Genomic DNA, 115343 nt, shown 5'->3' with positions numbered 1-115343 from the left:
CAGACAACGGTGTCAGACTCACCTGATCCAAAGCCAATGTTGTTAGCGGAGTATTTTGCAACACAAACATCACCTGGCAAATGGGGGAATAGGCCAAACTGCGTTGGGGTTGCAACGCCTTCACCACCTGTTCAAAGGGCACATCCTGGTGGGCATAGGCCTCTAATGCCATTGCTTTCACCGTTTGCAACAGCTCGGCACCTGTGGCGGTCTCATCAATGGGTGTGCGCAGCACCAGGGTATTCACGAAGAACCCTAGTAACGACTCCAACTCAGGACGCTGGCGATTGGCAATGGGGGTGCCCACCAGGATATCGGACTGACCGCTGTAGCGATGGAGCAGAATTTGAAAGACTGTTAATAACAACATAAACAGGGTTACCCCCTGCTGCTGGGCCAGGTCTCTCACCTGGGCACTTAAAGCAGGAGACAGATGAACCGTGTGGGTGCACCCGTTAAATGCTTGCACTGGGGGACGGGGATAATCGGTGGGCAACTCCAACAAGGCTGGAGCCTGGGCCAGTTGTTGTTGCCAATAGTCCAAATGCTGGTTAAGCCTGTCTGTTTGTAGCCAATGGCGTTGCCAGCAGGCATAATCCACATACTGCAGGGAGAGCGGTGGCAGCTGGGGGGATTGTTCCTGGCTATGGGCGCGATACAGGTGGGCTAATTCCTGGCTAAAGCAGCCCATGGACCACCAGTCCCAAATAATATGGTGCAGATTTAACACCAACAATGCGTCGGTGGGCGATCGCTGCATCAGGCTGGCCTGCACCAGTGGCCCCGTGGCTAAATCGAAGCACCTGGCAGCTTCTTGCTGAATCCAGGTTTGCAGACCTGGGGCAAGGTCGGCAACAGAGTTTAGGGGGGCAGGCTTGTCATTCTGAAAATCTGAAGTTGTTTCCCCATGGGGCCAATGTTCCAGAGAAAGGGGCCAGAAACCGCTGTCATGGATCACCTGTCTGGGTTCACCATCAATGGATTTAAAGGTGGTGCGCAAAATCTCATGGCGCTGCACTAGCGTATTGAGTGTCTGCTGCAGTGCATCAATCTTTAATGGCCCCTTCACCTGCATCACCACCAAAAAGTTGTAGGTGGGGCTGGGACCTGCTAACTGATCCACTAACCAGAGCTGTTCCTGGGTCCAGGAGAGGGGGAAATGGTTGGTGGTGCGATCGCAGGACCAGATCGGCAAATTAGCCGGGTCAATCCCTTGCTTTTGTAGCAGCGCAAGCACAGCATCTCGCTTTTGCAGCGGCAAATTTGCGAGCCGTTTGATCAGGCTTTTGATTTTGGTTTGTTGCTGCAGCTGGCTTTGCTCTGGCATGGGTCTTTTCCTTGCGCGGCTGGTGTTCTTGGGTGTTAGGTCACCGGCTGTTAGGGTGAATGGGTGGATGGGTGATGGGGTGATGGGGTATTAGGGTTGGCTTAAGGCATTGAGTTCCTCCTCACTTAGGGTGTCTACCTGGTTCAAAATGTCTTCTAGCTGATCCAGGTCGGCGGTGGAGGAGCTAGCCATAGCAGACGGCTGCTTAGCCTTAACTACAGTGGCCAGCTGGGCAATGGTGGTGGCTTCAAACACGGTGGCAATGGATAGATCGATGGCAAAGGTTTGCCGCAGGTGGGCTAAAAACTGCATACCGATGAGAGAATCTCCCCCCATTTCAAAGAAGTTGTCGTGGATGCCAATGGTGTCGCAACCCAGCAGGGCTTGAAGAATTCCGATAATTTTATTTTCCACCGGATCATCAGACACGTTAACCATCGGAAATTTGATCGAGGGGTTAGCGCTTGGCTGATGGTGTTCTGGGCTGTCACCCATCCGCCGTTGGGTCGTCAGGCGGGCATTTAACTCTCGGGTGGAAACGATTACCTGGGGTTCCGATTGCCCCAACAACTGCTCTAGCACTTGACCACAGTCAGTGGGGAAAAGACCAAGGGCTAGCTCTGAGCGCATCTGGTTCAGCAGCCAGTGGTTGGATGGATCGCCTGCGAGACGTTCAGACAAGGTTTCCATTGCCTTTGCTGCCATGCCCACCTGTTGTAAACTCTCCCAGTTAATGGCCAGGTAACGGGTGGGGGAGTTTACATTACGAGCCTGGGCATAGGCATCGAGAAAGGCGTTGGCGGCACAGTAGTCGATTTGTCCTACGGCCCCCGTAATGGCGGTCACAGAAGAACAGAGCACCATAAAATCTAGTGGGCGATCGTTTAAGTCCTGCAATGTTTGGTCTAGAGTTAGGGTGCCTTGTAGCTTGGGTTGGAAGACGGCTATTGTCTCTGCCTGGGTGCGCAGATCGATTACCCCACCACCGGGAATACCTGCTGCGTGAATAACGCCGTGGATAGGACCAAATTGTTGAATGGCTTTGGTTATCGCTTGCTGGAGAGCTGTGCGATCGCAAACATTCGCTGTAACCACTAAAATCTCCGCTCCTGCTTCTTTTAAAGCCTGTAGGGCAATAATTTTAAGGCTAATGGGATGATCTGAGGGGTGGTTTTCTAGCCAATCTTGCCAGTCTGACTCCTGAGGAAAGAAGGACCGACGCATCAACACCAGCCTGGCTTGCCAATGTTGAGCCAGATGTTGAGCTATAGTCAGTCCTAACCCGCCTAAACCACCTGTGATCAGATAGATACCCTCTGGTCGCAACAGCGTCTCTCCCTGGTTTTCTAATTCCATCGGAAAAGACTGAAATTGTTGGACCCAGCGATAGGGACCCCGATAGGCAATTGCCTGGTTTTCGGGTTCTCCTGCTGGTGCTTCCATCTCTGTAACGAGTTGATGGATAAAGTTTGATGATGGCTCTAAATCAAGGTCAGGCTGGGATGCTGAATCAGGCAACAGGATATCCACACAGCGACAGGTTAACCCAGCGATTTCTTGAGGGATAGTCCGGATGGCTCCCCACAGGGTGGCCTGCTTGGGAAGCAGATGTTCTTCTCCAGTGACCCTCTGGAGATGCTGAGTAATCACAACGAGATCACAGGAATGGTCAAACTCCTGCTTGTTCCAAGCTTGAGCTAAGAAGAGAAGACCATAGAAGCCCAGGGCCAGAGACTGATCCGTAGATTGAACTGGTTCAGATACCTGTGGAACTAACGTCCAAAGATGGAGAATCTTATTGGGTCGTTGTTCCAATCGATTCAACGCCTGGAGTAGATGTTCATAGTCCTCTCGCTGCTGGGGATTAAGGCTGTAATGATTCTCTCCTAGAGATTGAAACGTTTCGCCAATTTGGACTTGGATAATCGTGCGATCATTTCGCCCTAGCTGCTTAATCAGGGGAGTCGCCACATTGAGATCATCAACAAAGACAAGAATCGTATCTGTAACAGTCTGGGTTTCTCGCTTAACTGGGGGAATGGGACAACGGCTCCAAGAGGGGACATAAAACCAATCTTTAAACTCTCTTCGATGTAAGCCTTGGGACTGATTTGATTGGGTAGGCAGAGAACCAGAGGTCCCCATGGGCGCATCAGACGCCTCGATCCAGTGGCGTTGATGTTCAAAGGGATAGGTGGGTAGGGCCAGACGGTGGCGACGTTCATGACCATAGACGGCAGGCCAATCAATCTCCATCCCTTGGAGCCAAAGCTTTCCCAGGGCAGATAACAACGTAGCCACATCGGATTTATCTTCCCGAGGGTGGCGCAGGGTGGCAATCACTGCCTGACCCTGACCGGCTGGATGCCTCTGGGCCAGGGAACTGAGGGCACGACTAGGGCCTACTTCCAATAGGGTATGTGGTGGGTCTGCATCCTGACAAAGCTGGGTGAGGGCTTGGGAAAATTGGACGGGTTGGCGCAGATGTTGGACCCAGTAGTTGGGATCCGTTGCTTGGGCGGTGGTGATCCAGGTGCCGGTGAGGTTGGACAGGTAGGGGCGTTGGGGAGGCTGGAAATCAACCTGCTGGCACTGCTGGCGAAACGCATCCAGGATGGGCTCCATCATGGGGGAATGGAAGGCATGGGAGGTGTGTAGACGACGACCTTCGATGTCCTGACTGGTAATGTATTGTTCAAAAGCTGATATGGCTGTCTTGGGGCCTGATACTACGCAGCGGTTGGGTTCATTGATAACTGCGATCGCAATCTCTTTAAACCTAGAATCTTTATCCAACAGAGATTGCACCGCCTCTGCTGCCAGAGGTACCGCCACCATTGCCCCTGGCGACAATTGTTGCATCAGTTGCCCCCGCTTAGCCACCAGGGCCAGTCCCGCCTCCAGGCTAAATACTCCGGCAAGGCAGGCCGCCACATATTCTCCAATGCTGTGGCCCACCATGGCCGTGGGCTGTAACCCCCAGGTTAACCAGAGTTGGGCCAGGGCATACTCCATCACAAAGAGAGCTGGCTGTGCAATCGCCGTCTGTTGCAGCTGGGCCGCCGCTGCGGCCTCCTGTTCTGGAGCTGGATAAAGAATTTGGCGCAAATCGAGTTTTAACAGGGGTTGTAACAGGTCAGCACAGTGATCCACCTGTTCCCGAAAAATGGGTTCGGTTTGATAGAGATCGCGACCCATGTTGACATGTTGGGAGCCCTGGCCTGGAAAGAGAAAGGTCAAAGATTTCCCCTCTGGGTTCCCCGCTCCAGTAACAACCTGAGGCCCGCTTGGCAAAGCTAGCATCTCCTCAGCGTTCTCTGCAACTGCCCGTAATGCCTGGATGGCCTGGTCAATGTCCTGACAAACCAGGATGCGGCGATAATTAAATGCCTGCCGTCCACAGCTCAGAGTATAAGCAATATCGGCCAGATTTAATTCAGTTGCCGATTGTTCCTGGAAGAAATCCGCCAGGTTGTTTGTTATTTTAGCTAAGGCCGATGGGGTTTTGGCCGACAGTAACAACAACTGCCAGGGACGTGCAGGACCCGATGGTTCCAATGGTGGTGCTTCTTCGAGAATCACATGGGCGTTGGTGCCACCAATGCCAAAGGAACTCACCCCCGCCCGTCGGGGCTGGAGCACATCAGCACGGGACCAGTCCTGCAGTTTGGTGTTGACGTAGAAAGGCCCCGTACCAAAATCAATATTGGGATTGGGGGTTTCAAAATTAAGGCTGGGGGGAATGGCCTGGTGCTTCAAGGCCAGGACAGTTTTGATTAGACCTGCCACACCCGCTGCCGTATCTAAATGGCCCACATTGGTCTTGAGGGAACCGATGGCGCAGGTGGGTTTCTCAGGTTGCTCGGTTTGACGACGAAATACCCGATTGAGGGCGGCAATTTCGATGGGATCTCCCAGTTCTGTGCCGGTGCCGTGGGCTTCTATATAGCCAATGGTGTCGGCGTCCACATTGGCCACTGCCAGGGCTTCATTGATCACCGCTGCTTGACCGGCGACACTGGGGGCCGTGTAGCCCACCTTCAGGGAACCGTCGTTGTTAATGGCTGAGCCACGAATTACCGCATGGCAAGGGTCGCCGTCTGCGATCGCATCTTCCAACCGTTTCAACATCACCACCCCCACCCCGCTACCGCCAACGGTTCCTTTGGCCTGGGCATCAAAGGCCCGACAATGGCCATCGGGGGCCAGAATCATGCCCTCTTGATAGAGATAGCCCGTGCCCTGGGGAATCGAAATAGACACCCCGCCCGCCAGGGCCATATCGGTGTCCCCATTCAGGAGGCTTTGGCAGGCCAGATGGACCGCTACCAGGGATGTGGAACAGGCCGTTTGCACCGCCACCGCCGCCCCGGTCAAATTGAGCTTGTAGGCCACCCGACTGGGCAAAAAGTCCTTGTCATTGGCAATAAAGAGGGGATACAGACCCACCGTCCGCAACAGGTCTTGTCGCTGGGCCAGATGATGCAACAAATACCCATTCACCCCCACCCCAGCGTAAACACCCATCAGTCCCTGATAGCGTTGAGGGTCATAGCCCGCCGCTTCAACCGCCGTCCATGCACATTCCAGAAACAACCGGTGCTGGGGATCGAGAATTTCTGCTTCCCGAGGAGAGATATCAAAAAATGGAGCGTCAAACCCAGTCACATCATCTAAAACAGCCTTGGCCTTGACATAGTTTGGGTCGGCCAATAGCGCTGGATCCACCCCTGCCTGCAACAGTTCCTGATCTGAGAATTGGGAAATGGATTCCACCCCTGCCTGCAGATTTTGCCAGAATGATGCCACATCCGGTGCTCCAGGGAACTGGCCAGCCATGGACACAATGGCAATATCCGCACTAATATCTCTGGCGTCAGGATTAAAATTGTCGTGATTCTGTTGCACCATTGTTTTCCCCTGTTCTGCTTGAATTAATCCACATATATAGAGCGTGAATGTCTAACGTTCTCGATGTCGCCGTCGGGCCTGTCGTCGTTCTCTAGTCGCTGCCCGTACCTGATCTCGCTGGTCAGAATTTAATCGTTCAGGAGGTGACAGCTGGCCCTGAGATAGATTCGTCAGATAATCCCCTAAAGCTTTAATGGTGGGATAGGCAAATAGATCCACCAGGGGAACAGAAAGCTGTAAATCTGTCTGCAGGGCATGGTATGCCTGAATCAGCAGCAGAGAATTCCCCCCCACATCAAAGAAATTGTCGTGGATGCCCACCCGTTCCACCGATAACACCGACTGCCAGATAGCCACCAGTTTTTTCTCCATCTCGCTTTCGGGCTTAACGTATTGCACATCGCTCACCTGCAGTTGCCCCGGTGCAGGCAAGGCGCGACGATCTACCTTGCCATTGGGCGTCAGGGGTAATTTTTCCAAGGGGACAAAGGTACTGGGTACCATATAGGCTGGCAGCCGCTGGTTTAGATAGGCTTTTAAGTCACTCAGGGCTAGTTCCGGTGCATCACCCACAATATAGGCCACCAGGCGCTTATCACTGGGGGTATCACCATGGACAACCACCACCGCCTGCTGCACTTGCCCATGGTGACGCAGCACCGCCTCAATCTCTCCTAACTCAATGCGGAAGCCACGCACCTTAGTCTGATGATCGAGACGTCCTAAATACTCCAAATTGCCGTCTGCACCATCATAGCGAGCCAGGTCTCCAGTTTTATAGAGACGGCCTTCACCAAAGGGATTAGAGATAAATTTCTCCGCCGTTAAATCCGGCTGATGCAAATAGCCCCGAGCCAGCCCAGCACCACCAATATGCAACTCCCCTGGCACACCGATGGGAACAGGCTGGAGATGGTTGTCCAAAATGTAAACCTGGGTGTTGCCAATGGGACGACCGATGGAGACTAGAGAGTTGCCCCCCTTAGATTTGACCTGATCAGAGTTAGGATCCTGAGCTTCATCAGCTAGGTCTGTATCATTAGCGCAATGGTCATCAGTCTTCACCTGGAAACGAGTGGACCAAATCGTCGCTTCCGTTGGGCCGTAAAGGTTCCATAGGTCTGCTCCTGATGCTGACAGCTGTTGGGCTATAGTTGTCGGCAATCCTTCACCGCCACAGAGCATGGTCATGGGTGCTGACTCCCCAGACCAGCCCGCCGCTAACAACAGTTGCCAGGTGGCTGGAGTGGCCTGCATGATGGTCACTGGTTGGTCAGATTCCTGATGTGAGGCTGGGTTTAGAGGCTGTAATTGGCGCTGTAATTGCTGACCATCCCGAGTTACCGCTGTGGGCAGAATGACCACCTCTGCGCCGATGGTCAACGGTAGGTAAAGCTCCAGGGCAGCAATATCAAAGGCCAGGGTGGTGACGGCGGCCAAGCGATCGCATTCCCTCACCCCAGGCGCATCCTGCATCGTAGTGAGGAAATTCACCACAGACTGATGTTGAATTTGCACCCCTTTAGGAGTCCCCGTGGATCCAGATGTGTAAATAACATAGGCCAAATTCTCCGCCGTCACGTCCGTGGGGCAGCTATCGACACTGGCCTGGGCGATAGTCTCCCCATCTCGGTCCAAACACACCACCTGTTCCGGCGCAATCTCTAACCCTAACGCCTTAAAACAATCGGTCTGGGTCACCAAGAGAGCAATTTGGGCATGGTCCACCATAAACTGCAGCCGCTGTTGCGGGTAGCCAGGATCCAACGGCACATAGGCTGCCCCTGCCTTCAAAATCCCCAACAGACCCACCATCATATCCAGGGAGCGTTCCACACAGAGACCAACTAAAACCTCAGGTCCCACCCCCAACGTTCTCAAATGATGGGCCAGCTGATTGGCCCTGGTATTTAATTCCCGGTAACTCAGCTGGTTATCTAAATAGGACACCGCCACCGCATCTGGCGTACGCTCCACCTGGGCCTCAAATAAGTCATGGATGCACTGGTGTTCGGGATAGGGCATCGCCGTATCGTTCCACTCCACCACCAGCTGATGCCGCTCTGCCTCACTCAGCAACGGCAGGGTGACCACCCGTTGAGACTCATCCAACACAAATCCGGTCAACAAAATCTCAAAATGGCTAGCCATTCGTTCAATCGTAGCCATCTCAAACAGATTGCTGTTGTACTCCCAATCCGTAATCAATCCTTGTTCCGTTTCTTCCACTGAAAGGGTCAAGTCAAATTTGGCCGTAACTGTTTCCGTGGCCATGGGGGTGAAGGTTAATCCAGGTATTTGGGTGGAGGCAACGGGGACATTTTGGAGAGAAAACAGCACCTGGAAAATGGGAGAATGGGCCAAACTCCGTTCAGGCTGCAGGGCTTCAACAATTTGTTCAAAGGGCACATCCTGGTGGGCATAGGCTTCTAGAGCAACCTGTCTCACCTGATGCAGTAATGTGGCCACCGTGTCTTCCGGATGAATTTGGGTACGCAGGGCCAGGGTATTGACAAAGAATCCAATCAGCGGATCTAACTCTGGCCGCTGACGGTTAGCGATGGGCGTACCCACCACGATATCGGACTGGTTACTGTAGCGAGATAACAGCAGCTGAAAGGCCGTCAATAAGACCATGAACAGGGTCACCCCTTGCTGTTGTCCTAGCTGGTTTAGCTGCTGACTTAACCCCAGGGGTAGAGTGAGGCGATGACGCTGCCCTTGGAAAGTTTGTACGGCAGGCCGAGGATAATCGGTGGGTAGCTCTAAACGGGCTGGACTCTCAGCTAACTGCCGTTTCCAGTAGCTGAGCTGAGACTGTAGCACCTCTCCCTGGAGCCATTGCCGCTGCCACAGAGCATAGTCAGCATACTGAATTGTCGGTTCGGGTAATGGTGAAGGGTGCCCCTGGTCATAAGCAGTGTAGAGCGCCGCCAACTCCTGCATCAGCACCCCCATGGACCACCCATCGCTGATCAGGTAATGGGTAGTAATAGAAAGAACTGCAGTCGGCTCAGAATTCCGCCTTCCGCCTTCCGTCTTCCGTCTTCCACCTTCCGCCTTCCCTAATCTGTTGATATCTGTTGAATCAAAACAGATTAGCTTAATCCTAAATAGGGGCCCTGCAACCCAGTCAAACGGCTGCTGGGCCTCTTTCACCAACCAATCAGATAAGGACAATTCCAGGTCATCGGCCTGAACAATTTGCAACGGTGTTGGGGGAACGGGATTAATCTGTTGTACCGCCATGCCATCTTTCCAAGGAAAGGTGGTGCGCAGGGCTTCATGCCGTCGGACGATTTCACGGATCGCCTCCGTCAGGGCAGTAAGATTTAGATTCCCCTGAATGCGCAGGGCTGTATGGGCATAGTAGGCGGTAGACAGACCCTCTAGCTGGGTGAGAAACCACAGCCGTTCTTGGGCATAGGAGAGGGGGATGGGGGCATGATCCTGTAACCTTGGAGTGATGGCAGCGATCCCATGGGTTGTCAGGTTCTGATTGAGAACAGCATCCACTCCAGCCACCGTGGGAGCTTCAAACATTGCCTGGAGGGGAAGTTCCACCTCAAAAGTTTGGCGCAGGCGGGCCACCAGCTGAGTTGCCAATAGAGAATGGCCACCCAACTCAAAGAAGCTGTCGTAAATACCAATCTTTTCCAGAGGTAAGGAGAGCACCCCAGCAAAGAGGGTGGCAATCAATGTTTGTCGCTCGGTTTGAGGGGCAACAAAGAGGGCGCATGTGGCGGACTGTTCCTGGTTTAGATCCAGGGCGAGTAAGGCCCGACGATCTATTTTGCCATTGGGGGTAAGGGGAAATTTCTCCAGGCAGGCAAAATGGCTGGGTACCATATAGGCTGGCAACTGAGCTTTTAGGAATTGCCGCAGTGCGTCAGGTGTGGTAGCGGTATCCGTTATCGCTTGTTGTTTCGGTTTCTTTGATGGGTGGGCGGGGGCGGGGGCGACATGGGATCGCGATGGATGTACCGCGTATACCATATACACCTCCAAATCAGATTCTGATTTCGTTGTTTGTAAGGTTGTTAGGGAATGACTCCCATTGTCCTCCTGGCTATTTTCATCACTGAAATAACGACCAGCCATGGGAGATTGTGCATCCGAGGAGACAATATAGTCGTCAATCTCCAGACCATAACCATGGGACTCTAGTAGTTGACAGACCTGTTGTAGCATTTCAGTCCCTTCCACCTCCAGGGTCAGTTGCTTAATCTTCGGCCAGTCTTGAGGTTGGATTCCTTCCAGCACCAACAGTTCACTCTTTTCCACATCGACCTTGAGCAAATCAATTTGGTCTACCTCATAGTGTTGAATTAGGTCTGATAAGGTGGTCAGCTGACAGGCATAGGTTTCAGACCGATATCGCTCGTCTACAAACTGACGCACGTGATCAATGTCATAGTTCATCAGTACGGCTTCAGCCACCTGTTTATCCTGGTCTGGATCCGCAAACCGCCCCGAAACACCCGACATTTCAGGGTAGAAGGTGAACTCCAGTGTCTCCGCCTGATTAGACAGACCCTGGGGGATGACAGTCACCTGATCACCATAGGGTTGCACATTGGCCTGTAGGCGCTCGAATGTGGGGGGAATTGGTTCAAAGGCATAGACTGTCGTTTCAGGGCAGGTCTGTTGAACAAATAGGGTAAACATACCAATGTTGGCCCCCACATCAAACACACAGTCCCCCGGCTGAATCGTAATGCCGTGGCGCAGGTAAATCTGTTGCTCAAAAATCTCGTCATAAATAGCGCGGGTTTGATGGGCACTAAAGTGGGCCACCGTGAGACCATTGGGCAACTGCATCCTGGGCAAGGTGGGCGATGGCACAAAATAGGCCACCAGTTGTTGTTGGGCAGCCACCATCACTACTGCTTCCTGTACACCAGGATGGTGACTGAGGGCTGTTTCAATATCTCCTAACTCCATTCGGAAACCGTTGAGCTTGACCTGATGGTCGATCCGACCCATAAACTCCAAATTGCCGTCCGGTCGCCAGCGGGCTAAGTCACCTGTTTTATAAAGACGTCCTGCCCCAAAGGGATTGTCAATAAATTTTGCTGTCGTGAGTTCCTGTCGATTCCGGTAGCCCCTGGATAAACCATCTCCACCGATGTGTAGTTCCCCTGGCAGACCCATGGGTACCGGCTGAAGATGGGTGTCTAGAATATAAATTTGGGTATTGGCAATGGGGCGACCAATGGCAGTTGCTGGGGCTGTTGAGCCAGCCTCCTGCTCAATCGCCTCAATACCAAAACTGGTGGACCAAATGGTGGTTTCAGTGGGGCCATACATATTGTTGATTTTGCCCTGCATTGCCCCTCGAATTTGCTGAGCTAATGGTGGAGGCAGGGCTTCTCCCCCCACCAACAGATGCTGCAGACCACTCAGGTGATTTAAACCATCGGGTGTTGCCATCAGCATCCGCAGCCAGGAGGGAGTACATTGTAGATGGGACACTTGATGGGTCTGGATCTGATTGAGAACGGTTTGCTCCGGTTGTCGAGATTGCTGGGCTAAGTTACTCCGATCTTTCAGGGTTTTGAGATATTCCAGGCTAGCAAGCACCGGATCCACATCCACCCCAAAATCAATCAGGCAGGCCACTTCATTCACTCCAGTCATCTGCAGCCGATCAAGCATCTCCAGGCATTTCTCTGGGGTACCCAGCAAACCACTGGTCTCAAAATAGCGATCAAAGGCAGCGGACAATAACGCATCTCGATCTGCCTCGTCAAACGAGTCAGCCTGGACCGTCACTTCAGCCTCTGGCAAAACTTTGAGCATGAGTTCCAGAGAACTGTTTAGATAGGCGCATAGGGGCTGACGCACCTGCTCCCGTACGGTGTCGAGATCCTCTCCGATAAAGGTGTGAAGCATCAGGGTGACCTGGCCAATGCCTGAATGTCCCTGCTGTCGCCAAGCCTGACGATAAATTTTAATGTTCTCGGCCAGGTCTTCAATGGTTTGGCCCAGCAGATGGGTCAAGAGATTTGTGCCCAATTCCCCGGCCAGGCGAAATGTTTCTGGATTGCCTGCTGCGGTAATCCAGAGGGGGAGTTCTGGCTGGATGGGTCGGGGATAGGTGCGAACCTGAATGGTGTCATCGGTGCCGTTGGGGCGAGGGATCGCCTCCCCTTGCCAAAGTTGTCGTAGAGTGGTGATACTCTCGGCCATAATGGCTTTGCGATCGCAATAATTCTCCGGAGCCAGCACAAAGTCATTGGGATGCCAGCCGCTAGCCACCGAAAGACCGACCCTGCCGTTGGATAGGTTATCCACAAAGGCCCACTCTTCCGCCACCCGCAACGGATCATGGAGAGGCAGCACCACGCTCCCGGCCCGGATTTGAATCTGTTGGGTGGCCGTAGCAATCGCCGCACTGGTCACCGCCGGATTAGGGTAAGTCCCGCCAAATTCATGGAAGTGGCGTTCTGGGGTCCAAATAGCGGTAAATCCATTGTTATCGGCATACTTGGCCCCTTCCAGCAACAGTCGATACTGGTCTGCAGCATTAATGGTCTGACTGTTGTTGGCAAAGTAAAACAGACTAAAGTCCAGGGGCTGGGACGGAAGACTCGGGCTAGCGGCAGCTGAGATATATTTAGAATCGGTTTGCAGGATGACCTGAAAGCCCGCCGTCAAGGTCCAGAAAATTTCTAGCACCGAAATATCGAAGGAAATGGTGGTCAATGCCAGCCAGATCTTGCGATCGCCTGACTCCACCAGATCATCCATCGCCATGAAGAAATTAATCACCTGGCGATGTTCAATCATCACTCCTTTGGGTTTCCCCGTAGAGCCTGAGGTGTAAATCACATAGGCTAAATTGTTGGCGGTTACCGGTGTTGCCTTAGACAGTTCGGAACCATGCAGGGAATTTTCTGCATCAGAATTTTCTGCATTAACCGTCGCCTGTCGAATAGTATCCCAATCTCGATCTAAGCAAATTACCTGTGTTTCAGGATTTTGCGCCCCCTGGTTGGGTAACACAGACAGCAGCCGTTCCTGGGTTAAGAGCACCGATATTTGCGCATCTTCCAGCATAAAAGCAAGGCGTTGCTGCGGATATTCAGGATCTAGCGGCACGTAAGCGCCACCCGCTTTGAGGATCCCCAGCAGCCCTACCATCATCTCCAGGGAGCGTTCTACGCAAATGCCCACCAATACCTCCGGCCCCACCCCTAACCGTTGCAGGTGATGGGCCAGTTGATCGGCGCGGGTATTTAAGTCCCGATAGCTCAGTTGTTCTGGGCCAACGACGAGTGCGATCGCATCCGGTGTACGTTCTACCTGGTCCTCAAACAGCTGATGAATGCACGTATGCTGGTCATAGTCCACCGCCGTATCATTCCACTGCACCAACAGTTGATGTTGTTCTACCTCAGTCAGTAGCGGGAGCTGGTGAATGGGCTGCTGGGGATTGGTAGCGATCGCCGCCAACATAGTTTGAAACTGTCCCAACATGCGCGTGATTGTATCTTCCTCAAACAAATCACTGTTGTACTTAAATGCCCCCGTTAACCCCGCACTGCTTTCCACCATTTCCAGGGACAAATCAAACTGTCCCTCAAATTGCGGCAGATCATAGGGAAGCACATTAATCCCGCCCCAGTTTTGGAGACTATCGCCATCCAGGGCAGCCAGCACATGTCCCTGGGGGAAATTTTGCAAGATAAAAATCGTTTGAAAAATAGGAGAATAACTAGGATCTCGCTGGGGCTGTAATCGCTCCACCATCAACGCAAACGGAAAATCTTGATGGTCTAACGCCTGCCCCAATGTGCGTTGGGTCTGGGTTAACATTTCCGTAAAACTGGCCGTTCCCTGTAGCACCGTCCGAATGGGCAACAGATTGAGAAAATAGCCAAAGATCTGCGTAAAGTCTGAACGTGTGCGCCCGGCCACTGGGGAGCCCACAATAATGTCCTCCTGCTGAGTATAGCGGTGAAGAAAGACTTGATAGGCCGTTAGCAGCAACGTATACAGGGAAACTTTTCGGGTCTCCGCCAGGGCCTTTAGCTGGCCCGTTAGTTCTGCGGACAAGTGCAATGGACATGAGCCGCCACGGTAGGTTTGCACTGGCGGTCGGGGCCGATCCAACGGCAGCTGTAGCACCGGCAGTTGCCCCTGAAGTTGAGTTTGCCAGTAGTGCCACAGTTGTTCTCCCTTAGCACTGACCAGTAGCTGTTGCTGCCACTGCACAAAGTCTTGATAGGTATGACTGGGGGGAGTTAGAGAAAGCGATTGCTGAGTTTGTTGAACTCGATAAAGAATGGGCAACTCATCGAGCAACAGACTGAGGGACCAGCCGTCATAGACAATATGGTGCATGGAGATCAGCAGAAGGATTTCCTGCTCCGCCAACTGAAAGCACCTGACTCGGAACAGAGGACCCGCCTTTAGATCAAATGGGGTGCGATGGGCGGCAGTCACCTGTTGCCGCAGCTCTAGTTGATCCCAACCCGTGGCATCCATCACCTGGAAGTCCAGGGTATTTGCATCCAGTATCTGTTGCTGGGGCTGGTCATCTAAGCTGGGAAAACAACTACGGAGAATGGCATGGCGCTCCAGAAACTGTTGAAATGCACCGCGCCAGCTGGAAATGTTATTGGCATCCATTAGCCGCACTGGAAAAGACACGTTATAGGCATAACTGTCGGGGGCCAGGTTCCAGATAAACCAGAGCGCCTGTTGATTGAAGGATAGGGGATACTGTTTCTGGGTAAGGGCATCAGATGTCAATGTCTCACCAGAGGCATCAGATCGGGTCGCAATCGCCAACTCAGGCTGTCGTCCTGCCGTATCCACATTTAAATCAAGTAAATCAAGGTCTTCCCACTGCTGACGAATAACATCTTCTAAAGTGGCCAGGTTCACCCCACCCATAAATTTAGAAACCGGAATCTCCACCCCAAGTTGTTGCTGGAGCCGATTTCTTAGCTCTACAGCCATTAATGAATCCATACCCAGTTCAAATAAATCCTGGGTAGGCTTTAGCTTTTTGCCATCCGGCAAACCCAGCACCTGGGCAATGCCCTCTGCCAAGTTTTGTTGTAGGGATTCATCGCGCTGGGCTGCAGGTAAGGCCCGTAGGTGTTGGATTAAATGTGTACGGGATTGGGGTGTACTTTGTGCAACCGGTTTCGCCACCAGCTGCTCTAGCAATTTTCGGGGTCGCCCAACTTGATATACGGCATCAAATTTCGACCAATCCACAGCGGCTACCACCCGCTGAGTGCCGCTACTGCCCAGCAATACTGATAAGGCAGCGGTCATCTGTGGCAGTGTTAAGGGGGTGACCCCTAACTGGGATAGTCGCTGGATAAGCTGGTCTTCCACATCTGTTAACATGCCTGCTCCTGCGATCGCAGACCAGTTCACCGTCAGAATCGGCAAACCCTGCACCCGACGGTAATGGGCCAACAAATTCTGAAACTCATTAGCGGCCCCATAATGGGCCTGTTGAGCTGAGCCCCACACCGAAGCAATGGAACTAAAGTTAACAAAAAAGTCCAGATCCCACTTCAAACTTAGCTGGTGCAGGTTCCAGGTACCGGCTACCTTGGGGCGCAATGTTTGCTGCAGTGTGGTGGGTTGCAGCTCAGCGATGGGATGGGCTCCGCCCCCGATACCGGCGATATGAATCACACCCTTTATTGAAGAGAACTCAGGCAGTTTCTGTAACGCTAAAGTGAGAGCCGCTTCATCTCCCACATCTGCGATAGGCGTGACAACGTTTGCCCCGGACGACTGCAACTGGGCCACTGCCACTTGTTTTTGGGGTGTATCCGCCCCCCGCCGACTCAGCAGGATCAGGTGTCGGGCACCCTGCTCTACTAACCATTGGGCAACAACAAGACCCAATCCCCCCAGTCCGCCTGTAATCAGGTAGCTACCCTCAGATGAAATTGAGAGTTGCGTCGTTTTCTCGGGGATACTCTGACTCAAACGAGCCACATAACGAGTCCCAGTGCGATAGGCAACCTGTTCTTCTGTTTGATTCCCTAAGACTTCTGAGATCAGAATATCAGCCTGCTTTGCCACAGTCATAGAACCATCCAGATCCACCATGCCCCCCCACTGTTGAGGATGCTCCAGGCCAAAAATTCGGCTCATCCCTCGCACAGGGCCTTGGGCCAATGTGGGTAATTCTGTTCCCAGAGAAACCGCATTTGGGGTAATCACCCAAAGCTTGGCATTGGATAACGCCGGTTGCTGCGTCAGGCTCTGCATTAAAAATAGCAGGGGCTGACAGAGAGAATTGATGGCCGATTCCAATGCATTAAGATTTGGGGTGTCTCCCGTTGTATCCCCAAGCCAGATAACCCCTGCAATGGGATGAGAATCTATCTGTTTCACCTGATCCCAGAGCGATTCGAAGTCAGCAGGATTCTCAGGCTGCAAGGTGTAGACTGAGTTGTTGTCCTGGTTTGCAATGGTGTGGTCTAAAACAACCCGACTACAGGTTTGACCCAAGGTTTGCAATTGCTCCACTAAGGCAGCGCTTGACTCTGTTGAATCGCTAACAATGATCCAATGACGGGGTGAGATTCCATCATTGGGCAAGTCCTGGCTATTTAAATCTTTGACAACCCACTGTAATTCATACATTAAATCCTGAACAGATTGAGCCGCCAGCTGTTGTTGATGGACCTGCACCAGGCGTTCCAAGATCCCGGTATCTGAATCTGGCTGGCCAGCCAATAGCTGAGTCAGCTGAGCCACATCGCCTTGATGCAGTAGCTCTGTTACCTGTGACGTTAGGACGGGACTAGCCTGGGGAGTTGGTTCTATAGTCTCTTCTACCCAGTAGCGTTGTCGTTGGAAAGGGTATGTGGGCAACGCCACCTTACGCCGCTGGGGATAGTCTTGATCAAACCGTTCCCAATCAATATCGACACCCCTGATATACAGATCACTCAGGCTGCTTAGCATCTGTTGCCAATCCGTTTGATTGGGTCTCAGACTAGGTAGCCACAGGTTACTTTTATGGTCGGGAAAACATTGTCGCGCCATGCCCATCAGAACCGGCTTAGGACCACATTCTAAAAAGATACCGTCTTGTTGTCGTAAGCACTGTTGATGAAGAGACTCTATCCCTGCTACAAGGTTGACAGGGGCGAGAATATGCCGACACCAATAGTCTGGTGTGGCAATTTCTTCGTTAATCACCTGCCCGGTGACATTGGAAATTAGTTTGAGTTTGGGGAGGGAGTAGGAGATTTGCTGCGCGACTTGTTTGAAGTCGGCCAGCATAGGCTGCATTAAGGGAGAATGAAAGGCATGGGAAACCTGTAACTGTTTGGTTTTGATCCCCTGGTCTTCAAGCTGTTGGGCAATGGTTTGAACGGCGGTTGCGTCACCTGAAATCACAGTGCTTTCAGGCCCATTGATGGCGGCAATGGTGACGTCGGCCTGATCTGCAATTACAGCCTTAACTTGCTTAGCTGAGGCCATCACTGACACCATAGCTCCCCCTGAAGGCAACTGCTGCATTAGCTTGCCCCGCATGGCAATAAGTTTCAGGCCATTTTCCAGGCTGAAGACTCCAGCAACACAGGCGGCGACATATTCACCGATGCTGTGGCCTATAACAATGGATGGCTTAATGCCCCAGGATTGCCAGAGTTGCGCAAGGGCGTATTCGAGGGCAAATAGGGCGGGTTGGGTGTAGGCAGTTTGGTTAAGGGGTGAGGTGTAATCAGACTGTAGGGGCTGGCCTTGTGCCTGCCCTGGATCAATGCGTAGGGGCTGGCCTTGTGCGGTTCGGCTGAGCTCACCGTCGAAGCCCTGCCCTTCTTCCGCAATATTGGGGTAGAGAATATTGAGAATATCTAGATCTAGGTAGGATCGAAGAATGTTGTTACAGTGGTCGAGGATTTGCCGGAATAGTGGTTGGGTTTCGTATAGTTCTCGGCCCATGTCTCTGTACTGTGCTCCCTGGCCGGTAAACAGAAAGACAATTTCAGACTGGTTAAGGGAATCCCTTGATTCTTCGATATCCCTAACTGTTATCCCGTTGGCTTCTAATTGATCGAGCTTTTGACTGACCTCATCAACCGACCTGCCTACAACCGCAATGCGCTCACTAAAGTGAGTGCGCCCCTGGTTAGTGGTGTGGCAAATATTGGCAATGGCTAGCTCTGGATGGTGATCTAAGAATTTTCTGTAGTGGGTGATCAGCGATCGCAACCCTCCTCTAGTTTTGGCTGACAAGGTCAGCACATGCCAGGGCCGCTCTGGCTGATTAGATGTTTGATCAGAGATGGGGACAGCCGGAGCTTCTGCCACAATCACATGGGCATTGGTGCCACTTACTCCAAAGGAACTCACCCCTGCTAGCCGAGGCTTGTCTCCCCGTACCCAGGGCGTTACTGACGTAGGAACGGTCACCGGCATTTCTTCCCAGTCAACCCGTGGATTAGGCTGCTTAAGATGGAGATGGGGAGGGATTTTCTCCTGTTGCAACGACAGAATTACTTTGATTAACCCAGCAATCCCGGCAGCTCCTTCGGTATGGCCGATATTGGTTTTAACCGAGCCAATCATCAGGGGAGAATCTTGAGGACGCTGGGAACCATAGACATTGGCTAGGGCCTCCACCTCAATCGGATCGCCCAGGGGGGTGCCGGTGCCATGGCACTCGATATAATCCACCTGGGATGCCTCTAGCTTGCCGCTGCCTAGGGCCTGACGGATAACAGATTCCTGGGCCAATCCATTGGGCACCGTCAACCCACTACTGGCCCCGTCATGGTTAACGGCTGATCCTCGGATAACAGCAAAAATTTGATCGCCATTGGCCTGGGCATCTGATAACCGCTTGAGTACTACTACACCGCATCCTTCACCCCGGCCATAGCCATCAGCCGATTGGTCAAAGGTTTTACAACGACCATCGACAGAGTTCATGCGGGTTTGGGCCTCAAACACACTGACCTGGGGCGTCAGCATCAGATTCACCCCACCCACCAGGGCCAGGTTACATTCCTGATTGCGTAAGCTCTGGCAGGCCAAATGACAGGCCACAAGAGAAGAAGAACAGGCTGTTTCCAGGGTTAACGTGGGTCCATTTAAACCTAAGGTATAGGCAATGCGTCCAGCTGCAAGGGGAGCACCGGTACCAAAGGCAGATTGCAAATCAGTAGAATGGGCCACCAGCTGTTGATAGTCATGGGTCATCATGCCGATGAATACACCGGTTTGACTTCCTTTTAACGCCAGGGGCGACAACCCTGCATACTCAAGACTCTCCCAACAGACTTCAAGCAACAGACGATGCTGGGGATCCAAGTTTTTAGCTTCCCGAGGAGAGATTCTGAAAAACTCAGGATCAAACTGATCCACATCGGTGATGAAGCTGCCATGGCGGGTATACATTTTTCCAGCCACTCCGGGCTCTGGATCATAATATTGATCAATATCCCATCGCTCCTTAGGTACCTCGGTGGCGGCATCAACACCCTGTTCAAGTAACTGCCAAAAGGCTTCTAAATTAGGAGCTTTGGGAAAACGACACCCGACACCAACAATGGCAATGGGTTCTATCCTGGCCTGCTCTGCCACCTGTAGCTTGGTTTGCATCCGTTTCAACTCAAGCAGAGAATTCTTGAGCAAGGAGCGATGGTCATTTGTCGATTGTTGTTGATTCATCCCCTATACCTCCGCTTGAATTTCGCTGAGTGTTTGGCCGAGCATGGCCGCCAGTTCGTCTTCTGAAAGATCATCCAGCGCCTCAGCATAGTTGTCTAAGTCATCTGGCCCCGCTGCAGCAGGTGGTGGATCGTCGGGTATCTCATCCTTCGCCAATACCGGTAGCTGTTGGGTCAGGTATTCGACTAAATCCTCAATAGTGTTGTAGTTAAACAGGGCTGTTGCGGACAGTCGATAGCTTAAGCCTGTCTGTAGCCATTGTCTGAGTTCGGCAATCATGAGTGAATCGATGCCTAAATCAAACAGGCCGGCCTGTGGTTCGATTTGGGTGGGATCTGATATACCGAGGACCTGGGCTAGTTGCGATCGCACCCGTTCAATCAAAAACTGACGACGCTGGGCCCGAGGCAACGCTTCCAACTGCCGAATCAACCACCCTTCCTGGAGACCTGGAGACTTAAGCGGGGCTACATCCTTAAGCACGGGCATTGTTGTTCCCACTGTTGCTCCCATTGAGGTTTGGCCGAACCATTGGGACCAGTTCACAGAGATCACCCCAACTTGAGGCTGATTCAACTGGAGGGCTATCGCCATGGCTCCCATGCCCCGATCAATATCAATGGACTGGAATCCTAAATGCTGTAAACGGTCTAGTTGAGGTTTTTCCAGATGCTGTGCCATGCCCCCCGTCGCCCAGGGTCCCCAATTCAGGCTTAAGGCAGGCAATCCTTGACCATGGCGATAATGGGCCAACCCATCCATAAAGGCATTTGCCGCTGCATAATTTCCCTGACCAGGGGCACCCAAGAGGGACGCCGCCGAAGAGAACAGAATAAAAAAGTCCAGCGGCTTATCTTGAGTTAAACAATGGAGATGCCAGCTGCCTTTCACCTTGGCCGCCATCACCTGTTCAAAACGTGACCAGGTTTGATTCTGTAGCAAGCCATCGTCCAAAACTCCAGCGGCATGAACAATACCTCGTAAAGGTGGCAGCTGTTGATCAATCTCACCCAGAATATTCGCAAGAGACTCTTTCTGAGCAATATCTCCCTGCACAATAGATACTTTAATGCCAGTTTTTTCCAAATCCTCAATCATCGCTTGAGCCATCTCCGATGGAGACCGTCGCCCCATCAGCACCAGCGACTCTGCCCCCTGCTGTGCCAACCACTGGGCCACTTGCAACCCCAGAGCTCCCAAGCCTCCTGTAATTAAGTAACTGGCTTGGGGTTGAACAATCTGAACTGCGCTGTCAGGCGATTTCGCGTTTAATTGCCTCAGTCTTGCCCCATGGCGCTGTCCCTGGTGATAGGCAATGCGGTTTTCGGAGTCAGCATTTAACAATTCCTGAATCAGCACAGACCAATTGCCTTCTTTTAACGAAGCCGTTTCTAAATTCAGCAGTCGACACTGCAACTCGGGCTGCTCTAACGCAACCACCTGTCCCAATCCCCACAGTGGAGTCTGCTGAACTTGATGGGTATTGCCCAAACTTTGAGCATTTTGAGTCACTAGCCATAGTGGGGGCGGCTCATCTATCAATTCAGATGCTAGCGCCTGCACCAGATACAGCGCACTTTCACAACTCAACTGCAGACTCGCAAATACATCTTCTGAATCCTCAAGGTTTTCTAAATCACTCTCTAAACTCCACAGGTGGACAACCCCTTTGAGATTAGGGTTAGCCTGGGCAATCGTCCTTAGTAACTGTTGAAATGACTTAGCCTGGGTTGGGCAGACCTGATAGTGGTCTGTTGCTAACTGCTGAAAATCGTCTCCTGGTGAAACACAAATACAGTGCTGTTGCTGTTGCGCCATCACAGCGGTCAACTGTTCTCCCCAGGTTCCTGCAGGCACAAACATTAGCCAGGTCCCTGACTCTTGGTCAACAGTAATCTCCTCTATCTTTGACGGTTGCCAGTCGATTTCATAGAGCCAGTCCTGAAGATTGTCTTGTAACGTCCCCAGAATCACCTCTCGGCTGGCTTGCCTCACCTCAAATCCGTTGATGCGAGCCACCACCTGCCCACTGGTATCCAACAGCTGCAAATTCCAGACCTGCTGATCAGCTGATATCTCTTTTTCCGGATCCAACTGACCATGACACCATAACCGCTCTCCCTGGGGACGGGCAAAATAGGAGAATCGCTCCATCTGAAATGGCACCCACGTTCCTTGCATAGTTTCCTCCGCACCTTCAGCGATGCCAACGGCAACCAATGCCTGGAAACAGGCATCCAGCAATCCTGGATAAAGCTCATAGCCATCATCCTGCAATCCGTCGGGGCGGACTAACTGCCCTAACACCTCACCCTGGCCTACCCAGGCTGTTTCCATCCACTGAAAACGTGTTCCCAACTGAATATGTCGTTGATCCAGGCTTTCATAGATGGCAGCCCCGGCTACCTGCTGGGTACATCGGTCCTGAATAGCCTGAATTTCAATCCAGCTAAATTCGCCATTGGTACTGGACGTCGATAAGATTCCGGTTGAATGAATCCCATGGTCATCGCCCTGTAGGGCACTGGGGCTATCGCTGGACGAAGGGTTAAAGCTAATGACTTGAAACTCCCAACCTTCCTGGTGAGGCGTCAAAACAGTTTGCACGGTGCGCGCTTGCTCCTCAGCAATGGCCAGGGCTTGGGGAAAGAGCACCTGGGTCATTTGGAATGTTCCTTGGGGAAATGTGAGGCGGGCAGCCGCTAACAGGAGTGAGAGATAACACGCCCCAGGCACAACCACTTGCTGAAATACTCTGTGGTCAGCTAGGAAAGGAATTGATTCAACACTAAAGTGCGATTCGAAGAAGATATCCTTGCTTAAGGGAGATTGGAATTTTTGAGCAATTAGCGGATGGTGTGTCCCTAAAGAAGCCGCTGATTGAGATAGTGAACTGCCATGGACAGTCGCATTTATAGCGGTCTCTACCCAGTAACGTTGTCGTTGAAATGGGTAGGTGGGTAAGGATACTTTGCGCCGTTGAGGATAGGCTTGATCAAAGCCTGCCCAATCGATGTCCCAACCTCGGACATACAATTCTCTCAGACTGGCTAGCATTTGCTGCCAATCACTTTGGCTAGATCTAAGGGATGGCAACCAAACCTTCGCACTATCGTCCGACAAGCATTGACGTGCCATCCCTAACAGGATCGGTCGAGGTCCACATTCAAGGAAAATATCAATCTCCTCTTGCCGTAAACGCTCCATGCCAGCAATAAAGTTGATGGGGGCCAGGACATGGTCACACCAGTACTCAGGGGTAGCGACGTCATCAGTAACCACCTGGCCAGTGACATTGGAAATTAGTTTAAGCTTGGGCAGCGAATAGCTGATCTGCCGGGCCACCTGCTCAAATTCAGCCAGCATCGGAGCCATTAGTGGGGAGTGGAAAGCATGGGAGACCTGTAGCTGTTTAGTCTTAATGCCCTGGGTTTCTAACTGGTGCGCAATGGCAAGAACAGCTGACTCTTCTCCTGATATCACCGTACTCTCCGGTCCATTGATGGCGGCAATGGTGACATGCTCCACCATCAGTTTATTCACCTGTTCGGGAGAGGCCATCACCGAAACCATGGCCCCACCTGAAGGCAACTGCTGCATCAACTGCCCCCGCATTGCAGTCAGCTTCAAACCATCTTCCAGGCTAAAGACACCCGCAACGCAGGCGGCCACTATCTCACCGATACTATGGCCCATCACCACAGATGGCTTAATTCCCCAAGATTGCCACAGTTGATACAGGGCATATTCAATCGCAAACAGGGCCGGTTGAGTATATGCCGTTTGATTCAGCAAATCATTGTCTTGAGCATTGTCTGGAATATTGCCCTGATCCGGATAGAGCACATTCAATAATGGTCTCTCTAAATAGGCATTAAGAATTTCACTACATTGATCAAGACTCTGTTTGAATGTCGGTTGAGTCTCATATAGCTCACGAGCCATATTGACAGACTGTGCCCCCTGGCCAGTGAACAACATGGCCAACCGTGAAGCCTTGCTATTGCCAGATTGTCCTAAACGGATATCGTCTCTCTGATTTGATTCTCTCAGCTGTTTCAGTTGATCAGACACCTCAACTAAAGACGTCCCAGCTACGGCCAGACGGTATTTGAAATGGGCTCGTCCCGTGTTCACCGTGTAACAAATGTCTGACAGCGTTAACTCTGGACGATGGTTGATATATGTCTCATATTGTCCAACCAGGTCCTGTAAGGCTTTCTCTGTTTTGGCTGCCAGGGTCAGTATATGCCAAGGGCGCTCCATGGATTCTGACACGGGCACAGTATCAGGTGCTTCTTCCACAATTACATGGACATTGGTACCACTGAGACCAAAGGAACTCACCCCTGCTAGTCTAAATTTCTCTCCACGCTGCCAGGACTGTATTGTTGTTGGTACAACAACAGGGATTTCGTCCCAGGCAATGCGTTGATTGGGTTGCTTTAGATGTAGATGGGGCGGAATCTTCTCATGCTGTAAAGAGAGAATCACTTTGATTAACCCAGCAATGCCCGCTGCCCCTTCGGTATGGCCAATATTGGTTTTAACCGAACCAATCATTATCGGAGAGAACTGGTCACGATGTTTGCCATAGGCTTTCACCAACGAATTGATTTCAATGGGATCTCCTAACGCGGTTCCGGTCCCATGGCATTCCACATAGTCGACTTGAGTGGCTTGCACATTGGCATTGATAAGGGCCTGTTCTATCAACGTTTTTTGAGCTAATCCGTTGGGTACCGTCAAACCACTGCTAGAACCATCGTGATTGACGGCAGAGCCCCGAACTAGAGCCAAAATTTGATCGCCATCCGCTTGGGCATCACTCAGGCGCTTAAGAACAACAATGCCGCAGCCTTCACCACGCCCATACCCATCGGCACTATTATCAAAGGTTTTACACCGACCATCCGGTGAATTCATCTGGGCTTGGGCTTCGAGCACACTCATCTCGGGTGTCAGCATCAGGTTAACCCCACCCACTAAGGCCAGGTTACTCTCCTGATTACGTAAACTCTGACAGGCTAGATGACAAGCCACCAGAGACGAAGAACAGGCTGTTTCGACGGTCAATGTGGGTCCATTGAGACCCAAGGTATAGGCAATCCGACCTGCTGCCAGGGGTGCACCGTTGCCAGAACCAGTATGAACGTCTACGGTCTGGGCAGCCAAGTGTCCATAGTCGTGGGTCATCATGCCAATGAATACTCCGGTTTGAGTCCCTTTCAATGAGAGCGGCGACACCCCGGCATCTTCTAGGCTTTCCCAACATACTTCCAATAGCAATCGATGTTGAGGGTCAAGACTCCTGGCTTCACGGGGAGAGATCTTGAAAAAGGCTGCATCAAATTGATCGACATCGGAGAGAAAACTGGCGTAGCGGGTATACATTTTGCCAGGTACATCCGGGTCAGGATCGTAATATTGTTCAATGTCCCAACGATCTGCAGGCACCTCAGTGACGGTATCAATTCCCCGCTCTAGCAGCTGCCAAAAGTCGGCTGGATTGGTGGCTTGTGGGAAACGACACCCCAAGCCGATGATGGCAATGGGTTCAGTGCTATAGTGTGCCGCACCATCAGATGCGGTCATATCTCTCCTGGGTTCCTCAGCCGATGTCTGACGCTGACTCTCCAGATTCTCCTCACTCCATTGCAAAACATCTTGAACGAGATAATTTACCAGGTCATCCAGGGTGTTGTAGTCAAACAGATCCGTAGCCGACAATTGACAGCCTAAGCAGGTCTGTAGTCGATTGTTCAGTTCCAGGATCATCAGGGAATCTATCCCCATGTCAAATAAGCCAGTGTGGACATCCAGGGTGGTTGAATCGGTAATACCGAGGATCTGAGCTACTTGTAACTGCACCTGGTCCATCAACAAAGCACGACGCTGTTCCATGGGAACAGTCTCTAACTGCTGACGTAACCACCCTGTCTGAGAGGATTTTGAACTGTTAGGAAGCACTGCTCTCAGCAACGGTATCTGAGTAGCCGTTGTTCCCTGGGCTGACCACTGTGACCAATTGATGGGCAGTACTCCCACTTGAGGCAGCTCAAGCTGAAGACACTGTTGCAAGATGGAGATCCCTACCTCAAAGTTCAAGGGTTGGAATCCGGCTTTCTCGAAGCGGCTTAGCTGTGAATTGTTCAGCTGAGCGGCCATGCCATCCCCTGCCCAGGGTCCCCAATTAATACTCAGGCCCGGTAATCCCTGGGCACGACGATAATGGGCTAAGCCATCCATAAAGGCATTAGCAGCAGCGTAATTCCCTTGTCCCAAGGAACCGAGTAACGAAGCGGCTGATGAGAAGCAAACAAAAAAGTCTAACGGTTTATTCTGAGTTAATTGATGGAGATGCCAACTGCCCAACACTTTGGCCGCCATCACTTGTTCAAACTGTGGCCAGTTCTGATTTTGCAGCAGGCCATCGGCCAATACCCCAGCTGCATGAACAATTCCTTTTAATGGGGGTAACTGGGTGTCAATTTCATCCAGCACCCTGGCCACATTTGCCGCATTCGCCACATCTGCCTGGACCACCGAAACAGTTACCCCGACTTGCTTGAGATCATGGATGATGGCTGCAGCCGTCTCCGAGGGCGCTCGTCTTCCCATCAGCACCAGGGAGGTGGCACCGGATTGTCCCAGCCATTGAGCAACCTGGAGACCCAGTGCGCCCAAACCTCCGGTAATTAAGTAACTGGCATCCGGTTGCACCCAATTCTCTTGATTAGAAGCAAGGGCGGTTTCTACATCAGCAGCATAGGGTTTCAATCGAGCAACATGTCGTTGGTTCTGGCTATAGGCCACCAGATTCTCTGCGTCAGCACTCAATGCTTCTTTCACCACAAGTTGCACCGCTTCCGCAATGGCAGACTCCTCATCCAAATCAAGTAAATGACAATGCAGTTCGGGATGCTCTAGCGCAATCACCCGCCCCAGACCCCACAGTGGAGTTTGCTGGATTTGAGGAATCTGTTCTCTGCTCAAACATTGACTACCCTGGGTAACCAGCCATAGGGTAGGAGATTTCTCCTGTGATATCAATGCCTGCAACAACTGTAGAGTACTGCCGCAGGTTATCTTCAGGCTGTCGGCTAAGTTCTCCATGTGGCTGGTTAAGCTCCACAAATGCACAATGCCTTGTAGCGCGATACTTTGCTCATTAAGCTGTTGAAAGAGTCGCTCAAACCCATCGTCTTGGTTGGGACAGACCTGATAGTGATGGTCATCCAACTGCTGGAACGTTGTGCCAAGGGAGACCACTACACAGGACTGACCTTTTTGAACTAGTGTTTCTTTTAGTTGTTCTGCCCACTGTGCAGTAGGTACCAACAATAACCAGGTACCCGCCTCAGATAATATTGATTGAGGTTGAAGGTCTAACGCCTGCCATTGCAATTGATAGAGCCATTGACTGGTATCCGCTTGCAAGTACTTTAAGAAACGCTCCCGTGGCGCACGCTTGAGGGTAAACCCATCAATACGACCAAAAGCCTGACCAGTCTCATCGAGCAGATGAATGTCATAGGCACGGGTTTGCAACTGTTCATTGATGCGTGTGGCCTGATTCACATAGGCATAGAAACGTTGAGGGGCAGGACGCATCAGGGTTACCTCGTCTACCTGCCAGGGAGCCCAGAACACTCCAGGCTCATGGTCAACATCAAACAGGTCTGCGGTTAGACGGGTACAGGCATCGAGCAAGACCGGATGAATCGGTTCATTGGCTAGGTGGGAAGCTAGAACCTCTGGCACCATAATTTCAGACAGGGCGATGCCATTCCCCGCCCAGGCCTGTTGAACTACCGCCAGCATCGGACCATAGGTTACAGAGATACTGCCATAGAGTTGATTTAGAGTATCCGCTGTAATCGGGGCTAATTGTTCCTGCAAATGGGCAATATCCACACGCAGAGGAGAGAACAATTGAGGGGTATCCTGCACGGTCAAACTGGCATGCTGATGCCACTGGTCTTGTTGAGTTGCATTCCGACTAAACACATCAACCCGACAAGAGTTCATTTCTTCAGGCGGTTGTATCACCAGTTCTGTTTCCCGTTCACTATTGGGAGAGGCTAGGAATAAAGGCTCAAGGAAATGAACAGATTCAATCGTGGCTGGTAGTTCAAGGGTTGCCAGGGTCATGGCAATATAGCTCACCCCTGGAATGACGGCTGTATCATAAACCCGGTGATCATTGATCCAGGGATATTGGATGAGATTAATGGTTTGATGGTAAATCGTTTGTCCGGTGGAGGCCAGCTCTAATTTGTTGCCCACCAGCGCATGATGGGGCTGACCGAGTAGACTTTGATATTTAGGTACGTCAACCCAGTAACGTTGCCGTTGGAAGGGATAAGTGGGTAAGGCAATTTTACGGCGTTGGGGATAGTCTTTATCAAAACCAATCCAATCAATCTTTACCCCACGGACATAGAGCTGACTCAAACTGGAGAGCATCTGTTGCCAATCGCTTTGACCAGATCTGAGAGATGGCAACCAGGCTTTTTTGTCATCTTCTGGTAAACATTGTCGTCCCATCCCCAACAGAATCGGCTGGGGTCCACATTCCAGGAAGATATTAATGTCCTCCTGCTGCAAGCGCTCCATGCCAGCCGCAAAGTTGACGGTCGAGAGAATGTGCCGACACCAATAGTCAGGGGTCGTGACTTCTTCAGATACTATCTGTCCGGTGACATTGGAAATTAGTTTGAGTCGGGGCGGTGAATAGCTAATCTGTCTGGCCAACTGCTCAAAATCGTCCAGCATTGATTCCATCAAGGACGAATGGAAGGCATGGGAGACTTGCAGCTGTTTGGTCTTGATGCCCTGGGTTTCAAGCTGTTGAGCAATGTCTAGCACCTTAGACTCTTGACCTGAGATAACGGTACTCTCAGGTCCATTGATAGCGGCAATGGTGACATTGTCTGTCATGAAAGCACTAAGTCTTTCAACAGAGGCCATCACCGAGACCATCGCTCCCCCCGCAGGTAATTGCTGCATCAGCTTGCCCCGTGTGGCACTGAGTTTCAAACCATCTTCTAGACTAAAGACTCCAGCAATACAAGCTGCAACAAGTTCACCAATACTGTGACCCATCACAACAGAAGGGACAATGCCCCAGGAATGCCACAGTTGATAGAGGGCATACTCAATGGCAAATAGGGCCGGTTGAGTATATGCCGTTTGATTCAATAGAGCATCGCTTACTTCTGTACTCTCATCTGGATAGAGTATTTCTAATAAAGGTCTATCCAGATAGGTATTGAGAATCTCGCTACATCGGTCTAAAGTTAGTTTAAACGTGGGCTGATTATTATAGAGTTCTCGGGCCATATTGACATATTGTGACCCTTGACCGGTGAACAGTATGGCAACTTTAGGTGTTTCAGCTGTCTTGAGAGTCCCCTTAACCAATTCCGATTCCACTTGTCCTGCAGCAAATGCGCTGAGTTGCGCTGCCGCTGCTGTTCCGGTTTCTGCTACCACAGCCAGTCGATGGGCATGGGCCAATCGTCCTGTACTAGCACTAAAACACACATCTGCCAGTAATTGCTGCGGATGACTTTCAAGATACTTACAGTAGCACTGGGCTAACTGGTCCAAACTCTCTTCAGTCTTGGCTGATATTGCTAGCACATGGGATGGCCGGTTTGTGGGTGTCTGAATTATTTCCGTTGGCACCGGTGCTTCTTCGATCACCACATGGGCATTGGTGCCCGTAAAGCCAAAGGAACTCACCCCGGCTAAACGTTGCTGTCCTGGGTTATGCCAGTGGGTCAGTTTTTGAGGCACCTGCAACCAGTCTGGCCAATCAATTTTAGGATTAGGATTGTTCAAATGCAGGTGGGCTGGGAGTTGTTGATGCTGTAATGCAAGCACCACTTTCATCAATCCTGAAATGCCAGCCGCTGCTTCCAAATGACCAATATTGGTTTTAACTGAGCCAATCCACAGGGGATGTGTCGCGTTACGATCTTCTCCTAGAACGGCCATGGCCGCATTCACTTCTATCGGGTCCCCTAGAGAGGTGCCGGTGCCATGGGCCTCCAGATAACTCACGTCTATCGGTTGCACCTTGGCCTGATCCAAGGCTTGTTGGATTAGGCGTTGCTGCGCCTGGCCATTGGGCACCGTCAATCCGCTGCTGGGGCCATCCTGATTGACAGCACTGCCGCGAATCAACGCCAAAATCGGATCGCCATCCCGTTCAGCCTCGCTCAAGCGCTTCAGCACGATCATGCCACAGCCCTCGCCTCGACCATAGCCATCGGCACTCTCATCAAAGGTCTTGCAGCGACCATCCGCCGATATCATTCTGGCTCTGGAGGTGCCAATGTAAGCGTTGGGGGTCAGATGTAATTTCACCCCACCGGCCAGGGCCATATAACATTCGCCCAGGCGTAAACTGTTGCAGGCTTGATGGACGGCGACCAGGGATGAAGAACAGGCGGTATCCAGGGTCATGGTAGGTCCGGTAAACCCCAGGGTATAGGCCAGTCGGCCTGCGGCACTGGAGATATGATTGCCGCTACCTGCGTAGGTCGCCAGGGGACTGTCGGGAGATTGTTGTAGATGCTGCTGAAGCAGTTGCTCATAGTCATGGCCATCATTGCCAACAAATACCCCCACCATTGCTGCGGAGAGACGTTCTAATTTTTGTCCGGCGCGCTCAAGGGCTTCCCAACTGACTTCTAACAGCAATCGATGTTGGGGGTCGATGGCAACGGCTTCGCGGGGAGAAATACCAAAGAAGCTGGGGTCAAATTGGTCCACACCTTCGACAAAATGGCCATAGCGGGTGAGCATCTTACCGGTGGCTTCTGGGTCTGGATCATAGTAAGCATCAATATCCCATCGCTCAGGGGGAATCTCACTGCGGGCATCCTGACCGGCTTGGAGCAGCTGCCAGAATTGCTCAGGTGAATCAATTCCACCGGGCAGACGACAGCCCATCCCTACAATCGCTATTGGTTCATCTAATGCTTGGCGCTGTGGGGGTAACGTTGTTTTCCTCTGGGATTGATCAGTGAGTTGTAGTACTTCACTGGCCAAGTAACGGCTAAGCTGTTCAATATTGGGAAAGTCAAAGGCCACCGTAGTGGGTAAGGCCACTCCTAACAATTGTGTCAGGCGGCTGCGCAGATCCACCGCCATCAGCGAATCCATTCCCAATTCGAAAAAGCCCACTTGAGGATCGGGCAGAGACGTGGAAGGAAGTCCCAATACACGGGCCACTGCTTGTTGAACGGTGTGCTTTAGACGCTCAAGTTGTTCTGCTCTTGGCAATGACAGAATTTGATCCATCCAATCCGTCTGAACCGGGGGCTCGGCTGCTAACGACTCTGGTTCAACCAACGGGTCTAATAAGCTTCGATGCCGACCGGTCTGATAAACCGCATTGAATTGTTGCCAGTCCACGGCGGCCACTACACATTGCTGCGCTGAAGTGCTGAGCAACTGTCCTAAGGTAGCTGTCATTTGGGGCAATGACAGAGGAGTAATGCCAATTTCAGAGAGTCGTTTTACCTGGGAGGCGTCAGCCTGGTTCACCATGCCACTGCCTGCGATCGCAGACCAATGTACCGTCAGACTGGGTAACCCCTGACCCTGTCGATAGTGACTTAACAAAGTTTGAAATTCATTGGCCGCACCATAATGGGCCTGATGCGCCGACCCCCAAACGGCAGCAATCGAACTGAAGTTGACGAAAAAGTCTAAATCCCAGTCCAAACTGAGTTGATGCAGATTCCAGCTGCCTTTTACCTTAGGAGCTAACGTCTTCGCCAGTGTGGACTGGTTCAATGACTCAATGGGATGTAAGTCACCATCAATCCCAGCGGCATGGATCACCCCTCGCATGGGTGGCCATGACTCGGGTAATTGGGAAAACGTTGTTTGCAATGCCATGGTGTCATTGATGTCCACTATAGGCATAACAACCTGACAACCGAGCGATCGCAACTGGGCAATGACGGCTTCTTTTTCTGGGGTATTGGCCCCCTGTCGACTTACGAGAACCAGATAACGAGCCCCTTGTTCCACCAGCCATTGGGCCACAGTCAGCCCCAAACCACCTAGCCCGCCACTGAGCAAATAGCTACTCTCTGGATCAATTGTTAATGGGGGATCTGGTTTAGGCTGAGTGCGTACCAGCCTGGCCACATAACGTTGATGATTCCTGCGATAGGCAACTTGTTCTTCAGTGTGATTGGTTAAGATTTCGGTGGTCAGCCATTGCGCCTGTTGCTCCATCGCAGCCTGACTATCCAGGTCGATGAGACCGCCCCATTGGTGGGGATGTTCCAGGCCGAAGATGCGACCCATGCCGCGCACAGGAGCCTGAACAAGAGCAGGCAGGTCTGTCCCCAAGGCCACCCCCTGCTGGGTCAATACCCACAACTTGGTTTGGGAGAGTTCAGGTTGCGTTACCATGCTTTGCATTAGCTGTAGCAATTCGGTGCATTGCTGGTTGACTGTTCTATCTAGAACATCTGCAGTAAGGTCTGTTAAATTAATCTCTTCCAGACTCCGGAGCCAAAGAATACCGGCAACTGGCAAGGTGTTGGTCTGGCTTAGGTGGGTCCATAGTCGGGCATAGGCATCAGGACTATCCGGTTGCAGAACATAGTTAACGTGGTCATTGTTCTGGGGCAGTTCCTCTGCTAAAGTCACCAACGTACTGGTTTGGCCATGGTGGCGTAATTGGGATGCGATCGCATCCCCTAGCTCCACAGATTGAGTAAAAATTAGCCAGTGGTGAGGCTGATATTCGTCTATAGCAGGAGCTGCTTGCTGCTGCCACTGGACTGCATACAGCAAATCCTGGACCGATTGAGCAGCCAGTTGTTGCTGATGGACTTTGACCAACTGTTCTATTGTCTCTGTAGCAATAGGAGAATGATTCTGGGTTGAGAGCAGCTGGTGGAGTTGAGAGATATCTCCTTGGTCTAACAGTTCAGTGACCTGGGAACTACTGTTTGAAGTAGTTTGAATCTGCTGTTTGGGAGTCTCAACCCAATAGCGTTGCCGTTGGAACGGATAGGTGGGCAGAGAGACTTTGCGACGTTGGGGATAGTCCCGGTCAAAGCCAGGCCAATCAATATCTACACCTTTACTATAAAGCTGTCCCAAACTGGAGAGTAGCTGCTGCCAGTCACTTTGACCAGCTCTAAGGGAAGGTAGCCAGGCTTTCTCCCCATCCTCTGATAAACATTGTCGGCCCATGCCCAACAGAATCGGTTGAGGCCCACATTCCAGGAAGATGTTGATCTCTTCTGACTCTAAACATCCCATGCCAGTAGTAAAGTTGACCGAGGCAAGAATGTGACGACACCAGTACTCAGGCGTTGCCACGTCATCCGTGACCACCTGGCCTGTAACATTGGAAATCAGTTTGAGTTGAGGTAATGAGTAACTAATCTGTCTGGCCACCTGCTCAAACTTATCCAATATCGGTGCCATTAAGGGGGAATGGAAGGCATGGGAGACCTGAAGCTGCTTAGTCTTGATTCCTTGGGCTGCCAACTGTTGCGCGACAGCTTGAACCGCAGATTCTTCCCCTGAGATCACCGTACTCTCAGGACCATTAATGGCGGCAATTGTCACGTCATCCTTAGCCGCCAACACAGATTTAACCTGCCCCACAGCCGCCATTACCGAAACCATGGCTCCACCAGCGGGCAACTGCTGCATCAGCTGACCTCGCATGGCACTGAGTTTCAAGCCATCTTCTAAGCTAAAGACGCCAGCGACACAGGCGGCGACATATTCACCGATGCTGTGGCCTATAACAATGGATGGCTTGATGCCCCAGGATTGCCAGAGTTGGCATAGGGCGTATTCGATGACAAATAGAGCCGGTTGGGTATAAGCGGTTTGGTTAAGGGGAGATGTGTAATCAGACTGTAGGGGCTGGCCTTGTGCCTGCCTTGGATCAATGTGTAGGGGCTGGCCTTGTGCCTTCCCTTCTTCCGATATATTCGGGTAAAGGATTTGGAGAATATCTAGATCTAGATAAGGGCGTAGACTGTTGTTACAGTGGTCGAGAATCTGCCGGAATAGTGGTTGGGTCTCATATAGTTCTCGTCCCATCTCTGCATACTGGGAACCTTGACCAGTAAACAGAAAGGCGACGTTGGGAGTCTGTTGAACGCCTGCTCTGCTTCCATTCCCTACTGTCGCTGATGCCTGGCTGTTATTTCTTAATTGCTTTACCAGCTCGGGTACAGAGACAGCGGTTAGCGCTAACCGCTGTCTAAAGTGAGATCGACCTGCATTAGCGCTAAAGCAAAGATCGGCTAAATTAATCTCTGGATGAGTGACAAGATAGTCACAGTACTTTTGGCATAGCTCTGATAACGCTTCAGGGGTAGCAGCAGATAATCCCAACAGGTGTAACGGACGGTCGATACCTGGGGAAGTGATACTAGAAGGCTTTTCCGAAACCGCTTCTAAAACAACATGGGCATTGGTCCCACTAAAGCCAAACGAACTCACTCCGGCTTTCCAAGACCCGGTCTGATGCTCCGGCCATGGTCTCGTTTGAGTCGGTACTTGTAAACCATTCCAATCGAAATGGGGTGTGGGTTGCTGTAGATGCAAATGAGCCGGAATCTGACCATGTTGCAAGGATTGCACCACCTTAATCAACCCAGCAATCCCAGCTGCCGCCTCCAGATGACCTAGATTTGTTTTCACTGACCCCACCCATAGGGGCTGCTGTTCTTGATCCGATGCTTGATCCGATGTTTGATCCGACGATTGCCCGGCAGCCATGACTGTTTGTATAGCAGTTAACTCAATGGGATCTCCCAACGCTGTTCCAGTGCCATGGGCTTCAACGTAATCAATCTCTGCGGGCATTACGCCTGCATCCAACAAGGCTGACTGGATCACCTGTTGCTGAGCTAAACCATTAGGGGCCGTTAATCCATTGCTGCGACCATCCTGGTTCACCGCTGACCCACGAATAATTGCATGAATTGGATCGCCATCCTTCAATGCATCCGACAATCGCTTCAGGAGAATCACGCCGCAACCTTCTCCGCGAACATATCCATTGGCGTCAGCATCAAAGGTTTTGCATTTACCATCAGGCGTTAACATTTGTGCCTCAGAGAGGGCAACACTGTTCTCAGCGGTCAAAATTAGATTGACACCGCCTGCCAGAGCCTGTTCACATTCTCCCAGACGCAAGCTTTGACAAGCATTATGAACGGCCACTAAGGATGAAGAACAGGCCGTGTCAATTGCTACACTAGGGCCTGTCAAGCCCAAACTATAGGACAGTCTTCCAGCAGCGGTACTAAAGGCGTTCCCGGTGCCAAAGTAGGGGCCCACTTCTCCAGCTTGTTCTAGCAGCCGGGTATAGTCATGGGTGCTAATGCCAATAAAGACACCAATCTCTCTCCCGGAGAGTCTGCTAGGAGCTTGAACAGAATCTTCAATGGCTTCCCAACTCACTTCTAGCAACAGTCGTTGCTGCGGATCTAGACTGATCGCTTCTCGGGGTGCAATACCGAAAAACGATGCATCAAATATGTCTACTTGTTCAAGAAAACCACCATAATGGGTGGTACCAGGGTAACTGTCAATCGCCCAACGGGTGGATGGTACGGTTGTGATCACATCGTCAGCCCCCTGCAACAATTGCCAGAAGTCTTCGGCATTATTGATGTTGTTGGGAAATCGACAGCCGATGCCAATAATTGCGATCTCAGATGTGAGCGTCTCCGTTGCCCCTTTACTCCCCCTAAGCTTCGTAGGAACATTGCCTTTTTCGGACGTTGGTTCACTTAGATATTCGGATAGAGCCGCAATGGTGGGATAGTCATACAACAGAGTGACCGGTAACGGTCGCTGCAACCAGTCCTGCAATTCTCCTGATACTCCCACAGCGGTTGCCGAATTGAGACCATATTCTGCCAGTGGTCTGTCTCCACTGATTTGACCAGGCTCAAGGTTCAGGTGTTGAGCTAACTGAGTAACCAACCATTGATGAATCTGTGACGCGGTGGGATGAGAATTATTGTCTTGGGTCGTTGGGGCAGACGTGTGCCACTCGGCATGGGGGGCTGCCATTGGTTGAGTCTCTTTAACATCCTCAAACTCTTCATGGGCCACCGCCGTCAAACTTCCATTTAAGAATGCGCTGCGGCAGGCGCGTCGCTGAATCTTGCCGCTTGACGTCTTTAAAATACCGTTGGGCTTGAGCAACAAAACACTTTGGACCTGCAGGTCAAAGGTTTCTGAGATGGCCCGCCGCATCGCATTGATCACCTCAGGGCCATTGAGCTGACGCAGGTAACTGCGTTTTACTTCATGGAGAACAACCAGCTGCGCCTGTTCTCCCACCTCAACAGAAAATGCCGCCCCACCACCAGGTTGCAGTGCTGGATGACTCGCTTCAGCAACTTGCTCAATATCTTGGGGATAGTAATTTTGTCCCCGAATAATGATCAGGTCTTTTAGACGTCCAGTGATAATCAGTTCACCTGCCACCAGACCACCCAAATCACCCGTTCGCAAAAAAGGCCCTTCCTCGCTCTCCTCTAGATAGGCCTGAAACGTTAGCTGAGTTGCGTCTGATTGTTGCCAATACCCCTGGGCAACACTTTCACCCGCCAGCCAAATCTCACCGATCTCTCCCTCAGCACAACGTTGCCCAGTTTGGGGATTAACAATACGCACATTCAAGTCTGAAGGAGGAATACCGCAGCTCACCAATGATTGAGTCTGAGTCTGAGGTGACCCAGTCTCGACCACTACCTCAATCTGTCCCGCAGTCAAACTTGAGGTACTGACGGTCAAAGCCTTTGGTACCTGGTCAATGGGGTGCCAACTGACCCCTAATGTCGCTTCCGCCAAACCATAACAGGGCATAAAGGCCCGTTGCTGAAACCCACAATCCTTAAAAGCAGCAGCAAACTCAGCCATGATTTGCGCTCGAATGGGTTCAGCGCCATTGTAGGCTACCGTCCAGCTACTCAAATCCAGCTCTGCCTTTTGCTCAGGTCGAATTTTTTGTACACAGAGTTGGTAGGCAAAATCCGGTGCCCCCCCATGGGTGCCCCGAAACTTACTGATTGCCTGCAGCCAGCGCACGGGCTTCTGCAAAAAGGCAGTGGGTGACATTAAGATTGACTGACAACCCACATACAGCGGCTGAAAAATACCGTTAATCAACCCCATGTCGTGATAAACAGGCAGCCAAGACACGGATCGACTGGCAGCAGAACTATGGGTAACCGCTTGAATCAGTTTGCTATTGTGGAGCACATTCCCATGGCTAACCATCACTCCTTTGGGTTGCCCGGTGGAGCCTGAGGTGTATTGCAAGAACGCCAGGGTATCGGCAGTGATGGCAGGGATTGCCAAGGAACCCAGCGATTGAGAAGGCTTGATATCTTCCGTGATTAAAACCGCTAAATGGGTAATGTGAGAATAGTCTGCACTTTGTTTTTGGAGCTGTTGCCAAATGTTGGTTGTGGTGAGTACAACTGCAGGTTGGGCATCGTTTGCGATCGCACCCAAGCGCGACCGCCGCTGCTTTCGTCGCGGCGGATTGGCAGGCACCGCAACAATACCTGCGTATAAACACCCCAAAAATGCTGTTATAAATTTTAAACTTGGAGGATATAAGAGTAAGGCGCGCGCTCCAGGTTGCGTAATTTGCAATAATTGCCTTGCGATCGCCTGAGCCTGTTGTTCTAATTCTTGATAACTGAGCTGGTCAGACTCTACTTCCCCATCCTGCAGAAACGTATATGCCGTTTGACCTGGTTGATAGGCAGCACGATAGCTTAGTAATTCAATAAGATTAGAAGAACCTGGGAGTTCCATGGGTTTATCAGAATGATCTACAACAGCGTGCCCTATCCATCGTTCTCAATCTGAGAACGAAACAACAAACTATAGAATTTCTAAAATTTTCAACTTAAAACTCAAGATTGGCCAGCGCACAGCTTGCAAATACTAAATTTTTTTAAGACTGGATCGTTCCTGTCTTAAAAACTTCAGTATGTAATTATGTAACACTGAATGAATCACACTCATCGTTCAATGTTGTGGGCGAAAAACAAATAACAACATGTGTGATGACTGTAATCAAGAGCTTTAGAACCTCACATGGATTCTAAGGTTAATTAATGGCCCAATATGCAATTTAGCATATTGGATGTCTTAATATGTTTGGTGTCGCATTAGAGATAAGCATCCATCTTTGTAATTATTATGGTTCTATTATCTTAAAGATGTCCGACAGAAAACATCCCGAAAAGTTCAGGTTTATTCAGATAAAAGTTCAGATTTATTCAGGTGTTTGGGAAAATAGTCAGACTAGCCAGATGTGACTGTTTTATCTTTGATGTTCATTTTCCTATCATGGGCTTGATCAAAGTTTTCTGGTTTAATGTGCTTTTGATGTCCACTCAATAAACTGGATACGCCGGTAGTTTCAGGGAGTGGAGCTTCCTGATTGAATGAGAAATAGTTTTCAGGTTCTTGATAAACGGTGATGTAGCCCTCGTAGTTGCGTAAGGCAACTTGATGAACCCCTTGACTCAAAAGATATTGGGGTGCAATCGGAATTTTACCGCCACCTCCTGGGGCATCCACTACATAGGTTGGAACGGCATAACCACTAGTATGTCCCCTCAGGCCTTCCATGATTTCGATGCCCTTAGCGATGGGCGTTCGAAAATGGCCTGATCCCTTTACCAGGTCACACTGGTATAGATAGTAAGGACGAATGCGATTTATCACTAACGTATGCACAAGTTCTTTTTGAATGGCTAACGAATCGTTGATCCCTGCCAGTAAGACACTTTGATTGCCAAGGGGAATACCTGCATCCACCAGTTTTGCCAGGGCATTGCTAGCCTCAGGGGTAATTTCTTTCGGATGATTAATATGCACATTCAGCCAGAGGGGGTGGTATTGCCGTAGCATGTTGCACAACTCATCGGTAATGCGCTGGGGTAAAAAGATAGGAACTCGGCTACCAATGCGAATAATTTCAATGTGGGGAACTGCCCGCAGGCGAGACAGCACATAATTTAGAAAAGTAGTAGAGAGCGTCAGTGGATCACCACCACTAATGAGAACATCTCTAACCTGAGGTGTGTTCTGTAAATACTCTATCTGAAGATCTATTCCTTGTTTGTTGACACTGGCTTTCGGATCACCCACCATCCGGCTTCGGGTACAATATCGACAGTAACTGGCACAGTGCGTGGTAACCAACATCAGAACTCGATCTGGATATCGATGCACCAGACCAGGCACAGGACTATGCTGATCTTCTTCCAGGCTATCAACCTCCATCCCTTCAAAGGCGAGAAGTTCTCTCCCTAACGGTATAACTTGTCTGCGAATCGGACAATTGGGGTTATCTGCGTCTATCAAGCTCATAAAGTAAGGGGTAATATCAACCCGAAACCTATGATCTGAATTTAGACCTGCTTTTTCCTCTGGGGTAAGTTGGAGAATTTGTAAGATTGTTTCTAAATCACTAATCCGATGCTTGAGCTGCCATTGCCAATCATTCCAATCATGGTCAGGAGTCTCAACCCATTTCTTCGGACGGGGCGTAAAGTGTTGGGTGGTGTTGGGTGGTGAAGTTGCCATGGCAGGTATTGGATTTTGGTGGTGATAGTGAGGACAATCAGATGGATGACAGAACTTAAGATATTTTGATCTGTTCGATAGATTTAAGAATTTTCTGAGCCAACATTTCGATATGGGGTTCAACCATCATGGAGGCATGGCTACCAGAAATGGTATATACGTCAATCTCTTCTGCTGCGAAGGGTTGCCATCCCATAGCCAAATTTTCGTATGATTCTGATAGGCCATACTGGGATAAACTTGCCTCTTGAGCCTGAAATAGGGTGATGGGAGTCGGAGATGTATACCTGGGACTATAATCCAGCTGAAACTGAGTCCGAAATACTTGAAACAATCCCCGGACTATTTTGCTATCCGATTGAGGGGGGAGCACTTCGGCCATTTCAAGCCGTTGTTTTAAGGTGTCGATTTGTTCTGATTCGGTGAGTAAGTGGAGTTTATCGACATCGATTTGGAGACTATCACCCAAAAGCTCCTCAATCATGCCAATTAACAGCTGCATCCACGTGGTGTGATTCCAGTCAGCATAGGTTTTCTGGCGACTTACATCTGATGATGTCGTATTAGTTGCTGAGGGTGCGATCGCATCGATCATAAAAACCCGACCAATGGACTGTCCTTGACGCTGAAGCTGCTGCGCCATCTCAAAAGCCACCTGAGCACCAAAGGAATGTCCCAAGAACACATAGGGGCCTACAGGTTGAACTGTCTGAATCGCTTGAATATATTGTTCCGCAATGCTTTCAATACTTTGGAGAGGAGGTGTTTCCCCATCCAGACCTTGAGCCTGTAGTCCATACAGGGGTTGATCGGTACCCAGGTGTCTGGCAAGGGGGTAAAAATAGAGCACATTGCCGCCAGCACCGGGGACACAAAATAATGGAATCGCTGAACCGTTAGGTTGAATCGGTACCAGGGGAGACCAATTTGGTTGAAACGAGGTAGATCCTAAAACAGCTGCGAGTTCTTCAAGGGTGGGATGCTGAAATAATGTGGCTAGGGGTAAATTGATTTGAAAATATTGTTGAATTTGAGCCATTAAACGCATGGCTTTTAGAGAATGCCCGCCTAGTTCAAAGAAATTATCTTGGATACCAATGCTCTCTTTGCATAATAAATCTTGCCAAATTTTAGCCAATGTTTGTTCTATAAAATTACGAGGGACTGTCTCAGGCTGGTTGTGGGTGCCTTGACTTTGACCTATGTCCAATAAAGAGAGTTCCTTCCGATCTATTTTTCCATTTTGGTTGAGGGGAAAATCCTCCAGGGTTACGAATGTACTTGGAATCATATAATCCGGCAGCTTTTGTTTGAGAAAATTTCGGAGGTCGGTCGGTGAATGCTCTGGAGGATAGAGAGAGGGACAGATATAGGCCACTAGTCTTTTATCCTCAGGCACCTCTTCTTCTACAGTAATTACCACTGCTTGGTTGACTTGAGGATGGCTACTCAGGACGGTTTCGATTTCACCCAGTTCTATTCTAAATCCTCGAACTTTTACCTGATAATCCACACGACCCAGATATTCAATATCGCCATCCTGGGCATATCGGGCGAGATCTCCTGTTTTATAGAGTCGTCCGGAGCCAAAGGGGGTAGGAATAAACTTCTCTGCGGTCAGTGTGGAACGGTTTAAATAACCTCTGGCCACGCCCATTCCCCCAATGTATAACTCACCAATCACTCCTTTGGGGACAGGGCATAATTCTGCATCCAGGATATAAACCTGAGTATTGGCGATGGGAGAACCAATGGGAATCGTTAATTGAGTATGAGCCTTTCCATCTAAGCTAGAGTGTGAAACGCAGAACTGGCTTGACCAGACAGTTGTTTCTGTGGGTCCATATAAGTTCCACAGATTTTTGCTACGGGGCAAGAGCTGACGGGCAATCTCAGGAGGCAGGGTTTCACCACCACATAAGATCATCATATCTGTTGAGATTGCATCCCATCCAGCTAACAACAACATTTGCCATGTGGCGGGAGTTGCCTGCATAATTGTGGGCTGGATTTCAAGCAGTTTATGCTTAAGTTGTTGTCCATCTTGTGCCACATTCTGGGGAATAAGCCATAGTTGAGCGCCCCTAATGAGGGGCAGATAAATCTCCAATGTGGCAATATCAAAGGCTATGGTTGTTACTGCAGCTAGACGGTCGGAATGATCTATTCCTAAAGTCTCCTGAAAACTGCATAGGAGATTGGCCACCGATTTGTGTTCAATTTGAACCCCCTTAGGCTGTCCTGTTGAACCCGAGGTATAGATAACATAGGCTAAATTGTGTGAAGCTGCGCTATTATCTAGATTTTCAGGCGATTGTTTGGCAATTATCGATGCCTGGTCATCCAGGCAAACAACTGAGCTTTTAAGGGAGAGAAATTGTTTGTACAATGAAGCTTGAGTCACCAGTAAAGATACCTGTGCATCAGTCAGGATACTGTGAAGCCGCTCTGAGGGATGGTTTGGGTCGAGCGGGACATAGGCCCCACCCGCTTTCAAAATCCCGAGCAACGCCACGACCATATCAATTGATCGGTTTACACATATCCCAACCAGAACCTCTGGTCCTACGCCCTGTGCTTGCAGATAATGGGCCAGCCGGTTGGCCTTTTGATTCAGCTGCCGGTAGGTGAGCTGCTCTTGCTCAAATACAATGGCTACAGCATCGGGGGTTTTAGCAACCTGTGCCTCAAATAGCCGGTGAATGCATTGTTCTTGCAAAAGGTGGCATTGGGTATCGTTCCAGGTAACTAGAGCCTGATGACGTTCAATTTCATCGAGTAAGGGCAATTTGCTAACAGAATTTTGAGGGTCCATCACTACAGCAAAAAGCAAATTACTGAAATGAGCCGCCATCTGTTGGATCGTTAAGGCATCAAACAAGTCTGTGTTGTATTCCCATTCACAGGTTAATTGGTTCTCTCTTTCAGTGATGGATAGGGTGAGATCAAACTTAGAGATTGTGTTTTCTATCGTAGACTCACTCAAGGTTATCCCTGGAAGTACCAGGTCGTCCAGCGGTACATTTTGCAATGCAAACATTACCTGAAATAGAGGAGAGTGGCTCAAACTCCGTTGGGGGTTCAAGGCCTCTACTACTCTTGCAAAAGGGACACCTTGGCGCTCATATGCCTGGAGGGCTGTTTCTCGAAAACGAGTTAATAAGGTCTCAAAACTAAGGTTGTTCTCAAAGCGAGTTCTTAAAACCAGAGTATTGACAAAGAAGCCAATTAACGGCTCTAGTCCAGGATGATTGCGATTGGCAACAGGAGACCCAATTAAGATATCGGTTTGTCCACTATAGCGGTAGAGCAATGTGGCAAATGCACTGTGCAAGATCATAAATAGGGTGACCTGCAGCTGTTGCGATAACCGCCTTAGTTGTTGAGTCAGGTCCCTATCCAGGAGAAACTGTTGACTGGCTCCCTGATAGGTTTGCACCGCTGGACGAGGGCGATCAGTTGGCAATAATAATAGGTCCGGCGCATCTGCAAGTTGATTTTGCCAGTACTGGAGTTGCGTTTTAAGGGTTTCGGATTGTATTTGCTGCTGCTGCCATACTGCGAAGTCTGTGTACTGAATCGGTAGGTCGGTCAGCGGTGAAGGGGCTCCTAAACAAAATGCCTGATATAGGGCCGAGAGTTCTTGCATCATAACCCCCATTGACCAATCATCAGAAACAATATGGTGCAGGGTAAAGAGAAGGGTATAGGATGATGTACCCAGCCGAAACACAGAACATCGCAGCAGGGGAGCGACTTCTAAATTAAATGGAGTCGCAGCCGCTTGCTGAATCTGCTGGTTTAAAGTTTTTGCTTGTTCATCACCTGTTAAAGTTTGCAAGTTAATTTGCTCAATATTTATGGTGGTTGATGCTTGTATTACTTGAACAGGGACACCATTCACGGTTTGAAAGCTGGTTCGTAAGATCTCATGTCGATTAACTATTGCTGAGAGTGCCTGTTGCAAAGTATGAAGATCCAACGATCCTTGGAGCAAAAATGCTTCAGATATATTGTAAGTTGCACTGGAGCCTTCAAGTTGATCTAAAAACCATAATCGTTCTTGAGCCCAGGATAACGGATACTGCTGTCGTGATTTGTCAGCACCAGAGAGATCAACACGAGGTATGGAGAAAGCCTGATGGTTACTGGCAGCATTTTTAAGCTGATGTATCCTTTGGTCTAGCTGGGTAACAGTCGGCGCTTCAAAAATGGTTCTAATGGAGAGATTGGCCTCAAAAGTTCGTCTGAGGCGTGACACTAACTGAATGGCCAATAAAGAATGTCCACCTAGGTTAAAGAAATTATCGTATATACCAACTTTGTCGATGTCTAACACCTCGGCAAAGGCTCTAGCGATGATTTCGCCACGAGGAGTATCGGGGGCAATGTATTGCTCTTCCGGCAGACTGTTCCTATCAGGTAGTGGCAGTGCTCGGCGATCTACTTTTCGATTGGGGGTGAGAGGAAAAACATCTAAGGCCACAAATGCGCTTGGGATCATATACTCCGGTAGCTTCTGTTGGAGAAACTCACGCAGTTGCAAAGGAGATGGAGACGGCTGAGAAGCAACAAAATAGGCAATTATTTTTGTGTGATGGGCAGCCTGACGGGTTGTAATCACCACTGCTTGTTTGACTTGAGGGTGACAATTCAAGACCGTTTCGATTTCACCCAGTTCTACCCTAAACCCTCGAACTTTGACCTGATAGTCTACACGACCCAGATATTCAATATCGCCATCCTGGGCATACCGGGCGAGATCGCCTGTTTTATAGAGCCTTCCAGGCCCAAAGGGGTTAGCAATAAACTTTTCTGTGGTTAGCTCTGGTAAATTGAGGTAGCCCCTCGCCAGGGTAATACCGCCCACATATAATTCTCCCTTCATCCCCTTAGGGACAGGTCGTAGCGATGGATCCAGAATATAGGTTTTGATATGAGCTAAGGGTTTACCAATCGAGGTTTCACTCCCTTGCCAGTTAAGAATTTGCACCTTAGAAAGGTGACAGGTTGTGGCTACCACAGTCACCTCTGTAGGACCGTAACTGTTGACAAGCTGAGGATAATCACCGCAATGATCGAGCCAGCGTCGAACTTGTTCTGGATCAGCACCTTCTCCACCAATAATCACGAGTCGAAGCGATGGATTAAGGGTGATCTGAGATTCGGAAAATTGAGAACAGATTTGATGCCAGTAAGCTGTTGGCAAGTTTAAAACAGTGATCTGCCAATCATGACACTTTTGAATAAGTGTCGCGATGTCATTCATATCCTCTGTGCGCAATACCAGAGTTGCTCCTGCGTGCCAACAGGGGTAAATTTCTTCAACAGATGTATCGAAGCTGACTGAGGCAAATTGTAGAACGCGATCCGACGACGAAAGACAATATTTTGCTGTAATAGATTGGGTGAAATTTCTCACAGTCTGATGTTCAATCATCACCCCTTTTGGCGTTCCAGTCGATCCAGATGTATAGATAATATAGGCTAAATTGTTAGGGGTAACTTGAGTGAGAGGGTTAGACTGACTCTTCTGAGAAATGACCGTGCTATCGGTATCTAAACAAATGACGACTGCCGAATGCTCAGGTAATCTGGATAACAAATGGCTGTGGGTTACTATGACTGATACCTGAGTATCGGCAACCATAAACTGGAGTCTTTCTTGAGGATAGCTAGGGTCAAAGGAGGCATAGGCTCCCCCAGCTTTCAAAATCCCCAACAGTCCAACCATCAAGTCAATGGATCGCTCTAAACACAATCCTACGAGCACTTCTGGTCCAACCCCCTGGTCTATTAGATAGTGGGCTAATTGATTAGCTTTGTCATTTAATTGCTGATAGGTTAGTTGCTGTTGCCCAAACACCAATGCGATCGCATCAGGTGTCTTTATAACTTGTGTTTCAAATAACTGATGAATACACTGATTGCACGGGTACTCCCTGGCTGTATCATCCCAACCCACATAAGAAAGATCTAAATTCTCATTTTTAGATACAGCCATATTTACCCTTTTTTGATTCTTGATTTTTTATTTAGATTTCTGTAACTTTTCTGCTAGCGACTGTAGCATTCGGCTATGTGTGTGAAGTGACTAACAATACCCTTAAGCGGAAAGGTAACAGATAGAGTGCATAAAAGCAATCAAATACAATTCAGTGAAAGTACAGTTGTAACCGTACCAGCTCTAATTAGAGTAGTTCTGTTGGTGTTAGTACTGATTATCCCCTGAAGGTAAGAATCTTTCTTTAGAAAAGTTTTTGGGTGATTCTCAAACGGTCTCGGTGTGACGTTGCACCGCGTGATCTGCATAGGCCTGTGGGGTAACCTTAATCATCTATTTCTCAAACACCTGAATAAACCTGAACTTTTATCTGAATAAATCTGAACTTTTCGGGATTTTTTCTGCCAGGGATCTCCGAGATAATAGAATTGCAACAATGAAAAGATGGATGCTTATATCTGATGCAACATCAAAATTTCGAAGACATCCAACCGGTTAAAACGGATATTGAGCCGTTTCCTCAATCGGTGTCGAAGGCTAATTTGCCTGAAATTTTCCTGTCGCATGTTCATCAATTTCCCAGTCAACGTGCCTATACTTTTCTAAATAATGGTGAAGCCGAGACGGCGAGTCTAACCTATCAGCAACTGGGCGATCGGGTACAGACGATCGCGGCTAGATTACGCTCACTTACAGCCCCTGGAGACAGAGCGCTACTGCTTTTTTCGCCTGGGTTAGAGTTTGTTATGGCATTCTTAGGATGCCTACTGGCTAACGTGATTGCGGTTCCCACATATCCTGTGCGCCGACCACAACATCTGGAGCGCCTGGCTGCGATCGCCCATGATGCAGAACCTACCCTAGTTCTAACAACTCAGGATCAGCTTGAGCAGGTGCGATCGCACTGTCAAGAACTTCAGCTCGAACAAATACGCTGCGTTGCGATTGACCAATGGGCTGACGAGACTGGAGCTGATTGGCCGCCGTTAGATATTGCACCAGAAACCCTGGCATTCGTGCAATATACCTCAGGCTCCACTGGCTCCCCCAAAGGCGTGATGATCAGCCATGCCAATTTACAGCACAATCTAACTCAGATTCAGGCTGGTTTTGGTCATACTCCCCAGAGCCAGGGTGTCATTTGGCTGCCTCCATATCACGACATGGGCTTAATCGGTGGCATTCTTCAACCCCTCTTCGTTGGTTTCCCAGTTGTGTTGATGCCAGCCACTGCATTTTTGAAAAAACCAATCCGTTGGTTGCAAGCGATCTCTGATTATCAGGCAACAACCAGCGGAGGACCGAACTTTGCGTACGATCTCTGTGTGCAACGGATAAAGCCAGAGGAGCTACATCATCTCGATTTGAGTTCTTGGGACGTTGCTTTCACAGGGGCAGAGCCAGTACGACCTGCAACAATACAACAGTTTTCGGCTAAATTTTCAGCCTGTGGCTTTCGATCAGAGGCATTTTATCCCTGCTATGGTCTAGCAGAGGCGACCTTGATGGTGACTGGAGGTAATCGGCTGCAGCCACCCAAATTTCATAAGCCTGGTACACCAGACATTGATCAAAATCTAGCCCAGAGTCTAGTCGGGTGCGGCCCAGCTAGAAATGATATGGATGTTGTGGTTGTCGATCCTCAGAGTCACGATATCTGTGCAGCAGGACAAGTTGGGGAGATTTGGGTGCGGGGTCCAAGTGTGGCCCAGGGCTACTGGCAGCAGGAAACGGCAACGGCGTTTAAGGCTTGCTTGGGTGAGACGACTCGTACAGCGATTGGTGAACACACTGAATCACCTTTTCTCAGAACCGGTGATTTAGGCTTTTGGGTAGAGCGCGAACTCTTTGTTACAGGACGCCTTAAAGATCTCATTATCATTCGAGGTCAGAACTATGCTCCTGAAGATATCGAGTATGTTGCAACCCGAAGTCACCCAGCCTTGCGCCCTCATGGTAGTGCAGCTTTTTCAGTCGACCTAGAGGGGGCTGAGGCGTTAATTGTCCTGCATGAAGTAGAGCGTACTGCGATCAAAGACCTGGATGCTGAGTCGGTAATGAATGCGATTCGTCAGGCTATTTCACGGCACTATGAGCTACAAGTATCAGAAGTCATTCTCTTGAAAGCTGGAAGTTTACCGAAAACATCCAGCGGCAAGATTCAACGCTACATCTGCCGTGATCGTTTTTTGGAGAATACCTTAAATGTTGTTGGACGATCTCACTTTCCAGTGAACTCTTTGCAGAGTACATCAACCACGCCTTGTTCAGAGGAGGAACGGCAGGTGAAAGAGAGTGCGACGGCCCAAGCACCAGTTACAAAAGCAGCGATTGAAGACTGGTTAATCCAGAATTTAGCTCGATATTTAAAGGTAGAACCAAGCACGATCGACCCACGCCTGCCATTTGCAGATTATGGATTAGATTCATCCGTAGCCCTCAACTTAACAGGAGAATTAGAAGACTGGCTGAATGATGAAATCGAACCTGATGTATTCTGGCGATATCCCAGTATTAGGAAACTAGCGGAATACTTTGTTGAGGGGGATTAGGCCGTGATCGAGTTTAATCCATTTTTACCAGAGTTTCGAGCTAACCCCTACCCCTTTTTTCAACAATTACGAGAGCAGGACCCAGTTCATCAAACCGCCAGTTTTACGGGAGCCTGGGTGCTCACTCGTTATGCTGATGTCAAGGCTATTTTGAGTGATCATCGGGTTCAAGTTGACAATTTGCCAGATCGATTGGGTCAGAAAGCGGCTTATCTAGAGTCCGGACAAAACTTTGCCCATTTGCAACAAACGATTGGGGCCTGGTTATTTTTCCAAAATCCCCCAGATCATACCCACTTTCGGAATCTGGTGAGCAATTATTTTGCTAGTGCTGCGGTTGAGCAACTTCGCACTCAGATTCAAACTATTGTGGATCAGCTAATTGCTAACGTCCTAGATCAGGGGAGAATGGATATTATGTCAGACCTGGCCGCCCCCTTACCCACATTAGTGATCTCTACAATACTTGATATCCCTTCAGAAGACCAGACTCAGCTTACGCAATGGTCGTACACTTTGTTTCGAGTTTTTGATCAGCCCATTTCTTTAAGAGGCTATGGTCGTATGGAGGAGGCTGCTCAGGCCTTTAAAGGTTACTTTCAAACCTTGATTGAACAGAGAAAAAAAAGTCCGGGTTCTGATTTATTGAGTCAGCTTTTGAGAACGCAAACCCACAGTAATGTTCTTTCTGAGGAAGATTTCTTAGGGTTCTGTTTGATGTTATTTAGTGTGGGGCAAGAAACAACGGAAAACATGATTGGGAATAGTATGCTAGCCCTTCTCAATCATCCTCAGCAGCTTAAACAGCTTAAACAGGAGCCAACACTGATCAAAAAGGGGGTAGAAGAACTACTGCGTTATGATAGCCCGGTTCAATTCCTAGCGCGCATGGCTACGAGTGATCTAGACATTGGTGGTAAGACAATCAGAGCTGGCGAAAGAATCTTTTTAGCCCTTGGCGCTGCCAATCGAGATCCACATCAATTCTCAGAACCCGATCGATTGCATTTTCTCCGTCATCAGGGCCAACCCATTCCGTTTGGATCGGGGATTCATTATTGTTTGGGTGCTGCTTTAGCCCGGATACAGGGTCAGATCGCGATTAACACAATGATTCAGAAATTACTGCATCTTAAATTGGCTCCTGAACCTTTGAAGTGGCGAAAAAACCTGGTTTTGAGGGGACTGAAGTCATTGCCTGTGACATTTGAGGCCAGCCAGTCAACGTAGTCACCGTTGAACAAGAATTTTGGACATCAGATCGGGAGTACTTGTTAAGTGAGTGTTGAGACCAGAAAAGACCCTATCGCGATCATCGGGCTTAGTTGCCGGTTTCCAGGCAGTGAAAATCCAGAAGCCTTTTGGGAGTTACTCAGGCGAGGTGGAGATGCAATTACCGAGATCCCCGACTCTCGATGGGATATTGATGCATTCTACGATCCAGATCTCGCCAAGCCTGACAAAATGAATACCCGTTGGGGTGGTTTTTTGCCCCAGGTGGATCAATTCGACCCACAATTTTTTAATATTTCTCCCCGTGAAGCCATCAACATGGACCCGCAACAGCGGCTCTTGTTGGAGGTGGCCTGGGAAGCTCTTGAAAATGCCAATATTATTCCACAACAGACGTCAGGGAAATCCGTGGGTGTTTTTACCGGAATTAGTACCCATGATTATTCTGTGTTGACCTGGGGCCATACTCAAAATGAACCCCATGCCGCCATTGGCACGGCTAATTCAATTGTGGCAAATCGCCTGTCTTATCTCTTTAATTGGACAGGTCCGAGCATGGCTATTGATACGGCTTGCTCGTCGTCGTTAGTGGCAGTTCATCTAGCCTGTCAAAGTCTCTGGAGGGGTGAATCTCCCCTAGCCATAGCTGGGGGAGCCAATATTCTGTTACTTCCCTCCAGTACGGTTAGCTTCTCGAAGGCTGGTTTTATGGCGGCAGATGGCCGGTGTAAAACGTTTGATGCCCGTGCAGATGGTTATGTCCGCAGTGAAGGGGTGGGGATTGTTGTCTTGAAGCCCTTGAGTCAGGCGCTGGCGGAGGGCGATCGCATCTATGCCGTCATTCGGGGCAGCGCCATCAACCAAGATGGCACCAGCAATGGGATTACGGCACCTAACCCTGTCTCTCAGGAGGCCGTGTTGCGGGCGGCCTATCGGGATGCAGATGTACTCCCCAGTCAAGTGCACTATGTCGAAACCCACGGTACCGGCACTAAGCTCGGCGACTATATTGAATTAAAGTCTTTGGGTAAGGTGCTAGCCGAGGGGCGGCAGCCAGGTGATATCTGTCGTGTTGGGGCGGTAAAAGCCAATATTGGTCACCTAGAAGCTGCTGCTGGCATTGCCGGTTTGATCAAGGTCGCCTTGTCGCTCAAACAACGTGAATTTCCTCCTCAGGCACTCTTCGAATCACCTAATCCCCATATCAAATTTCACAAGCTGCCGATTCGAGTGCAACAGAAATTAGAACACTTACCCGAACAAGACGGCCCTATCCTGGTAGGTATCAGTTCATTTGGATTTGGTGGAACCAATGCCCATCTCGTCTTAGAATCAGCACCGGTTCAATCTGGAAAACAGCGACCAAACTCTCTCCAGTCGCACCATCCACCAGAGCAACGGCCTCTCAATTTACTCACCCTATCGGCCAAAACAGATCAAGCCCTCAAAGCACTGGCTGTCAGCTATCAAAACTATTTAGAAACGCATCCTGAGGTGGACCTGACAGATATTTGTTACACCACCAATGTAGGGCGATCGCATTTTGATCATCGTCTGGTGGTAACGGCAAACTCAATCAGTGATTTACAACAAAAACTGCAAGATTTTTGTGCTGGAGAAACAGCTCCTGGCATTACTGAGGGTGTGCTGGCAGTCACGGCATCTCAACCCAAAGTTGCGTTTTTATTTAGTGGTCAGGGGTCTCAATATTTTCGGATGGGACAGCAACTCTATAAAACCCAACCCATCTTCCGTCAGAGTATGGAGCAGTGTGATGCGATCTTAAAGCCTCATCTAGACCGGTCCATACTAGAGATTCTTTACTCGGCTACCGATCCTGAAGCAATAAAAGCGTTGCTCAATCAAACGGCCTTTACACAACCCGCCCTCTTTGCAATTGAATATGCTCTCTGTCAACTTTGGAAATCTTGGGGTATTCAGCCTGATGTCGTCATGGGCCATAGTGTGGGGGAATATGTAGCGGCTTGTATTGCTGGGGTATTCAGCCTTGACGATGGTCTGAAGCTAATTGCAGCCCGTGGCCGTCTTATGCAAGCTCTGCCCAGGGGAGGGGGGATGGTTGCTGTTATGGCCTCTGGTACAAAGATTAACGCTATGCTGCAGGCTGAGGGGTTGGAGTCTGTTGCGATCGCAGCATTAAACAGCCCCAATAATACTGTTATTTCAGGTCCGCTAACCGATCTGCAACAGATCACAGCTGTGTGTGTAGCCCGGCAAATCAAAGTCACCCCCCTGAGGGTTTCCCATGGATTCCACTCAGTGTTAATGGAACCCATGCTGGCGGAGTTTCGCTCTGTCGCCGAGCAAATCAGTTACCAAAAACCTCGGCTACCCATGGTTGTCAATGTGACTGGTCAATACGTCACAGAACACCTGGCAACACCTGACTATTGGGTTAACCATGTGCGATCACCCGTGCGGTTTGCGGAGGGCATGGCCACCTTAGCAGGGCAGGGCCATAAAGTCTTTTTAGAAATTGGCCCTAAACCCATACTCATGGGCATGGGACAACAATGTCTACCCACTGGAGACTATCTCTGGCTACCTAGTTTATATCCAAAGCAAGGAAATGATTGGCAAATCCTCTTGCAAAGCCTGGGTAAGCTCTATGTCAAAGGAGCCAGGATCAATTGGTCTGGAGTCTATCAAGGGTATGACCCTCAAAAAGTTACTCTGCCCACCTATCCCTTCCAGCGTCAACGCTATTGGGTTGAGGTCACCAAACAACGCACACTGCCAGGCCAGGCAATGCATCCTCTCTTAGGTATCAAAACCGAAGTTGCAAGCGGAGCAACACTTTATAGCCAGCAATTCGCACCCAATCAAGGGTGGCTAGCCGATCATCAGGTGTACCAAAACACAATTATGCCTGGAGCTGCCTTTGCCGTCATGGCAATGGCCTCGCAGCAAGATCCTACTCAACTGCACGATGTGACCTTTGAGCGGCCTCTGCTGGTATCGGAACTCTGTGAACTCCAGCTACACCTGGAAACAGGAGGAGAGGGTGAACAGCAACGCTTCACCATTTATAGCCGCACATTATCCCAAGCCGGAACCTGGCAACTCCATAGCTATGGCCGTATTGGTCTCGCCTCCTCAGGTTCTGAATTCATCAATAAATACATCGATCTTGAACAACTCCAATCTCATCTCCCATCTCACTCAGTGGATCAGATGTATGAGCATTTAGGGGCCACTGGCCTCGAATTCGGCCCTGCATTTCGAGGGATTCAACAGCTATGGGGGGGAACTGGTGAATCCCTGGCTGAAGTAATGTTGCCTGAGGCACTGGTAGCTGCCGAACAAATCGAGCCGATTCATCCAGCCTTGTTAGATGCTTGTACCCAAACCCTCTTTGGTGCCATGGATGAGACTTTAGATGGTGGGCTCTATCTACCCCTGCGATATGGTCAGCTTGAGCTACAGCGCTCTGCCCCCTCCCATCTATTCTGCTATGCCCAGATCAGCGAAATTGATGCCACGGAGCAGACAATAACCTCGCATCTCACGTTTGTCGATGAGCAAGGTAACGTATTCGGCGGCATCCAAAACTTTGTTATTAAGCGAGCAGCTAGTGATAACCTGCTGCGAGAGCAAGTTCAATCAACAACGCAGTTGTTATATAAGACCCAATGGCAACCCGTCGTTCGCAATCAGACAGTCAATATTGAAACCACCATGGCACCATGGCTTATCTTGGGCGAGGTCGATGGTTGTGCCACCCTGAGTGAGCAGTTAGCGGCCCAAGAACAGTCGGTGTTGTGTGGTTTACCTGAACAATTGGCAGAGTTGCTCACTCAAGGGATAGCCCCAGACCCCACGGAGCATGCTGCCCTGACAGGCATTGTGCTGATCAGTACCGTCAATATGGACGATATGACCGCTGAGGTTGAGGAGAATGCCAATACCATTCTTCAGGTGGTTCAGACACTGCTAACTCAGGATGTGCCTCTACCCCAGGGGCTAACGCTGATAACTCAACGGGCCATAACAGTGGACGCCACAGCCGATGTAGCACCGGCTCAATCTGCACTCTGGGGCCTTGGCCGAACTATCCAGATTGAACAACCGCAACTCGGATTACGGCTACTGGATGTTGACAGCCTTGATACTGTCTCCTTGTCTGCAGGTTTAATGCACTCCATGGAGTCACAGTGTGTACTGCGGGAAGAACTGATCTTTGTGCCGAGACTCACTCGCACTCAACTCGACCGTACTCAACTCGACGTCGCTGAGTCGCTGAATATCCGAGCCGATGGCAGTTATCTCATTACTGGCGGATTAGGAGCCTTAGGTTTCCAGGCTTGCCAGTGGCTTCTGGAACAGGGAGCCCAGCATGTGGTGCTCAGCAGTCGGCGGGACGCTGATGAAGCCATTCGACAACAGCTTACTGAACTTGAACAAACCTATGACGGCACCATTGAAGTCCAAGCAGCGGATGTCACCAATCCGGAGCAAGTGAGTGAACTGATCAACGGCTTTGGCCAAAAATGGCCACATCTGGCTGGCCTGATCCATGCCGCTGGGATTCTTGATGACGGTAGCATCAGTGAACAAACACCTGAACGCTTTGCTCGGGTGCTTGCCCCCAAGGTGCAAGGTGCCTGGCATCTACACCAGGCCACGGTTCACCATGACTTAGATTTCTTTGTCCTCTATTCATCAGTAGCATCCACGTTGGGGTCTGCAGGACAGAGCAATTATGCCACCGCCAATGGATTCCTCGATGGTCTGGCCCAGCATCGTCGTGCGCTGGGGCGCTGCGGCACCAGCATAAACTGGGGACCGTGGGCCAATGTTGGCATGGCCGCTAATGCCAACGTGCGTGCCAACGTAGTCAAACGGGGACTGGTCCCCCTACAAGCTCAGGACGCCCACCAGGCAATGGCACAGTTACTGGCAACCGACACCTCCACCGGGATAGTCCTGGATGTCGACTGGAATCGCATGGGTCGCCACTTGGGGGGAGTGCGCTCTCCGATATTGAGTCAATTGATCTCCCTACCCACGCTCACTGGCCAGAGTGAGCTGGTTCAACAACTGCGAAACGCCCTCCCATCTGACCGCGCTTCCTTGTTGTTGCGTCATATTCAAGGAGAGCTACAACGGATTCTCGGCCTGGCTCAGTTGCCAAATCCAGATGAGAATTTCTTTGACCTGGGCATGGATTCACTCATGGCCGTTGAATTCCGTAACCGATTACAAGTCCAGCTACGGTTAGATATTCCGGTTACTCAATTTACGGGAAAAGCCAGTGTATTAGCGTTGGCCCAATTTGCCCATCAGCAGTTAAACCTTAAGATTTTCTCCATTGACTCTGCTAAAACGCCCATATCGCATGACAGTAATGCAGTCAGTGAGTCAGATAGTGTAGCTGATCTGCCTAAGATACCATTACCTTCTTTGGCGGAAACCTGCGATCGCTACCTGGAAATTGTCACACCGTTTTTAACAGAACCAGAACAAAGAAAGACCCAAGCAGCGGTCGAGAAATTCCTCACTGGCAGAGGCATTAAGCTACAAAAGCTCCTGGAAATTCATCATAACTCAACAACGAAGGGGTACATGTATGACTTCCGAGAACAAGAGTTTCTGTCTATCCGAAAACCCCTATCTGTTTTCCAAAATTATAATTTATTGTTTGAAGCTTCACCACAGGTCTCAGAGCTTAAGTGGTCTCGACAAATTGCATTATTAAGCAGTGGTGTCCTCCACTTTTACCTGAAAATTAAAAATGGTACCTTAGAACCCGACAAAGTAGGTGATATCCACCTCTGTATGTGTCAGTACGCCAGGCTTTTCCGCACCAATCGGATTCCTAAAATTGCCCAAGATAACCTCTATACTCCAACCCAACACCAGACTTTATCACCGTTAGCTAATGAGCATTTTATTGTTGCCTATGACAGTCAGTTCTATGTTGTCACCATCGATTTAAATAAAGCTGACACGTTAGTTCAGCAAGTGGAGAGACAGATTGATGATATTCTGAGTGCTCCCAAAGAAGAAATACCAACCGTTGGGCTATTAACAACCCTACATCGTACAGAATGGGCAGTTTTTAGGTCTGCATTGGCTTTATCTAATGCAACCGCACTGAAAGCAATAGATGCTGCCCTGTTTATCCTTTGTTTAGACCATGAAATCCCAGATACATTAGAAACATGGAGTCAGCAAACTCTGTATGGAAATGGTAGCAATCGCTGGTTTGATAAAACCTTACAATTAATTGTTACCCCTGGATGCAAATGGGGGGCAAATGTGGATCATGCCCCTGTGGATAGTTTATTAATTGCTCGATTGCTAAGAGATATAAGCAAATACATTGATACTTTTCTAGATCAACAACTGGTTGCATCAGTTTATCCTGCACAAGCACAAGATAAACTGATGCAGTCACCTACCAGGTTAGAATGGGTGCTCAGTAACGAGCTGACACAATCCATAGAACGGGCGAAATCGGAGTTTGATAAACTGTCGCAGACGTTTCAGTTTCGCAGTTTAACCATTGAAGGGTTAGGTGAGGACTTGATTGCTCGACATCAATTTAAGAATCCAGAGGCGATTGCTCAACTGATTTTGCAGCTGGCCTATGCCCGTTGCCATGGCCAGGTGGATAATATTTATCAACCCGTGTCCACTCGACATTTTCGTTATGGGCGCACAGAGGTTTTACGTCCGGTTACCCCAGAGTCATTGCACTTGATTCAATGTTTTGAACAGGGGGCTAATGCTGAAGACGGTTACGCAGCTCTTTGCCAGGCTATGGCTAAGCATGATCAGCGAAAATCTCTTTGTATGTCTGGCTACGGAGTGGATCGACATTTATTCGCCCTTCATGAACTAGCCAAACAACAAAATTTTATGCCTGAGATTTTTCAGGATAAGGCGTATACACAAATTCTGACCAAAAGTGTTGTAGCCACCACTGGGTTTATGGAGTCTTTTCTAACTAAGTTTATGGGGGCGAAAGAAGATATAGAGAGGGGGATGTATCCAGGTTCCTTTGCACCGGATACCCCTGACGGTTATGGCTTTAGTTATATTTTGATGGGTGATTGTTTTCTCTGTGTCGTTACCAGTTGGTCAGAGTCGATCAACCAATTTACGCAATGTTTACAGCAGTCTGCAGAAGACGTTAAGGCATTGCTTATTAGTCAAATGCCTACATCTAAAATATAGACCGAAGTGGCGAATTTCTCAGGGTTTGGAGGATAAATCAATTGACAACGCAATCATTACATCAGTTATTAGCGACCTGGAACAATACTGCTGTTGATTATCCTCAAGTCTGCCTACATCAGCTGTTTGAACAACAGGTAGAACGAACACCTGATGCGATCGCAATTAGTTTCGAAGGCACTCAACTAACCTATCGCCTCCTAAACCAACGTGCCAATCAACTCGCCCACTATTTACAACGTCTCACCATTACTCCAGACACCTTAGTTGGCATCTGTATTGAGCGATCTCTGGAAATGGTTGTGGGCATTTTTGGCATTCTCAAAGCCGGTGCAGCCTATGTCCCGTTCGATCCGGGCTACCCAAGCGAACGTCTGGCCTATTTACTATCCGACTCTCAAGTTTTAGTGGTGCTGACGAGTGAGGTTGCGGCTCCAGCATTGCCCACCTCTGCAGCTCGCCAGATTTATCTCGATCGGCATTGGGCCATGATAGCTCTGCAGCCCCAAACCAATCCTGCCAGTGCTGTTAATCCTGAGAATTTAGCCTATACCCTTTACACCTCAGGGTCCACTGGCAAACCCAAAGGGGCCATGAACACCCATCAAGGGATTTGTAACCGGTTGCTCTGGATGCAAGATGCCTATCAATTGCATCCAGATGATCGAGTTCTGCAAAAAACACCCTTTAGCTTTGATGTCTCCATCTGGGAAATATTCTGGCCCTTAATCACCGGAGCACGTTTGGTGGTGGCGCGACCCGGCGGACACCAAGATTCTGGTTATCTGGTCAGGACAATTGCCCAAGAGCAGATAACCACACTACATTTTGTTCCCTCAATGTTGCAGATTTTTCTAGACGAGAAAAATCTTACGCGCTGTGCCTGTCTCAAACGGGTCATTTGTAGTGGTGAAGCGTTACCCTTTGCGCTTCAGGAGCGCTTTTTTAGCTGTCTAGATGCAGACTTACATAACCTCTATGGTCCGACGGAGGCAGCCATTGATGTCACCTTTTGGTGCTGTCAACGGGGCACGTCTGACAAAATTTTACCCATTGGTTACCCGATTGCCAATACACAAATTTACATCCTTGATGGTCAGCAACAACCTGTTTCCATTGGAGAAGTCGGAGAGTTATACATTGGCGGAGTTGGCTTAGCTCGGGGCTATCTCAACCAACCAGAGCTAACCGCTAAAAAGTTTATCGCCAATCCATTTAGTCCCCATCCTCAAGCTCGACTTTATCGGACAGGAGATTTAGCTCGCTACAGAGCCGATGGTGCCATCGAATATGTAGGTCGCTTAGACCATCAGGTGAAAATCAGGGGGTTTCGCATCGAATTGGGTGAGATTGAAGCGGTTTGCTGCCAATATCCGGCGGTTAAAACAGCAGTCGTCGCTGCCCGCGAAGAGACACCTGGCGATCAGCGTTTAGTTGCTTATGTCGTTGCTAAGGACCAGGATGACCAGGCCGACTTAGATCTCCAAAATGAGCAGCTATCGCAATGGCAAACGGTCATTGATGCCACTTACCATGCCTTGGGGCAATCGTCTGACCCCACGCTCAATTTGGCAGGCTGGAATGATAGTTACACAGGACAGCCGATTCCAGCACCAGAAATGAGAGATTGGGTTGAACAAACTGTAGCCCGTATTTCGGCCCATCGGCCCAGACGATTGCTAGAAATTGGCTGTGGCACCGGGATGCTGCTGCTACGCATTGCCCCTAGATGTGAGCACTATTACGGGATTGATCTGTCTCAGGCTGCATTAGACTTTATTGACCAACAGGTACAAGGCACAAGCTGGCAAGACAAAATCACCCTTACCCAGGCAAAGGCCAATCAGCTTAACCAGCTTGAGACAGAGGGGCTGGACACCGTTATCTTGAATTCTGTTTTACAATTTTTTCCCACCGTTGACTACCTGGTGACGGTCTTGGAACAGGCTGCTCAGAAGGTCACAGAGGGAGGGGTTATTTTTGTTGGAGATGTACGCAATTATGAATGGCTAAAAGCTTTTCATACGGATATTCAGCTTTCTAAAGCACCAGATTCTCTACCTTGGGAGCAACTGCAGCAAAGGATTAAAAAAAGTCTGAATGCTGACACGGATTTGACCATCACCCCCGAGTTTTTCCTCGCATTACAGCAGCAGATTCCGCAGATCAGCCATGTTGACATTCAACTAAAGCGAGGGCAAGCTCAAAACGAACTCACCCGCTTTCGCTACGATGTTGTCCTACACATTGGCAAGCAACAACAAACAGGACTCCCCATAACATGGCTGGACTGGCATGCGGATAAAAAATCTCCTCCCCTAGACGTAGGGACTGTCAGACAGTGGCTGCAAACACAACAATCTGACCTGTTGGGTATTCGAAATGTCCTAAACCCTCGCCTCAGTCATCCATTTCAGGCGTTACGGTGGTTAAATGGCGAAACGCCATCCGGTATATCTACGGTTAAAGACTTACGTCAAAGCTTGCAATCCCAGCCAGAGCTAGGAATTCAGCCAGAAGCCTGGTGGGAGCTAGCGGAGGAGTTGGCTTATACAATTTATCTGACGCCCTCTGGCTGTAATGCTCAAGATTGTTACAACGTTGTCTTTCAAAAAGAAGGCCAATCTAATGGCCCACTGTTAGATTACCTCGGTACTAATGTCGACTCTCGACCCTGGGCGACTTATAGTAATAATCCGTTGCGATCGCAACTCACTGGCAAACTAGAAACCAAATTACGCCAATATCTACAAGAGCATCTGCCAGACTATATGGTGCCGTCAGCGTTTGTGCTGTTGGACAAAATGCCCCTCACCCCCAATGGCAAAATTGATCGTCGAGCCTTACCGGCACCCGATCGCCAGCGCCGCGAATTAGAGACCGAGTTAGTCTTCCCCCAGTCAAAGCTGGAGCAGGACATTGCTCAAATCTGGCAAACTGTGCTTCAGCTGGACGTTGTTGGTATCCATGACAATTTCTTTGATCTAGGTGGTAACTCTTTACTTTTAAACCAAATCTATAGCCAGTTAGCTGACCATCATGGTGGGATACTGTCAATGGTCACGTTATTTCAGTACCCCACCATCAGTGCCCTCGCTAAGTATTTAGAGCAGGCATTACAGCAGCAGCCATCACCGGCAAAGCAACCTTCTCGCTCTTCTCTAAAGTCTCGTCAAACCCATGGTGGGACTAGTGATATCGCCATCATTGGCATGGCAGGCCGTTTCCCTGGGGCCAATAATCTGGAAGAGTTTTGGCAAAATCTGCGCGATGGCGTAGAGTCAATTACATTTTTTGCGGATCAAGACTTAGATGTTAACGATGCGGACCTTATTCATCGGCCTAATTACGTGAAAGCCGGTGCGGTCTTGCCCGAGATCGATCAGTTTGATGCCGCTTTCTTTGGGTACAGTGCCCGTGAAGCCGAACTGATTGATCCGCAGCAGCGCATCTTGCTGGAATGTGCCTGGGAAGCCTTTGAACATGCCGGGTATACCCCTGAAACCTATCCTGGTTTAGTGGGCACTTACGTAGGGTCTGGCCTCAACACGTACCTACTCAATAACGTCCACCCAAATCGAGGATTTTCCCACCACAGAACCTTTTTAGAATCAGCCACCGATTTGCAAGTCCGGTTGGGGAATGCAAACTTCAGCTTGCCCACTCGCATTGCTTATAAACTGAACCTCAAAGGTCCCAGTCTAAATATTCAGACAGCTTGCTCCACCTCTCTGGTATCCGTCCATGTGGCCTATCAAAGTCTCCTCGCAAGGGAATGTGATCTGGCTGTTGCTGGTGGCGTTGCGATTACGGCTCCTCAACAGGTGGGCTATCTCTATGAAGCAGGTAGTATTGCTTCCCCAGATGGCCACTGTCGAGCCTTTGATGCTGAGGCTGAGGGGACCGTTTTTGGTAATGGGGCGGGCATTGTTATCTTAAAACGACTGCAACAAGCGCTAGCAGCGGGTGACACAATCTACGCGGTGATCAAAGGATCGGCTGTGAACAATGATGGCGCGCTCAGGATTGGTTACAGTGCCCCAGGTATTGAGGGACAGGCAGCAGTGATTGCTGAGGCCCAGGCTAGGGCTGGCGTTGATGCGGATACGATCACCTATGTCGAGGCCCACGGCACTGCCACACGCTTGGGGGATCCCATTGAAGTCACTGCATTAACCCAAGCCTTTCGTCAAACTAGCCAGCGGCAGCAATATTGCGCGCTAGGGTCTGTTAAAACAAATATTGGCCATTTAGCCGAAGCCGCAGGCATTGCCGGATTAATTAAAACCATCTTGTCCCTGAAATATAAACAAATTCCGGGCAGTTTGCATTTCAAACACCCTAATCCTGAGATTGATTTTGCTGAAAGTCCCTTCTATGTCAACACCCACCTGACAGACTGGGTCACCGACAAGATTCCCCGCCGTGCTGGGGTAAGTTCCTTTGGCATGGGTGGTACCAATTGTCATCTTATTTTAGAGGAAGCACCCAACCTAGTAACAGAACCTGTAAAACAGAATTCACTAACCCCACCTTTGCAACGTCCATGGCATCTATTAGCCATCTCTGCTCAAACCGATACTGCGCTGAGAACTTTAGCAGATCAGTATATTGATTATCTGGCATCTGATGCAGTTGAAACCTTGGACAACATCTGTTTCACAGCCAATATAGGTCGTCAGCACTGGTCACATCGACTCGCCATTGTCGCCTCTTCCATCCCAGAACTCCGGCAACAATTACTTGCTTTCACGGCAGCACCTGCCTCAACGTTACCTGCCTCAACTTTTAAATCCTCTAACTCTAGCGGAGTAAAAGAGTCAAATCGAGGAAATCATATTGCCTTTCTCTTTACAGGACAGGGATCTCAATATGTGGGTATGGGGCGTCAATTATACGAGACTCAACCATTGTTCCGTGAGACCCTCGATCACTGTAACAACATTCTTCGCGCCTACCTAGATCTAGATATTCTGAATATTCTCTACCCAGATATCGTAGAAGAGGGGCAGGCACAAGGCCAGCCCCTACAGCCTGATTCCCCCTTTCCCCCTCCCGCCCTCAACCAAACCGCCTACACCCAACCTGCCCTTTTTGCCCTGGAATATGCCCTATGCAAACTCTGGCAATCCTGGGGCATTCAGCCCCATGTGGTGATGGGACATAGCGTTGGAGAATATGTGGCAGCCTGCGTTGCCGGTGTTTTTAGTCTTGAAGACGGACTCAAGCTGATAGCGGCACGGGGTAGGTTGATGCAGGCATTGCCCGCCAATGGGGCCATGGTCGCCACCATCGCTGCTGAGCACAAGGTGCGTGAGGACATTGCAGCAGCAGGCGTCACCGTTGCCATTGCCGCCGTGAATGGACCCGAGAGCGTCGTATTTTCGGGACAGCACGATGCGGTCCATGCGGTAGCGGCAAGATTAGAAGCCCAGGGCATTAAGGTCAAGCCTTTAGCTGTTTCTCATCCGTTTCATTCTGCGTTGATCGAGCCGATGCTGGGTGACTTGAAACAAGTACTCCAGGAGATTCAGTTTTCTCTCCCTCAAATCCAACTGATTTCTAATGTGACTGGCACGTTAGTGACTGAGGAAGTAACAACAGCGAATTACTGGTGCCGTCATGCCCGTGAAACCGTTCAATTTGCCAAGGGCATTGAGCACCTGAGACGCCAGGGGATCAATCTATTTATTGAAATTGGCCCAAAACCCACACTACTGGGCATGGCACGGCTCTGTTACTCCAATAGTCCTCCGCCTTGTCCACCCCTATGGTTACCCAGCTTGCATCCCTCAAAAAATGACTGGCAACAGCTGCTGACCAGTTTGGCCGCCCTCTACCAACAGGGGCTTGCTGTGGACTGGTCGGGGGTTGACCGAGGGGATGATCGTCGTCGCCTGCCCCTGCCCACCTATCCCTTCCAACGGGAACGCTACTGGATTGAGGTGAAACCCCAAACACCAACACCGCCCATAGTTTCAAACCCTGACTCAGCGCTTTTTCCAAAGCAGATCCAACAGAGCCACCCACTGCTAGGCTGTCCTGTGCCCTTGGCCGGAAGCCAGGAATTACGATTCCAGGCCGACCTGCATCCAGATTCACCCGCCTGGCTAAAAGATCACCGCATTTTTGAAACGCCGCTGCTGCCTGCAACCGGCTACATAGAAATGGCCCTGGCCGTCGGAACAATCGCCCTAGAATCAAACTCTCTCTTTCTCAAAGATATCAATTTTAAGCAAGCGTTAATCCTGCCTGAAACGGCCCATCAGGTGGTTCAAACTGTGTTAACCCCAGAGAAATCCATCTATCGGTTTGAAATCTATAGCCTTCATCAATCGTCCTGGATATTGCATGCCACTGGTCAGATTTTGCCATCGAGACCTAAAAACGAAATCGGAGTCACACTGCCGGACCTGGCCACACTGAAGGCACAGTGTAACCAGCCTATTGCGCGGGAGACATTATACGACCGGTTTGATCAGCAGCAGATGCACTATGGCCCCAGTTTTCAGGTAATCACACACCTGTGGCTAACAGATAACCTGGCCCTGGGGCAGATTGAATTAGGAGACCTTGAGGCCAGGGATCTGGCCAATTATCACCTGCACCCCATTATTTTAGATGCCTGTCTGCAAGTCTTAGACCTGCTGCTTCTAACGGACCATATACCCGGCAAAACCTATGTGCCCGTGGGGATTGATCGCCTACAAGTCTATGGGCGGGCCACCCAAGAAACCTGGGCATTTGCACAACTACAGCCACTGGAGAGGAACAGTGCAGGTGCTGAAATCAGAGCTAATTTTGGATTGTATAGCCCCGACGGTCAGCCCATTGCTTGGCTAGAAGGGGTGCGGCTCCATCCAGTGGAACACCGACAAATTCAACGCCAGGCGACAACGAGCACTCCAACCTGGCAAGACTGGTGGTATTCGGTTGAATGGCAATGCAAACCGCGTGCTAATGCTGCCCATAGTGCCAGGTCAATCCCTCAACACTGGTTAATCTATGCCGATAATCAGGGCATTGGGGAAAAATTGGCGGTTTTGCTGGAGCACCAGGGGCATGATTGCACATTAGTCTTTCAATCTGAAACAGGTCACCCGCAATCCCATGAACAACCACTGACCACCCGCCCCCTCACAGGGGTTATTCAGTTATGGAGCTTAAATTGGCCCTCGTTGCCGCACCAGGATAATTCAGATAGCTCAGCCACCTATTTAAAGCAAGCAACTCAAGCCAGCTGCCAGGCCACACTGCATTTGGTCCAGGCTTTGGTGAAAACATATCGGGAATTGCCGAAGCTGTGGTTGGTAACACGAGGTACCCAAGCGGTTATTTCCAACGAACCAGTCCCTGGCCTAGCTCAAGCCCCTTTGTGGGGGATGGCCAAGACAATTGCCCTGGAACATCCCGGATTCAACTGTTGCCTGGTGGATTTAGAGGCGGCAGCAGTTGACATAGACCATGACATCAGGCAGCTTTGGGCTGAGATTGCCCCCAGAGCTGCCACCTCGCCCCAGGAACCCCACATCGCCTTCCGCCAGACAAAACGCTACGTGGCACGACTCAACCATTATGTACCGGGAAATTCTCACATTTCAGATAACGACCGACCACCAACAGAATCCTGCCAATTAGACATTTCTGAACGGGGTAATCTCGATCAGCTATCTCTTGTTCCGGTGGCAGTCCCCCAACCCCAAGCAGGAGGAATTGCGATCGCAGTTCAAGCCACCGGTCTCAACTTTCGAGATGTGCTCAATGCCCTGGGACTTTACCCAGGCAATCCTCCCCTGGGTTCAGAATGTGCGGGATACGTTGTCGCCTTGGGTGCTGGCGTCACCACCTTTAAGGTGGGTGATCCCGTGTTGGCGATTGCCCAAAATAGCTTTGCGAGTTACGTGACCACCCCGGCAGAATTAGCGATCGCAAAACCCACCCATCACAGCTTTGCCGACGCCGCCACCCTTCCCGCTGCATTTTTAACCGCCTACTGGTGTTTACATCACCAGGCCCATATTGCCCAGGGCGATCGCGTTCTCGTCCATTCTGTCGCAGGGGGCGTCGGCCAGGCCATTTTGCAACTAGCACAGCAAGCTGGAGCCGAGGTGTTTGGTACAGCTAGCCCGGCTAAATGGTCGGTATTGCAGGCCCAGGGATTGACCCCCATGATGAACTCCCGCACCCTGGAGTTTGCTGATCAGGTGATGGCCAAGACAGATGGTCAGGGCGTGGACCTGGTGATCAATACGCTGACGGGTGACGGGTTTATCGCCAAAAGCCTGGAAATTGTTGCCCCCAACGGTTGTTTTTTGGAACTCTCCAAACGCAATATTTGGAGTGCCGAGCAGGTCGCCCAGGTCCGACCCGATATTCACTATGAAATTGTGGATTTAGCCGAGGTCTTTGCCCAGCAACCTGCACTTATTCAACAGATGTTGCAAACGCTGATGGCAGACTTTGCGGCAGGCAGTCTGCAGCCATTACCCAAAACCCTATTTCCTTTGCAACAGGCTACCGATGCCTTTCGCTATATGCAACAGGCAAAACATATCGGTAAGGTGGTGGTGACACAAACACCGGGCAATGGTGCTGCGATCGCACCGGTAAAATCGGCAACTGGAGAGATGTGTATTGATTGCGATCGCACCTATCTTATCGCTGGGGGCCTGGGGGCTTTGGGGTTACAGGTCGCAGGCTGGTTAATTGAGAAAGGAGCAAAGTATTTAATTCTCCTGGGTCGCAGTGAGCCATCCCCCGCCATCCAGCAAAAAATCCAAGCCTGGCAGGCCCAGGGCATCACCATTGACGTCGCTCAAGTCGATCTGACAAATATCAAACAGGTTGCCAGCCTCCTCACTAGAATTGACCAGGACGCTCCCCCGTTGGCCGGTATTTTTCATACAGCTGCCGTCCTCGACGATAGCGTCATCACCCAGCAATCCTGGGAGATGTTTGAGCGGGTGTTAGGGCCTAAAGTTCAGGGAGCCTGGCATTTGCATAGGCTTACTCAAACCCAGCCCCTCGATTACTTTGTTCTCTTCTCATCCACAGCCTCTCTGTTAGGGTCTGCAGGGCAAGCTAACTACTGTGCTGCCAATGCTTTTTTAGATAGTCTGGCAGCCTATCGCCGCTCCTGCGGTTTACCTGCCACCAGTATTAATTGGGGACCCTGGTCAGAAATCGGTCTGGCCATACACACACCGCAGCTCTTGCAGCGACTGGCCCAGGCGGGTATGGGCAGCATCAGACCAACCCAGGGCATCCAGATTTTAGAACAGGTTTTAAAGGAGCAGCCCTCCCAGGTCGGCATTATGCCCATGGACTGGCCAAAATTCCAGCAACAAACAGTATCAACCTCCCCATTCTTAAACGATATTTTAGATAAAGATATTTTAGAGAAAACCCAACCCAACCAGCTTCAGCACCTCTCCAGTGACCAGTTGCAGGCGCAGTTACTCAGTCTTTCCCCAGCAGCGCGTATTCAACACTTAATGGAGAATGTACGCTCTCAAGTTGCCCACATTCTAGGAATACGCGATTCGGAAAACATTAGTCCAGAACAGCGTTTAATCAGCCTGGGTTTAGATTCTCTCATGGCAATCGAATTAAATAATCGCCTGCAAGCCAGACTGGGTTGCACCCTAAGCTCAACTGTGTTGTTTGATTATCCGACCCTAGAAAAACTTGTCCAGCATCTGGATGCTGAATTGGCTGCCAAATTTAACCTGGAAGCTTTGCCAATAGCTACAGACAAGTCCTTCCATTCCACCCTTGTTCCCATTCAATCCAACGGAACTCGACCCCCACTATATTTTGTCCCTGGCATTCTGGGGAATGTCTTTTATTTAGAATGTTTGGCCCATTACTTGGGTGCAGATCAACCTGTTTATGGGTTACGTTCCTTAGGTCTCGATGAAGATCTAACCCCCTATACAACCATTGAAACCATTGCCGCCCATCACCTCCAGGCTATTCAACAAGTCCAACCCCAGGGACCGTATAAATTAGGGGGACACTCATTCGGGGGCAAGGTCGCTTTTGAAATTGCTCGACAGCTCCATCAGCAAGGTCAGTCAGTCTCACAGTTGGCCTTGCTCGATATTCCAGCGGGGATAACTAACCAAACTCAAGCCGTTAAAAGCTGGAATCAGGCTGACTACATTGCCTATTTAGGCTATGAATGGGGCAGCAGTTTGGGCCAAAATTTACATATCTCCAGTGAACAGTTACAAACTCTCTCACTACCACAACAGATTGAGTATCTGCAGCAAATGTTAAAAGATAGCGGTCAATTATATACCTACGATCAACTGTCTCGAATCCTGCAGGTTTACCAGGCCAATACCCAGGCCACCATTCACTATGATCCATCTATTCCAGAGCATAGCGATTTGATCTCAACTGTTCTCTTTCGTGCTAAAGAGGCCTCCCCAATGCCTGAATTTTTACCCGATCGCCATCAGACCCAGCTCGATCCCACCTGGGGTTGGCAGCAGTATCTCAAGCAACTTGATTACAAACTTGTTCCAGGCAACCATTTCACCATGCTTAAAGTTCCAAACGTTCAGTATTTAGCGACTCAGCTCTCAGCCTGGTTAACCACTTAATCTGGTACCTATCTCACCCCTATGAGCGACAACAGAAACTTAGACGCTTAGAATTTTATGCAGCCAAGTAGTACTCAAATACATCAACCGCAGACTAGTGAGCCCGTCCCTTTGCACGATACCTTTTTACGTGTCAGGGGCAAACGCTTTCATTACCTTTGGCTAAGAGATAACTGTTTATCACCAGAGTGCCATCATGCTAGTTCATTCCAAAAAATCTATGACATTAGCGATCACCCAGTTCCCCCACGACCCCATGCCGCTTGGATAGACGATGACAAGCTAGTGATTGATTGGCAAGAAGAGCCACCCCACCGTAGTAGTTTTCCACTTACCTGGTTGTTAAGCCAAACCTACGACGGAGACAATCATACTCATACCTTGAGGACACCGAACTCTCAATTAGAGGGTAAAAAAACTCTCTGGAATCAGGCCCAGCTAAAGGCCCAAGGATTTGAAAAGCTTGACTTTCAAGCTTTCTCGCTACCAACCTTGATTGAGCAATTGGATGTTTTAGGATGTGTCTGCCTACGCAATGTGCCATGGCCAGCCTTAGATCCATTTGTGCGGTCAATTGGTCCGGTTTATGAGCTGCTGGACCTCGGACGCTATTCTACTGTTCAAGCCGCTGCTAATAACCACGATTTATCCTATGAAGGCAATGCGCTACCGCCCCATACTGATCTGACCTATATCCCCGCGCCGCCAGTGGTTCAACTACTTTATTGTGTCGAAAATCAAGCCACTGGCGGAGAAACAGTTTTAGTGGATGGGTTTCGCGTCGTCCAAGACTTTTGTGCAGATCATCCTGATCTCTTTCAAATCTTAGCCACATCTGACGTTCAATTTCGACAATTTTTTGAACAGGCTGGTTACTTTACTGCCCATAAAACCCCAATTATTAAACTTGATAAAGCTGGAGATATCACTCAACTTTACTTTAGTCATAAAAACTTTGGTCTGCATTTAGCATTTGAAAAACTAGAACAGTTTTATCAAGCCTATATTATGTTTTCTCAGTATTTGAAAAATCCAGCGTATCAATACTGGTTTAGACTCAACCCCGGTGACTGTCTTTTACTCCAAAACTTTAGAATTTTGCATGGACGTAGCGCGTTTGATCCAAGTTCTGGCCCCAGGCATCTTAAAGTCGCTTATCTAGAATGGGCCTATTTCACAGGCCGTCGTGATTTTCCAGTTTTGCGGCCTTTTTATCAAGTTGAATCACCCATCAATTGAGGAATGAGCGAGATGAATGTCCATGAAAAAGTGCAATGGGTCTATCAATCAAAAAATAACCAGGATCTAGCCGAGCGCTACGATGCTTGGTCTGCCGAGTATGAACACGATCTAGAAGATCTCTCAGGCTATGTCGGTCCCCAACGGACGGTGGAGGTCTTGACCCAGTATTTACCCTACACCGCAAAAATTTTAGACGCAGGCGTTGGCACCGGATTGGTGGGTAAGGCACTGCATGCTCAAGGTTTCACTCATCTTGAAGGTATCGATCTCTCTGAGGGCATGCTGAAAAAAGCGGCAGAAAAAGGGATCTACCAAGCGCTGTACCGGCGGGTAATGGGTGACCCCCTAGGTTTTCTTGACAATTCATATGATGGAATTATCAGTGTAGGTGTCTTTACCTATGGCCATGCTCCCAGTAAAACATTTGAGGAATTGATCCGAATCACCAAACCGGATGGATATATTATTTTCCCCCTACGACCTGAATTTTATGAAAGTAGTGACTTTAAAACCAAAATGCTTGACTTAGAAGTCTCAGGTAAGTGGCAACTGGTTTCACAAAGTAACAAAATTCAGCCACTGCCCCAGCTTTCACCTGAACTTGACTATCAAATTTGGGTCTATCAAGTCAATAAATAATTAAATCTTGAACAAATGACAACCCTGCAAGATCGAGAGAAAAAGGTGTTAGCAATTTTGCTGACGAGTACCCTTTTGGATTATCTCGGTGCTGGCATTATTATTCCACTATTACCCTTCTACGCAAAAATCTTTGGTGCCTCCCCCTTAGAAATTGGACTTTTATTTAGCGTTTTACCTTTTATGGGTATTTTCGCACCCGTTTTTTGGGGCAGTTTGAGTGATCGGATCGGCCGCCGCCCCACCATACTCTTTAATATTGCTGGCACAACCCTGGGATTTTTATGTCTTACCATTGCCAACACACTACCAATACTTTTCCTGGCACGAATAATCGGCGGTGCAGCCAGTGCCAGCACTGTTATTGTTCAGTCATATATCTCTGATTTAACCACTCCTGAACAGCGTACCCAAACCCTAAGTTTTCTCGATGCTGCCGCAGGCATTGGCTTTATCTTAGGGCCTGTGATTGCTGGGCTACTAATTGGCAGTGACCAAGCCCAGCCTAATTTTCGGACACCGGGTTTGGCAGCAACCATTGCCTCTGGCTTAACATTTTGTATGGCTTTTATAGCTCTCCCTCGAAAGCATGTGGGACGGATAGCTCTAGCCAGTAAAAAAATTACCTCACCCAAACGATTTCTGAAGGAAATCAGGCATACACTGCGGCGTTCCTTGATTGGCAGCTTGATCCTGGTGGTTTTCGCCATGGTTTTTGTTGGAATGGGGCTACATACCACCTTGGCCCTTTGGTGTGATGCTCGATTAGGTTGGGGACCTCGGCAATTTGGCTATCTCATCGTAGGCTACTGCCTGGCTACCGCAGTCATCCAAATCGGTGTAGTGGGACGCCTCGTGCGTTGGTTGGGCGAAGTTAAATTGATTCTCTTAAGCTTGGTCCTGATGATAGCAGGACTTGTCTTAATTACTTTTTCAAGCACAGGCCCTCAACTGGTTGGGGCGATGCTGCTGTTCGTTGTGGCTGATGCTACAGGTAACCCCACCCTGACTAGTTTATTAAGTCATCTATCGGGTGCCAAACAACAAGGTAAAACCCTTGGAATCATGGAGTCTGTTTCAAGTCTGGCCAGTTGTTTAGGGGCTATTTGGGGTGGCTTTTTATTTGAGATTTTGGGGACAAATTGGCCCTACTGGATTAATGCGATATTGCTATTGATCGGTGCCTTCTTTGGCTGGCAGCGGATTACCCAATCCCGACTATCAAGAGTGATGCAGCGACGTCGTCAGCAAAAATCAATGCACTTATTTGATCTGCTAGATCAGGATCAAAACGATGTGATTGAATTACAAGATTTCCAGAGATTGGGTCAAGAGTTAGCGAACATTAGAGGTTGGAATCCTGAAACATCAGATTATCAAGTTTTACAAGGATCGCTCACAAGGTTTGGTCGATTATTGCAACAGCTAGCCGATCAAGATGGGAATAAGAAAATTGATCGCGCCGAATGGTTACATTGCTTAGAGCATAGAATTGATTACGATTTCACAAACCTGTTTCTGAATATGATTGATGCAGATGGTGATGGGCAGGTAACGGTCAAGGAACTCAGAGATTTTTATCAAGCCACTGGCATCAATACAACAGAGCTGGAGGAATCCTTTGATATCTTGGACCTCAATCAGGATGGCCATCTATGCCAGGAGGAATTTGAAAAAGCTGTGACTCAATTTCTATATGACGAAGATTTACAAGCACCTGGCAATTGGATCTTTGGGGTAAGTTTACCAAGGCAGTTGTAAACCTATGACCTTAGAAGACGTTAATCGACCAGGTTTCTTGGCCTGGTTGCAAGATAAAAGTCATCTTGCTCAGATTGCTCTATTTCTCAGCGTACTGATTGATACTGTCAGTTCCTCGATTGTGGTGCCCCTGATTCCCTTTTATGCTCAAAACTTTAATGCGTCACCCCTAATGACAACATTGGTATTTAGTGCATCCGCCATTACGGGGTTCATGGTAACACCTGTATGGGGCGGACTGAGCGATCGCTTTGGTCGGCGTCCTTTATTGCTCACCAGTATGGTGGTGAGTGGAATCGCGTGCTTGTGGTTTGGGCTGCTGCACTCCCTCTGGGCGTTGTTTGCCTGTAATGCATTGATTGGAGCCGCCTCTGGCAGTGGCACTGTTGCTACAGCCTATATTGCCGATGTTACCTCAAGTGACCAGCGAGCCAGAGGTTTAGGTGTTTTATCGGCAGCCTATGGTTGCGGCATTATTTTAGGTCCAACCTTAGGCGGGTTCCTGGTGGGCTCAGACTCTGCAACGTCTGATTTCTTGACCCCTGCCCTGGTTGCAGCCAGTCTTTCTGCCCTTGCGGTGACATTCACCTTTTTTGTCTTACCAGAATCCTTACCTAAGATTCATGTAGAGCCTGATCAGACACAGCTAAAATCATCAGCTTTCAACTTCACAGACTACCAGACAATCTTGAAGAATCCGTTGACACTTACCTTGATCATGGGCTTAGTCCTGATTGCCTTTGCAGGTAGTAGTGTGCAATCGGTTTTAGGGCTATGGACAGGTCAAGAATTACATTGGGGCCCTCAAAGTACCAGCTTTCTCTACGTTTACTGGGGAGGGTTAGCCATCTGTATTGAATTGGGCTTAATCAACCCATTGATTAAACGATTTGGAGAATCGAATCTCTTTATTTGGGGGCTCTTCACTTACAGTATTGCGATGATGCTTTTGCCCACTAGCAGAAGTTTACTCAATATTCTCCTGTCACTGTCAGTGATTTGCCTGGGCTATTCACTATGTCGAGTTGTTGCGGTTAGCCTGCTGTCACAATCTGTATCAGCTCGACAACAAGGTAAAGTATTTGGACTGACTGACTCTGCGATCGCATTAGCCACAATTATATCTCCTCTATTGGCCGGGTATATGTTCACCGCCTGGGGAACCTCATGGCCTTTTTGGGTTGGCCCAATTCTTATTATTGTGGTTAGCCTATTGAGTGTTCGTATAATTATGCAGTCCAGGGTTTCCGTCTCTTGTATGCAACAGCGACAGCAAAATCTACAACAACTTTTTGATATTCTTGACTATGATCAAAATGGAGAAATTGAGGCCCACGACTTCCAGCAAATGGTCAATGCATCAGCTCAGGTTTGGAGATGGAAAGATGACTCAAAAGAATATAAAACAGCGTTATCTTTTTGGTCCGGACTGGGGAACACCGTGCAGCAACTGATGGATATCAATGGGGATGGTAAAGTCAGTCTAGATGAATGGATTGAGTTTATGGTTAAGGATTTAGATTTTGACCTGGCAACTGCATTTACCAAATTTCTAGATGTTAATGCCGATGGGAAAATTTGTCTAGAAGAACTCAAAGCATTTTATTACCTATACAAAACAGATGAAGGTATTGCAGAAAAGACCTTTGAGTCTTTAGACTTAGACCAAGATGGTTATATTTCTCCAGATGAAATGAGTAAAACCTTTAAACATTTTATCTATGGTGAGACATTAGAAAGTCTCCAGCGAAAATGGTTGACAGGCATTTAGAGCATGTTGCTTGTATAAATATAAGCAAGCTAGTGCAGCAACGTACATTCCGCAGGTTAGGTTCAAAGATCAGGCTTAGGGGCACTGCGTTGGATTACCCGTGTTCCGTTAGCGCTATCTGCTGCAGCCAGCCGCTGTCCCTATCACCGATTGAGGCAGTTAGACGTGGTCGAACAGCCCTACTATGACCAATCAGAACGCCCGAAAACAGGGGCGACACCCACCCGAGTCACCTATTGAATCACCGCCGATGACGCCGCTATTCATCAGGCAAAGCGGAAGGAAGGATACTTCTGGTCTAGGGGCGTTTTAAAGCACAACAGCACCCAGAACGATCTACCTGAGGAACTCTTCTACATTAGATAAGACGCTCAAGAGTTGTTGTTAGAAGAGTAATCTTGACTAAAAACAATGCTCTCTAGTGCAAGTAAGAAGAAATATCAGTGACCTGTTTGGATGCTGGTATTGAGCCGTCAAACGATTCTGTTGAGATATCGATTGTTGACCTCCTTTGTTGTGATTACGAACTTTTCAGCTCATGTATTCAGCATATTGCTTGAGTGGATCAATGTCTCTTTTCTGACATAAACGTTAATGTTGTTAGTTTTTGTTACTAGTCAGTGAGTTGGGTCTCTAGGATATTGTGGTTGATGACACTGCAAGCAGTGATTTTATACTTGTAGAATCGGGCTGTTCAATCGTAGGTTAAGAGCTGATGCGCCGACCAAGACCGTAAATAGCTAGCCAAGGGGCAGACCCGTTACCTAAATCGCGGAATGCGACTGGCAGGCTGAAGTATTTTCGGCCATTGCCGTACCATATTGCGCTGAGTCAGTTGGCCCGGTTTGAGGCATGGATGTAGGATGTGGACGATGTGGGTAGTCCAGCAGAGGCGGTGGATAGTAGTGATTTTGATCCGGGGTTGATGGAGTGGTAGAGATGGTGGAGATCGCAACGTCAACCCAATAAATTAACTGCCTTTCAATTCCGTAGGCTTCTCCTGTGTCTGTGGAGTGTTGCTAGCCGAATTATCCAAGACTACTGCAGCCCCTAAACCAATCCAATGCGCATTCTCCTGGCCAATTATGGGCCAAGAGAATGCGATGGGTGAACGGATTTTTCCATAAGTACGCTAATCAACCTCAAGGTGACACTGCCTTTTTTTCGGCAGAGCTCTAGAATGCAAAGTGTTCCACTTAGATGCCAATAGCCATGTCGACTGAACCTCTCAATCTCACACCTCTTCGGGATAAAAAAGCCTTCATTTGCGATATGGACGGCGTCATTTACCATGGCAATCGGCTACTACCGGGAGTATCTGAGTTTGTCGATTGGCTACACCAGAACGACAAAGCTTTTTTATTTTTGACCAATAGTAGCGAACGATCACCTCGTGAGTTAAAAGAGAAGCTCAGCCGATTGGGTATTGAAGTGTCAACCAACAACTTCTACACTAGTGCCCTAGCTACCGCTGCCTTCATAGCTCAGCAGAAGCCCGGTGGCAGCGCTTTTGTCGTGGGAGAACCAGGGCTAATCAACGCCCTATATGAGGCGGGGTTTTCCATCAACGATACAGCTCCAGATTATGTGGTAGTGGGTGATACTCGCAGCTATAGCTACGAAAAGCTAGAACATGCCTGCTTTTTGGTACAGAAGGGAGCGAAGTTGATTGGGACTAACCCAGATGTTACCGCCCCGTCAGAGAAAGGAATCATCCCAGCAACAGGAGCTTTGCTATCTCCTATTGAACTGACAACGGGAGTTAAGGCTTACTGTGTAGGTAAACCCAACCCGTTAATGATGCGAAACGGCCTCAAAAAGTTAGGAGCACGTCCGGAGGATACCGTAATCATTGGAGATCGTATGGATACAGATATTATTGCGGGTATTGAGTCAGAGATTGAAACGGTGTTAGTGTTTAGCGGTGTCACGCATCCAGAAGATCTCCCTCGTTTTGCTTACCGACCCAACTATCAAGTCTCTGGAGTAGGACAGCTTGTACCAAGCTAAGATGGTTATCTTAGAGAAAGACAATTTTTGTAACGAAGCTTGCCCCTTAGCCGCATCTTTTAGAATTCGCGATCGCAATAAGCCCATCCCTTTATCCGGTGTCAGGGTACGTATAGCCCGAAGGGCATGGCTCCGCTAGGGCGGAGCCTCTCCGGCGGAGCCATGCAAATAAGATAACCACTGTTGTCTTTGTTCAGCCGTGAGATGGGCTAGCGAGGGTATTGAAAATTGAGATCGTAACTCCTCCCCTATCCTGCTCGGCCCCCAATCCAGCCGCTGCAACTGCTCCACTATCTCCACAACCGTCTCTAACAACCGCTGCTGCGCCTCTGACAGCTCTGTATCTAATAACTCAGCACATAGCTCAGGCGGCTGTTGCCTTAACCATGCCAGGGCCTCCGCCATCAAAATCGGGTCATCCAACGTCAACCAGTAAGCCATCTGCTGTAGATGGGCTACTCTAGACTCCTGGGCCAGTATCTCCTCAGCCTCTACAACCTCCTGCGCTGCCTGTAAATCGACAACGATCTGAGCCTTTGACAACCTCTCTCGGATGCGCTGAATCTCCTCTCGATGAGGATTACCACCCTCTGGCTGAGATGCAACAGATTTCAGATCGCTAGAGCCATTGATTTCACTGCTATTACCATCTATACCTTGTAATAAGCTTGTAGAGCTGTGACAGTTTGGTGTGTTAGCATTGCCAAACTGTTCAGATTCATTTTCATTCTTAAGTTGCGGTGTATGTGGGCATTTTTCCTGTAATTTCCAGTGTGGATGCCAGAGTTCTTTATATCGATATAAAGAACCTCCGCCAATACCAAATTTCTTAAGGGCATTAAACCTGGCAGTTGCCTGTTCTGGCAGTTCATTTTTATCTGAGAGTTCTTTTAGTGCGGCTTGGATTTTGCCTTTGGTCTTTTGGCTCTGCCGTTGATTCCAGCTGGGTTCAGTGTTTTCAGAGTCTGGTTTCTCCTTTTTAGATTTGTATTTTCCAAACTGTTCTCCATAGTGAAAGTAATGACTTTTCTCGATACAGCTGACCCACTCAGAAACACGGTCTTCGATTTCATGCTGATGACGACACCACAGCTCATAGCCAGGCAAAGCTTTAGCTATCGTTAGAACTTCTTTGATTAGACTGTTACCGTGTAGCGTTTCACCGCCGTATATCACATGGTGAAACACATAGGTGCGCATGGTGATCCGACCCAGCAATCGATTTGTTTGCCCATGGTCAGTCCAACCCTGCTCAATTTCAGCATTGAGATCGTTTAGGAATTTGTCGGCCTTGTTCGACAGACGATAACTGCGCCGTTTCTTCTGTCGAATGATTTGCTGTAGTGTCTCATTGCTCAGGTTGTTGCGTCCCTGGCATTGTCTCCATTGATCGACAAAGGTAGTTTGGTCAGTCCAGATCGGGTCTAGATCATCATTGAGTAAATACGACCCACGCTGTAGTGGTAGCCGGTGGGCGTTAAATAAGTTCGGTGTACTTTCGATGGTGTACAGTCGGGCATTGGGAAAGACTTCAAGCTGACCAGGTGTGACCTTAAATCCCTGACTTTCCAAAAGTAATGTGATGCCACTGCCTACTTCCCAGGCTGTTAGCGTTTCTGAAAATGGAAAATAGAGGTGCAGGCCCTGGCTATCGGATGAGGTGCAGGTGATTGCTGATACCAGACCTAAGGGTTCCAATGCCTCGGTCAGTTTTTGAAAGGCAATGGGATCTCGCCGGGGATGGTATGCGCTGCCAATATCAATATCGAGCATGGCGTACTGGGTTTCCTTCCCAAACCGCACACCATATAAATAAGTACCCTGTTCAATCAGTCGGTCTGATAATGGATGCCGACTTTCCGTTTGCCATTGAGGGCGTTTACCTGGTAATGGATGCCGCGCGTAGATGTAATCGTGACGATGGGGAAAGAGTTCCAAAAACTCATTATTTTCTGGAACATAGCTAAAACTTAGAGAGGCGGCTACGATAGTGCACCTCCTTTCCTATTTAACCCACTACAAATTGTCAGCCCTGGTAAATCAATACCAGAGTTGCTAGGATCGATAGGCATGCAAAACAAACCCACTTTGTGGGGACTGTTGATAGCACCAAGCTCTTAGCAGACCGGCAAGAAAGCGAAGGGCGGGTGCTTTTGCTGTTTACCTGCTTCCAGTTGAGTAGTTCATCTGTTTCCAGGCATCTGAGAGGTTAACACTAGTCTGTGCTGTTCTCAAGAGCTGGAAATGCCTAGTACGCCAAAGTTATAGGGCTTTGATACGCGAAAGTCACAGGTAAATTGATACGCGAAAGTCACAAGTGTTGGCACATTATTTACGGTAAAGTTACAGGCAAATCCATACGCGAAAGTTATAGGCTTCAATGTATTGCCTACGGTAAAGTTACAGGCAAATCCATACGCGAAAGTTATAGGCTTCAATGTATTGCCTACGGTAAAGTTACAGGCAAATCCATACGCGAAAGTTATAGGCCCTATTTGAGAAATACTTTGAATTAATTGTTTCAGTTGAACTGCACTTAACGGTATACGGCAAAGGGATAGGCAAATCCATACGCGAAAGTTATAGGCTCTGATGCCTTACATACGGCAAAGGGATAGGCAAATCCATACGCGAAAGTTATAGACTCTGATGCCTCACATACGGCAAAGAGATAGGCAAATCCATACGCGAAAGTTATAGGCTCTGGTGCCTCACATACGGCAAAGGGATAGGCAAATCCATACGCGAAAGTTATAGGGTTTTATTCAAAAAACATACGCGAAAGTTATAGGGTTTAAGAACTGGGAAAAGCCCTTTATCATGTGGCTGATGTTTCCCATGGTGGCGGTCTTGTCGACAACTAAGGATGCTGCAAAAGATACGACGTTTCCAGTCGATGGGCAGCTCTTACGGGTTCTTCCGCGAGCCGGAGCCTCATTGAGAAATCCAGATGTCAACTTGCCAACGTTACGAACAGATGGTGAAAACTATTATCTGGAGATGCGGGTTGATGCAGATCCAGATGAAGCTAGTGAAGTTGCTGTCACTCGCCGAATTCCTATCGAAGACCTATCTGGAGAGGAATGGGAAGAGCTTAAGGAGCAATATGACAGTTTAGATCTCGAGGCGTATCTCGGGGAAGGAATTAAGGGGTTAGAGAAAATCCAAGACCGACGAATGCAGCGGTTGATTGCTGCACTGCTGACATTTCTCAACCCACGTCAGGTTTCAATTGTGCTTTATCTTTATAGAGCTGCTGCCCAAGAAGGTAATCGTCCTGGTGTCAGCTTTCGCTCTAATGATTTATTAGAAGCTATGGGCTATAAGCGTACTAAGGATGGCGGTTTTCCGGCTAAGCTGCGGTCCCAGCTCCACTGTGATTTGATGGCATTGCATCGTACGGAGTTAGTGTTTGCTCAGTCTCTGCCTAAAGGAGATAGCCTGGGTGCTAAGGTTACGATCAAAAATGTTTTGAGGATCAAAGAGTTTGAAGTGGACAATGTGCCGCGTGACTTTGATCTGGATAAGGCGGCAGACTATACCTATGAGTTAGCGGATGCTTATACGGTGTCTTTGGAATTTTTTGAAGGGCCAGCCCGTACAGGAGACTATGTTCTCTTTGCGAATAATCTCGACATGACTCAGCGTTTGGGTGGAAGTGCAAAACATAATTACAAAACCAAGTTGTTGCTCTATCTTGCTAGTCGGTTAAAGTGGGACTCTCCGGAAGATGGTCAGTTTTTGACAATTTCTAAGCGCTATCTGTTCAAAAATCTTGATCTGTTGGGTAGCAATTCGTCTCGTAACAATCAGTTATTTTGGCGTACGGTTGAGGAACTGCGGAGTGGGGGATATTTGATGGGGGCTCAAGAACTTCCTGGTAAACGTAAAAATGCGTTGATTCAGTTTCAAATTAATGCAGAGAAGATTAGTGCTTCTTCTAAGAAGTAGCGAAGATCACGTTATCAATTACTGGGTTCTTTCGTCACAGCAGCCGTTTCTTTTGATTTCTGGCCCTCTGTCTAAAGTTTTTCTACGCTCCAGATAGATTCGGTATCATCCTTACCCTCGCAGGTAAATCGGTATCCATACCGTTCAAAGGTCTCATCTTCGAACACTCGTCGAACTAAATTGAACGGCGGACAAACGAAGCTATAACCCTTGCAAAGTAAGGATTTCACCATGAATGATATATCTAGTTTGACCGTTGAGCGAACGGTTATAGAACAGGCATCGTACATAGCGTTATGTGGGTGCGACGGCGACGGGGGTGAATTTTAGTGATTCGGGCGACTAGGGGCGCGTTAATCTATGGGGTAGTGCCAGACCTTGGATGCTATGAAGCTGCTGGAGGTAAAATTCAGAGCCAGACGCGGACACTTTAAATGCGTGGATGGATAATGAGCGTGGATGGATGATGATGATGTCTTGCAGCCTGAGAATTTTGATAAGGGGAGTGCTGCTTTTTGCGATCGCAGGTGTAAGGATACCTGGATTGAGGGGTGTTTGAGCTGTCGTGTCTGAAGGAGAACTCGTAGGGGGATAGGGAGCCTTGGCATTGGCAGTATGTGGAGTTGGGGAAAAGTATTGGGGAAGAGAAATAAAGTGTGTAGGCTCAGAGGAACCTTCGGTATGATCCGAGCAAGCTATTTACTCTCTTATGTGGAGGGCATGCAGACCACCCGACAGCCGAAGACGTTGTCAGAACGGTATGGACGTATATCGTGGAGACGGCTTGCCGAGCGACTGTAGCTCGGCGAGTAGTGCCACGATCCACCCCTCAGTACCTTAAAAGCATCTGAGTAGCTATCAGTAGAAGACCTGATGCTTCCATCTAATGGAAGATTGTTGTAGCTATTGTGATAGTCTTCAGCACACCATTCCCATACATTGCCATGCATGTTAAACAAACCGAAAGCGTTGGGCGAAGAGAAATTTACATGGACAGTTGATTCTCTATACGCCCCTTTGGGGCCTGCACCATAAGTACCCTTGGCAGCAGTATCTTCTCCATAATAATTAGCGATTTCAGTCGTAATCGTTTCTCCGAAACAAAACGGAGTAGTTGTTCCTGCCCGGCAGGCGTACTCCCACTCGGCTTCGCTAGGTAAGCGATAAGTGCGACCTGTCTGTTCACTCAAGCGCTGACAAAAAGTATCTGCGGAGTTCCAGGAAACTTTCTCTACAGGACGATTATCTCCATCTTGGGTAAAGCGTGAAGGGTTCTCTCCCATGATCTCTTGATACTGCCGCTGGGTGATAACAAACATTCCCATGTAAAAACTCGATATTGTTACCTGTTTTTGTGGCCCTTCGTCGTCGTCTCTGCCTTCTTCAGTTTCTGGTGATCCAATTGTAAAGCTGCCTGCTGGTATCTTCACCATCCGTAGCGGCAGAGCATTCCCCAGTTTGCCCAACAGAAACGGTTCATCAAAATATTCCACTGAGCCTGAGGGCCTTTGGATGATCTGCCCCTTGGCATCGACCTTGACTGATTCAAAGTCAAATCGTTGTAAGGGTTCACCTGTTGGGGTGTTAGCGGTGGTCTTGGTTCCTGTTTCCTGGGTTAGAGAATTGCTTGTTGTTTCTGTTGAAATGTCTGGTGCAAGGTCTTCTGTTTTTGTTGTGTTGCAGCCTTGTAAGAGTAGCTGACTACCTAAAGTGGTTCCACTTCCCACTACAGCAAATCCTAAAAATTTCAACATATCTCGTCGTGAAGATGACTGAGGTAGTATGCTGGCTTCTGGAGTTTTCGACTGTCTTTTATGCTGTGGTGTCTGCGGCAATTCCATTATTTGCTCCTGAGTTTTTTGAAGGACACTACTCACATTTCTTCTTTCCTAAGTTTCCCTACCCCACCTACTTAGACCAGCGGAAACACCGACGCAAAAAACTATGATTTTGAAATCGTAATTAATTCGGACTATATCGCTTACCAGTTGTATTCTAAAACCCTGAATTTTTCGTTCAATTCTTTGAGCGAAGCCCTTGATTGCCATAAGATTAGTTGCCAGCTTCAAACGTTCAATAAATCGTTAACCCTTTAAACTCTCTGCTCTGATACCGTTTCAAGCACAACTTTAGGCATTGGGTTAAGTACCCCCATGAGACCAAGGTGCTTTTGCTTCGTATACTTCGGCTTCTGCTAAATTTGCTTAGCTAGATTATCTGAAAATTCTGGAATTCTTAGACACTCAATTTTTCGATCTCTTGTAAGAGCTTATTGATTTTCGTTAGACGCTTCTGTACCTCTGCTGATTCAAGTAGTGATTTCTTTTTGCGTACAGACTTAAAACGATCAAAGATCTGATCAGAAATAGATAATGATACCGGTGAACTATTCGCTGGCTGTTCCTTTTCAAGTTCTTTCACCAAAGCCATTACATCTTGCTTAGTCAAACCCACTGCTTTTTCAACCAGCTCACCATGTAACTCAGGCTTCTGACGATTCAAAAGCACTGCATTCGTAGGTGATAACTTCCCCTCTCGTACTGCCTCTAAAATCTTAGGGGCCAAATTCAACATCGGTAACCGATTAGAAACAAAACTGGAAAGCTTCATCCCAAACTCACCAAGGATTTCAGCGATTAGTTTCAGCTCATCCGCGCTGAAAATTCTAGAATTCTCAGCGCCTCGGGAACGTGAATTCTTGACCCGATAAAGGCCTGCCTTTACATCTTCAATCGGGATATCCAGGTGCAATGACAGTAAACTTAAAATACTTTCCGTCTGCTCAATTGCCGTAATTTCTTCATTCAGCAAGTGGGCGATCAGTGCGGCTTCCAATGCCATCGCATTTGGCATATCCCGCACAATAGCCGGGACCGATTCCATCTCTAACGCACAGCAACTACGCCAGCGCCGCTCACCACTGATGATTTCATATTTACCCCTAGCACCAGGCCTGACCAAAATTGGTTCCAGCACACCATGCTTCGCAATCGACTCCTTAAGCCGCTCCATCTTTTGCGGATCAAAATAAAGTCGAGGCTGCTTTAACCTCCCTGGGAGCTGGAGCGGTTGAATATCAGCAACCGGTAATCTAAATGACTGCCCAGAAAGTGACTTCAAACTTTCAATTTCTTCCTTCAGCTGGGCAATCGTCTCACCCTCTTGAGCATTTAAGGCACCACTAAACATGGTCGCCATGGGTCGTTTACTGATGCGAGCCATCGCTAATCCATCTCCTTAATGACTTCAACGGCAATTTTTTCGTAAAGCTTGTTGTTGGGATCCCCTGCTCTGTAGATACCCAATGGCAACCCGGCAGCTGCGGCATTGGCAATATAGGCATTGTCCTTAATCGTCGGAAACATCGGAATTTGCATGTGCCGCATAATATCAGGTAATCCTTCAATATCTGACAGACCTAAATTATCTCGATGCATTGCCCGGTTCTTGGCCCCATTTGGCACCACTCCAAACACCTTAGGCGCAGGCTTTAGACGTAACTCAGTGCGAGTCAGGCTAATCCACTCCAGCAATTTAGCCATCGCATCCATATCCTTGTCCTCTGGCTTCAGTGTGATAATCACATCTGTACTTGCCGACAGAGCTGCGATATGTAGCTGCTCAATCGTGCCAGGGCAATCAATAATTAGCACATCGTGGGGAAGCGGATGATCTTCCAATGCATCTGCCAATAAGTAAGCCCCACGCTTATCCAAAACGAGTCGCTGTGTCGTTTCAGTGAGTGGTAGTCCCCCCAGACAAGCCTCGATCCCCTCGATACGATCCCTCCAAACCGGAAACAGAGGATAGTCCCCTTTAAAGTCAGGCCGCAACACCCAATCCATTGTTTTCTCCTTCGGAGGATCATCCAATCCACAGAAAAGAGTCAACGAACCATTGGGGTCACAACCAAACATTGCAACCTTTTTTCCTTTGCGGGCGAGCTGGTAAGCCAGGTTAACCGTCAGTGTGGTCTTACCAACGCCACCACTATTCGACATGATTGAAATAACTTTTTTCAGCATCTTTGGTGTGGCGAAGTTTCAAAGCGTGCGCGCACATCATAACTCAATCTGACTGAAAATTCTCAGAATTCTTAAGTGGAATTGTTAAATTTGAGAATTCCAGAATTTTCAATAGATTTTTAGCTGTGATATTGATGCCGTAAGTGCTCCTTGAGCGGAGTCGAAAGAAACGCTTACGCTACCTTGTGCCTGATATCGGAGGTCAGGCACTATGAACCAGCCGCTCTCTCCAAAAACAAGATTACCTTTTACCAAACAACCCAGACTCCGATGCCTGGAGCGTATCGTAAAAACTCTCTTTCGCCTTCAGTTCCAAAGCCCGTTTGGTATAGCGCCCAAACACATTCATTGACTTAATTCGCATCAGCCTGCGCACAAACTCAGGATTCATTCCCTCCAGAATTAGCTGAGTCCCAAATGTATGACGCAGCTGGTGCGGATGAATTTTCTCGTCCAGTTCTGCTAACTCAGCCAAATCCTTGATGCAGTTGTATACCCCTTTGTATCCCATCCGCTGTCCCCGGTTCCGATTTGAGAGACTTACAAACAAAGGAGCCTCCAGGCTAGTATCAAACCCCTGGTTGAGACATCAACCCAAATAACGATCCAATGCATCACACGCCTGGGCCGATAACGGCACAACGCCATCACTCCCCCACTTCGCCCCCTGAATCGAGATAGACCGATTGTCATAATCCCCCACATTTCTTGCTGCCACCTCATTCCCCATCCAATTTGGCTAGCTCTGAGCATGCCCCTAAGTTGGGACATTGAGATGCTACCAATCCCGGTGTTTGAGTAACAGTTTCACAGAAGAACCTAAATGGACAGTACTTTCGAGCCATAGCTTTATTCTAGTTATCTATTAAAACTATTTAGCTAGAACTAAGTCTGAAAGATGGATGTCCCATTGAGCACCCACAGTAATGAATCGTTAGGTCTTAACCAAGCTATGCGTTTTTCACCCGATCCTTAAAGCCCTTACCTGCAGAAAAGGCAGGAATCGTCGTTGCCGGAATCTTGATCACTTCAACCGTTTTCGGATTACGCCCATCCCGTGCTTTGCGGTCCTGTGACTTGACGTTTCTAAGTGAGGCACAAGCACTTATTTTCTGAAGAAAGTCAGGTTCGGTTTACTACAGTATTTCTGGACATCAATGGGTTGCCATTTATTACGATAGTACTGGCAATGCGACTGGTTACAGCATTAGCGATAGTCAGTAGACAGCAACCAGGCAGAGACCAGGGTAAAATTTTCTGGCTGTATATGTTCTGAAAGGTCGCTTAACATCTAGTAGACAGCACTAGTTAGCAACGGTATCATTACCATAGTTCAGATGTATTTACGTCCGTAAACACAGGTGAACCCATGAAAATGCAGCAGCTTAAAAAAAGGGTTTGGAAAAGTTGGTCCAAACTCAATAGCTTTAAGGGCAAGCTCACAGGGTCATTAGATGACTATGTGAGAGAGGTTAAGTTGTTTGGGGATAGACGCTATAAAAAGACCTGGATAGCAGCTTTAGCCCGGTTTGAGGCAGCTTTGCACTACAAAGGCACTTTAGACCCCTGGACACTTATCGTTCATGGGTTCAATTTCACTCAAGACCGATGGGATTACGAGTACCGTAATGAAATCCTGGACGAGTTTTTGATGTACGAAGACGGTCTGGACATCATCAAAGCGGGCCTTGAACAGATTTTCACATCGACCGATTTTACTGCTGACGAACAACAGGAAGCACGAAATAATGGGTTTTTTGAACTTCTGGAAGGAAGAGAAAAACAATTACGAGGAACAGGCGTCCCAGTTGGATCTATCGGGCAACTCGCAGGCGCTAACGCCTAAGCGTCACCGGGTTGATGGGGCCATTGTTAACCGTCGCTTTAACAAGGCCATCAAAGACAATGGAGGCGCAGGCGATGTTTATCGTGACAGTGCGATCGCACAAACCCAGGAACTATTTGATTGTGACGTAGACGAACTCTATCGAGAAACTGGTGGTAAGCGTAACGACCGAAGTTCATTGCCCCAGCCAGCGCAGGAAGCCTACATGGTTAACGAGTCGATAACAGCTCACGAACTTGAACGTATGATCGGGACCATTGGTGGTGAGGACCAAGAGGAAGTTAATGACGCGATTGTTGGTCTGGTTCGACAAGAGGCGAAACGAACCCGTTGGCGTTTGCCCTGGTAATGATTTAAGCAAATTTTACTGATAGTTTACTTACAATTTCCTTATTGCTGTGATGCTGTTATACAGATTGCTGCAGGAGGATAGAAACTCAGAGGATGGTTATATACTTGTGTGCAGTCGGTTATGACAAGCAATTCAATGAGTGAAGAGCTACAAGCGACATTAGAGCGTATTGCTGAGCAGCAAGAGGCAAATACGGCTGCGATCGCAACTCTAATCGAACGTCAGGCCCAGAATGAAGCAACCATTGCGCGGCTGCTACAAATGACGGAACGCCTAACACCTCAAGTAATTGAAAATACCGAGCGTCTAAATAACCTTAGCCCCAGTGTGTAGATCTACAACTCAGACTAGTCGCTGAAGGAAAGCTGCGCTGAGGTGTAATTAGTAACTGAACAACGCGCACTATAGAAACGCTATAGTTTGTTTCAATACCTTGCTCATCAACGGTTTCGGATTCTATCTGTAGTGATGTTGATATCTAAAATCAGATAATTTGAATCCTGCAGCTATTTAATCGAAGCTGCAATATGAGGCAATTAGCGATCTGAATCAGTTAGGTACACCGAATCCATCCGTCAATCTCTCCGGTTATTTGAACAACTCCATACTCTGAAATACCCTATTCTCGATCAAGGCCTAGAGTGCCAAAAGTCTATGTCCGATAAATATCCATATCTCTAGCATTCCGCCCAGAATCCTTGCCATGTGGGAGTTTCACGTTGTAGACATGTCCACAACGTGAGTTTGAAAAATCAACAGATCATGACTCTTTTGGTGTGCCATAGAGATCTTCAAAGGCCTCTTCCATTTTGATATCCAAAGCCCGGTCACTATACCTGGCAAAGATCTTGTCAGAGCGAATGCGAACCGCTCGCTTAGCCAACAAGGGATTCATGCCAGCAGCGACGAGAGAGGTGGCAAAGGTATGTCTCATGCGGTGTGGATGGATGTCCTCTAACTCGCTGGCTTGCGCCAAATCCTTGACCAGCTCATAGATACCGCTATAGCCCAGACGTTGCCCCCGACTGTTGTTCGACAAACTGATAAACAGGGAAGCCTCCTGACTAACGGCAAACCCATTACGTACCAACCACCCCAGATAGCTATCCAAGGCGGCAACCGCATCCGGCTTCAAGGGGACTAGGCCATCGCTGCCCCACTTGGCTTCACGGACCCTCAAACGCTGTCCGTCGTAATCGCTGATATCCAGACCGCACACTTCCCTGGCCCGTAATCCATGGCTGAGCACCTGGAGAATTGCCCGGTCGCGCACTTCAGAATCACCCCGGTAGGCCAGGGCCTCAAACAGCTGACTGACCTGGGTTTCCGCTAAATCCCGAGGGGGCTTAGCCGGTTCTTTGAGAAACTCAATGGTGAGGGTGGGATTGCGGGTGATATAGTCCTTGACGGTGAGCCATTTGAAGAAACTCTTCAGTGTGGCCAGGGCCTGATTGATGGTGGTTGGAGCCAGCGCTCCCCCCCGTTTGCTGGGCCGGTTCTTCAGGTATTGCTTGTAGCGGTCAATGTCGCGGTGGGTAATGTCGTGCCAGGGTTTATTCTGGGTCCAGGTATAGAAGAGCCGGAGCTGCCGTTCATAGGCTTTGAGGGTACTGGCGGATAGCTCACGCGATCTCAAAAACTCCACCACCCGCTGCCAGCCCAAATCCTCGGTCACCCGCACCGGTGCCTGTGTTACCTGCCCAAACTCAATAAAGGTGGGCTCAGGAATATCACGAGCCATTGGCAACTCCCATTATTTGAAACAACCCGCAGAGCGAAACACCCCATCTAGCGTGGGCATCTCCCTGTGATAGAAATTCTACCCAAACTAACCCCCTTTATATTGGTTACACTAAAAATACGACTAAAAATAATCTGCTGAATGTGAGCTATCATGAAGCTTGAAACTAGAGCGTTTTGTCGATTCCTCGATTTTTGATGGCAGATGGCACGACGCTTTGGTAGACTTTTGTCTCTTTACCTTTGCTGGTCCAGTGCTGGCCTGCGTAGTCGAGGGGGCTACCATCGCTATCGTATTGTTCAAGTGCCTTTTCTGTCGCCAGTTGACCCGCTATATTCAACACCTCTTGAATCTCATCCTCACTGGTTAACATCGAACTGCTAAAGGGGATGGTTACCTGTATCGTGACACTATTAGCATCGCTACTGACAATAGATGCTGGCATGCTGCGCGCTCCGACGACAATGGCATTACCTTAGTCTATCGTTACTGAAAATTACATCCTGGCGAGGTCATACCCCTTGTCTAGCTCCCTGAAACACCGATTGAGCCTCTCATTTATATGCAAGACATTTGGTCAGTAATGCTGTTTAAGCTTTGAGTTAGAAACTGTAACAGAAGTGATTGCGCAGTATGAATGAAAAAGTGATCGCCTGGAATCATTTGCATGGAAAAAGCTGCACTGGTTTGCTTTTTCCATGCTTCCAGCATCTCACAGCTCATAACTGGATCTTGCAAACCACCAAAAGCTGTTATTGGACACTTTAACGGAAATTCTGGCTGATAAGTGTAGGTTGTAAAAACCGCAAAATCTGATCTGAGAGCTGGTAAGAGTAATTGCATTAACTCTTTATTAACAAGTGCTGCTTCTGGTGTTCCATGTAGACGACGCAAGTTCTCTATAAATTCAGCATCCGGTAATGTATGAATAGGAGGAACTGAGAAGGGCAATTGAGGGGCGCAGTGACCAGAAACAAACAAATGCGTCGGAGTGTAAGCACCGATTTTGCGAAGGCAACGGGTTAGTTCAAAGCAAACCAGCGCGCCCAGACTATGCCCAAGAAAGACAAAGGGTTTATCAAGATAGGGAAGCAGAGACTGTACAAGCTCTTTAACTAGAAGGGACATTTGAGTAAAGGGAGACTCCTTTATCCTCATCCCTCTTCCAGGTAGTTCAATGGGGCAGACTTCTATCGTGGTAGGCAACTGCTCTGACCAGTTACGAAAGCTCAAAGCGCTACCGCCAGCGTAGGGAAAGCAAAATAGTCGTAAACTAGCCAAAGTATTAGGGTTGGGACAAGTTACCCAGGAATTTTTAGGAACGAGCATTATGGTTGTCTATCTCATCAACTATGCATAATTAAAAACACTAGACTACTGAAGGTTAACAAAGTCTGTAAGTCTTTATCTCGTCAAACATTTTGAATCTTTTACTGTAGATTCTTCGCTCTCCTTAATGGCTACCTAATGTAGTAGCAGGAGTCACATTCTCAATTTTTTCCGAGATGCCAGCCACAGTAGGTGACTCATAAATGATGACTAAGGGTAACTCCAGCTCAAACGCTTTGCGCATCTGAGCAATAATTCGTGTGGCAAGCAAAGAGTCTCCACCTAACTCAAAGAAATTATCATAAATCCCTATCTTGTCTACTTGGAGAATTTCTTGCCAAATAGCAACAATGAGTTTCTCATTCTTGGTTCGGGGTGATACATAATCTGTTCTTAACTGTGGACGCCGCCCTCTACCTTGAATGTTAGGTAGGGCAGAACGGTCTAATTTACCATTAGGAGTTAAAGGAAACTTATCCAGTAATATAAACGCAGAAGGGAGCATGTAATTGGGCAACTTTTCTTGTAGGAAGTTGCGCAACTCAACAGACTTAAACCGCCTTACTGAAGATGGACCTCTAGACATTAGAACATCAAGTCCTATAAAATCAGCCACACAACCAGGTTGATTCAAAACTACACTTTCTTCAAATTCGTTAGCGGCGAATAACGTCTGCCACTGTTCTCTAGACAAAAGAGCATGCTTTGTACGTAATTTCTCATCCTCGAATACATCAAACCCTTGCTGAAGTCCCAAATGTAGATCAAATGACCGGTGAAACTTAGTTTCTTCTATTAATAGAAGCAATCCATTGGGAGCCAGCAGAGAACGAACATGCTGCAACGTTTTCTCTAAATCACGGGTAGTATGTAGAACACTTGCTGCGATAACGACATCAAAACTATTAGATTCATACCCCTGAATATGGGGATCTTTCTCCAAGTCTAACAGGCCGTAGCTAATGAAGGGGTAATCAGCAAAACTTTCTTTGGCTCTCTGGAGAAAAAAGTTAGAGATGTCTGTGAAAACGTAGGTGGTTTGATCTGGAGGCAGAAGCGGCAGTAAATGTAACGTACAGGAACCGTAACCTGCACCAACTTCTAATATACGTAGTTGCTTTTGCGGTCCTAGATTTTGCACCAAAACTTTAGCTAGTTCGCTAGCTATGGCATGACAGTAGGCAAATCTTTTCTGATAGCCATCCACGGCAAGTTTTTCATTAGCATATAATTCTCCAGAGTGTATTTTTTCGGTGAGAATGTTTGGTAAAATCTCAGCTGCACTGATATCGAGGAAATCAACCCATACTTTTGTAAACTCATTGCTTTGAGATAGTTCTGACTGAACTTCTGGTGATAACTCTTCAGAAACAAGTGTTGGTAAGCCAATGATACTTTCGTAGACCTCACCTTGTTGTTGTATCCATCCTTCCGCAATCAATACATTCAAAGCTCTAAGTACCCATCTACGGTAGCGGGGCGCAATCTGACACTTGGATATCAAATCATCTAAACTATATTTCTCTCCAGCTGAATTATAAGCGCCTAGCTTTCTTAGTGCCCTGCATACTGAGATGGCATATAAATGGTCTTGATACTTCCATAGATGCGAAAATATTTTCGCATCTACATGCCAAAGATCATGCTGAGCTTTTTGGAGACCTGCTTGTACTAAAGATTCCCATAATTTATGAGAATCTGAGGGATTTTTGCTTTCTACTTCAAAGAGATTAGGTCTTTTATCTGATTCTGGAACTACATAGGCTACTAATTGTTTATCCTCTCTCGATTCTCCAACTGCCGCGACTAACGCTTCTTTAACAGCCGTATGTTGTTGTAAATTTGTCTCAATCTCTCCCAATTCAATCCGGTGACCTTTGATTTTGACTTGAAAATCTTCACGCCCAAGAAATTCAATATTCCCATCCGGTAGATATCGACCCAAGTCACCTGTTTTATATAAGCGTTCCTTGGTTTGAGGATGAATTATAAAACTGGCATTGGTCTTTTCCTCATTTTGCCAATATCCCTTAGCCAGACCAATGCCGCCAATGTAAAGTTGTCCAGGAACCCACAGAGGGCATAACTCGAGGGCGTCATTAAATACATACATGCTCTGGTTAGCCATTGGGCGACCGTAAGGGATACTTTTCCACGTTGGGTCAACCTGTTCAATCGGGTAGAGAATTGACCAAATAGATGCCTCAGTCGCACCTCCTAAACTAACCAGTTGTATATCTTCACAAATGTCTTTAATCTGTTTTGGTAAGTTCAAGGGCAGCCAGTCTCCACTCAACATTACTAGCCGCAAAGATTTAGATAATAATTCGGGACAATCTGCTGCATACTCCATTAGCATCTGCATTAAAGCCGGTACCGAGTTCCAGATGCTTACCTGCTGTTGCGCCATTAGTTTTATCCAGTGAGCTGGATCTTTTGTCGCATCAGCATCGGGGATGACAATTGTTCCTCCAGCAGCTAAGGTGCCGAAGATGTCATATACCGAAAGGTCGAAACTTAAAGATGAAAGAGCAAATACATGGTCTTGAGATGTTACATTAAAACGCTGGTTAATATCCAAAATAGTATTGACAGCACCTCTGTGGTCAATCATTACCCCTTTGGGTTTCCCAGTGGAGCCAGAGGTATAGATGACATAAGCTAAATCAGACGATTTCTGTATGGGTTCTAAAGGACCTATGGAACTAGGATGTCTTGTTGTGTAATCTATACAGAGACGTTTGATGTTGTCTGGCCATTCTAAGGAAGCATCTAGCTTTGGTTGAGTGATGACCCATTGAACGTTTGCTTCCCGTAACAGATGTTGCCTCCGCTCAGTTGGAAGTGCGGGATCGATCGGCACATATGCGGCACCAGAAGCGTGGATACCCAAGACAGCGACGACTTGCTCCCAGCCTTTTTCCATGACAACTGCTATGAGCTGATTGGATCGAGTGCCTAGCTGTCGTAGGTGATGGCCTAACTGATTGGTGCGATCTCTTAGTTCCTGGTAGGTTAAAGTACGATCAGAGGTAATCACAGCTGCTTTTTGTCGATGCAAAGCTACTTGGTTAAAAAATAAGGTATGGAGCAGAGTATCTTCTGGAATGGCTATCTCAGTAGCATTAATATCTGTTAGTTGTTTAAGCTGCGTTGGGGGCAACAGCTGCCGTTTGGGTTCTTGCCAAAGGTCATCCTCGTCTGCTAAGCGACTAAGGAATTCACAATAGGCCGCAAACATATCATCCAAAAAATTAGGAGGAAAGAGATTCTTGATGGCATCCCAATTAACAATAAGTGCACCGTCGTCTTCAACCGCCTGGTGATCTAGATAAACCTGAGGCGTTTGACTCAGACTGTAGACAATTTCTCCCATTTCCTCGTTACTAGGCGATGGGGGAAGATCTGTTGTTTGAGTTAAGCTCCCCATAAATGCTTCGGTATCAATACTATCATTGCCTAAAGTGCTGGTATACACTACCGGCATAAGTGCTGCTGAAGGCCGTTTTTGCAACTTGGCTATTTCTCTCAGCACTTCTAAACCACTGACATAACGATGATCGATATCGTTCCAAAGTTGCTTTTGAATCCGTTGAGCTCGGACTTCAAAGGAACTCTGGGCAGAGTTATCTACAGCTAGCAATGCTAACGATGTGAAGTCACCTACGATTTTATTAACTTGAGGATGTAGTGGAAACCGCTTGAATAGGGTTACATTGATTGTAAAGCGTGGATCTTTACTCCAAGCGGTAAGAATTTCGGCAAATGCTGCCAATACGACGACGGAAGGAGTTAAATTCGCTTTATAGCCCCTTCGTTTGAGGCGGTTCCAAGTGTCAGGTTCAAAACGTTTACTATAGTGTACAAATCGGGGGCGGTCAATTGTAGCTAAACTTTTAGCAAGCGGTAGTTGCGGAGCTGCAGGTAAGGTATGGAGTCGGTCTCGCCAATATGCTAGTGAGCGGTGATAGAGCGTAGATTTTCGTAGAGAAATTTCTGCTAAGACATAGTCTCGGAATGATAACTCTAGAGGAGTGAGAGAACTTTCTGGATGATGAATTAGCTGAATGAAGTCTCGCTTTAGAATATCGAAGCTCCAGGCATCAGAAATCATCAGATCAATACTGGAATATAGACGGGTCTTCGATTTACTTAATTTGACAGCGCGAAATTCGAAGAGCGGATATTGATCAATGGGCAGTACTTGATGCGACATGCGGTCACGAATTCGCATCAAATGCGAATTCCTGGTATCTGGGTCACTCTCACTTAAGTCTAAAACTTCTATCTTATAAGCAGGAACCTCTTCTATAATCTGTTGCCTTCCGTCTGGCAAGACAATTGCTCGCATCATTTCATGATGATTAATGATGCGATTTAGTATATTTTCAAATCTCTTCAAATCTAAGTTGATAATATCTACTTCGGCATAAGCATGGGTAGAGATATTACTTAACTCAAATGCATCGTTACGACCGAGCCAGTAAGCCTGCTGAACATCATTGAGAGGAAAAGGCTGATATCGAGAGCTTTCATTGGGAACAATCGTAGGTAGTGATTGAGAGCCAGAACTTATGCTTTCAACAGCACTAAACTTATCCATAAAGGCTAGGACTTCTACTTTCCGCTCAGCTAGCTGAGTACGAAGAGTCGATGTCAAGGTTCCTTTGGGAGCATTACAGTGCAAGTAATCACCCTTACGCTGGAGCCGTATACCTAGATCCTTTAGGTAAGAAACGAATTCCTCTGTAGATTGTTTCACGACTCTATTTCCTTACGATTAACAAAATATCAAATCCTTGGAAGAAACTTTTAGCGCTTGACTGGCCAAATGCTAAAATCCCGGCATTATGTTTTGCCAAATTATCAAAATGAAGCATACTGAGCTAGAGGTTAAGAAAATGCCACTAAACTGGAATTTCTTTTAGAAAATACATGATTTAATCCTCTAATTAGACCATTTTATGCATAGTTAAGCCGAAATTTGAAGAAATCACTAATCGTAAAGTCAAATGGCCTATTGCTTTTAGCTAAAAATATCTGTGACCAGAATGCGAAAGCTAAGAGACTAAGGTTAAAGCGTTGGGATTTGAGCAGGTCAAAATAATTCTGTGAGGTGTCTCCTATTCCCATCGCCCTAAATAACCAACTGGCTGAATTCAGCGTAGATATGATATTAAGTGCTGCTTCATTTGGAGAAATCAAGCCTTTTTCCACCTTTTCCATTTCGGCAATAGCTTTTGAAACATAACCATTTCCCCATGGACTGATTTGTGTATCTAGATCTTCTAAATACTTGATATCAGTAAGCTGCGATAATGATCGTGGCTTATAACCCTTTGTAAAAAGATCAATCTGTGAAAAGCCAAGTTTCCAAACAGGCATTAAATGTTGCATAAGCCAAACACGAAGCCATGCATTCATCAGATTGAAGTCTCTAAATGAAATATATGTACAGTGAGCGATCATGTCATTATAGTTGAAAATTTTCTCCTGCAAACTTGCTAAGGAAAGAAAGTTCTGTGAGGAAAAGTCTTTTTCGGAAACTGCTTGTAAAATTAGTGCAGCAAGTGGATTGATCGTCAAGAAAGTTTGCGATAGTCCAACTGAAAATATCGGGTCAACAAACCCTGATGAATGTGGAAGGATATAAAACCTTTCTCCTACACAAATTCTAGACGAATATTGGATGCGATCAGTAGAGGTCCATCTTTGGACAGTTTGAGCCGACTCAAATTGAGATGCGATAGATGGGAATCGCATTATAAACTGTTGAAATTCTTGCTCTGGAGCAAGACCGTTTTTAGGCAAATAGCGACTATTAAAGTTAACGCCTACACTACACACTGGATTAGTCGACTGCTCATGATTGTCAAATGGAATGACCCACATCCAACCTTCTTTGAATATATGATGCGTTGTTCCTCTTTTCCAAGGGATGTCACTTTTTTTTCCATTAGATTCCCGAATTGCTTCATCAGTACCCTTAACATTAATCATATGGGTAAATAGGCTTCTCGAATGGGTTTTGAAGCGTGTAGGATACTCTCTGAGGTTAAATTTTCGAGCGAGTATGGAATTGTATCCACTAGCATCAACTAAATAGTCTGCAGTAAATGATTCGCCATTCTTGGCTATAATTCTGACACTATGTTGACTAATCTCTAAATCAACTACATTTATATTTTCTAATAGCTTTGCTCCATAGCTGACAGAAGCTTTCACTAAATAGTGGTCAACTTCCTGCCGGAATAAGTGACTGCTGTCGCCTGTTCCCCACTGTATTCTTTCATGGGAGGACTGTTCTTCTCCTTCATGATGGTATAGAAAACCGAATATTCGCTTATGTCCACAGGCAGAGGTGGAAAGATGTTCCTTAATATTTTGAAATGAACTTAAGTGTTCAAATTCAGGAATAGAATAGTTACGACTGAGTAATTTAAGAAGAAGTTCTGTGTGAGTTGTTAGTGATTCCCCAATTGCATATCTAGGATGGCTTTTTTTATCGACCATCAAAACATTTAAATTATGTTTTGCCAATATCGTGGCTAATGTAGCCCCCCCTACTCCAGAACCCAGGATAATGACATCAAACTGATTTTTATGCGCATTATTCATTGCTATTCTTCCTGCTTTATTAAGCGAATTATGGGCTGCTAATCAGGCTACAAACTGTGGTGATCTTTGTCTTTGAGGTTGCCGTAGATTGGTTATCTTCACCTGAATCCCATTAGCAGGCGTCAAAAAAGTTCCTGCGACATGGTACCGCTCTGGCCGTCGATTAATAAGTGTCCATTCATAGTGAGAAACTAGCGTGGCTAACACCAGCTTTATTTCATATTCAGCTAATGGTTGAGCGATACACCCACGCTCGCCACCGCCAAATGGTAGAAATTCATAGTAGGAGAATTTTCTTTCTAAAAATCGCTCTGGCCTAAACTTTTTGGGTTCTGGATATAGGTCCTCACGCTGATGAACTAGATAGATGCAGCAGTCTAGGATTGTATTTGGATTTAATTGATAACCCATTAGTTCGACAGGAGTTTGAACTAACCTTGGTGATGTAAATGGAATAATTGGTGAAATTCGCATTGTTTCATTGCACACAGCTGTGAGATAAGGCAACTTAGCAACTACAACTGGATCTGGATCCTCACCCAAACCATCTAGTTCTTGTCGTAATTTTTCAAGTATATTGGGATGCGTATGCAACCAGTACATAGCCCAGGCAATAGCGATGGCAGTCGGTTCTTGCCCGGCAGAAAAGAGAAAGCGCAAATCATCACACAACTCATCATCTGTCATCGATTCACCTGTCTCATCTCGAGCTGAAACCAGCAAACTCAGAATGTCAGTTCGAGTGGAGTCATTTTGCTGACGACACTTTCTAATTTCATCGTATATTAACTCATCAAGCTGTTGCTTTAAGTATAGGAATTGCCCCCATGGACTCCATCGCCCTAAATCTTTTCTCAGACTAGGGAAAGTTATCAAGAATGGAACTAAAGGATTTTTAGAGTATCCTTTATAAGCTAGATAGCGCTGTCTTAGCCGTTGACGCAATCCTGGTTGATGCAAACCAAGAACAGTCTCTAGAATGACTTGAAGCGAAATTTCTTGTAGCGCTAAATAAATTGAAAAGCCTTGATTTGGAGGATGTCTGCTGATGATTTTTCGAGTGATCTCACAGATGGATTGACCATAGGTATACAATCGTTTGCCGTGAAATGGAGGCAATAAAAGTTTGCGTCGGTGTTGATGGCGTACATCATTAACCACGAACAATGAATTGTCTCCTACAAATGGAGCCATGGCTTGATGTAGTTCACCCGGTGACGTAATCTCTTTAGGTCGCGTAAAAATCTGCTGAATTGCCTTTGGGTGAGTGACCACTACGACAGCTCTAGACTCTGCAATCGATAAACTGCCTGATAGTGTAAAGATATCTCCATGACGTTTAGCTGTTTTGTCTAGAAATCCAATTGGATCAATGATATATTTCATCATCTGTAGCCAATGGGGGGTTTTAGAGCCTGCTAGTTCCATGTGTCAAAATAGATTTCAAAATTACCGAGTACCTAAAAAGATGAAAAACCTACGTATTCAATTGTTGAGTCTTTGCTAGACCAATGCTTAACTACATAATCTTGACTTCAGAGTATGTATAAGATAAGACTTCAATCGATTTTATAAATCAATCTCTTCTCGATCGTCTGCTGCTTGATCTGTAGTTTCAGATTGCAGTTGCTTAGCCGTCTGAATGTTATTAATATGGTTTGCCATGCCAGCAACTGTAGGGGATTCAAATAGACTGCTCGATGGTAAATCTACTTGAAATGTTTCACGAATTTGAGCCATCACCTGAATTGAGATTAAAGAGTCTCCGCCCAACTCAAAGTAGTTATCATGAATACCTACCAGGTCAATGCCAATAATTGTTTGCCATATATCTGCGAGCATCTTTTCCGTCGCATGTCTGGGAGGGACATAAGCATTTTCTAGTTCAGGTCTTGCATGATGTGATTGATCATTATTTCCTTTGATGAGATTTGCTTCTTCTCGTAGCGACTCCCATCTTGTCCAATAATCAACTCTAGGTTGTAGCTCCCTCGTTGAGACAATAATCTGATTAAGTTGACTCCAGGCTAAAACATGCTGGAAAATCTTTATGTCTTCTTCAGGAAGAATCGTCTGCTCTGAACTTGTTTCAACCAATGGTATAGCTTTACTTTCTGGTAAAACAGGTTTTCGCCCATCCCAATTGACACTGAGCCAAGGCGTAGGGAACGCTTGATTATGCTGATGTGCAAAGGCATCCATAAAAAGATTAGCCGCAGCGTAGGCCGCATGGCCAAGTCCACCGAAAAGTGAGGCTAATGAAGAAATTAGCAGACAAAAATCAAGGGATTTAGAGCCCAGGAGCTCTTGTAATATAAATAGCCCATCTATCTTGCCTTGAAACTGTAGCTTACAGTCTGCCGGAGTAATATCTTGAATCGGCTTAAAGAGCTGGGCTGCACCTAATACAACAGCATGAATCACCCCATTAAGTGCGCCAAACTTCTGCTCCGTTTGACTTAAAGCAGCCTGCATTTGTTCGAAATTAGAAATATCTGCCTGCAGGATTAGAATTTCTGCTCCTAAAGACTCAAATTCCTGTATTTTTCGAATCTGGCAGCTAATCTTATCAGATTCCTCATGGGAAGAGAGCCATGCTGACCACTGTTCTCTATTGGGAAATGACGAACGCCCTGTCAAAATTAATTTTGCCTGAACCGTACGGGCCAGGTATTCTGCCAGTATTAGTCCTAGGCTGCCAAGCCCACCAACAATTAGGTAAACGCCTGATTGTTTTAGCGGTAATTCTTCAGTAGGTCGTGCTTTTAAGGTTATCGGTTCAACCGTCTGAACCCATCGTTGCAGACCTCGATAAGCAACTATTAGCTCAGCTGGAGGTGCAAGGATTTCAGCACAGAGCTGATGAATTAACTTTTTTGATTGCCAGTTACTAGTCGTAGTAAGACTAATGTCAATGCTACGACAACGGATGTAATTATATTCCTGGGGGATGACTTTTAGTAAGCCAAGTATTGTTGTTTTTTCTGGATAATATATCGATTCCTCTTCTGTGACAGACTGCATATTATTGGACAGGACTGTCAATTGCAATTCCTGGCTCCAATTTTGTTTGCCAAGGGTTTGAACCAGGAAAAGCAAACTATAAAATCCCTGGGATTGAATCTGATCAAATTGATCAGGACTCGAATGGGGTTGACTTAGGGATGTAATTGTCCAACCATGGACAATATGATTAGGGACAATTCCTTTCTCCTGTAGCGATTCAAAAAGTTGGGAATAATCGCTTTTTTGCTCTGGATTAAGTGTGTAGCTATGCCGAACTGAACCATCCGATAAAGCTTTTTGTTGATGACCAAATATCTCTGAAATCTGAACCGTAATGACAGTTTGTTTCTGTTGTTGTAATTGCTCAGCAATAGACATGCCTACAGCTTCGTTAATGAAGACTAACCAACAATCAGAATGATCAGTGTACGACGTTGATTGTAGTGAAAATGGCGGTAAGGAACGCTTCCATTGAGGTAGATAGAACCAGTCAGCCACATCAGGCTTTTGTTCTAGGTTTTGCTTAGGTGACTGACTACCAAGCTGATTGTTGTCTGTAGCAAGGGCCGATGGGAGGGATGGTGCTGTTGTTTTAGTTGCTTTTGCCAGAATAATACTGTGACCAAATGCACTATCCTTAGGGAAAACGGCCACATCAGTAAAGGCGTTATTTTTGAGTGCTTGCTGCCATTCCTGACTGGATAGAAATGGATTGCCCAATGTGCGATCGCTTTTCTGATCTTTAAAGGGCTTCATTAACAGCCCCCAAGTTACCTCAAAGTTCAGTTGTGGTTGAGTGATCTCCCACAGTAAAAGGAATCCACCTGGAGCTACCAAAGAACGCACATTTCCCAGCGTCTCACCAATATTTTGAGTAGCATGCAGGACGTTAGCGGCAATCACGATATCGAACTCATGCAATGGAAACCCTTGAGTCTTGGGAGACTGTTCAATATCAAGCAATTGATACTGAATAAACGGATAATCAGCAAATTTTTGTTGTGCCTGTGTCAAGAACGCACCCCCAATATCGGTGAAAGTATATTGAGTCCGCTCATGGGGCAGCACTGGTAGCAATACTGATGTGGCAATACCCGTTCCTGCCCCAATTTCTAAAATCTTTAGGGTCGTGTCTGATGGTAGGGCCTGCGTCAATTTCTCCAAAATTGATCGCATAATATTCCTGTAGTAATCTTCCCAGGGAGACTTCTGTGTAGCTTTTACATCTTGATTGTGATAGATCAAACGATTAAATAGTTCTAGCGGTTCCTGATCACCTACCAAGATGTGGACTAAATTTTCACCAAAGAGCTGCACAAAATCCACCATCTGTGGTGTCTCTATCCAGCATTCTTGAGCTGTCTTAAGCAGTGTTTCAATAGCTCCATCAGTAGAATTGTTATCGTCTGGCGAGGAAGGTGACTGCTTAAAGGAACTTCCCTCTTGCTGTAACTGTCCTACTCTTACTAAAGCCTTTAACCAACTTTTAACTAGCTGATGGTAGCGAGGCAGAATCTGACAATGTTTGCATAGATCCTCTAAATTATGCTCAGTTTCTAAACGATCAAACGTGCCTAGCTGCCTCAAGGTTGAATTGATGTAGGCAAGACATAAGCGGTCAATCCATACTATATTTTTGGAGTATGTTGCCTCATCCAGGGCAGCTCCTCCAATTTTTGCCTGTTGTTCTCCTGCTTTTAGAAGCGATTGCCACAGGGACTGCGTCGATAAGTCAGGGTTTGATGGAGAACTGGAGGTATCTGTTGCCCCCAACCAATACCGTTGACGCTCAAAGGGATAGGTTGGTAAAGGCAAACGGTGACGATGTTCATGGGCATAAAAACCATGCCAGTCTATTTGAATACCAGCCAACCACAATCGGCCCACTGCATTTAATATAAAACCGATATCAGATTGGGTTTCCTTGGGATGGTGTAATGATGTCAGAACAACTTGCTCAGAGCGTTTAGCTGAATGCTGTTTCAGCAGAGTACTTAAGGTTCGCCCAGGGCCAACTTCAAGGAAAACATGGGCAGATTCTTGCAATATTACGTCTAAACCATCACTAAACCGGACAGTTTGTCTCAAGTGAGAGGCCCAATAATTAGGATCAGTAGCTGCTTCGTCCGTTATCCAATCGCCTGTAACATTTGAAATATAAGAGATTGTAGGTGATTGAAGCTTAAACTTCTGAACCTGTTCCTTAAAGCTATCCAAGATAGGATCCATCATCGGCGAGTGGAATCCATGGGACGTGTGCAGGGGACGACAATTCACGCCTTGAGATGTTAACTGAGCCTGTAAAGCTGAGATGGCTTCTGTTTTACCTGATACCACGCACGTCGACGGCCCATTAACAACGGCCAATGCTAAGTCTTCTCCCAGGAGGGGTATAACATCATTCTCGGGAAGTGGAATAGCTAGCATCTGTCCAGGGGGAAGTTCCTGCATTAACTGCCCTCGCTTTGCCACAATGGCCAGAGCGGCTTCCAACGAAAATACCCCTGCTAGCGTTGCTGCAACGTATTCACCTATGCTATGACCAATCATGGCCGCTGGCCGGATTCCCCAAGCCATCCAAAGCTTTGCAAGTGCATATTCAATAACAAACAGTGCTGGTTGAGCGATTGCTGTTTGGGTTATTTTTTGAGCTGCTGTCTCCGCATGTTCCAGATCGGGGTAAAGGATATGGCGCAGGTCAAGCCCCAGAAGAGGATAAAGATATGTGGCACAGGTATCCACATGTTCTTGGAAGATGGACTCTTGTTGATAGAGTTCACGGGCCATATTGATATATTGAGCCCCTTGTCCCGAGAACATAAAAATTATGGGCCGCTTATGAGGCGTTTGATGCTGCGTCAAGTCATACTCAGGATCTAGCGATTCAAACTGTTTCTGAGCCTGATCTAGGTGCTGACAAATTAAGATTCTGCGGTGCTCGAATGCTTGACGACCAATGCTCAGGGTGTAGGCAACATCCGCTAAGTTCACATCAGGATGCTGGCTCAAATAATTCGCTAGATTAGCTGTTGATTTATCCAGTGCAGATTGCGTTTTAGCAGATATTACCATCAACTGCCAGGGACGAGAAGAACCTGACGGTTGTCGTGATGGTGCTTCTTCAAGAACAATATGTGCATTGGTACCACCAACGCCCAAGGAACTCACGCCAGCTCTTCGGGGTGTCCCATTAGCATGCCACTCTGAGAGGGTGTGGTTGACATAAAATGGGCTATTAGCAAAGTCAATCTTAGGGTTGGGCTGCTCAAAGTTTAAACTGGGCGGAATAGTCTGATTTTCAAGGGCTAATGCTACCTTAATCAGACCAGGCATACCTGCTGCAACCCCTAAATGCCCAACATTACTCTTAACCGAGCCAATGGCACAAAATCCTTTTTGATCCGTGCTTACTCGAAAGACATCTGTGAGAGCAGCAACCTCAATGGGATCCCCCAAGACTGTTCCAGTTCCATGGGCCTCTATGTACGTCACAGTTTTAGGATCAATTTCGGCGATCGCTAATGCATCAGCTATCACAACGGCTTGACCATCAACACTTGGGGCTGAGTATCCTACTTTACTAGCACCATCATTGTTAATAGCTGAGCCTCTGATCACCGCGTGGATATGATCACCGTCCTCTAGGGCATCAGAAAAACGCTTGAGAAGTACAACACCTGCCCCACTGCCGGGAACAGTACCCTGTGCTTTGGCATCAAAAGCCCGACAGTGCCCGTCAGGGGAAAGAATCCCCCCTTCTTGATAAAAGTAGCCTGTTTTCTGGGGTCCCCTCAGATTTATTGCCCCCGCTAACGCCATATCACACTCGCCATTGAGGAGACTTTGCCCTGCCATATGAATAGCCACCAGAGCACTCGAACACGCCGTTTGAACCATCATGCTGGGGCCTTTGAGATTGAGATGGTAAGAAACTAGCGTTGACATATAATTCAGGTCATTACCAAATGAAGCCTCTACCCCACTCATGGTTGGCTGCAACAAACCCTCTTGACCTGTGAATTTCAAATAGTGACTTATATTGCTACCAGCGTATACACCAACACTACCGTCATAATGCTGAGTAGTATAACCCCCATGTTCAAGCGCTTCCCAAGCGCATTCTAAAAATATGCGATGCTCTGGGCTGGTTAATTCAGCTTGCCTGGCATTTAAGTTAAAAAATGAAGCATCAAACCATTCAACATCTTCGAGACAAGGATCTGCCTTCACGTAATTTGGCTCATTCACCCAAGCCTGGTTCTTGCCTAAATGATTATGTTCTTGGTCTGAGAAAAAATAAATCGACTCTATCCCATCAGATAGATTTTGCCAAAACTGCTTAGGACTATCAGCTCCTGGAAAACGACAGGACATGCCAATGATGGCAATAGTTTCTAAGGCCTCTCTATCTGCACTAGTTCCAACCATAATTTGTCTCGCTTCATTTCATGTACTCAGTCTTCTTTAAGCAGTAGGGGGGACTTACAGAGCCCGTCGCCGTCGTTTCTTAAGCTTTTCTTTGCGACTCTCGGCACGACTTAGCTGTTTATAATTTGACCGAAAATTGCTAGTGTTCTCACTAAAATACTTATTCAAATCATTAATCGTTGGATGCCTAAATATTTCAGTAATGGGAATATCTTTTTTGAAAACCTCCTTGATTTTATTATGGATTTGAACAATTTGGATTGAATTTCCTCCGAGATCAAAGAAATTATCATAAATACCAACCTTTTCTATTTGTAGAACCTGCTTCAGAATGTCGGCTAAAGTATGCTCTGTCTCAGTAGTCGGTGAAACACTCTTTGCTTTTGATGTGGGTACAATATCTGCCGCCGGGAGTGCTTTTCGATCAATCTTTCCATTCGGAGTTAATGGAAACTTATCTAAAAGACAAAATGCTGGAGGAACCATATATTCTGGCAGTTTTTTACGTAAAAATTCCTGTACTGAATCAACAAACAATCTGCGCTGATTTTCTAATGGCGTGTTCTCTTCTTGGCAAATGATATAGGCAATTAATTGCTTGCTCTTTTCATCGACATCTTTAGCTAAAACAAGCGCTGTTTCAATCGCTGGATGTGAACTGAGTACAGATTCAATTTCACCGAGTTCAATTCGATGACCATTAATTTTGACTTGAAAATCTTCTCGCCCAAGAAATTCAATAGTGCCGTCAGGCAAACAGCGCCCTAAATCACCTGTTTTATACAATTTTTCCTGAGTTTGAGGATGGGTGATAAAGCTTGCTTTTGTTTTATTGTCATCCTGCCAATATCCTTTTGCTATGCCAATGCCACCAATGTAAAGTTGTCCTGTAACCCAAGTTGGGCAAGCTTCTAGCGTTTCATTTAGGACATAAATTTTTTGATTGGCCATGGGACGACCATAGGGAATGCTCTTCCAGTTTGGATCAACTTGATCGATAGGGTAAAAAATAGACCAAATTGAAGCTTCTGTTGCTCCACCTAAGCTGACTAGCTTGATATTCTGACATAGTGACCGAATCTGGTCTGGTAAAGACAGAGGAATCCAATCACCACTCATTAGAGCCAATCGCAAAGATTGTGGAAACAGTGATGTAAACCCGACTGAATATTCTACTAACATTTGCATCAAGGCTGGAACTGAATTCCAAACGGTCACTTGCTGTTGGACCATCAATTCTGTCCAATGAGCTGGATTCTTTATCTCATCAGGATCAGGAATAACAATGGTTCCACCAGCGGCTAGCGTTCCAAAGATGTCAAATACGGATAAGTCAAAACTTAGGGATGAAAGTGCAAATATACGATCAGAAGAGGTGATCTTAAAGCGTTGATTAATATCGAGGATGGTATTAACAGCACCCTGATGATCAATCATGACGCCTTTGGGTAAGCCAGTGGAGCCAGAGGTGTAAATAACATATGCCAGGTCGGATGTGCTTTGTACACACTGCACTTTGCTGGCAACTTGAGGCAAGCTATCGTCTATGGAGAGACGTTTGACCGTTTCAGGCCAGTTTAGAGTATTATCGAGTCGCGATTGAGTTAATACCCATTGAACTTTGGTTTCCTTTAAAAGATAATGCTGGCGCTCAGTTGGCAGCTTGGGATCAATTGGCACGTATGCTGCACCAGATGCCAGGATACCCAAAGCTGCAACCACCTGTTCCCAGCCCTTCTCCATAACAATGGCAACCAGTTGGTTGGGCTGAACACCTTGTTGATATAAGTATTGAGCGATGTAAGCAGCTCGCTCACTTACCTCTTGATATGTAAGTATACGTTGGGATGTGGCGATAGCAGTATGATTTGGAAACGTTTCAGCTTTTTCAAAAAACAATGTATGTAATAAAACATTTTTCGAAAAAGAAACATTAGTTGCATTGATAATAGCCTGCTGTTGAGCAGATTTGGAAAGATTACGAATAGGGACTTTCCAAAGATCCTCAGAAACAGCCAATTGTTGAAGAAATAGATTATAAGAAGAGAACATTTCATCTAGTAGTGCCGGAGGAAAAACCTCTTCAACGGCATCCCAGATATAGAATAATCCTTCGTCAAGTTCGGCAATTTGATGATCTAAATAAACCTGAGCAGTTTGGGTTATATTGTAAACGTGCTCCCCTAACCAACCCATTGTCAACGCTTTTGCTTTGGTTGCATCATTTGTTACCCGTTCACTAATTAGCGCACTAGTGAAAACAACTGGCATGAAAGCCTTTGACGAATTTTTCTGCATGTGGGCCAGTTCCCGTAAGACGTAGACGCCTCCTACGTCTTTATGGTCCAGATCTTGCCAAAGCTGTTTTTGAATGCGCCTTGCCCGGTTTGTAAAAGAATCTTGTCCAGAATTATCGATGGCTAATAGTGTCAATGACGTGAAGTCACCTACGATCTGATTGACTTGAGGATGTAGTGGCAGACGATTAAACAGGGTTAAGTTAATCGTAAATTTGGGATTTTTACTCCAAACTGTCAGAACTTCAGCAAAGGCAGATAGCAATAATCCCGAAGGGGTCAGGCCAATGCTTTTAGCCCGCTGCTTGAGGTGATTCCAAGCATCATTGTCTAAATGACCACTGCGGCGTGCAAATTGGGGATGTTTAATTTGGGCAGGTTGTTTAGCTATCGGTAGCTCAGGGGAGGGTGGTAAAGTAAGAAGACGATCCTGCCAATATGTTAGCGAGCGACTATAGGATTCTGAACTTTTCAGGGAAATTTTCTTTAGTACATAGTCTCGAAATGAGAGTTCTAAGGGGGGTAAAGGATATTCTGGCGTTTGCATCAGTTGGGCTAACTCGCGACTAACAATTGTCCAACTTCGCCCATCGCCAATCAAGATTTCGAAGCTAAGATAGAGCCTTATCCGATTGCCGTCCAGGCGAGCAGCCTGAACTTCAAACAGGGGATACTGATCTACAGATAATACTTGATGAGATAATTGTTCCCGAAGGTTTAGTAATTGAGTCTCAACTTGCTCAGGACTATGGGTCCTCAAATCTAAAACTTTTATTTTATAAGGGGGGACTCGTTCTAAAATTTGCTGCTGTCCATTGGGAAGAATAATAGTGCGTAGCATCCCATGCCGCTCAACTATTTTCTGCCAGGCATTTTCGAAGCGATTTAAATCTAAATCAATAGTATCTACTTCCAGATATCCATGGGTGGATACGTTCCCCAATTCAAAGGCACTATTACGTCCAATCCAGTAAGCTTGTTGAACATCTGTCAAAGGAAACGGTTGATAACGCTGACTAGGATCAACTGTAATTTGAGAAAGCTCATCAGTCGTTAACTTGTTTTCATCACCAGACAGATTCTTGCCCCGCAACCGTCTTTCAAGCAGGGCTAGTTTAGTCGGCGAAAGATCCGATTTTTGTTTAAGAATTTGTTCTTTACTAGTATTATGCATCGTTAATACTTTTATCCATCAAGAGTTGATTGAAAGGGCAAAATCTAAGTTTTACAGGGCTGATTTGACTTCCTCCTCTGTAAGTGATGCAAGTTCTTCAATGATCATCTTTTCGATTAGTAATTCGAGTTCTGAAATGGAAGGTGCCTCGAATAGCAGACGAAGAGATAAGTCAACTTCAAATACTTCGTTGATTTGGGAAATTAATTTAATCCCAATGAGTGAATCGCCCCCTAGATAAAAGAAATTATCATGAATACCGATAGGCTCAAAGCCTAAAACTGTTTTGAAGATATCAGCCAATTTATGCTCCAGATCGGTTTCTGGAGCAACATAAGCAGTCTTTAGATTGGGTCGCGTATGCTGAGTTAATGTATTTACAGATTGCGCAGCATCTTCCTTTGAAGACTCAGGGTTTCCCCACTTGTTGATCATCTCCTTTAAGTTTCCTGGAGAGATCAATACTTGATTTAAGTTTTCCCAGAGAAGAATGCGTTCCAATGCCTCGATTCCTTCTTGTGGCATCAGACCGAGGTCACCCCAATTTTGAGCTAAAAACTGACGCGAGGCTTCTGCCTCACCTATTTTCCAAAATCCCCAATTTGTTGTTATCCAGGGGATAGAAGACCGTTGATTGTGCCAATGTGTAAATGTATCTACAAAGAACATTGCTGCTGTGTAGTCAATTGTACCTCGGCCGCCCAAAACAGAAGATAAAGAGGACATTAGCAAACAGAAATCTAAATCCTTATCTTGTAAAATTTCGCTTAGCACCCAAGTTCCGTAGACTTTGGGCCGGAAGTTTTGCTCGAATTGATTTTGGTTAATGCCTGCTTCGATGAGAGATAAGCCACCTTCGGAGGTATTGAGACCAGCTACATGAATGACGCCATTGATCGGACCAAATGCTTGTTCAGCCTGGGTTAAAGCGACTTGCATTTGCTGAAGGTTGGCGACATCGGCTTGAATCGATAATACGTTGGCTCCTAATGCTTCTAATGACTGTATCTTATGAATTTTACGGCTGATGATATCATCTTCATCTTCATGGGCTGCCAACCATTCAGCCCATTCTTCCCTGGCTGGTAAGGCTGAGCGACCCGTCAGAATCAACTTGGCTTGCACAGTTTGTGCTAAGTGTTCTGCTATTAGCGACCCAAGATATCCCAGTCCACCGATGATCAAATAAACGCCGTGATGCCTGAAGCGAGTTTGCCCATCCTCAATGCTCTTTAGAGGTGTCTCCTTTAAAATTGGTAGCCAACGGTGACGCTCTCGATAGGCAACTATAGTTTCCATGCTTGGGGTGGTAATCTCTTGCAATAGTTGAGAAACGCGCTCTGCAACTATTGGCTGATTATTTTCTGGTAAGTCAATATCAATGAGGCGACAGCCAATATCCTCATATTCTTGAGGAATAACCTTGATGGCGGCAAGGAGAGGTGCTTGTTCTGGCTGTAGTTTTTCGTCTCCATTAACCAACTGTATCTGGTTAGAGATCACCGTTAGCTGTAAAGGATTAGAGTGATTAGTCTGCTTACCCATGACTTGGGCAATGCACATTAAGCTATAAAGTCCGAAATGCTGCACTGCCTGAAAGTTCTCAATCGCTAACGTTAGCGGCTGTTCAGATGAAGTGATGCTCCAAAGATGTAGAACTTTTGTGGGTGTTAAATTAGCCTGTTGGAGAGCCTGGAATAGAGAGCTGTAGTCGTTTAGCTGATTTGGATTGAGTGTATAGCTGTAATGATGTTTGCCTTCTGCATCTGTAGTCTGCGGACAGTCAAAGTAATCGCCAACCTTAACCATCACAACATCATGGCCTGATTCTTGGAGCGATTGTCCTAACTGAACTCCTAAGCCATAGTCATCCGCAAATACAAGCCAGCATTCTGGATCGACAGCTGATTTTGTCGCGATCGCAGGTCGCAATAATGATGAGCGTGTCCAAGCAGGGATATAAAACCAATCAGCAATATCCGATTTTCTACCCAGTGGATTAAACGTGTTTTGAGCAGTAGTTGTAGACGTTGTCGTAAAAGCATCGGGCGTACTGGATGTGCTAGGTGAGTCTGCTTGGGCAACAAATATTTGTTGCCCAAATACTTCGGTTGCAGAGAATGCCTCCACCTCAACAAATCCATGGCGCTTTAGTGCAGCCTGCCATTGCTCTTTTGACACAAAGGGATTACCCATGTTGCGATCGTTATCGTTCTCATCAACCGGATTCATCAACAGAGCATCAGCAATATCAAAATTAAGCTGAGGTTGAGTAAATTCCCAGATAACAAGGATACCCCCAGGTGCCAACAAAGATCGAACATTCTCAAGGGCTTTCTCTAAATTGCGGGCCACATGGAGAACATTTGAGCCGATGATAACGTCAAAATGATGTAATGAATATCCTTGCTCTTGCGAAGGCTGGTCGATGTCTAGGAAATCATATTCAACAAATGAGTAATCCTTAAACTTCTCTTGTGCTTGAGTCAAGAATAAACGACCAACATCAGTAAATGTATAGCTGGTTTGTTTTGGGGGTAATACTGGTAGTAATTCAGCTGTTGTGATGCCAGCACCACCTCCAACTTCTAGAATTTTAAGCTCTGTTTGAGGCGTCAATGATTTTATCAACTGAGCTAAAATAGCGCGGATAATTGATTTATAATAATAAACCTCTGGAAGCTCTAAGCTATACTCATCTTGGATTTGGTTAACTAATTTTGATAGAATATCCCAGGGTTCTTTTTGTCCTGTGAAGACTGTTGCTAAATTTTCACCGCAGTTTTCGACAAGCTCTACAAAGTTTAGATTCTTTGCCCATTTTGCTTTGACATCAGCCAGATGATTCTGAATGGTGTTCCTTGAGCAAGGAGCAAGATGAGTGAAATAGTTATCCTCCTGCTCTAACTGGCCAGATTCTAATAATATCGCCAGCCAACGCTCTAATAGTTGATGATAACGAGGAATTGTGTGGCTTTGTTCCACTAAATCTGCCATCGTATATCGACTTTTTGCGTCCAGGAAAGTGCCTAATTGTCTAAACGCCATATTGATGTAAGCAACACAGAGCTGATCCAAGGCTTGTTTATTAGCTATGTGGGTGGACTCATCCACAGTAGCTAATCCATTCTTTGCCTGTATTTGACCAGCTTGTACTAGTAATGCCCATCTGTCTGATGCGGACAAGAGTAATTGAGGGGATGCTACTGCTTGAGGTTCAACCCAATATCGCTGGCGTTCAAAAGGATATGTTGGCAAAGGAAGCCGATGGCGACGTTCATTGCTGTAGAAGCTTAACCAATCGATTTCGATGCCTGACAGCCAAAGCTGTCCAAGGTTGTTTAGTAAGAACGCAGTATCGGATTGCCGATCGTATGCATGACGTAATGAAGATAAGATGTCGGTTACTTGATTTTTCTGCGTACCTAAACATTGCAATGCCAAGCTACTTAATGTTTGTCCTGGTCCAACCTCTAATAACACCGAGTGTTGCTGTTGATGTAATACCGTAACGCCATCTGCAAACCGGACGGGTTGACAAAGATGTTGGACCCAATAATTGGGATCGGTTGCTTGTTGGGCAGTAATCCAGTTTCCGGTTAGGTTTGATATATAAGGAATTTGAGGCGTATTGAGCTTAATATTCCTAAATATTTCAGTGAAAGAGGGGACAATTGACTCCATCATATGGGAGTGGAAAGCATGGGATGTTGCTAGCCGACGACAGGCGATACCTTGGCTCATTATTTGCTCTGCCAATGCATCAATGGCTTCGGTTTCACCAGCGACAACGCAGGCTGAAGATCCGTTAATAGCGGATAAAGAAATCTTTTCACTGAGTAGTGGATGAACCTTTTGCTCTGGAAGTGGAACAGCCAGCATTGCTCCGTTCGGCAAATCTTGAATCAACCGGGCTCGTTTCGCTACTAAGGTCAGAGCGTCTTCTAAGGACAAAACGCCAGATAAACAAGCAGCAACATATTCACCAATGCTATATCCCATCATCGCCGTAGGATTGATGCCCCATGATTGCCATAGGGCTGACAACGCATATTCAATGACAAAAACTGCCGGCTGGGTAAGATAGGTTTGATTTAAAGTCTGGGTAGCTTCATCAGGTTTCTCTTCCCCTCGCCCCAGCATCTGACGGAGATTAATACCAGACTGAGATGATGATACGTTTACCGGTGGTTCAGGATCTTTAGATGTATCCATCTCTTGATTTCGATTGGGATAGATCACATCTCTCAAGTCAAGTTGAAGGAGAGGCTTGAGGTAGTCACAACAGCGATCAATTTGTTCCCGAAAAGCTTCTTCAGATTGATATAAATCCCATCCCATATTGATGTATTGGGATCCTAAGCCTGTAAACATGAAGGCAATAGTGGCCTCATCAGCCTGGTTGTTATCTGAGATGCTGCTGTATATCCGTTGAGGATTTTGAAATGCACTGAGCGCATCTTCAACATCATGACAAAGCACCATGCGGCGGTAATCAAAGACTCGACGCCCCATTTGAAGTGTGTAGGCAGCATCGGCTAAATTCACATCAGGGTTCTGTTTTAGGAAGTCGGTGAAATTGGCCGTCATCGTCTCCAGGGCAGAACTGGTCTTGGCAGACAGCATAACTAATTGCCATGGACGAGATGAGCTAGACTTTTCCATCAATGGCGCTTCTTCTAACACCACATGGGCATTGGTGCCGCCAATACCAAATGAATTTACACCTGCCCGTCGAGGTGTGTTATTGGTTTCCCATTCTGAAAGCTGAGCATTAACCTTAAAGTTGCTGTTCGTAAAGTCAATCTGTGGATTAGGCTGCTTAAAATGTAAGCTGGGGGGAATTAATTTATGTTTGAGTGCCAAGGCTGTTTTGATTAACCCTGCCGCCCCTGCAGCAACATCCAAATGCCCTACATTTGTTTTGACGGAGCCAATCGCACAAGGCTGATTGTCTTTAGAACATCCAGCAAAGGCTTGAGTCAAAGCAGCAATCTCAATTGAATCACCTAAATGCGTTCCACTACCATGGGCTTCTACATAGGTGATTGTTTCAGGGGCAGCTTGGGCAATGGCCTGTGCTTCTCTGATGACATTTGCTTGGCCATCGACACCCGGTGCTGTAAAACCGACTTTTAGCGAGCCATCATTATTGACTGCAGACCCCTTAATAACAGCATGAATATAGTCACCATCGGCAAGGGCATCCTCTAAGCGCTTAAGGAGAACTAAACCGACGCCATTGCCACCGATAGCACCCTTTGCTTCAGCATCAAAAGCACGACAATGGCCATCCGGTGATAGGACAAGACCTTCCTGATAAAGATAGCCTGTTATCTGAGGAACACGAACCGTAACTCCCCCAGCTAATGCCATATCACACTCACCATTGAGCAAGCTTTGACATGCTAAATGGGCTGCCACTAGCGAGGTCGAACAGGCTGTTTGAACATTAACGCTTGGACCTTTTAGATTTAAGTGATAGGAGGTACGGGTGGGTAAAAAGTCTTTATTGCCACTTATCATTAATTGAAAGATGCTAGCAGAGTCTGAGGTATCAACAGTGGGATACAGATTATTTAGCAAATAGGTGTTGGTGCTAGATCCAGCGTAGATACCAATGGCACCTGAATAGTTCTCAGAACTATAGCCAGCATTCTCTAACGTTGCCCAGGCCTGTTCCAAAAAGAGACGATGTTGCGGATCCATCCTTTCTGCTTCTCTGGCACTGGTGTCAAAGAAAAAAGCATCAAACCATTCAACATCTGACAAAATGCTATTAGCTTTAACATAATTTGGATGATTGACCAGCTTTGCATCCACTCCAGCGTCTATTAATTCTTGAGTATCAAATCGAGAAATAGATTCTATGCCATGGCACAAGTTATGCCAGAATGCTTCAATATTAGGTGCGCCTGGAAATCGACAGGACATGCCGATAATAGCAATTTCGGAACCATGAAAGTTTGATGACTGGACTGGATTCATTGAATAACCTCCTTTGGAAATAAATAGCTAATCTGCCCTCACTTACTTTTGAGTTGTTCTATACTGTTTTCTCAGTTGCCGGGTTTGTGAGATCGCAGATCGACGCCCTTGACGAGCGATAATTCGATCTTGTGCTTGCTGCCCAGAAGTGATGGCATGATGCGATTGGCTAATGTAATTTGCCAGTAACTTAATAGTCGGATATTGAAATAAATCCACGACTTTAAGATTCTGATTTAAATCCTTATTAAGGAGAATTTGCATCTTTACCAGAAGCAAAGAATGTCCCCCTAAATGGAAGAAATTAGCATTTGTACTAATATCTTCCAACTGTAAAACCTCTTGCCAAATCGAGGTAATCTTACGTTCAATTGATGTTTTAGGTGCTGTATAAGGTGCGTCTGAAGTCGCTTGCTTATCCGGTTGAGGCAAAGCTAAACGATTTATTTTACCATTGGGTGTTAACGGGAGATCCTCCAACATGACAAATGCCGACGGTACCATGTAGTCTGGCAGTTGGCTTCTAAGAAACTGTTGTAGTTCGTTGATAATGGTTGTGCCAGACGTTGAGAGGTCTTTAGCCGCAACAACATAACAGACCAACCGTTTGTTGTCGCTCGAATCTCCTTGAGCAACGACAACTGTTTCCTGAACAGCGACATGGGTAAGTAGCGTTGCTTCAATTTCCCCTAGCTCGACTCGGAAACCGCGTAGTTTGACCTGATGATCGTTGCGCCCTAGGTATTCAAGAGTTCCATCTGGCAAGAACTGTACTAAATCGCCTGTCTTATAGAGCCTACCTGCCTGTGGGTGAGAGATAAATTTTTCAGCTGTCAGTTCGGGGCGGTTCAAATATCCCTGTGAAACTCCTATCCCTGCGATATGCAGTTCACCAGGTACACCAATGGGCACTGGCTGTCCTAAGGAATCTAACACCAATACTTGTGTGTTCGCAATCGGCCGACCAATTGCAACTGTGTGACTGGACAACTGTGAAGCATCTATCTTATGAGCCGTAGCATAAACAGTGATTTCCGTTGGACCATATAAGTTCCAGACACCGGTTGCCCTATCTAATAGTTGATTCGCTAAATTACGAGATAAAGCTTCGCCACCACAAAGAATCTTAAGCTGGACGTGATGACCTTGCCATCCAGCAGCCAGGAGCAAACGCCAAGTTGCTGGTGTTGCTTGCATCAAGGTCGCGTTAGAAGTTGTAAGACATTGCTTCAACTGCTGAGCATCCATGGCAACCTGACGACTGGCAATAACAACACAGGCACCTGTTATCAGGGGTGAGAAGAGTTCCACAACAGACATATCAAAAGATATAGAGGTTACACTCAGCAGGATATCTGTAGGGATAATCTGGAACTCGTGCTGCATTGCCACCAGTAAATTGACCACATTTTGATGGGTGATTTTTACACCTTTAGGTTTTCCTGTGGAGCCCGATGTGTAAATTACATAGGCTAAATGATCAGAATGCTTGGGTTTCGTTTCACTGTAGGGAGTTGTTTGCCTAATTAGATCCCACTCCGTATCTAGACAAAGTACATGGGCAGGATGATCCAGCAATTGTAATTGTCCGATGAGATGTTGCTGAGTTAGTAGGATTGAAACCTGGGAGTCTAATACAATCGATGAGAGTCGCTCCTGGGGATAACTGGGATCGAGCGGTAAGTAGGCTGCACCAGCTTTGAGGATACCTAGCATTCCTACCAACATATCTAGAGAGCGTTCCAGATACACCCCAATTAGCATATCGGGTTTAACACCTAAAGTTTGCAAATAGTCCGCCAGATAATTTGCTCTCTGATTTAATTCACTATAGGTCAGTTTCTGACCATCAAATACAGCTGCAATTGAGTCAGGGGATTGCTCAACTTGAGCTTCAAATAGCTCATGAATACATGAATTACGAGGAAAGTCTATTTTAGTATTATTCCAATTAAGAAACTGTTGCTTTTCAACAGAAGTTAATGGCGATAGCTCACTAATAGGTTGAGAAGGTGCCGCTACAATGCTTTCCAACAGTACTTCAAAATGCCCAATCAGACGTTCTATCCTATCTATCTCAAAAATGTCTGTATTGTATTCTAACCTGCCCATCAAACCTGATTCGGTCTCAACCATATTAAGACTCAGGTCAAACTTTGAAGTATTGGTATCAATGGGTGAAATATCAATGGACAGGTCAGCCGCGTTAAAATTCAATTCCAGCGTATCTTCAAAGGAAAACATTATCTGGAATAATGGAGAATGTCCTAGATTTCGTTCTAACTTTAGTTCCTCTAGTAATTTTTCAAAGGGCAAATTCTGATGAGTATAGGCCTCTAAAGAAACCTTTCGTACTCGCTCCAATAAATCTTGAAAGCTAGGATCTCCAGATAAATCAGTTCGCAATACTAACGTATTTACAAAACACCCGATTAACGGTTCAATCTCAATTCGATTCCGGTGGGCAACGGGAACTCCCACCAGAATATCCGTCATGCTAGTGTAGCGATAAAGTAAGACTTTAAATGCTGCTAACAGCATCATAAAGAGAGTCACTTCAAACTGTTGACTGAGTATTCTAAGTGCTTTAACAAGCTTCTTAGGTAGTGTGAATAGTTGCGCGTTACCTGAAAATGTCTGAACTGAGGGTCGTGGCTTATCCGTGGGTAATGCTAGTAGAGTTGGCGCATCAGCGAGTTGTCGTTTCCAATAAGCTAATTCAGATTTCCAAAAAGCTTCCTGTGAGTACTGCTTTTGCCAAAGTGCAAAATCTACGTACTGAATTGGTAGCTCTGGTAATGATGAAGGCCAACCTGTGGAGAAAGCGTTATAAAGTGCCAACAGTTCACGCATCAATATATTGCTTGACCAACCATCTGCAATACTATGATGCATGGTTAGTACCATCAGATGGTCGGCTGTGCTCAATCGCAGAAGTTTAAAGCGAAAGAGTTGATCAACATTTAAGTCAAACGGTTGACAGGCTGTTTCTGTTGCTAAATGCTGTATCTTGGTCTCTTGTTCAATATTAGAGAACTTACTCAAATCCACGAGTGGTAGTTCAAAGTTTGAAAAGGGAGCAACAACTGCATAGGTTTTCTCATCCTTGTCAAGAAATCGAGTCCGTAAAATGTCGTGACGCCTGAGGATTTCAGTCAGACTTTGTTCTAAAACATCGACGTTGAGTATTCCCTGTAAACGTATTGATGTAGCGATGTTATAGAAGGGATTATTGGGCTGCAACTTTTGTAGAAATACTAATCTAATCTGAGCAAACGATAACGGTAGCTGATCGCTGTAGGGACTCTTCTGAATAGGGGGTAAATTATAGTGGGGCGTCATTTGCAGTGCTGCTTTAGCGGCAACTGCAAGTTCGGCAATCGTTGGTGTATCAAATAAATTGCTAAGAGATAATTCGATTCCCAATGTGGTTTCAATTCGAGCGATAATTTGAGTCGCTATTAGGGAATGTCCACCGAGTTCAAAGAAATTATCATGGATACTAATTTCCCCAATTCCTAAAACCTGAGCCCAGATCCTGACAATGGATTCTTCGATTTCATCACGAGGAGCAACAACCGATTGCCCTAGGTTATGGTGAATGGCATCAGGAGTGGGCAAAGCCCGACGGTCAATTTTGCCATTCGGTGTCAAGGGCATGGATTCTAAAGATATAAAAATCGATGGAATCATATAGCTGGGCAAAGTTTTTCTCAGCCACTGCTTCAGTTCAGAGGAATTGGGTATAGCAACACCTTGATAGACAAGATAGGCAACAAGTTGCTGATTGCTAGATTCATCGTCCCTAAGAATAACGACAGCCTGCTCCGTAGCAGGATGCGTTGTCAAAGCTGCTTCAATTTCTCCTAGCTCGATTCTAAAACCACGAATCTTTACCTGATGATCAATGCGCCCTAAAAATTCAAGATCGCCATCCGGTCGATATCGAACCAGATCTCCTGTCTTATAAAGATAAGCAGAATTAGACTCTGTTAAGTGAGCTATAGATTTTCCTG

General features: G+C 47.4%; 33 protein-coding genes and 6 pseudogenes (2 of these 39 running past the window's edge). 13 read left to right on the top strand and 26 right to left on the bottom strand.

Going from position 1 to position 115343, the window contains the following annotated elements; translation table 11 throughout:
• From SPB21_RS34740 to SPB21_RS34700, 9 genes and pseudogenes are all read right to left on the bottom strand, one after another.
• Positions 1-1327 carry the beginning of an amino acid adenylation domain-containing protein gene (locus SPB21_RS34740; protein ID WP_499869608.1) on the bottom strand. 6419 nt of this gene lie to the left of the window's left edge, so 1327 of the gene's 7746 nt are visible here — the first part of the coding sequence; its start codon is at positions 1325-1327; its stop codon lies off the left edge, out of view.
• A gap of 90 nt (positions 1328-1417) precedes the next feature.
• Positions 1418-6238 carry a type I polyketide synthase gene (locus SPB21_RS34735; RefSeq protein WP_499869607.1) on the bottom strand — a complete coding sequence of 1607 codons (4821 nt, stop codon included), beginning with the start codon at positions 6236-6238 and terminating at the stop codon, positions 1418-1420.
• A 51-nt stretch (positions 6239-6289) separates the two neighbouring features.
• Positions 6290-6589 (bottom strand): annotated as a pseudogene (locus SPB21_RS34730) (phosphopantetheine-binding protein); the annotation flags it as partial.
• A gap of 90 nt (positions 6590-6679) precedes the next feature.
• Positions 6680-12799 (bottom strand): annotated as a pseudogene (locus tag SPB21_RS34725) (amino acid adenylation domain-containing protein); the annotation flags it as partial.
• A 126-nt stretch (positions 12800-12925) separates the two neighbouring features.
• Positions 12926-13498: pseudogene (locus tag SPB21_RS34720) on the bottom strand (AMP-binding protein); the annotation flags it as partial.
• Positions 13499-13627: 129 nt separating this feature from the next.
• A pseudogene (locus tag SPB21_RS34715) lies at positions 13628-19840 on the bottom strand (SDR family NAD(P)-dependent oxidoreductase); the annotation flags it as partial.
• Positions 19841-19912: 72 nt separating this feature from the next.
• Positions 19913-37762 carry an SDR family NAD(P)-dependent oxidoreductase gene (locus SPB21_RS34710; protein ID WP_499869605.1) on the bottom strand — a complete coding sequence of 5950 codons (17850 nt, stop codon included), beginning with the start codon at positions 37760-37762 and terminating at the stop codon, positions 19913-19915.
• A gap of 495 nt (positions 37763-38257) precedes the next feature.
• Positions 38258-39547, bottom strand: coding sequence for a lysine 2,3-aminomutase (kamA, locus tag SPB21_RS34705; protein ID WP_499869604.1), 1290 nt, complete (start codon positions 39545-39547; stop codon positions 38258-38260).
• A gap of 55 nt (positions 39548-39602) precedes the next feature.
• Entirely contained in the window at positions 39603-45551 is a 5949-nt protein-coding gene (locus tag SPB21_RS34700; RefSeq protein ID WP_499869603.1) for an amino acid adenylation domain-containing protein, read from the bottom strand.
• Between the two features lie 461 nt (positions 45552-46012).
• Here SPB21_RS34700 and SPB21_RS34695 point away from each other — a divergent pair, with 461 nt between their 5' ends.
• From SPB21_RS34695 to SPB21_RS34655, 9 genes are all read left to right on the top strand, one after another.
• Positions 46013-48103, top strand: a complete 2091-nt coding sequence (locus SPB21_RS34695; RefSeq protein WP_499869602.1) for an AMP-binding protein — start codon at positions 46013-46015, stop codon at positions 48101-48103.
• A gap of 3 nt (positions 48104-48106) precedes the next feature.
• Entirely contained in the window at positions 48107-49333 is a 1227-nt protein-coding gene (locus tag SPB21_RS34690) for a cytochrome P450 (RefSeq protein ID WP_163702044.1), read from the top strand.
• Positions 49334-49381: 48 nt separating this feature from the next.
• A complete protein-coding gene (locus SPB21_RS34685; protein WP_499869600.1) occupies positions 49382-56539 on the top strand; it encodes a choline/carnitine O-acyltransferase in 7158 nt (2385 codons plus the stop codon).
• Positions 56540-56580: 41 nt separating this feature from the next.
• The gene (locus tag SPB21_RS34680; RefSeq protein WP_499869599.1) at positions 56581-67149 is read left to right on the top strand and encodes an amino acid adenylation domain-containing protein; all 10569 of its coding nucleotides are present in this window, start codon (positions 56581-56583) and stop codon (positions 67147-67149) included.
• A gap of 57 nt (positions 67150-67206) precedes the next feature.
• Positions 67207-68388 carry a TauD/TfdA family dioxygenase gene (locus SPB21_RS34675; protein ID WP_499869597.1) on the top strand — a complete coding sequence of 394 codons (1182 nt, stop codon included), beginning with the start codon at positions 67207-67209 and terminating at the stop codon, positions 68386-68388.
• Positions 68389-68400: 12 nt separating this feature from the next.
• Positions 68401-69030 carry a class I SAM-dependent DNA methyltransferase gene (locus SPB21_RS34670; RefSeq protein WP_250565002.1) on the top strand — a complete coding sequence of 210 codons (630 nt, stop codon included), beginning with the start codon at positions 68401-68403 and terminating at the stop codon, positions 69028-69030.
• A gap of 15 nt (positions 69031-69045) precedes the next feature.
• Entirely contained in the window at positions 69046-70791 is a 1746-nt protein-coding gene (locus SPB21_RS34665; RefSeq protein ID WP_499869596.1) for an MFS transporter, read from the top strand.
• A 4-nt stretch (positions 70792-70795) separates the two neighbouring features.
• The gene (locus tag SPB21_RS34660) at positions 70796-72562 is read left to right on the top strand and encodes an MFS transporter (protein ID WP_499869594.1); all 1767 of its coding nucleotides are present in this window, start codon (positions 70796-70798) and stop codon (positions 72560-72562) included.
• 1212 nt (positions 72563-73774) lie between these two features.
• Positions 73775-74572 carry an HAD-IIA family hydrolase gene (locus SPB21_RS34655; protein ID WP_163665674.1) on the top strand — a complete coding sequence of 266 codons (798 nt, stop codon included), beginning with the start codon at positions 73775-73777 and terminating at the stop codon, positions 74570-74572.
• A gap of 135 nt (positions 74573-74707) precedes the next feature.
• Here SPB21_RS34655 and SPB21_RS34650 read toward each other — a convergent pair whose 3' ends face one another.
• On the bottom strand, positions 74708-76510 hold the full coding sequence (locus SPB21_RS34650; RefSeq protein ID WP_499869592.1) for a hypothetical protein: 1803 nt from the start codon (positions 76508-76510) through the stop codon (positions 74708-74710).
• 900 nt (positions 76511-77410) lie between these two features.
• Between SPB21_RS34650 and SPB21_RS34645 the strand changes: the two genes are divergently transcribed.
• Positions 77411-78523 (top strand): hypothetical protein, encoded by a 1113-nt coding sequence (locus SPB21_RS34645; RefSeq protein ID WP_499869636.1) that lies wholly within the window; start codon positions 77411-77413, stop codon positions 78521-78523.
• A 707-nt stretch (positions 78524-79230) separates the two neighbouring features.
• Here the strand turns inward: SPB21_RS34645 and SPB21_RS34640 are convergent.
• From SPB21_RS34640 to SPB21_RS34615, 6 genes and pseudogenes are all read right to left on the bottom strand, one after another.
• Positions 79231-80364, bottom strand: coding sequence for a formylglycine-generating enzyme family protein (locus tag SPB21_RS34640; protein ID WP_499869590.1), 1134 nt, complete (start codon positions 80362-80364; stop codon positions 79231-79233).
• A gap of 394 nt (positions 80365-80758) precedes the next feature.
• Positions 80759-81745: a ParB/RepB/Spo0J family partition protein gene (locus tag SPB21_RS34635; protein ID WP_163697789.1), complete on the bottom strand. Its 987-nt coding sequence runs from the start codon at positions 81743-81745 to the stop codon at positions 80759-80761.
• Positions 81746-81747: 2 nt separating this feature from the next.
• Entirely contained in the window at positions 81748-82548 is an 801-nt protein-coding gene (locus tag SPB21_RS34630; protein ID WP_163671140.1) for a ParA family protein, read from the bottom strand.
• Positions 82549-82789: 241 nt separating this feature from the next.
• A complete protein-coding gene (locus tag SPB21_RS34625; protein WP_250565216.1) occupies positions 82790-83098 on the bottom strand; it encodes a tyrosine-type recombinase/integrase in 309 nt (102 codons plus the stop codon).
• Between the two features lie 39 nt (positions 83099-83137).
• Positions 83138-83266, bottom strand: a complete 129-nt coding sequence (locus tag SPB21_RS34620; RefSeq protein WP_284681667.1) for a hypothetical protein — start codon at positions 83264-83266, stop codon at positions 83138-83140.
• 232 nt (positions 83267-83498) lie between these two features.
• A pseudogene (locus tag SPB21_RS34615) lies at positions 83499-83627 on the bottom strand (HU family DNA-binding protein); the annotation flags it as partial.
• A gap of 290 nt (positions 83628-83917) precedes the next feature.
• Between SPB21_RS34615 and SPB21_RS34610 the strand changes: the two are divergent.
• The 3 genes from SPB21_RS34610 (at position 83918) to SPB21_RS34600 (ending at position 85079) form a co-directional block, all read left to right on the top strand.
• The gene (locus SPB21_RS34610; RefSeq protein WP_163671138.1) at positions 83918-84394 is read left to right on the top strand and encodes a hypothetical protein; all 477 of its coding nucleotides are present in this window, start codon (positions 83918-83920) and stop codon (positions 84392-84394) included.
• The gene (locus tag SPB21_RS34605) at positions 84357-84743 is read left to right on the top strand and encodes a hypothetical protein (protein ID WP_250565693.1); all 387 of its coding nucleotides are present in this window, start codon (positions 84357-84359) and stop codon (positions 84741-84743) included. Before SPB21_RS34610 ends, SPB21_RS34605 begins: the two co-directional genes overlap by 38 nt.
• 123 nt (positions 84744-84866) lie before the next feature.
• Positions 84867-85079 carry a hypothetical protein gene (locus SPB21_RS34600; protein ID WP_163671136.1) on the top strand — a complete coding sequence of 71 codons (213 nt, stop codon included), beginning with the start codon at positions 84867-84869 and terminating at the stop codon, positions 85077-85079.
• Between the two features lie 427 nt (positions 85080-85506).
• Here SPB21_RS34600 and SPB21_RS34595 read toward each other — a convergent pair whose 3' ends face one another.
• From SPB21_RS34595 to SPB21_RS34550, 10 genes and pseudogenes are all read right to left on the bottom strand, one after another.
• Complete coding sequence (locus SPB21_RS34595) at positions 85507-86487, bottom strand: tyrosine-type recombinase/integrase (RefSeq protein ID WP_499869586.1); 981 nt, start codon at positions 86485-86487, stop codon at positions 85507-85509.
• A 214-nt stretch (positions 86488-86701) separates the two neighbouring features.
• Positions 86702-86932, bottom strand: a pseudogene (locus tag SPB21_RS34590) (ISKra4 family transposase); the annotation flags it as partial.
• 113 nt (positions 86933-87045) lie between these two features.
• Positions 87046-87816 carry a thioesterase II family protein gene (locus SPB21_RS34585; protein ID WP_163659751.1) on the bottom strand — a complete coding sequence of 257 codons (771 nt, stop codon included), beginning with the start codon at positions 87814-87816 and terminating at the stop codon, positions 87046-87048.
• A 124-nt stretch (positions 87817-87940) separates the two neighbouring features.
• Positions 87941-92578 carry an amino acid adenylation domain-containing protein gene (locus SPB21_RS34580; protein WP_499869584.1) on the bottom strand — a complete coding sequence of 1546 codons (4638 nt, stop codon included), beginning with the start codon at positions 92576-92578 and terminating at the stop codon, positions 87941-87943.
• Positions 92579-92778: 200 nt separating this feature from the next.
• Positions 92779-94434: an NAD(P)/FAD-dependent oxidoreductase gene (locus tag SPB21_RS34575; RefSeq protein ID WP_499869582.1), complete on the bottom strand. Its 1656-nt coding sequence runs from the start codon at positions 94432-94434 to the stop codon at positions 92779-92781.
• A 42-nt stretch (positions 94435-94476) separates the two neighbouring features.
• Positions 94477-95862 (bottom strand): cytochrome P450, encoded by a 1386-nt coding sequence (locus SPB21_RS34570; protein ID WP_163697775.1) that lies wholly within the window; start codon positions 95860-95862, stop codon positions 94477-94479.
• 141 nt (positions 95863-96003) lie between these two features.
• Positions 96004-101868 carry an SDR family NAD(P)-dependent oxidoreductase gene (locus tag SPB21_RS34565; RefSeq protein WP_499869580.1) on the bottom strand — a complete coding sequence of 1955 codons (5865 nt, stop codon included), beginning with the start codon at positions 101866-101868 and terminating at the stop codon, positions 96004-96006.
• A 54-nt stretch (positions 101869-101922) separates the two neighbouring features.
• The gene (locus SPB21_RS34560; protein WP_499869579.1) at positions 101923-105339 is read right to left on the bottom strand and encodes a non-ribosomal peptide synthetase; all 3417 of its coding nucleotides are present in this window, start codon (positions 105337-105339) and stop codon (positions 101923-101925) included.
• Between the two features lie 51 nt (positions 105340-105390).
• On the bottom strand, positions 105391-111327 hold the full coding sequence (locus SPB21_RS34555; protein ID WP_499869577.1) for an SDR family NAD(P)-dependent oxidoreductase: 5937 nt from the start codon (positions 111325-111327) through the stop codon (positions 105391-105393).
• Between the two features lie 42 nt (positions 111328-111369).
• Positions 111370-115343 carry the 3' portion of an amino acid adenylation domain-containing protein gene (locus SPB21_RS34550; RefSeq protein WP_499869575.1) on the bottom strand. 2683 nt of this gene lie beyond the right edge of the window, so 3974 of the gene's 6657 nt are visible here — the last part of the coding sequence; the start codon falls outside the window, past its right edge; its stop codon occupies positions 111370-111372.

It is taken from the genome of Leptothoe sp. ISB3NOV94-8A (genome assembly GCF_043421595.1).
In the GTDB taxonomy this organism is placed as follows: Bacteria; Cyanobacteriota; Cyanobacteriia; order Phormidesmidales; family Phormidesmidaceae; genus Leptothoe; species Leptothoe turfae.
Note: the sequence above shows the minus strand (reverse complement) of the source record. Positions and strands in the feature narration are given on the sequence as shown.

Coding starts and splice junctions, on each gene's coding strand:
- SPB21_RS34710 (WP_499869605.1), bottom strand. CDS start 37,762: ATGGAACTCCCAGGTTCTTCTAATCTTATTGAATTACTAAGCTATCGT.
- SPB21_RS34595 (WP_499869586.1), bottom strand. CDS start 86,487: ATGGCTCGTGATATTCCTGAGCCCACCTTTATTGAGTTTGGGCAGGTA.
- SPB21_RS34565 (WP_499869580.1), bottom strand. CDS start 101,868: ATGGTTGGAACTAGTGCAGATAGAGAGGCCTTAGAAACTATTGCCATC.
- SPB21_RS34700 (WP_499869603.1), bottom strand. CDS start 45,551: ATGGCTGTATCTAAAAATGAGAATTTAGATCTTTCTTATGTGGGTTGG.
- SPB21_RS34665 (WP_499869596.1), top strand. CDS start 69,046: ATGACAACCCTGCAAGATCGAGAGAAAAAGGTGTTAGCAATTTTGCTG.
- SPB21_RS34555 (WP_499869577.1), bottom strand. CDS start 111,327: ATGAATCCAGTCCAGTCATCAAACTTTCATGGTTCCGAAATTGCTATT.
- SPB21_RS34600 (WP_163671136.1), top strand. CDS start 84,867: ATGACAAGCAATTCAATGAGTGAAGAGCTACAAGCGACATTAGAGCGT.
- SPB21_RS34560 (WP_499869579.1), bottom strand. CDS start 105,339: ATGCATAATACTAGTAAAGAACAAATTCTTAAACAAAAATCGGATCTT.
- SPB21_RS34610 (WP_163671138.1), top strand. CDS start 83,918: ATGAAAATGCAGCAGCTTAAAAAAAGGGTTTGGAAAAGTTGGTCCAAA.
- SPB21_RS34670 (WP_250565002.1), top strand. CDS start 68,401: ATGAATGTCCATGAAAAAGTGCAATGGGTCTATCAATCAAAAAATAAC.
- SPB21_RS34585 (WP_163659751.1), bottom strand. CDS start 87,816: ATGCTCGTTCCTAAAAATTCCTGGGTAACTTGTCCCAACCCTAATACT.
- SPB21_RS34675 (WP_499869597.1), top strand. CDS start 67,207: ATGCAGCCAAGTAGTACTCAAATACATCAACCGCAGACTAGTGAGCCC.
- SPB21_RS34635 (WP_163697789.1), bottom strand. CDS start 81,745: ATGGCTCGCATCAGTAAACGACCCATGGCGACCATGTTTAGTGGTGCC.
- kamA (WP_499869604.1), bottom strand. CDS start 39,547: ATGGCAACTTCACCACCCAACACCACCCAACACTTTACGCCCCGTCCG.
- SPB21_RS34640 (WP_499869590.1), bottom strand. CDS start 80,364: ATGGAATTGCCGCAGACACCACAGCATAAAAGACAGTCGAAAACTCCA.
- SPB21_RS34630 (WP_163671140.1), bottom strand. CDS start 82,548: ATGCTGAAAAAAGTTATTTCAATCATGTCGAATAGTGGTGGCGTTGGT.
- SPB21_RS34575 (WP_499869582.1), bottom strand. CDS start 94,434: ATGAATAATGCGCATAAAAATCAGTTTGATGTCATTATCCTGGGTTCT.
- SPB21_RS34695 (WP_499869602.1), top strand. CDS start 46,013: ATGCAACATCAAAATTTCGAAGACATCCAACCGGTTAAAACGGATATT.
- SPB21_RS34655 (WP_163665674.1), top strand. CDS start 73,775: ATGTCGACTGAACCTCTCAATCTCACACCTCTTCGGGATAAAAAAGCC.
- SPB21_RS34570 (WP_163697775.1), bottom strand. CDS start 95,862: ATGGAACTAGCAGGCTCTAAAACCCCCCATTGGCTACAGATGATGAAA.
- SPB21_RS34660 (WP_499869594.1), top strand. CDS start 70,796: ATGACCTTAGAAGACGTTAATCGACCAGGTTTCTTGGCCTGGTTGCAA.
- SPB21_RS34645 (WP_499869636.1), top strand. CDS start 77,411: ATGGTGGCGGTCTTGTCGACAACTAAGGATGCTGCAAAAGATACGACG.
- SPB21_RS34735 (WP_499869607.1), bottom strand. CDS start 6,238: ATGGTGCAACAGAATCACGACAATTTTAATCCTGACGCCAGAGATATT.